This is a genomic window from Gallibacterium salpingitidis, from assembly GCF_001678495.1.
GTDB lineage: Bacteria > Pseudomonadota > Gammaproteobacteria > Enterobacterales > Pasteurellaceae > Gallibacterium > Gallibacterium salpingitidis.
The window spans coordinates 1-83,939 of the sequence record NZ_JTJL01000020.1; the positions used below are offsets into that span (position 1 = coordinate 1).

An 83,939-nucleotide genomic window follows, 5' to 3' on the forward strand; every position below is an offset into this window, starting at 1 on the left:
GTCGCCCCGCAGTTGACCCAGTTCGTTTGTTCAAGATAATGTTACTCGGCTATCTTTTTGGCATTAAAAGCGAACGCCAGTTGGTGAAAGAGATTGAAGTCAACGTGGCATACCGTTGGTTTTTGGGGATGAGCCTCACGGAAAAAGTGATAGATGCTAGTACCCTAAGCCAAAACCGTCTTCGCCGTTTTAATGGTACGGAGGTATTTGAGCGTATTTTTACCCACATCGTTTGGCAAGCGATGGAAAAAGGCTTGGTGGGAGGTAAATATCTGTTTACCGACAGCACCCACTTGAAAGCCAGTGCCAATAAAAACAAAAAGCATAATGAAAAGCGAGCAGTTCGAGTGAGTCAATATATCGCTATGCTCAACGAAGATGTGGCAAAAGCGAGGGAAGCAAAAGGAAAAAAGCCGCTAAAGGCGAGTGAGAAAGCCGTCGAAGTCAAAGACACCAACGTGAGCAATACCGACTCTGAAAGTGGGTATATGCACCGAGATAACAAGCCCAAAGGCTTCTTCTATCTCGACCACCGCACAGTCGATGGTCGATACGGGATTATTGTAGATACCTTTGCGACGGCAGGGAATGTCAATGACAGCCAACCCTATATTGCTCGTCTTGATGCGACCACAGAACGCTTTCGGTTCAAGCCCAAAGCGGTCGGGCTTGACGCAGGCTATTTTACTGCCCCTGTTGCCGAAAGCCTTGCTCGACGAGGCATTATCGGTGTATTTGGTTATCGTCGCCCCACCAAAGGTAAGAACCGCTTACGAAAAAGTGCGTTCCGCTATGATGCTAAAACCGACAGCTACACTTGTCCCGCAGGGCAATCGCTCCGCTACAGCACCACCACCCGAGAAGGTTATCACACTTATCAATCCAACCCGGCCTACTGCCAAACTTGCCCACTACGCTCCCAATGTACCCAAAACCAAAAAGCCGAACGCCTCATCACCAGGCATATCTACCAAGATGCCGTGGACAACGCCAACGCAGTGAGGGTATCGAGGCAAGGCAGAAAACTTTACCAACGCCGAGCAGAAACCGTAGAGCGCAGCTTTGCGGATGCAAAACAACATCATGGGCATCGCTATGCTCGTTATAGAGGGCTAGCCAACGTACAAATGCAATGCTTCCTTGCGGCAATGGCACAAAATATCAAGAAAATTGCTCTGGTGGTATGGGCTTTTTTGTCTTATTTATGGCACCAATTTTGCTTGTTTGAGGCATGGGTAAAAAAATCAGCGAAAATCACTGCTTGCAGCGTTATCTGAAAGGAAAAGCAAGAGAAAAGCGACAAAATAAAAAAACAAACCCACTTTTATCAAATGACTTTGGAAAGGTGGGTTTGTCAGCGGTCTGAAACGCCCAGCAATGCTGGGCGTTTCCTTTTCTTATGTAATGAAGATTAATTCTTCAATGATTGTACTGGCGCTGGAATACGTCCGCCGCGATTGACAAACACTTCGCAAGAACCTTCTTTAACCGGCATAATTGGCGCATAGCCTAATAAGCCACCGAACTCGACCATATTGCCAACATCTTTATTTGGTACTGGAATAATACGTACTGCGGTAGTTTTACTATTAATCATACCAATGGCTGCTTCGTCAGCAATAATACCTGAAATGGTACTGGCAGAGGTGTAACCTGGTACGGCAATCATATCTAAACCAACGGAACAAACGGCAGTCATTGCTTCTAATTTGTCTAAGGTAAGAACACCTTGTGCAGCAGCGGCAATCATTCCTTCATCTTCAGAAACAGGAATAAAAGCTCCGCTCAATCCACCTACTGAGCTACTTGCCATCATACCGCCTTTTTTCACTGCATCATTTAATAAGGCTAATGCAGCGGTCGTGCCATGTGTACCACAAACTGTTAACCCCATTTGCTCAAGAATACGAGCAACACTATCACCGATAGCAGGCGTTGGAGCGAGTGATAGGTCTAAGATACCGAATGGAATACCTAAACGTTTGCTGGCTTCTTGTCCGATTAATTCACCAACACGAGTAATTTTAAAGGCAGTTTTTTTCACGATTTCAGCAACTTCAGTTAAAGTTGTTGCTTGGCTACTTTCTAATGCCGCTTTTACAACGCCTGGACCAGAAACACCAACATTAATAACAGCATCACCTTCACCAGCACCATGAAAAGCACCCGCCATAAATGGATTGTCTTCTACTGCATTACAGAACACGACAATTTTGGCGCAACCAAAGCCTTCTGGTGTAATTTCTGCGGTTTGTTTGATGACTTCTCCCGCCAATTTAACGGCATCCATATTAATACCTGCTTTAGTTGAGCCAATATTAATAGAGCTACAAACAATATCTGTGGTTTTCATTGCTTCAGGAATGGAACGAATTAAAATCTCATCTGCTGGACTCATTCCTTTATGCACTAAAGCAGAAAAACCGCCAATAAAAGAAACGCCGATTGCTTTTGCTGCACGATCTAAGGTTTGTGCAACCGATACATAGGAAGTCGCTTTAGTTGCAGCAGCAATTTGCGCAATTGGGGTTACTGAAATCCGTTGATTGACGATCGGAATACCATATTTAGCGGAGAGTTCTTTAGCTGTTTGTACTAAATCACCGCCGATACGGACAATTTTGTCATAAATTTTTTGATTTAAGACATCAATGTTATCGCTGATACAGTCGTGTAAATCGATGCCAATAGTAATGGTTCTGACATCAAAATTTTGGTCAGAAACCATTCGTAATGTTTCTAAAATTTCATACGATTGAATGCTATTACTCATCAGTGATTCCTCTTAAATACGATACATAGCATTAAAAATTTCAGTATTTTGTAAGCGAAGATCCAAACCTAATTTTTGCCCTTCTTCAGTACAATATGCCGATAGAGTTTGATAATCCTTTTTACATTCTGTCGTATCAACAAGAAGAATCATTGTAAAATAACCATCCATTAATTGTTGGCTAATATTCACAATATTAATTTGTTGTTCAGCAAGTAGTTTCGCCACATCATAGACGATACCGATGCGGTCTTTCCCAATAACGGTTAACACAGATTGATTCATTTCACTTTTCCTTCTTGTTGCAATAAAAATTCAATTCATCTACGGAGTTGATATTAATAAAACTGTTTTTTTGATCGGCAAAATTGGCAGTTTGATATGCTTGTTGCTGTAAAAAGCCTAATACACGTCGATGACCTTGTTGTAAGTAGGTGCTTAATGCAGGAATAAGAGAACGATGCAATAAGCAGCAAGTTGGATGTTCGCGTTCACCATCAGTTGCATAAACTACTTGTGTATTAGTAAGACGAGCAGCTGCCAATTTCTCTACTAAATTTACTGGTAAATAAGGCGTATCACAAGGGACAAATAACACCCAATCGGATTTTGCGTGTTGTAATCCGGTCAACATCCCACTTAAAGGGCCAAGAAAACCCGTTAATTGATCAGTAATAACAGGTAATTGGCTTTTAGCATATTGTTCAATAGAGCGATTTGCATTAATGATGACTTCGCTAACTTGAGGAGCAATTGCTTGATACACCCATTGATAGAGTGGCTTTTGCATTAATAATTGTAACCCTTTATCAGCCCCATTCATCCGTTGTGCTTTGCCGCCGCACAAAATGACAGCAGTTATGTTTTCATTCATATCAATCTCTTTTTGCAAATAAAAGTAGAAGTGGTATTATCGCACACCTGTGACACACTGTGAGGGAAATCCAAATGAAATGCCATCGTTTAAATGAAGTTTTAGAGCTACTACAACCTTATTGGTCTAAAGATCCTGATCTTAACTTAATGCAAATTTTACAAAAAATTGCGAAAGAAGCAGGCTTTACTGGTGAGCTAAGTGATTTGAGCGATGAAATTATTATTTACCATCTCAAGATGGCAGATAAAGATAAAAATGAACCTATTCCGGGTTTGAAAAAAGATTATGAAGAAGATTTTAAAACTGCATTATTAAAAGCAAGAGGAATTATTAAATAAAAGGAGTTCTATGATGAAAAAAGTATTGCTTATATTGACAGGATTTTTAGCTGCTTTGACGACACAATTTGTATCAGCAGCAAATTTTAATGAAGGTAAAGACTATAGTGCATTGACTTTACCTCAAACAGAACAGAAAGAAGTACTTGAGTTTTTCTCCTTCTATTGCCCACATTGTTATGATTATGAAATGAAATTCCATATTCCAGAAAAGATCAAACAATCATTACCGGCAGATGTTACTTTTAAACAGTATCACGTTAACTTCTTAGGTGGACAATCAGAGAACCTTACTCGTGCCTGGGCGTTAGCAATGGCGATTGGTGCGGAAGATAAAGTGCGTGCACCTTTATTTGAAGCTGCACAAAAAAATAGCTTGCGTTCAATGGACGATATTCGTCAAATCTTTATTGATAGCGGTATTGATGGTAAAGAGTTTGACGGTGGTATCAATAGCTTTGCGGTCAATGCGTTAGTGGCTAAACAAGAGAAAGCGGTAGAAGCGTTTAAAGTACGCGGCGTACCGGATTTCTATATTAATGGTAAATACCATATTGAAACTGGCAATGACAGCGGATTCTCTGAAGTGAAAACATTAGATGAATTTGTACAACGTTATGTCGATTTAACCCAATTTTTATTGAAAAAATAATTGACATCTTAAACAAAGTCGCCTTAAATGCGACTTTTTTATTGAATACTCTAAATTAAGGATGCCCTATTATGTCTGAAAGTTTTAGCGTTACTCGCCGTTTTTTTGATGATAAAAATTATCCACGTGGTTTTGCTCGTCATGGAGATTACACCATTCGTGAATCTCAAGCATTAGAAAACCATGGTCTAGCTTTTCTTGAATTAGATAAAGGTACACGTCAACCAGTGACCGAAGAAGAGCAACAATTTGTTGCATTTTGTCGTGGTGAACGCCCAGCAGAGACCTTCTTCGAAAAAACTTGGGATAAATACCGTTCACGTATTTCTCGTACTAAACGCGTTTATACATTGTCTGGCGTGTTAGCAAATGACAATGTTGATGATTACAATGCTGATTAAAAACTTGTAATTTAATCAATACCAAAATTATTAAAACCTTCATAAGTTGTGATCCAATTTATGAGGGTTAATTTATGATGAAAAAAATGTGTGTGGTGAGCGTACCACACACATAAATCTTGAGTGTCTTTAGAACTGCTCAAGAGAAGAGAGTCGTTACATTAATTAAAGTGTCGGCATACTGAACGCAGCACCTTGTTCTCTCACTTTATGATTTGGCCAACGGCTGGTTACAGTCTTCATTCGAGTATAGAAACGTACACCATCTGGGCCGTATGCATTTAATGGTCCAAAGATAGAAGATTTCCAACCACCAAAGCAGTGGAACGCCATTGGTACTGGAATTGGAATATTAATACCGACCATACCCGCTTTAACATCGTGGCTGTATTGACGAGCAGCATCACCATCGCTGGTGAAAATTGCACTACCATTCCCATATTGGTGATCATTGATAAGTTTAATTGCTTCATCATAGTTTTTAGCACGAACAATTGCTAATACTGGGCCAAAGATTTCTTCTTGGTAAATCTTCATATCTGTAGTGACGTTATCGAATAATGTACCGCCAATGAAATAACCATTTTCATGACCAGCAACTTTATAACCACGACCATCAACGACGAGTTTTGCACCTTCCGCAACACCGGAATCAACATAACCAGAAACTTTCGCCAAATGTTCTTTAGAGATTAATGGTCCCATATCATTTTCTTTTTCACCTTCAGGTAAAATGCCCGGACCGATGCGTAATGCTTTTACTTTTGGTGTTAAGCTTGCTACTAAAGCATCTGCAACAGCATCATCAACAGTAACAGCAACAGAAAGTGCCATACAACGTTCACCAGCAGCACCGAAAGCTGCACCTAATAACGCATTTGCAGTAGTTTCAATATCGGCATCTGGCATAATTAATGCATGGTTTTTCGCTCCACCTAAAGCTTGTACACGTTTGCCATGTGCAGAACCTACTTCATAAATGTATTGGGCGATTGGTGTTGAGCCTACGAAGCTGACTGCTTGAATACGCGGATCACGTAATAACACATCAACTACCTCTTTATCACCTTGTACAACATTGAATACACCGTCTGGTAAGCCTGCTTCTTTAAGTAATTCTGCTAAACGGATAGAAAGTGAAGGATCTTTTTCAGATGGTTTTAACACAAAAGTATTGCCGCAAGCTAAAGCAACAGGAAACATCCACATTGGCACCATTGCTGGGAAGTTGAATGGAGTAATACCTGCGACAACACCTAGAGGTTGCATAATTGAAAAACTATCAATACCACGACCAACGTTAGCTGAGAATTCGCCTTTTAAAAGGTGTGGAATACCAGTAGCAAACTCAACAACTTCTAAGCCACGAGTTAGTTCGCCGATTGAGTCAGAGTAGATTTTGCCATGTTCATTGGTGATTAAACGGGCAAGATTGTCAAAATTCTTTTCTAATAACTCTTTGAATTTGAATAAAATTCTTGCACGACGCAATGGTGATTGTTGTGACCAGCTAGGGAAAGCGGCTTGCGCTGCGCTGATCGCTGCATCCATTTCATTGACTGTACTTAATTTAACTTGTTTGGTTTGTTCACCAGTCGCAGGGTTATATACAAAAGAACTTCTTTGGCTTTGACTTTCAACACATTGTCCATTAATAAAATTTGGAATAACTTGATTCATAATTAATCCTCACGTTAGTTTGTTTAACATTTGATTTTGTTTGGCAATGGCGATAACAATACTCTTGTGAAATAAAAATTTCAAATAAAAATCTTTTTAAAATATATTTTTTGTTTTATTTTGTGATCTATGTTGTATCTTAGAAAAAACAAAGTTCAATGATTGATTTTTATCGCCTATACTGAGCGTACTTTTGTAACAAGCAGAAAGAGGTTTTTATGAGCAAATTATTAGCAAAATCGAATAAAATTACTGATGGTTTTCGTCAACAAATAACGCCTGAAAGTGCAGGCTGGGAGTATGTTGGCTTTGAATTATTGCATTTGTCAGCGGGTAAACAACATAGTTTTGATACCGCAGATACAGAAGTCTGTTTTGTGATGATGAGTGGCTATGCAACATTTCAGGTAGATGGTGAAACTTTCCAACGCCTAGGTAATCGACAAACGCCATTTGAACGTATTCCACCCTATTCTTTATATGTTCCTCATCATAAAAATGTTCAAATTACTGCAAATAGTGAAACAGAAATTGCAATTTGTCGTGCGCCAAGTCAAGGAAATTTACCAGTGCGTTTAATTACTCCAGCCGATGTTGGTGTGGAAAAACGCGGATATGGTAATAATAAACGTTTAGTACATAACATTCTGCCTGAAACAGAACCTGCTGATGCATTGTTAGTGGTGGAAGTCTTTACTGATGAAGGCTGCACCAGTTCTTTCCCTAGTCATAAACATGATCAAAAGAATTGTGAAACAGAAACTTATTTGGAAGAAACCTATTATCACCGTTTTGAACCAAGCCAAGGCTTCTGCTTACAACGAGTTTATACCGATGATCGTAGCTTAGATGAGTGTATGGCAGTGTATGATGGTGATGTTGTGCAAGTACCAAAGGGTTATCACCCAGTGGCAACCATTGCAGGCTACAATAACTATTACTTAAATGTAATGGCAGGCCCTGTCAGAAAATGGCGTTTTACTTGGGAAAAAGATCATCAATGGATCAATACCGAAGAGTACGCAAAGAAATTTACTAAATAACCATTCTTTCAATTCGTCCTTAACTAACCTTAAAGCCAACTCTTGCAGTTGGCTTTTTTTTCACTAAAAAATTATTATTTTGATTAAATAAAATCTTTATGATTATTTTTAATCAATATGTGATATTGCTCACAGATCAGTTTTTATCAATGAAATATACTTTTTTCACAAAATTTAAGAAGCGAATTATTTTTTAATCTTCTATTTATGATTAAAAATAATCAAAAATGAATTTTGGGTTATTTGAAATAGTTTGTAGTGAACCAAGGAGTATTAAATGAAACCAATTTTGGGAATAACTATGGGAGATGCAGCAGGGATTGGTGCAGAGGTCATTGTCAAATCACTTGCAGATCGACAATTGTATAAACTTGCACATCCTGTTGTGATTGGTGACAAAAAGATGATGGAAAGAGCGATTAATTTGCTTAATTCATCATTGAAATTAAGAACCGTAACTGAATTAGACGGGTTTACTGCTGAATATGGTTATATCGATTTAGTGGATTTAGATAATTTACCAGCAGATCTTCCTTTTGCTCAAGTTGATCCTCGCGCAGGGTGTGCAGCTTATGAATATATTGAACGTGCAGTGCAATATGCTATGGCTGAAAAAATTCATGCAGTGGTTACCGCACCATTGAATAAAGAAGCGCTACATGCAGGGGGAAAAATGTTCCCAGGGCATACTGAAATTCTTGCAACATTAAGTGGTACTAAAGATTATTCAATGATGTTAGTTAGCCCAAAATTACGGGTTATTCATGTCACAACACATGTGCAATTACGCAAAGCTTGTGATCTTGTTAAAAAAGAACGTGTTCTTACAGTGATCAAACTCGCAGATGAAAATGCAAGAATGCTTGGTTTCAAACAACCAAGAGTCGCTGTTGCTGGTTTAAATCCTCACTCAGGTGAAAATGGTATGTTTGGGGATGAAGATAGTAAGGAAATTTTACCAGCAATTGAAGCAGCAAAAGCTTTAGGTATCAATGCGTCAGGCCCAATTCCACCAGACACAGTTTTCCATCGTGCCGCAAATTTAGATGAATTCGATATTGTAGTCGTGATGTATCACGATCAAGGGCATATTCCAATCAAATTATTAGGTTTTGATACAGGCGTTAATGTAACTGTGGGTTTACCGTTTATTCGTACGTCTGTTGATCATGGTACAGCATTTCCAATTGCAGGTAAGGGTGTCGCCGATAGTAAGAGTATGAGTGAAGCACTTTATCTTGCGGCACAAATGGCACAAAGCAAACTTCAAAATTAATCGTATGTTTTATAGGAGCATATTATGTCTAGTAACCAAGCTACAAAATCTATAATTCCACTATATGATGGTATGAATAAGATTCCAGGTGGAGCAATGGTCATTCCATTGGTATTGGGTTCTATTATAGGTACATTTTTTCCAGAATTTTTAGGACTAGGTTCGTTTACAACAGCATTGTTTAAATCATCTGCTGGCCCATTAATTGCCTTACTTATTTTTTCTACTGGTATGCAGATTACCTTGAGAAGTTCTGGACCAGTGCTTGCACATACAGGCGTTATCTTATTATTCAAAACAATTGTACCTGCAGCATTAGTTACTTTATTAGGATTATTTATTGGTAATGATGGTATCTGGGGTATTTCTTTATTAGCAATGCTTACTGTTGTTGCCAATTCTAATGGTGGTATTTGGTTAGCATTCACTGGTAAATATGGTGATTATAGAGATAGAGGTGCTTATATAGCATCAGCTGTAAATGATGGCCCATTTTTTGTTTTACTCTTTTTAGGAGCATCTGGATTAGCTGATATTCCTTTTTCATTAATGTTAGCAGCCGTTTTACCATTAGTTATTGGTATGATTATTGGTAATTTAGATCCTAAATGGACAGATTTAATGAAACCGACTGGTGCTATTGTTATTCCTTTCTTTGCTTTTGCTTTAGGAACAGGGATCAATTTGCACGCGATTGTTACTGGTGGGGCAACAGGAATTATTTTAGGTGTTCTTTCATCAGTTTTAACAGGTTTCTTAGTTTTCATTGGTTATAAAACTATTTTGAGAAGAGGTAATTTATCAGGAATTGGGTTTGCAGCAGGTACTACAGCAGGGAATGCTATTATTACTCCTGAAATTGTTGCTCAAGCTGATCCAACTTTTGCACCGTTCGTGCAAACTGCAACTGCACAAATTGCTGCCTCTGTGTTGGTGTCCGCAGTGATTGCTCCTTTACTTGCAGCATGGGTATTAAAACGTCAAGGTGGCTTAGTTGAAGAAAGTAAAGGAGAAAATTAAAAATGGCTAAAAGTAGTTTATTAGTTGTTGCTGATGATCTTACAGGGGCAAATGATACTGGCGTTATGTTTGCTGGTAAAGGATTCTCTACGATATTGAAAACTAATGCCCAATCACTAGTTAATACTAATTTTGATAAAGCTGATGTGTTTACTGTCTCTACGGATTGTAGGGCAGCTAGAGAGAATGCAATTAATGCAACGTATGATGCTATTCTTGCAGGTATAAAAAACGGTGTTCAACAATTATACCTAAAGATAGATTCTACAATGAGAGGTTCTGTGAGATACCAAATTGCAGGTGCATTAAAAGCGTGGAAAACAATTTATCCTAATGCCAAAGCAGTTATTTGTTCAGCGTATCCTGAAATGGGGAGAACAATTGAAGATGGAATTCTTTATGTAAATGGTATTCCAGTTGAGGACACTCCTTCAGGGAAAGATGCGATTTGTCCAGTATTATCTTCACGTATGCAAGAGTTATTACCTGAATCTGTAGCATTACAGATTACTACGGAAGATGAATTGGTTAATACAATTATGGCTTCTTCAGCAGAACAATTTGTAATTGACGCAAGGACAGAAGAAGATCTTGTTATTATTGGCAATGTTATTGCTAAAATTGGTAGTAGTATTATTCCTGTAGGTTCTGCAGGTCTAGCAAATAGATTGCATATTCAGTCGCATAAATCAGATATAGTATGTAGAGATTCTATATCATTAGGGCGTTCATTGGTTTTAGTTACTTCAATTCATGAAACGAGCCAACAACAAGTAGATGAATATATCTCTCACGCTGGAGGTAGTTCGATTGTATTTAATCCATCGCCATTGCAACTACTTAATCATGAAGTTTCATCTAATGCGTTAAAACATCAATTAAGTGCTTTAATTAGATCTAGTAAGGATAATGTTATTATTAGAGCGAATCCTACTAAAGTAGATGCTAGTGAAGGAAGTATTAATAGTGTGGCAAGAACCTTAGCAAAAGATTTAGCTGAATTAGCTTTATTTTGTTTGGAAAATGAGCATTTTGATTCTTTAATTTTATTTGGTGGTGATGGTGCGGCAACATTGCTAGAGAAGATGGATGTTTCTGAGATGAGATTACTATTTTCTATAGTACCAGGTGTTCCTCTATGTAGAATTGATGATCCTAAATATCAAGGGTTATGGGTAATGACTAAGTCCGGTGGATTTGGTAATAAGAATTTATTAAGAACTATTATGGAGAAATAATATTCTACGAAAAGTGAAGAATTTGAGAAAAACAAAAATTTAGTGAATAATTAGTCAAAATTATTAGATTTAAGCACACATCACTGTAAGGTGATGTGTGTTACTATCGGACTACAAATTATGTCGCCAGATCGTTTAGAACAAATCCTTCTTTTTTTAAAAAATAATAATATTGCTACGGTGGAGCAATTAGTTAAAGTCACCAATGCTTCTCCAGCGACTATTCGTCGTGATTTAATTAAATTAAATGAACAAGGTTCAGTAATTCGCACTCATGGTGGAGTCAGTCTAAATACCTTTATTGCCTCACAACCTACAACTAACGAAAAACAACTGAAATTTGTCGTCGAAAAAGCCAGAATTGCCGATTATGTTGCTTCTTTTGTGAAAGCTGGAGATTCCATAGTGTTGGATGCGGGAACAACAACGCTATGTATCGCAAAAAAAATTGCGCATTTACCGTTAAGAGTAATTACTACAGATTTGCATATTGCATTGTTTTTATCTGAATATAAACAGATCGATTTGATGTTAACAGGCGGCTATATTGATAATTCCAGCCAATCTTGTATCGGTAATCATAGTATTCATTTGTTGCAAAATGTTTATCCTGACGTGGCTTTTGTAAGCTGTAATTCTTGGAGTTTGGAAAAAGGTGTGACTGCACCGACAGAAGATAAGGCTAATTTAAAAAGTAATCTGCTGAAAAATGCGAAACGGCGTGTATTAGTTGCTGATAGCAGTAAATATGGCAAATATTCACTGTTTAGTGTCGCTAAATTAGCCGAATTTACCGAGATTGTGACTGATAGTAATTTAGCTGAATCGGTAGTACAAGAATTGAAGAGTGAACAATTTAAATTGTCATTAGTGTAAGTTAAAAAAACGTGTAACCTAATGATTTACACGCTTTTTTTGTCATATTTAATTATTATTTTTCAATCGCATCTTGGATAGTAATATCAATTTCTAATGATACGATCTTATGTAAGATGGAATGAAGATCATCAATTCTTTCATTAATAGCATCACCATTTTCATCAAAATAATCATTTTGTTTCAAACAGTTAATAAATGCAGCAAAAACTGCTTTATCAAAGAACTCTGGCGCATTAATACCATGTAAAACAGATAAACGTTGAGCAATGGATTGACTCTCTTTTTCCAGTTCTGCACGACCTTGCGCTGGGTTTGCTTTCAATAAACTTAAGGTGATGTAATAACGTTGTAGAGTTTCTCTAACGCCAGCAGCCAATAATTGTAACGCACGACCACGTTTCTTATTGATACTTAGAATATTTTCATGACGTTTTAAGATTTGTTGGCGACATAACTCATCAACGATTGTTAATAGATATTGATGTAATTTTTCTTCAGGAATACTGAGGAATAACTCATTTGCCAAGAATGGATAGAATTTTTTAACCGCATCAATCACTAAATTGAGCTCTATTGCTTCGTGGTGTAGCACGAGGCTAGCGATAAATGATGGTAGCACAAATAAGTGTTGAATATTGTTACGGTAATAAGTCATTAACACTGCGGAGCCACGTTCTAAGCGGACAATTTCACCAAAATTATCTTTTTCAATGATAATACCAACACGATCTAATCCTAATACGTGTTGTAATAATGCCGCACCATCGTCGTTTGGTAAAATCACATCATCGTCGTAACAAGTGTTACGTAATAATTGTAAGTAAGTATCTAATTGCTCGATTAGTAACTCTTTAGATAATGCACGTTGGCGTGAGGAGAGTAAAATTGATACTGTTAAATTCATTGCATTAACCGCAGCCGCGCGATTAATGTTAACCATTACTTGGTTAGAAACACGATCAACCGCGTCATTAAACCATTCAGGACGATTGGTATTATCTTCATTGTTACGCCATTGCGGATAGTGTTGATTTAAGTAAGTGTTTAAAGTGATAGGTTCGGCGAAATTAACATAACCTTTCCCTAAGTTGCGTAATTTTTTGATTACTCGTAATACCAATCCAGCGTTTTCTTTTTCTTTGGCAGCACCACGAAGTTCTTTCGCATACGTATCCACTTCTAGCACGTGTTCATAACCAATATAAACTGGCACGATACTGATTGGACGGGTTTGTTGTCCACTTTGTAATGCTTGCAAAGTCATCGACATCATTCCTGTTTTAGGTGCGAGTAAACGCCCAGTACGAGAACGACCACCTTCAATGAAAAATTCAACAGAATAACCACGATGGAACAATTCTGCGAGATACTCTCTGAAAATAGTAGAGTAGAGTCGATTACCTTTGAAAGTTCTACGGATAAAGAATGCCCCCCAACTACGGAACATACTACCAACTGGCCAGAAGTTTAAGTTAATTCCAGCGGCGATATGAGGCGGTACTAAACCTTGATGGTAGAGCACATAGGAAAGAAGCAAATAGTCAATATGGCTACGGTGACAAGGCACATAGACAATTTCGTGACCATCTAAAGCTAATTTACGGACGCGATCAGCATGCTCAACGCTAATGCCTTGATAGAGTTTGTTCCATAACCAGCGTAAAAAACGATCCGCTACTCGCAAACTGCTGTAATTGAAGTTTGCAGCAATTTCTTCGAGGATCTTTCTCGCTTCTTGTTCTGCTTTTTCTTTTGAAATTTTCTTATTATTCGCTTCATCTTCAATTGCTGCGACAATATTTTCATTGGTAAGCAATTTGGCGAACATTGCTGAACGGTTGAGCAAACGAGGTCCGGTTGCAGAAATACGTTGTTTTGAAAAGTGAATACGTGCAACACGAGAAAGTTTTTGTGCTAATTTTGGATCTTGTCCATAAGTATCGATCATATAACGCAGCGATACTGATTGAGAAAAACGCACAAAATTGTCACGTCCCAACCACAGAATCGTGGCGAATTTTTCGATCCCATTTAATAAACGTAATTTTGGTAAGCCTGATTTATCTTCATAACCTGGTGATCTACCCCAAAGTACAGAAACTGGAATTAGTTGCACATTTAACTCGGGATTATCACGATGTAATTCTAAATATTGTGAGAAGATCTGTTCAGTTTCTTTTTTTGCTGTTTTCGATTTGAAAAAGCGACGACCTTCATCTAAGAATACATAGCGAGGCAATTTACTACCATTAATTTCATTCAGTTGCAGTGGATCAGGTAGCCCTAAATTTAAACAATTTTTTTGGAAAATTAATAAATCAGTTTGTGAAGTATATGGCAAAACATAAATTAATGGTTCTGCAATATTAAGCTTTAATTCTTGAATTGGATCATTAGGAATTGAATTACTTTTAACTAATAAAGAGAGCGGAAATCGCAATAAATTTCGATAAAAATTGAGCAAAGTTGCCATTTTTTATTCCTTTAATATCAGTTTTATATGAAATCGGGCGTAAGTTTAGCATAAATTCCTTGATGAAAGTGAGTTATCAGATCAAGGTAGAAAAGAAAACGTAACCAAAATATTCGGAAATAAGCATTGCAATACAGTATTTGCTGTATATAATGACAGGTAATACTGTATAAAAGAACAGAGATAAATTATGGCAAAACTAACCAAAACTTTAACGGCACGACAACAAGAAGTGTTCGATTTTGTAAAACAACATTTAGAACAAACGGGAATGCCGCCAACTCGTGCGGAAATTGCGAAAGAATTAGGGTTTCGTTCTGCGAATGCAGCAGAAGAGCATTTAAAAGCATTAGCGAAAAAAGGGGTAATTGAAATTGTTTCTGGTACTTCACGAGGTATTCGCCTTATTGGTGAGAATATGGAAGTCGCTAATGATGATGAAATAGGCTTACCTTTAATTGGTAAAGTTGCTGCTGGTGAGCCAATATTAGCAGCGGCACATATTGAAGCCACTTATCAAGTGGACGTGAATATGTTTAAACCGAAAGCGGACTTTTTGTTAAAAGTGCAAGGAATGTCGATGAAAGATATTGGTATTCTTGATGGTGATTTGTTGGCAGTGCACAGTACAAAAGATGTGCGTAATGGACAAGTTGTAGTGGCTCGTATTAATGACAATGTTACGGTAAAGCGTTTTGAGCGAAAAGGCGATATTCTTTATTTACATCCAGAAAATAGCGAACTTTCACCAATTATTGTTGATTTAAGCCAGGAAGATGTTGAAATTGAAGGTATTGCTGTTGGCATTATCCGCAATAATGCTTGGATGTAGCAACCAATATAAATAATTTTTTAGTACCCTCTAGGCAGTAGATTTACTGCCTTTTTATTTGATATTTCAATGATCACAAATAGAATTTAAAAATAGTTAAATGACCATTTTTATGGGAGTTATTTTGAGTGTAAATTGAGCGTATATTTTTTATCCTATTAAGATCAGAAATAGCGTGATTTATTGAAATGTTAATAACTCGTTTGTCAAAACTTTAATTATTACCTATTTGTTAAGAAAATGTTTTTCTATATATTTTATGATAGTTAATTCATAAAATTTCTTTTATTTCTATCTTTGTATAAATCTTGTGCTATAAGCAAATTCAGCTTCTACCCTGAATTTGTTGGTAAGAGAGATAACTTTTTTGAGGTAGATCACGAAAAAGACTTTTTTTATTAAAAATCTGTGAAAAAATAATTACCCAAGCGACAATTAATGGCAAAATAATCATACTTTTTACTCGTAAATTAATTAACTTGGAGGAATATCGTGCAGACCGTTAATGTCGATATTGCAATTGTTGGTGCTGGTGGTGGTGGTTTACGTGCAGCAATCGCAGCCGCTGAAGCAAATCCTAGCCTAAAAATTGCTTTAATTTCAAAAGTTTATCCTATGCGTAGTCACACTGTTGCCGCAGAAGGTGGTGCAGCAGCCGTTATTAAAGAAGAAGACTCATACGATAAACACTTCCACGATACTGTTGCTGGTGGTGACTGGCTTTGTGAACAAGACGTTGTGGAATATTTCGTTGAACACTCTCCAATCGAAATGACTCAATTAGAACGTTGGGGTTGTCCATGGAGCCGTCGTCCAGATGGGGATGTGAACGTACGTCGTTTCGGTGGTATGAAGATCGAAAGAACTTGGTTCGCGGCGGATAAAACAGGTTTCCACTTACTTCATACATTGTTCCAAACTTCAATCCAATTCCCTCAAATTCAACGTTTCGACGAACATTTTGTGTTAGATATCCTTGTGGATGACGGTCATGCACGTGGTGTTGTGGCAATGAATATGATGGAAGGCACAATGGTTCAAATCAATGCCAATGCCGTAGTTATTGCTACTGGTGGTGGTTGTCGTGCATTCCGCTTCAATACTAATGGTGGTATCGTAACTGGTGATGGACTTTCAATGGCATATCGTCATGGTGTTCCACTTCGTGATATGGAATTCGTACAGTATCACCCAACAGGCTTACCGAATACTGGTATTTTGATGACTGAAGGTTGTCGTGGTGAAGGCGGTATCTTAGTGAATAAAGATGGTTACCGTTACTTACAAGACTATGGTCTAGGACCAGAAACTCCGATTGGTAAACCACAAAACAAATATATGGAACTTGGTCCACGTGATAAAGTTTCACAAGCATTCTGGCAAGAATTACAAAAAGGTAACACCTTAAAAACGGCGAAAGGTGTGGATGTAGTTCATCTTGATTTAAGACATCTTGGTGAAAAATATTTACATGAACGTTTACCATTTATTTGTGAATTGGCGCAAGCGTATGAAGGTGTTGACCCAGCAAAATCACCAATTCCAGTACGTCCAGTTGTTCACTATACAATGGGTGGTATCGAAGTTAACCAACAATCAGAAACTCGCATTAAAGGTTTATTCGCTGTTGGTGAATGTGCATCTTCTGGTTTACATGGTGCTAACCGTTTAGGTTCTAACTCATTAGCTGAATTATTAGTATTAGGTCGTGTAGCTGGTGAATATGCGGCACAACGTGCAGTAGAAGCACAACCAGCAAACCAAACTGTGATTGATGCGCAAGCTAAAGATGTAATTAAACGTCTTGATGCGTTATTAGCACAAGAAGGTACTGAATCTTGGTCAAGTATCCGTGATGAAATGGGTAACTCAATGGAAGAAGGCTGTGGTATTTATCGTACTCAAGACAGCATGCAAAAAACCGTTGATAAGATTCAAGAGTTAAAAGAACGTTATAAACGTATTCGTATTTCTGACCGTTCAAGCGTATTTAATACAGATGTACTTTACACCATTGAATTAGGTTACATCTTAGATGTAGCACAATCTATTGCTTGCTCAGCAATCGATCGTAAAGAATCTCGTGGTGCACACCAACGTTTAGACTATACAGAACGTGATGATGTGAATTACTTGAAACATACTTTAGCATTCTATAAAGCAGATGGTTTACCAACTATCGAATATAGCGATGTGAAGATCACTAAATCACAACCAGCTAAACGTGTGTACGGTGCGGAAGCAGAAGCCGCAGAAGCAGCAAAAGCAGCAAAAGAAGGGGCAAAATAATGGCGAATGCATTACAAACAATGACGGTGGAAATTCTACGTTATAACCCTGAAGTAGATAGCGAACCGCATTTAAAATCTTATCAAGTACCATATGATAGCCAAACTTCATTACTTGATGCGTTAGGTTATATCAAAGATAAACTTGAGCCAGAACTTTCTTATCGTTGGTCTTGTCGTATGGCGATTTGTGGTTCATGTGGCATGATGGTTAACGGTAAACCAAAATTAGCTTGTAAAACATTCTTACGTGACTTCAGTGGTCATATGCGTATTGAACCATTAGCTAATTTCCCAATTGAGCGTGACCTTGTGGTTGATCTCAGTCACTTCATTGAAAGCCTTGAATCAATCAAACCATATATTATTGGTAACCAAGCGCCTGAATTGAAAAATGAACCACAACCATCATCAGAGTTGGCGAAATCAAGAACCAAACAAACTCCAGCACAATTAGAGAAATATCGTACTTTCTCAATGTGTATCAACTGTGGTTTATGCTATGCCGCTTGTCCACAATTTGGTTTAAATCCTGAATTCGTAGGTCCTGCAGCAATTACTCTTGCTCATCGTTATAACTTAGATAACCGTGACCATGGTAAAGCAGAACGTATGAAAATTCTTAACGGTAAAAACGGGGTATGGAGTTGTACTTTCGTTGGTTATTGTTCAGAAGTTTGTCCAAAACATGTTGGTCCGGCTTCAGCAGTTAACCAAGGTAAGATTGAAAGTGCGAAAGATTACGTTTTTGCAATGTTAAAAATGCAAAAGTAAGGAGAAAGTAAAATGACAACAGTAGCAACCAGTAAACGCAAAAAATATGTGCGTGAAGTGAAACCAACTTGGTGGAAAAAGTTAGATTTTTACAAATTCTACGTATTGCGTGAAAGTACATCAGTGCCAACCGTTTGGTTCTGTTTGGAATTATTCTACGGCTTACTTTGCTTAGGTGATGGTACTTTTAATACCCAATTTGTTGGATTTTTACAAAATCCAGTGGTGATTATTTTAAATATTATCACTCTCGGTGCAGTGTTATTAAACACATTCACATTCTTTAATATGGCGCCACAAATGATGAATATCATTGTGAAAAACGAACGTATTAATGTGAATCTAGTGACCAAAGTATTTTGGGCTATCACTGTGGTAGTAAGTATTATTGCCTTAATTTTAGTATAGGAAAAATAAGATGAACAAAGAAACTCCAAAACGTTCAAACGAACCAGTCGTCTGGTTATTATTCGGTGCTGGTGGTGCTATTAGTGCAGTATTTTTCCCTGTATTAGTACTGATTTTAGGTTTCCTTTTACCGTTTGGAATCGTATCACCAGATAACATTATTGCATTTGCCCATACTTGGATCGGTAAATTAGCAATTCTTGCATTGTTAATTTTCCCAACTTGGTGTGGTATCCATCGTATTCACTTAGGCTTACATGATTTTAAAGTTCATGTTCCAGCTGGTGGTGTAATTTTCTATGGATTAGCAGTGCTTTATTCAGTATTAACAATTTGTGCAGTGATTGCGCTTTAATTTAAATTATTACTTCGTAGCCAAAATCTCTCATCTTTCCTAGATGGGAGATTTTTTTATTTCTTTAAATAAATAACTTTGATATTTATTTTTTATAATAAAATTAATGTTATTAACAATTATGCTACTTCTTTTTCATTTCTATAATATTTGCCTGAATCAATGATTAATATCGATAAAATAAAGCAAAAATTTCCAATGTTTTTTCCAATTTTGTGATCTGTGTTATATCTCTTTGCTAAAAATTTCTTTAAAATTGCGCCCGCTTTATACTCTATTTGAAAATTTATCTATTTAATTAAAATAAATAAGGAGCCCCTATGAGTATTGCTATTATTATAGCTACGCATGGCGTCGCAGCAGAACAATTACTTCGTACAACAGAGATGTTGATTGGCGAACAGGAAAATGTTGCGTTTATTGATTTTGTACCTGGTGAGAATGCAGAAACCATCATTGGTAAATATCAAGAAAAATTAGCAAATGAATTAGCTAATTGTGATCAGGTTTTGTTTTTAGTGGATACATGGGGTGGAAGCCCATTTAATGCTGCAAATCGTGTGGCAGACGGTAAAGACAATATGGAAGTCGTGACTGGCGTTAATGTGCCAATGTTGGTAGAAACATTTATGGCGCGTGATGATGATCCGTCATTAGAAGAACTTGCTGAAATTGCGTTAGAAACAGGACGTGGTGGTGTACGAGCACTAAAACTTGAACAAAAGCCACAAGCACAAGAAGAAACTGTTGCACAACCTGCTCCAGCCGCTCAAGCACCGGCAGCAGAAAAAGTTGCACAACCAACAACAGCAACTGCTGGTAAACATATGGCGATTGGTTTAGCGCGTATTGATGACCGTTTAATTCATGGTCAAGTTGCGACACGTTGGACTAAAGAGAGCAAAGTAAATCGTATCATTGTAGTAAATAATGAAGTGGATAAAGATGATGTGCGTAAGACAATGTTGAAACAAGCAGCTCCTCCAGGAGTGACGGCTCACGTTGTTAATGTAGAAAAAATGGTACGTGTTTACAATAATCCAGAATATAACGATGATCGCGTGATGTTGTTATTCACCAACCCAACCGATGCCTTATTCTTAGTGGAAGCTGGTTTAGATATTAAATCTGTCAATATCGGTGGTATGGCATATCACGATGGTAAAAAACAAATCACTAGCGCAGTTTCAGTAGATCAAAAAGATATTGAAGCATTCAAGAAATTAGCAGAGCTAAAAGTGGAACTTGATGTACGTAAAGTATCGAATGATCGTAAAGAAGATATGATTGATTTGCTGAAAAAGAGCAACCTTATTTAACAATTAACTAAAGGAAAATGCTATGGAACTTTCTAGTATTCAAATTATTTTGATCTTCATCATCGCTTGTATTTCAGGGATGGGATCAATTTTGGATGAGTTTCAAACTCACCGCCCACTGATCGCTTGTACATTAATTGGTTTAGTGTTAGGTGATATGAAAACCGGTATTATCGTTGGTGGTTCATTAGAATTATTAGCGCTAGGTTGGATGAATATCGGTGCTGCGTTAGCGCCAGATGCGGCATTAGCTTCTGTGGTTTCAACAATCTTGGTTATTGTCGGTGGACAAGAAATTTCAACCGGTATTGCGATTGCAATTCCGCTTGCAGCAGCAGGTCAAGTTTTAACTTACGTAGTGCGTGCAATTACCGTTGGTTTCCAACACCTTGCTGATAAATCAGTACAAGATGGTAATTTAAACCGTTTAGACTGGGTGCACTGCAGTGCTTTAATTTTGCAAGCAATGCGTATTGCTATTCCAGCGTTAATTGTGGCGTTAACTGCAGGAACTGATACTGTTCAATCACTTTTAAATGCAATTCCTCCAGTAGTAACTACTGGCTTAAAAATCGCTGGTGGTATCATCGCAGTGGTCGGTTATGCAATGGTAATTAATATGATGCGTGCTGGTCACTTAATGCCATTCTTCTATGCAGGTTTCGTGGTAGCTGCATTTACTAACTTCAACTTAGTTGCGTTAGGTGTACTCGGTACAATTATGGCAATTCTTTATATTCAACTTCACCCTAAATACAACCAAAGTAAGCAAGTGGTGCAAGTAGTTGCAAGTGGCAATAATGATCTTGATAACAGATTAGATTAATGGGGGAAGTAGCAATGACAACCGAAATGAAAAAAGTAACTCAAAGCGATTTAAATAAAGTCGTACTTCGTTCTAACCTTTTCCAAGGTTCATGGAACTTTGAACGTATGCAAGCATTAGGCTTTGCTTTTGCAATGGCACCAGTGATCAAACGTTTATATCCAGATGCTAATTCTCAAGAACGTAAAGATGCGATTAAACGCCATTTAGAATTTTTTAATACACAACCATTTGTGGCTGCGCCAGTATTAGGGGTAACCATTGCCATGGAAGAAGAACGTGCCAATGGTAAACCAATTGATGATGCAGCGATCAATGGGATTAAAGTTGGTTTAATGGGGCCGTTAGCTGGGGTTGGTGATCCGATTTATTGGGGAACAGCTCGTCCAGTATTTGCCGCATTAGGGGCAGGTTTGGCGCTAAGCGGTAGTATTTTAGGGCCGTTACTCTTTTTCTTCTTATTTAACCTTGTGCGTTTAGCAACTCGTTACTATGGCGTAACTTATGGTTATAAGAAAGGTCTTGATGTAGTAAAAGATATGAGTGGTGGTTTGTTACAGAAACTTACTGAAGGTGCGTCAATTCTCGGTCTATTTATTATGGGGGCATTGGTGCAAAAATGGACCAGTATTAATGTCCCAGTAGTCGTTTCTGTGATTGAAAAACAAGATGGTACTGTTGAAACTACTACAGTTCAGCAAATTCTTGACAGCTTAATGCCAGGATTATTACCATTGCTCTTTACCTTTGCTTGTATGTGGTTGCTTCGCAATCGTGTTAATGCACTTTGGATTATTATCGGAATTTTTGTAATCGGTATTATCGGTGCGGCAACAGGTATTTTAGGATAATGTATATGGTGGGTTGATACCCACCATTTCATTTTTTATCTGTGTTTAGTGGGCTTAGCCCACTTTCTGTTTTAATAATATCGCTATTTTAAAATTGAGATGATCATTAATATTACTCTATTTGTCTTAATTGTTTTTTATCTACTATTTGCTATTTACGATCAGTTTCTTATTGATAAACGTTATGGCAAAACGGTTATTCGCGTGCCTCTATTGCGCAAATTACAGTTAGAAGGCATTGTGATGTTGGTCTTGATATGGTTAGCTGTTTATCAAGCCCTACCACAAGGATTAGAAAAAAGAACCATCTATCTATTAGTGATGTTATCAATTTTATTACTTTATCACTTTTTTATTCGTTATCCCGTCTTTCTATTAAAAGAATCGGGATTTTACCTCAATAATTTTTATATTCCGTATCAGCGTTTAGATACGATCAATATTAGTGAAAACGGCTTTTTACAATTAGTATTAAAAAATGGCAAAGCGATGCCCGTTTACATTCGAGATGTTGATGATGTCGCAAAAGTATTAGATTTTTTCGTTAAAACAGGCCGAATTACGCAATCTATTGGAGGAAAATAAGTTATGTTTTATCGCCTTAATGGTCAGGCACAACATTATATTTGGGGTGGAAAAGAGTATATTCCACAGCTTTTTCAATTATCAGCAGATAATCAAATTTATGCGGAATGGTGGTTAGGAACCCATCCAAGTGCGCCATCAATGATCGAAACAGCAACAAATACAGAAGAAGATCTTGCCCAATATATTACGCAGCATCCTGAAGTGTTAGGGGAAAAATCACAACAATTATTTGGTCATAAATTACCTTATTTATTAAAAATTCTTGATGTAGTAAAACCGTTATCTATTCAATTACATCCAACTAAAAAAGAAGCTGAACAAGGTTTTGCTCGTGAAAATGCAGCGGGAATTGATTTAAAAGATGCGAAACGTAGTTATAAAGATGATAACCATAAGCCGGAAATGATGATTGCATTATCTGATTTCTGGTTGTTGCATGGCTTTAAAACAAAAGCATCTATTCTATCAACGCTTTATACTCGTCCATCATTAGTGGTGTTGGCTGAACAATTAGAACAACAATCATTAAAAGATTTCTATGCTTTGGTAATGCAAGCGACACAAGCAGAATTAGCACAATGGTTGTTGCCAATTATTCAACACAATCAAATGGCTTATCGTAATAATCAATTAACGTTGGATAATCCAGATTATTGGGTGATTTATGCATTAGAAGCAATGGAAATACCACTTGATAAGTTGGATGCTGGTTTGCTTTGTTTTTATCTATTTAATATTGTGCATTTAAAACAAGGTGAAGGCATTTTCCAAGATGCAGGTATTCCACACGCTTATTTACGAGGACAGAATATTGAATTAATGGCGTGTTCTGACAATGTGATTCGTGGTGGTTTAACCCCAAAATATGTTGATATTCCAGAATTGTTAAAAATTATTGATTGCACAGAAATTACGCCAAAAGTTATTGCGCCGGCTGAACAGAAAAATGGTTATACAACCTATCAAACGCCGAGCCAAGATTTTGCGTTAGCTAATCTTAATTATCAGCAAGGTTATCAATGTGAACTTGTGGCAAAGAGTGCGGAAATTTTATTAGTAATGCAGGGTAGTTTGAGCATTACTGCTGACGGTAAAACTTTGTTACTCAAACAAGGGCAATCACTCTTTATTGAAGCAAATACTCACTATCAAATTAACGGTGAGCAAGCGGGATATGCGATTATTGCGAAATTGCCGTAAACATTTTTTTAAGGCAGCTATCATTAGCTGCTTTTTTATATCATTTAATTGATAATAATTCTTATTGACATAAAGTGCCTTACATTGTATGTTAAAAACGATTACTGATAATCATCTTTATTTAATAATTTGTGAGGTACTATGAAAAAATCTCTCTTAACTGCGAGTTTATTCGCCACGTTAGCAACATCTGCTTTTGCTGCCAATGAAGTTAATGTTTATTCCTACCGCCAACCTTATCTTATCGAACCAATCTTAAAAGAATTTGAAGCGCAAAGTGGCGTAAAAGTAAACCTTATTTTTGCGGATAAAGGGTTAGTTGAGCGTGTAAAACGCGAAAAAGAACTTACTCCAGCAGACGTATTATTGACTGTGGATATTAGTCGAGTAATGGAGTTAGTGAATGCAGGTTTAGCGGAACACGTTCATTCAGCAGTATTAGAACAAAATATTCCTGCACAATATCGTGATAAAAATGATGAATGGTTTGCCTTAACGACTCGTGCAAGAGCGATTTATACCTCGAAAGATCGTGTAGGTAAATTACCAGAAAACTTTACTTACTATGATCTAGCAAAACCAGAATTAAAAGGCAAAGTTTGCGTTCGTTCAGGTAAACATTCTTACAATGTTTCATTGGTTGCTTCAATGATTGCACACGATGGCGAAGCTAAAGCGAAAGAGTTTTTGGTTGGCTTAAAAAATAACTTAGCGAAGAAACCGCAAGGTGGCGATCGTGATCAAGTGAAAGCAATTAAAGAGGGCGTTTGTGATTACTCTTTAGGTAATAGCTACTATTTTGGCAAAATGTTGGAAGATGAAAAACAACGTGAATGGGCAGAAGCCGTTTATATCAACTTCCCGAATCAAACTACCACAGGAACACACGTGAATATCAGCGGAGTTGCGGTAGCAAAATACTCTAAAAATAAAGAGAATGCTTTAAAATTAGTTGAGTTTTTAAGTAGTGATAAAGCACAGCATCTTTATGCTGAATTAAACCACGAATATCCAGTGAAACCGGGTGTAGAGGTTTCTAAATTGGTAGCCTCTTGGGGAACATTCAAAGCGGATACCTTACCGTTAAACGAGATTGCGAAAAATTACGATAAAGCGTTAAAACTGATCGACGAAGTGAAGTTTGACCTTGAGTAATCTCATTATTTTCTCTTGAATTTTAGAATAGGTAGCTGTAATCGCAGTTGCCTATTCTGTTTTTTGTTTATTTCTATTTTGTAGTTAATTCGTGTTGAGAGTACAAAAACTGATTATTAATGTGGTAACGCTGATCTTAATTGGTTTCTTTTTGATGCCAATCGTGGCGATTTTTTATCAAGCATTACAAGGTTCATTACAGAGTTTAACGCATCTCTGGCATACCGTATTAGCGGATTATGTTATCAATTCGCTGTTATTAGTGAGTGGAACGGTAGTGATTAGCATATGTTTTGCCTTACCCGCCGCCTATTTAGTATCACGTTATCAATTCAAAACCCAAGCCATTTTGCAATGGCTGCTTTGTTTGCCGTTAGCGATTCCGGCTTATCTTTCCGCCTATTTATATACCGATTTTTTAGATTATCCGGGCGTGGTACAACAATGGCTACGAATGATCTTTGGCTGGCAATCAATTAATGATTATTGGTTTCCTTCAATTCGCAGCTTAGGCGGCGCTTGCTTTATTTTAGCGTTATCACTTTACCCATATATTTTCTTACTTAGCCGCATGGCATTAATGGAACAGTCAGAAAATTTAATACAGAGCGCAAAACTATTAGGAGCATCGCCACGCCAAATTTTTTGGCGAGTAACATTGCCATTATTACGTCCATCCATTGCAGTCGGTTGTGCATTAGTCGCAATGGAAGCGCTAGGCGATTTTGGTACCGTATTCTATTTCGCTATTCCAACGCTAACTACCGCCGTTTATGATACTTGGCTCGGTTTTGGCGATTTACAAGCGGCAGCACAAATTGCCATTGCAATGTTAGCCCTGATCAGCTTCTTTATTGGTATTGAACGCTATGCCAGACGCAAACAAAAACTGTATCAACGTGGTTGTGAAAGTCAACACCAGTACCAAACAGTGACAAAATGGTGGGAAAAAGGATTAGTGATTTACAGTTGGCTACTAGTCACATTAGCCTTTCTTATCCCACTGTTACAGTTAGGTTATTGGGCTTATCACTATTTTGCCGAAGCGTGGACGAAAGCCTTTTTTGATTATGCGAAAAACAGTCTAACGGTAGCGACAATAGCCTCATTAGTCAGTGTAATATTAGCGCTAATTCTGCATTTTATTGCCCGCCTTTTCCAATACCCACTAGCGAAACGAGGTTTACGTTTAGGATCGCTTGGCTATGCAGTTCCAGGTACGGTATTAGCGATTGGTTTATTAATTCCACTAACTTTTGCTGATCATCAATTACATCAGCTTACAACTTGGTTAGATATTTCCTCATTTGGCTTAATATTTTCAGGTTCAATTTTTGCATTAATTGTGGCGTATGTGATTCGCTTTTCGGCAATGTCATTAGGCAGTATCGAAACTACACTCAATAAAATTCCGCCCTCATTTGAAATGGCAGGAAGAACATTAGGACATTCTAATTTCTCTATTTGGTGGAAAATCCATTTGCCATTATTACGAAAAGGTATTTTAACCGCATTGTTATTGGTATTTATTGAGAGTATGAAAGAGTTGAATGCTTCTTTATTATTGCGCCCATTTAACTTTGATACCTTAGCCACTCACGTTTTTACTTACACTTCAGATGAACAACTGGAACGTGCTGCATTGCCGGCGATTGTACTGATAGTGGTGGGATTGATCCCAGTCATCATACTAACACGTTCATTATTGGCGAATAAAAAATAACTATGAGTAGATTAGCGATTACACAATTAACTTGCGGATATGATGGACAAACAATTCTACAAGATCTGCATTTAGCATTAGAACAAGATGAAATTGTCTGTTTGTTAGGGGCGAGTGGTTGCGGTAAAACCACATTATTAAGAGCGATTGCGGGGTTATTACCTATCAGTGATGGGCAGATTTGCCTTGCGGGTAAAGATCTAAGTCAAACACCACTAGAACAGCGCCAGATTGGTTTAATTTTTCAAGATTATGCTTTATTCCCACATTTAACGGTGGCGGAAAATATCTTGTTTGGCTTACAACGGAAAAGTCGCCAGCAACAGCAGACAGTATTAAATAAAATGACTGAATTGGTGCATTTACAAGGGTTAGAGCAGCGTTATCCCCATCAATTATCAGGTGGGCAACAACAGCGTGTTGCTATTGCTCGAGCGTTGGCGTGTGAACCGAAGTTGCTGCTATTAGATGAACCTTTTTCCAATATTGACAGCCAAGTACGCTATCAACTGATTGAAGAAATTCGAGCGATTTTGAAACAACAGCAAGTACCGGCGATTTTTGTTACGCATAGCAAAGAAGAGGCGTTTGTGTTTGCGGATAAACTCGCTTTGATGGATAAAGGCAAAATTGTGCAATTTGGCGATGCGTTGTCTTTGTATCAGCAACCAAATTCTCGTTTTGTTGCCGAATTTTTAGGAAATGTGAATTATCTACCTTGTCAAATTCAACAGCAACAGCTTAAAACGGTGTTTGGTTATCTGCCATTGACCAAAACTTATTATGCCGATCAACGTCCAGTACAAGAAGGGGATTGTGCTTGTTTGCTGTTTAGACCAGAAGAGATTGAGATCCAAAGTAAGGTTAGCCAACCATTACCGCCGTTATCAGCGTTAGCGATCATTCAACAACGTATCTTTCTAGGCAGTCATTATCGTTATTATGTGAAATTAGCTAATAGTGATAAAACGACATCAACATTGCTAGTCCAAAGTGCCGCAATGTTGCCGATTGGCAGTGAAGTGATGCTTACATTCCAATTGCAGCAACTTGTATTGTTTCCATACCAAGATATTGACGCTAAATAGGAAAGGGAAAATCGTATTAACTACGGAAAACAAAGTAAACGCAGCCGCATAAACATAAGCCAGCCCAAAGATAATCGAGTTTAAATGGTTGTTTAAAGAACCAAATTAAAAACGGCACAAAAACAATTAGGGTAATAACCTCTTGGGTAATTTTAAGCTGCCCGAAGGAAAAACCTTGTGCTGCTAAGAAGCGAGTTGCAGGAATCATAAAACTGTATTCCAACAAAGCAATAAACCATCCAAATAAGATTGCTTGCCATATAGGTGCATTGTGTAAGAATTTTAAATGACTATACCAAGCAAGCGTCATAAAACAGTTTGAAATAACTAATAAAAGTAATGGAAAGAGGTATGCGAACATAAGAATTGCCTATCAGTTAACTATTCTAATCAAAGAAAACAGGCATAGCTTTCGCTATGCCTGCTGCCAACACTATTTTATTTTAAATCCTAAATTATAGGAAGATACTTGCAATAGATACGATAGTGAAACCTACAACCCCTAAGATAGTTTCTAATACTGTCCAAGTTTTAAATGTGGTTTTGGTATCCATTTCAAGGAAACGGCTGATTAACCAGAAGCCAGAATCGTTTACGTGTGATAATACGGTTGCACCTGATGCAATTGAAATCACGATAAAGCAAAGGTCGAATTGGCTTAATCCTGGAGTTGCTGCAATGGTTGGTGCCATTAATGCTGCAGTAGTGGTTAATGCAACAGTTGCAGAACCTTGAGCAACACGTAAGCAAGTTGAGATAACAAATGCTGCAACGATTACTGGTAAACCTGTGTTAGAAAGAGTTGCAGCTAATACATCGCCAATACCGCTTGCACGTAACACACCACCAAACATACCACCAGCACCAGTTACTAATACGATAGAACAGATTGGACCTAAAGCACTGTCGCAAAGTTTTTCGATTTGTTCTTTAGTACGTTGTCCTTTTAATAATAGGATAGCAACTAAAAGAGTAATTAATAAAGCAACTGGAGTTTTACCTAACATTCTGAGTATTTCTACCCAAGTTTGTGAGCCATCAATCGCTTTAATGGTGCTAAGTGTATTTAATCCAGTATCTAAGAAGATTAAACAAAGTGGTAATAGTAGGATAAACAACACTTTACCAAAGCTTGGAACTTCTAAATTAGCAGTTTCAGAAACAACATTTTTGCTTAAGAAAGTAGTTGGAAGTGGAATATGGATACGTTTACCGATGAATTGACCATAAAGATAACCACCAATATACCAAGTAGGAATAGCAGCAATTAAACCGACAATAACTAATAATCCCATATTTACACCAAGTAATTCACCTGATGCGACTGGACCTGGATGTGGCGGTAGGAAAGCGTGCATAACCGCAAACGCACCGGCAGCAGGGAACGCATATTTTAAGGTTGAATCACCAAAACGTTTCGCAACACTAAAGATTATCGGTAACATTACCACTAAACCAGCATCAAAAAAGATTGGAAAACCGAATAATAATGAAGCGACGCCTAGTGCAAATGGAGCTCGTTTTTCACCAAATTTATCGATTAAAGTATCAGCAAGTACTTTCGCACCGCCAGTAATTTCAAGTAAACGACCAATCATTGCACCTAAACCAACCAATAATGCAACGGAAGCTAAGGTATTACCAAAACCGGTTAGCATAGTTGGTACGATCTTTGAAAATGGTGTGCCTGTCGCTAATGCTGTTAATAAGCTGACTAAGGTAAGCGCGACAAAAGCATGAATTTTAAAGCGCATAATTAAGATTAATAATGCGATTACTGCACAGATTGCAATGAGCAGTAATGAAGTTGCATCGTGAGCCATAGAGAGTCCTCCGAATGAAGTTTTAATTTAAAAATAGGTACTCAAGTAAGAGTAGAAATTTTTGGTTGGTTAAATGTTACCGATAACTACAAAAAATAAAAGAGGGAATAGACTAAATTTTTTAAAAGTGAGATCTGGATCATATTATTTACTATATTTAGTATATTTTTTATTCATTTAGTGTGTTTTTTATGCGTTTTTAAGATTTATTGATTCAGATCACAGAAATTTAATGAAAATTAATTTGTTGATTGATTGTTACCGATAACATTGATACTATGAAGCCAATTTCAAGAACTACAACCATATTATGAGGTGTGTTATGTCAATAGGTAAAAGTTTTATTCTTATGGGAGTATCAAGCACAGGTAAAACTAGTGTTGGTACAGAAATCGTTAAACAATTAGGAATGAAATTGATTGATGGCGATGATCTTCATCCACGCGCTAACATCATCAAAATGCGTGAGGGACAACCATTAAATGATGAAGATCGTGCACCATGGTTAGAACGTATTCGTGATGCGGCGTTTAGCTTAGAACAAAAATCGGAAAAAGGGATCATTATCTGTTCAGCGTTGAAGAAAAAATATCGTGATCAAATTCGTGAGGGTAATAAAGATGTGAAATTCATCTATTTGCAAGGGGATTTTGATTTGGTGTTATCAAGAATGCAAAAACGCAAAGGGCATTATATGAAAGTAGATATGTTAAAAAGCCAATTTGCGACCTTAGAAGAACCACAAGCAGATGAAACTGATGTGATTCATATTGATATTGATGCACCTTTTGAAACTGTCGTTGCTCGTTGTGTTGCTGCGATTAAACCGTTTTTAGATTAATTAAGTAGGCGTTTATGAATCCGATAATTACTCAAATTACACAACGTATTGCACAACGCAGCAAAGCGACACGCCAGCGTTATTTGCAACGGATTGAACAACAATTACAGCGAGGTAAAAGCCGAGCGCATTTAAGTTGTGGTAATTTGGCACATACAGTAGCAACTTGCTGTCCTGCACAGAAAAAAACAATTCTAGATTTTACGACTATCAATGTAGGAATTGTTTCGGCTTATAATGATATGTTAAGTGCTCATGCACCATATCTTGATTATCCAGCTCAAATTAAACAAGTGTTGGCAGATTTAGGACACTCTGCACAGGTGGCGGCGGGTGTTCCTGCGATGTGTGATGGGATTACGCAAGGGCAAGAGGGAATGGATCTTTCACTCTTTTCTCGTGATTTAATTGCACAAGCAACCGTAATTGGCCTCAGTCACAATACGTTTGATGCGACTTTGTTATTAGGAATTTGCGATAAGATTGCGCCAGGACAATTGATGGGGGCATTATCGTTTGGGCATTTACCAACTGCGTTTGTGCCATCAGGCCCTATGACTACTGGGATTTCTAATAAAGAGAAAGTGGCAATTCGTCAGCAATATGCAGCTGGGAAATTGGGTAAAGATGCATTACAAGAAATGGAAAATGCGGCTTATCACAGTAATGGTACTTGTACTTTCTATGGCACAGCCAACACCAATCAGTTAGTGTTTGAAGCTATGGGATTAATGTTGCCTGGATCGGCGTTTGTTCCGGTAAATAGCCCATTGCGACCATTATTAACAGAATTAATCAGTAAGCAAATGGTAAAAATTAGCAGTAATAGCAGTGATTTCCGTCCACTAGCTAAAGTAGTTGATGAAAAGAGTTTGGTAAATGGCTTGGTGGCGTTATTAGCATCAGGTGGTAGCACTAACCATACGATGCATATGGTAGCAGTAGCACGAGCAGCAGGATTTATTATTAATTGGGATGATTTTGCTGAATTGTCTAATGTTGTTCCATTATTGGCAAAAGTTTATCCGAATGGTCCGGCAGATGTGAACGAATTTCATCAAGCTGGTGGTGTACCACTATTATTAAAACGTTTGTCAGAACGTGATTTATTACATATGGATGCAACACCTGTTTATGGTTCAATGGCGGATTATTTAACTGTGCCAACTTTGGTGGATGGTAAGTTGGTTTATCAACCAGTGGGAGAAAGCGCCGATGAAAATGTCATTGCTAAAGCAGGTTGCGAGTTTAGTGCACATGGTGGTCTAAAAGTTGTTGATGGTAATTTAGGACGTGGTGTGGTGAAGATTAGTGCCGTCGCACCAGAACATCGTAAAATCGTCGCACCAGCATTAGTTTTTGAAGCACAAGAAGAGGTTGTTGCTGCTTATAAACAAGGTCAGTTACAACAAAATGCAGTGATTGTGGTGCGCAATAGTGGGCCTGCAGCACGTGGGATGCCAGAGTTACACCAATTAATGCCGATTCTTGGTAATTTAATGGAGCAAGGTTTCCAAGTCGCATTAGTAACAGATGGCAGACTTTCAGGTGCATCAGGTAAAGTGCCGTCAATTATTCATGTATCGCCAGAATCTTATCAAGGTGGTCCATTAGCTTATCTGCAATCTGGTGATATGGTGGAAATTGATGCGGAAGCTGGAGTATTGCGTTGTTTAACAGATTTACAAGGACGCCAAGCGGTTACTGTTGATTTATCTGCAGAATATCAATTATCAGGTAGAGAGTTGTTTACATTGTTTAGAAAGAATGTTTCTTCTGCAGAACAAGGTGCAACGATCTTTTTCGCTGATTAGTTTGTATTTTATGTAATGTTTAGGTAGCACTAGCTTTTTATTTCTTTAATTGGTGTTGTATTGTTGATAAAAAACCTCTTCAATTTTGAAGAGGTTTTTTGCGCCTAAAACTATTGTTCACTTGCTGGCGAACCAACAATGCTGCGAGTTTCAAGATTTACTTCAATTAATTGGATAGATAGAGTATCAGCAAGTTGATAATGACGCTTACCTTGAATATAGAGAGCAATATCATCACTGTTGATTTCAATTTCCTCTTTTTTGTCGTGTAATAACGACATTGGTACAAAAACACTAGCGCCATTTTCGATTAATTGTACTCGTAAACCACCACGCGTAATATCAACAATTTGTGCTTGATAAACAGTTTTTTCAGCAACTTTATCCGCAAGATAGATACAATACAACCAATCAGCAATATCACGTTCGACTAGACGATTTTGTTTTCTCGCTTCTTGTAAACGCACTAATACGCTCTCTTCGACTTGTGGTAAAGGTTGCTGGCTTAAAATTGCTTTAATTACGCGATGATTGACCATATCGCAATATTTACGAATTGGTGAAGTCCAAGTCGCATAAGCGTTTAACCCTAAACCAAAGTGTGGTGCAGCTTCTGCTTTAAACTCGGCAAAAGTCAGATAACGACGTAAACGAGTTTCCAAATACTCTTGCGGTTGTTGGTCAAGATCGTGCTGCATTTGGCAATAACCAGCTAAAGTTGTTAGCGTTTCTACACTATAACGTTGAGCCAGTTCAGCTTGATTTTGTTCATTGGCTAAATGATTTAATAAGAATTGGCTTGCTGCTGGTAAGAATTTCTTATCAAAACCGCTGTGAGTGTTGAAAATACCGGCTGCTTGATATGCCGTTAGGAATTGCGCTGCACAAGTGTTAGCAATAATCATACACTCTTCAACAATACGATTGGCAATACGACGATAATCAGCACGAATTTCAGTTATTGCACCATCGTCTGCAAGAATAAAGTTATAGTCAGGGCGATCTTTAAATAAAATCGCATGTTGCTGACGCCAAGTAATTCTAGCAAGACTGAATTGATGTAATGCTTCGATTTGATCTTTTACCGTATCATTGCTCGGTTGCCACGCATTTGGTAATTGTTCTAAATAATCGGAAACCGCATCATAAGCCAATTTTGCTTTAGAACAGATCCATGCCAACGTAAAAGTCGGTTCAGCAATGACTGCACCTTGTAGATCAGTTTCGATAAAGCAAACTAATGCAGGGCGTTTCTCGCCTTCAACTAACGAACAAAGATCATCAGAGAGTTCTCGTGGCAGCATTGGAATATTAAAACCTGGCAAATAGTTGGTAAAACAACGTTGTTTAGCATCCGTTTCAATTTGTGAATCCAATGGAATATAGGCGGTTGGATCGGCTACTGCCACTGCTAGTTTCCATCCAGTTTGCGTTCCATCTTGCACTATTGGTGTGATAAATAACGCATCGTCCATATCCTCAGTAGTTTCTGAGTCAATCGTTACGAAATCTAATGCGGTAAGATCTTGTCGAATTTCAGTTTCTTCAAACGGATAGGTAGTTAAACCAGCAACGGCAGTGCGAGGTTGTTGATGACGAGCTAAAGTTACCCACCAAGCGGTTTTTGGATCATCTTGATGACAGATAAATTGTGTTACTTGCGCAAAGAAAAAACGATCATCGCGTAATGGATGTGTTTTCAGCTCAGCGACTACCCAATCACCATTCGCTAAGGTTTCAGTGACTTTTTTGTGAACATTAGCTGAAATACTTTGCTTGATGTTTGGATGATCGACTAGTAGTTGTAATTTATTATCTTTATTGAAACGTACTCTAGCGATAAAGCGTGTCAGCATTGGTTCAATTAAGCTATCAGGTTCGGCTTGCTCTTTATCACCAACTGTTTCAATAACAGCCTTAATTTTGTCGCCATGCATGACTTTTTTCATTGCTTGTGGCGGAAGAAAGTAACTTTTCTTTTCACCTTCTAAAAAGCCATACGCTTTATCGGTTGCTTTTACAACGCCTTCAATATGAGGTTTACTATCGCGAATTTGTTGTTTGAGTTGACTGAGGAGAGGATTATCTTGGAACATACCTTATCCAATTAAAAAACAAAAAAATTCGCTCCGTAGGGACGGAGCGAAACTAAAGCTAATATTATGCGAGGTCTAATTCGCTCATTGCAACAGTGCTGAAACCTGCATCAACGTGTACTACTTCACCAGTGATACCTGCGGCAAGATCTGAACATAAAAATGCTGCAGTATTACCAACATCTTCGATGGTAACAGTACGACGAAGTGGTGCAGTATTTTCAAAATGACCTAACATTTTCTTAAAGTTTTTAATGCCTGAAGCGGCTAATGTACGAATTGGGCCAGCGGAAATTGCATTCACACGAATGCCTTCTTTACCCATTGCTGATGCCATATAGCGAGTGTTAGCTTCAAGTGAGGCTTTTGCTAAACCCATTACGTTATAGTTAGGAATAGCACGTTCTGCACCTAAATAAGAAAGTGTAACTAATGCTGAACCAGGGTTAAGATTTGGACGTGCTGCTTTTGCCATTGCCACGAAACTGTATGCACTGATGTCGTGTGCAATGCGGAAACCTTCACGATTTACGGCATTAACATAATCACCATCTAATTGATCGCCTGGTGCGAAAGCAATAGCATGAACAAAACCGTCAAATTTATCCCAATGTTTGTGTAATTCAGCAAAACAATTTTCGATACTTTCATCAGTACCAACATCACATGGAATAACAATTGAAGAACCAAGTTCTTTGGCAAACTCTTCAACACGACCTTTTAATTTGTCATTTTGATAAGTGAAGGCAAGTTCTGCGCCTTCGCGATGCATTGCTTGTGCAATACCGTAAGCGATTGAGCGATTGCTAGCAACGCCAGCGATTAAAATACGTTTATTAGTTAAAAATCCCATAATTTATCCTATTTGAGTTACGGTTAAACGCGCAAATTATAGCAGAAATCGAAAGTGGAACAAATCAGACCGAATATAAACTGGTAGCTAGTCGTGAACAATTGCATCAATAATATCTTGCACTTCATTAGTAATATAATCAGGCGCTTTTTCAATACGTTTGATATTACGTTGGCGGTAATCGACGATTCTGGCTTGGTAAGCAACGACAATACCATTAGTTGTACAACCTGTTCCTGATAGAGGTACAGCAAAACCGTTGCTGCGTGCGGTAAAAGATGCACCTTGTGTAATAGGACAAATTAATGCAAAACCAAGTTTATGAAAATCTTTAGAGCTAATAACTAAAGCAGGACGACTACCTTTAATTTCACCACCTAAAGAAGGATCAAAATCGATTAAGACAATATCTCCACGATCAAAGTTTATTTTCATCACAATTCATCTCCAACTGAAGGCATCGTATCCCAATCACTCAGCACAGGTAGTTCACCTTGTGTTAACGCAATTCTTTCAGCTAGCGTTAGTCTTGTTTGGTTATTTTTTGCTTTGTTTGAGATAATTTCCAATGTAATGGTATTACCATCAATTTGTTTTAACTCTAAAAAATCTCCCATATCTAGGTTTACTTGACTGATAAAATCTTTTGGCAAACGAATAGCTTTACTGTTTCCCCATTGTTTAATTTCTAATCTCATTGCACACCTCTTGTATCATTTAATGATACTTTTGATTATGCGGTGAAAATAGTGAGATGGCAATAGGAAATTGAGGTGCTGCAATAATAAAACCCTCTTCAGACGGTGAAGAGGGTTAAGATGAGAGAATATATAATAGGATGAAAAATTTCTTATAACGAATTAAGATCTAACACATCTGTCATATCAAAAAGCCCTTTATTATGATGAGCTAACCATTTAGCAGCACGTACTGCACCATTAGCAAAAGTCATACGGCTAGAGGCTTTATGAGCAATTTCTACACGCTCACCTTCATCAGCAAACCAAACGGTATGTTCACCGACAACATCGCCTGCACGAATAGTAGCAAAACCAATTTGATCTTGTTTGCGTTCACCTGTGATGCCTTCACGAGCATAAACAGCGTGTTGTTTAAGATCTTTCCCCATTGCTTTGGCAATATGTTCACCCATTGATAATGCTGTGCCAGATGGGGCATCAACTTTATGACGGTGATGGGCTTCAATAATTTCAATATCGCAATAATCACCCATTACTTTGGCAGCTTTTTCTAATAATTTGAATACTAAGTTCACACCAACGCTGTAATTGGAAGCGAATACAATCCCGATTTTTTCTGCTGCTTGTTGAATAGCTAATTTACCCTGTTCATCAAAGCCAGTAGTACCAATCACCATCTTTTTATGATGTTGCACGCAAAGTGCTAGATGATCGAGTGTTCCTTCAGGGCGAGTAAAATCAATGACAAGATCAAATTGATCAATGCTATTGGCAAGATTATCCGTTACTGTGACGCCATTATGTCCAATACCAGCCAGCTCGCCAGCATCGCTGCCAACTAAACTGGAACCAACACGTTCGCAAGCAGCAGTAAGTTTTACCCCTTCCGCTTTACTTACAGCTTGAATTAATTGGCGTCCCATACGTCCGCCTGCGCCAACAACAGCAATTCTTAAAGTCATATTCTTTCCTTATCAGTTTGATTTTATATAGATATGTACAGTAATTTCTTCACGATCATGATAGAGATGCTTCGCTTGGATTTGGTAATCCAGTCCAGCATCAACTAATTTCTCTTCGATCAAAAAGATACATTTTTGTACTTCAAGAAAACGTTTTTTCATCGGTAATTTCAAATTAAAAATCGTTTCTCGACACCAACCATTTACTAACCATTTTGCAATTAATTCTGCAATGCGAATTGGTTGTTCCACCATATCACAAACTAACCAATCAATTTTGCGTTTTTTCGGTGGTTGGAATTTAAAACCGTCTTCAGGGCAATGTTCTACCCGCCCAGTTTCTTGTAAAGATTCAGCTACTTTGCCATGATCGACAGCATACACAAAAAGACCTCGACGCACTAATTGATAAGTCCAACCGCCAGGGCAAGCGCCTAAATCAACGGCATATTGTTGCTCAGTCAGACGAGCAGCTTCTTCTTTGTCGGTTAAAAATGTTTTTATCGCCTCTTCTAATTTTAAAGTTGAACGGCTAGGTGCTGCCGCTGGAAAACGCAAGCGTTTAATTCCCATAAAATCTGGTGAGTGGTTATCGTTATAAGAATAACAAACATAGCAACGATCAGAATGAGTAAAAAAGAGGTGCAAAGTAAAGGATTTAGTTGTACTTTTTTTGCCTGTTAGATAACCCGCTTGTTTTAGCTGTTGACGTAGCGGTACCGTAAATTTACGGCAAAATGGTAATAACTCTTTCGCTTGATTGGTATCAGCTGTTTCAACCCATACTTCAGTCATTGCATTAAGATCAAGTTGGCTATGAGTCAACAGATCCATAATGGGGGAAATACGATCTGCGGTAGAGGCAAAGGTTAATGCAGGAAACGCAGCAAACCATTGCCGACAAAAGATCAAAGAGTTAAAACGGATATGTTCAATTAATAGTTGTATATCAGCGGCATTGCTACACTCAAAAATAACAAAAGCACTGTTTAGTTCGGTACGTGCAAAACCATAGACACCTAAATTGATCGCTTTATCATTGATTTCTGCTGCCATCTCTTTTTCAAAGCCAGCACGACAATATAAGATTAATTGATTTGTCATCATAACCCTCTTATTTCTCTGTTGAGGTATGAACACAGCGATAACGAATCCCAAGATAGCAGAGATTTCCCCAACCTAATAAAAAGAAGACACCGCCAATAGGGGTGAGATGCGCTAAGCTATGATTTCCAGTGATGGCTAGACAGTATAGGCTAAAACAAAATAATACAATACCGACGATCCAACAATAACCACTGATAGCCGCTTTTTTACGCCAATGGGCATCGATTTGTGTAAGCTGTAATAGAATAGTCATAAAACAGAGCGCTAAAGTATGAAAGACTTGATAACGCCAGCCAGTTTCTAACCAGTTAATTGCCTCGGCTGAAAGCTGTTTAGTGAGTACATGGGAAGCGAAGGCGCCAAAAGCGACACAGAAAAAACCGCTAATAGCAGTCAAAATCAAAAAACGTTTAAACATCATTATTGTTATTTCCTTAGATTAATGAAATTAACCAATCACGAAAGGCTTTGATCTTTTGATCATTTTCACGATCAGAATGATAAACCACATAAAAGGATTTTGGATCTTTGAGTTGTAAATTTAACACTTCTTGGAGATTTCCTTGTGTGATCTCTTTTTGTGCTAACAATTCATTAGCTAATACAATGCCTTGTCCATGAATAGCTGCTTGTAACGCCATAAAAGTGTGGCTGAATACAGGATTGTGTTGCAAATCAATACCATCCAGCTGTAAAGCATTTAATGCTCGTTGCCAATTATCACGATTATGGACGTGTAATAGCGTGTGCTGACGCAAATCGTCAGGCTGTAAAATAGGTTGTCGTTGTAATAAACTCGGTGCAGCTAAAATTAATAAGCGAGCTTCTTTTAAGCGTTCAACGGTAAGCCCTTTCCAATCACCTTTACCATAATAAACAGCAATATCAACTTCTCGAGTTAATAAGCCTTCATCGTGATCAACACCATTGATACGCACATCAATATCGGGATAAAGACGATTAAACTCACTTAATTGTGGTACTAACCATTGCATACCGAAAGTTTGCGGGATATTCATTGATAAAACACTTTGCCCTTTATTTTTAGTTAATTTTTCGGTGGCATCCATTAGTTTTTTTAATATATTGTGTACATCAAAAAAATAAATTTTTCCTGCTTCAGTGAGTTCAAGTGTACGATTTTTGCGCAAAAAAAGTTCTATTCCTAAAAAATCTTCTAAAATTTTTATTTGATGACTGACCGCTGCTTGAGTGACAAATAACTCTTCTGCAGCTTTTGTGAAACTTAAATGTCTGGCAGCTGAATCGAAAGCTTTCAGAGCATTTAAGGGAGGCAAACGTTTAACCATAATTTAATATCCAGTGTAAAAACTTGCTGTTAGCATTTATTTCTTTTGTTATTAGTTTTTTTTATGCGATAGATAAAAAAAAATTGTTTGTTTCTTCCTAAGTAGCTCCCTAGAATGGGCGCATACTTAATGATTGGTCATTCCTTACTAGTTAATGAGTTTCAGATTCTTAAGTATGATGTTGTGTTTGCATATTAGTCTAGACTTTCTAGACTGAGTAACTGAGAAGTTACTCATTTCACTTCCTGTATATTTTTATAAACTGAATTGTTTATCTGCCACCTAACTATTTAGGTGGCATTTTTTTTCGCTGAATTCTAGCATAGCTATTACCCTTTCTCTAACGTTATTTTCTACCTGCATTGGTTACTGATGTTTTTTACATCAAGGATTTTTCTTTACACTTAAGTCTGGTGTGTTTATTCGCCTTTTTTGAATTTTTATGTATTAAAAATGAATTTTTATGCAAATTCTTTATTAAAGAAAGTGGACACCACGTGGATTTTAGGGAATAATACGCACTCGGTAAACGTTCGTTTTATCACAGAATCAAACACATCTCATGAATAGGAATTAATATGTCAACAACAATTCTCGAATCTCTTCCCGTAGGTCAAAAAGTCGGTATTGCCTTTTCTGGCGGTTTAGATACTAGTGCAGCATTACTTTGGATGCGTCAAAAAGGCGCTGTACCTTATGCTTATACAGCTAATTTAGGACAGCCAGATGAAGATGATTACGAAGCTATTCCACGTAAAGCAAAAGAATATGGTGCAGAGAATGCACGTTTAATTGATTGTCGTAGTCAACTTGCTAATGAAGGGATTGCAGCTATTCAATGTGGCGCATTCCATATTAGTACTGGCGGCGTAACTTATTTTAATACTACCCCTCTTGGTCGTGCTGTAACTGGAACTATGCTTGTTACTGCTATGAAAGAAGATGACGTTAATATTTGGGGAGATGGTAGTACTTTCAAAGGTAATGATATTGAACGTTTCTACCGTTATGGGTTATTAACCAATCCAAGATTAAAAATTTATAAACCATGGTTAGACCAACAATTTATTAATGAGCTTGGTGGCCGCCATGAAATGTCAGAATTTTTGATTGCGAATGGCTTTAATTACAAGATGTCAGTAGAAAAAGCGTATTCAACTGACTCTAATATGCTTGGCGCGACTCACGAAGCTAAAGATCTTGAATTCTTAAATAGCGGTATTCGTATTGTTAATCCAATTATGGGTGTAGCATTCTGGAAAGAAGATGTTGCGATTAAAGCGGAAGAAGTGACCGTTCGTTTTGAAGAAGGTATTCCAGTAGCGTTAAACGGTAAGACTTTTGCTAATGCTGTTGATCTATTCTTAGAAGCAAATCGTATTGGCGGACGTCATGGTTTAGGCATGTCAGATCAAATTGAAAACCGTATTATTGAAGCGAAAAGTCGCGGTATTTATGAAGCACCGGGAATGGCGTTATTACATATTGCCTATGAACGTTTAGTAACTGGTATTCATAATGAAGATACGATTGAACAATATCGTATTAATGGCTTACGTTTAGGTCGTTTATTGTATCAAGGCCGTTGGTTTGATCCGCAAGCATTAATGTTAAGAGAAACTGCACAACGCTGGGTTGCTCGTGCAGTAACAGGTGAGGTAACGCTTGAATTACGTCGTGGTAACGATTATTCGATTTTAAATACCGAATCACCAAACTTAACTTATCAACCAGAACGTTTAAGTATGGAAAAAGTGGAAAATGCGCCATTTGATCCGAAAGATCGTATCGGTCAATTAACAATGCGTAATCTTGATATTACTGATACACGCGACAAACTTGGTATTTACACACAAACTGGTTTGTTGCTTAACAATTCAGCTTTCCCACAATTAGGGAAAAAAGAATAATAACTAAAGAAGCATAGCTTTTTTATTGGGAACAAACCGCTAAAGACAGAAAAGGTTTTTAGCGGTTTATTTTTTATGATTAATGACAGGAAAATGAACGGTTAGTACAACAATAATCCCCCTATTTATTAGAATTTTTGCTATACTTTCGTCCCAATCACTGACTAGATGGCAAACTTTATGGCTTGGACTCCAACTCGTACTTCGCAAGCAAAAACAACAGCAACACCAGCAGCAAAATCAAAAGAGATTGAACAGTTTACTCCTCCTCATTCTTTGGAAGCGGAGCAATCAGTATTAGGTGCTTTGTTATTAGATAATGGCTTGTGGGATCGTGTCGTAGAAGCGGTGATTGCACAAGATTTTTATACTTATGCACATCGTGTTATTTTCCAAGAAATTGAGAATTTATTAAGTCATGGCAAACCAGCCGATTTAATTACTTTAGAGCAAGCGTTAAGTAGTAAAGATCTCACTGATTCAGTAGGTGGTTTTTCTTATCTGGTTGAACTTTCACAAAAAACGCCAAACAGCGCCAATGCGTTAGCTTATGCAAATATTATTCGTGAAAAGGCGATTTTGCGTGAATTGATTGCAACGAGTAATAGCATTTCTGAAAATTGTTACTCACCAAATGGGCAAGATGTAAAAGATATTTTGGATAATGCCGAGAGTAAAATTTTACAAATTTCTGAACAACGAATGGCTGGAACAGATACAGGACCGCAAAACATTTCTAAAATTTTATTTGATACCATTACCAAAATTGAAACATTAGCGCAAAATCCAAGTTTAGGCGGGATTACAGGGGTTTCTACGGGATTTACCGATCTTGATAAAAAAACGGCGGGATTACAACCGGGCGACTTGATCATTGTGGCGGCGCGTCCTTCTATGGGAAAAACGACGTTTGCACTGAATCTGTGTGAAAATGCTGCTTTACCAAAAGATCAAGATAAAGCAGTGTTGATTTTTAGCCTTGAAATGCCAGCTGAACAATTAATGACCAGAATGCTTGCTTCACTTTCTCGAGTGGATCAAACCAAATTGCGTACCGGGCAAATTGATTTTGCTAATGACGAAGGGGCAAGATTATCAAGCTGTATTTCGATTTTAAAAGAGAAAAGTAATATCTATATTGATGATACGTCTGGTTTGACCCCAACAGAATTACGTTCAAGAGCAAGACGAATTCATCGAGAAAGTCCAAACGGCTTGGCCATGATAATGGTGGACTACTTGCAATTGATGCGTGTACCAGGTTATGCCGAAAATCGTACTTTGGAAATTGCTGAGATTTCTCGTTCATTAAAAGCGTTGGCAAAAGAGTTGAAAGTACCAGTGATTGCTTTATCACAATTAAATCGTAGCTTAGAACAACGTGCGGATAAGCGCCCAGTAAACTCGGATTTACGTGAGTCGGGAGCAATTGAGCAAGATGCTGATTTGATTATGTTTATCTATCGTGATGAAGTGTATAACCCAAATTCAGAATTTAAAGGAACCGCAGAAATTATTATTGGGAAACAGCGTAATGGCCCAATCGGGAGCGTACGTTTGGCGTTTATGGGCGGATATTCCCGCTTTGATAATTTGCAATATGGTTCAGATTACAATGACAATTATTAATTAACAAAGGCAGTATCATGAAAGCAGCAACGGCAAAGATCAGCTCTCTTGCCCTTAAACATAATATTCAAAAGATAAAATCATTAGCACCAAACAGTAAAATTATTGCCGTCGTAAAAGCGAATGCCTACGGACATGGTGTGGAATTTGTTTCACAAACGGTACAAGAAAATGTGGATTGTTTTGGTGTAGCGCGCTTAGGTGAAGCGCTTCGTTTACGCTCTAATGGAATTACTAAGCCTATCTTATTGTTAGAAGGCTTTTTTTCTGCCGCAGATTTACCTATTTTAGCAGTGAATAATTTGGAAACTGTGGTGCATTGTGCAGAACAATTAGACGCATTACTACAAGCGACGTTACCGAATCCGATCAATGTGTGGATCAAGATTGACACTGGAATGCATCGTTTAGGTATCCAATTAGAAGAAGTCGAAAGCTATTACCAGGCTTTAACACAATCAGCAAACGTTAATCGCATTCGTTTTATTAGCCATTTTAGTCGTGCTGATGAATTAGACTGCGGTTATACCGAAAAACAATTAGAGCGTTTTTTATCTGCTTGTGCGAATAAGGATGGGGAACGCAGTATTGCTGCTTCAAGCGGAATTTTATTCTGGCCAGAGTCACATCTAGAGTGGATTCGTCCAGGTATTATTATGTATGGTATTTCAGCGAATAGTACGCCAAGTAGTGCGTATGATTTAATTCCTGTAATGACGTTAACGTCATCTTTAATTGCGGTGCGTGAACACAAAAAAGGTGAACCTGTTGGATATGGTGGCCGCTGGATTAGTGATAAGGACACTAAAATTGGTGTAGTAGCGATTGGTTATGGTGATGGTTATCCGCGCGATGTACCAACTGGTACGCCTGTATATGTTAATGGGCGACGTGTGCCAATTGTCGGTAAAGTTTCTATGGATATGCTGACTGTTGATCTTGGTGCAGATGCACAAGATAAAGTTGGTGATGAAGTTATTTTATGGGGAAAAGAATTACCGATAGAAGAAATAGCAGAAATTATTGGCGTAATCAGTTATGAATTAGTGACTAAACTCACCCCGAGAGTTTTAGTGGAATATATTGATTAATTTTTAATTAAAAGGAAAAAGCGATGAAAAATATTAATCCAACTTCAACAAAAGCGTGGCAAGCATTGTTGCAACACCAACAAGAAGTGAAAGACCTTACCATTCAACAACTGTTTGCACAGGAATCTGATCGTTTCGATCACTATTCACTTAAATTTAATCAAGATATTTTGATTGATTTTTCAAAGAATCGTTTAAATCAACAAACTTTAGCATTGTTACGCCAATTAGCGGAAGAAACTGCGGTAAGCGAAGCAATTGAAAGTATGTTTACGGGTGAGAAGATTAACCGTACTGAAAATCGTGCGGTATTACATACAGCATTGCGTAATCGCAGTAATAACCCTGTTTATGTTGACGGTAAAGATGTAATGCCTGAAGTCAATGCAGTATTGGCAAAAATGAAAGGTTTTTGTGATCGTGTCATTTCTGGGGAATGGAAAGGTTATACCGGTAAGGCGATTACTGATGTGATTAATATTGGGATCGGTGGTTCTGACTTAGGTCCATATATGGTGACTGAAGCATTACGTCCATATAAAAATCATTTAACCATGCACTTTGTGTCTAATGTTGATGGTACGCATATTGCAGAAACTTTAAAGAAAGTGGATCCAGAAACAACATTAGTTTTAGTGGCATCAAAAACGTTTACTACGCAAGAAACTATGACCAATGCGCATTCTGCTCGTGAATGGTTCTTAGCGAAAGCAAAAGATGAAGCTCATATTGCAAAACACTTTGCGGCATTATCAACAAATGCTAAAGCAGTCGCAGAGTTTGGTATTGATACTGACAATATGTTTGAATTCTGGGATTGGGTTGGCGGACGTTATTCGCTTTGGTCTGCAATCGGTCTTTCTATTGCACTTTCCATTGGTTTTGAAAATTTTGAAGCACTATTAAGCGGTGCTCATGAAATGGATAAACATTTCCGTAATACACCAGAGGAACAAAATATTCCATTAACATTAGCATTAGTGGGATTATGGAATACTAATTTCTTAGGTGCACAAACTGAAGCAATTTTACCTTACGACCAATATATGCACCGTTTTGCAGCGTATTTCCAACAAGGTAATATGGAATCTAACGGTAAATATGTGGATCGTAATGGTAATGTTGTGAACTATCAAACAGGACCAATTATTTGGGGCGAGCCAGGTACAAACGGACAGCACGCGTTTTACCAATTAATTCACCAAGGTACTACTTTGATTCCTTGTGATTTTATTGCTCCAGCGAAAACCCATAATCCATTGGGTGATCACCATAGCAAATTATTATCAAACTTCTTTGCACAAACTGAAGCATTAGCTTTTGGTAAAACAAAAGAAGAAGTGGAAGCGGAATTTGTGAAAGCAGGTAAAAACCTTGCGGATGTGCAACATGTTGTGCCATTTAAGGTGTTTACTGGAAATAAACCAACCAACTCTATTTTATTAAGTGAAATTACACCGTTTACATTAGGTGCGTTAATTGCGATGTATGAACATAAAATTTTCGTACAAGGCGTGATTTTCAATATCTTCACTTTCGATCAATGGGGTGTGGAATTAGGTAAACAACTTGCAAACCGTATCCTACCTGAGTTAGTTGGTGATGAAAAAGTCTCATCTCACGACAGTTCAACCAATGGCTTGATTAATCAATTCAAAGCATGGCGTTAATTATCAGCTAAACAGTATTGCAATTAACAGTAAAAAAGTATGGTGAGCAATTGCCATACTTTTCTTTTTGTCTAACAAAAAGAATTAGACACATTTAAAAAAAAGTGCTTAACTAACTCAATTTTAAAAAATTGAGTTTGGTGTAACTATGAAAATTTCTAAGCCGAAACCATTTGCTGAATTAGTGCAATCTATTAAACCAGAACAGTGGCAGCTAATCGGAAAATATAAGGCAATCGATGAACAAGGACGTTATTTGCATTGGGATAAATTTAAATATGTTTATCCTAAAAATACTGAAGCGGCTTGGTTAGCGACAAAAATTAATCGTTCTTCTTTATTAACAGAGCTCAAAATCGCTGATATTTCTTTCTTTTATGCTGTACCAACTTCCCTCCAAGCATTACTACATTTTATTGATAAGATGAGTGGTGGGAATGTAGGCACAAATAATTTTGAAGGATTAAGTAGTACGGAACAGCAGCGTTTTTTATTAAAATCGTTAATCATGGAGGAAGCAATTACTTCTGCTCAATTAGAAGGTGCTGCGACAACAAGAAAAGTGGCAAAAGAGATGTTGGAGAGTGAACGGAAGCCTAAGACGCAAGATGAAATAATGATTTTCAATAATTATTATTTGATGAAGGAAGCGATAAAACTAAAAAATGAACCGCTTTCACTGGAAATGATTTTAAAATTACATCGTATAGCAACCAATGACGCAATTGAAAATAATGCTGTATCAGGTGCATTTAGACAAGATAATCAAATTTGTATTGTTGATTACGGTGGAGATATTATTCATCAACCACCTGAATATGAGAAATTACCTGAGTTAATGCAGTCTTTTTGTGATTTTGTGAATACTAATCACAATGATAAAGAGGCAAATTTTATTCATCCAGTGATCAAAGCGATTATTCTGCATTTTCTAATTGGCTATATTCATCCATTTGGTGATGGTAATGGCAGGACCGCAAGAGCGTTATTTTATTGGTTTATGCTAAAAAATGGTTATTGGTTGTTTGAGTATATTTCTATTAGCCGCCTGTTGAAAGAAGCGCCAGCTAAATATGCGAAGGCATATCTTTATACTGAAACGGATGATTTAGATATAACCTATTTTTTGTATTATCAAGCAGAAATTGTAAAACGCGCTATTCTAGACTTAGAAAAGTATATCAGTGATAAACAGAATGAGTTTAAAGCCTTTAGTGCAGCAATTGTCTCTTATACCAGGAAAGTAACCCTCAATAGTCGTCAGATTCAAATCTTACAAAAGGCGGCAAAAGATATTGGTGCAATTTTTACAGCCAAAGAAATCAGTAATCAATATGGTATTGCTGAAAACACAGCTAGAAAAGACCTTAATCATTTATATCAATTAAATTTGTTCGGTCAAATTCGAAACGGTAATGCGATCTCTTATATTGCCCCAAATGATCTATTGGAACGCCTAAAACAGTAACTAAGATGAAGTAGTAGTAGCTTTAAATGCCAAATACTCTTCTAATTGTTCAATGGCAGCTAAGCAACGTGCACGACGTTGTTGATATTGTTCAATTTGTTGTTGCAATTGTTGTTTGCTCTGCCAATCATTCGTTTGTTGTTGTAGTTTTTCCAAATTGGCTAAATAATCGTTAAATCGGGTGAGATATTCATAATATTTATGAATGCGTTGTTCTGGTGGTAACTGGAAAACGGCATTTTTATCATGCTGTGTAGAGGTATGCCTCGATGCTGTTGTTATTGGCGATACCGCTAATTCAGGCAAATGTTGCTGATTGACTGCATCAAACAATACTCGAAACTGAGCAGTAATTTTTTCTGCAAGATAATTAACGACTTGAGGGTTATCTAATTGCGTCAATTTTTGGATATTTTGTTTGATTTCATCAAGATAAAAACGCAATGGTTGAAAGGATTCCAGAAAAATAGTTTGATCAAAAGCGATGGTGAGAATCTGACTATCATCATAAGCGGAAAAATAATCAAGCTGTTGTAATAGTTGCTCTACCAATTGTGCTTGTGAAATCGTCATTGTTTTTCCTTGATGAATCAATAATAAAAATGGGCAAACTCAGCTGAATTTGCCCATTATAGTTATCTTAACGTGTTGATACTACATTTTCTCAACGGTTTTAATTCCTAAGAGATCTAAGCCCTGTTTTAAAATACGTGCAGTAAGAGCGGCAAGTTTTAAGCGGCTTTGTTTTACCTCATCTGCTTGATTTAGAATTGGACAATGTTCATAGAAAGAAGAGAATGCTCCAGCTAAGTCATAAAGATAAGCACAAAGAATATGTGGTGTACCGTCACGTGCTACGGTATTTACTGCTTCTTCAAATTTTAACAAGGTTAAGGCCAGTTGACGCTCTTTCTCATCATTAATCTGAATTGCACCTGATAGTGCATTAGGATCAATACCGCTATTTGCAAAGATCGAACGAATACGAGTATAAGCATATTGGATATAAGGAGCAGTATTGCCTTCAAAGGTCAGCATATTATCCCAATCGAATACATAATCAGTAGTACGATTTTTTGATAAATCAGCATATTTGACCGCACCGATGCCCACAACTTCAGCCACTTGTTGTTGTTCTTCCGCAGTAAGATGCGTTGATTTTTGACTAATCAACGCTTGAGCACGTTCAATCGCTTCATCTAATAAATCAGCTAATTTTACTGTACCGCCAGTACGAGTTTTGAATGGTTTATTGTCTTTACCGAGCATCATTCCGAAATTGAAATGATCCCATGATACGCTTTCAGGAACATAACCTGCTTTACGCACAATCAACCACACTTGTTGTAAATGTTGGCTTTGACGGCTGTCAGTAAAATACAGAATACGATTAGCGTGTAATGTTTCATAACGATATTTCGCACACGCGATATCAGTGGTTGCGTATAGGTAACCGCCATCTTTTTTCTGGATAATTACGCCAAGCGGATCGCCTTCTTTATTTTTAAATTCATCTAAGAAAACAACGATAGCACCATCGTCTTCGACGGCTAAACCTTTAGCTTTTAAATCTGCAACAATTTCAGGCAACATTGGATTATAAAGGCTTTCACCCATTACATCTTTATCCGTTAAGGTTACATTAAGACGATCATAATTGCGTTGATTTTGTTGCATCGTAATATCAACTAATTTACGCCACATAGTACGGCAATACTCGTCACCGCCTTGTAGTTTTACAACATAGCCACGTGCTTTTTCGGCAAAGGCTTCATCTTCATCATAATGTTTTTTCGCTTCACGATAGAACGCCTCTAAATCACTTAATTCCATATCAGAAGCTTGCTCATTTTGCATTTTTTCTAAATAAGCAATTAACATACCGAATTGCGTACCCCAATCACCAACGTGATTTGCGCGAATTACTTTGTGTCCAATAAATTCTAAGGTACGAACAACAGCATCACCGATAATCGTTGAACGTAGATGACCAACGTGCATTTCTTTTGCAACATTTGGTGCAGAGTAGTCAGCAACAATGGTTTGCGGTTGAATGCTAGAGAATAAGAATTTTTCATCAGCTAACATCAGATCGCTTTGTGCAGCCAACCAAGTTGGATTTAAGAAAATATTGATAAATCCTGGACCAGCAATTTCCACTTTTTCAATCATTTCACCAAGTTCGAGTTTCGCAACGACTTGTTGTGCGAGATCACGTGGTGGTAAACCTAACTTTTTCGCAGCAGCCATAATGCCGTTCGCTTGATAATCACCAAACTGCGCTTTTGTTGATGGGCGAACTAAGGCTTCGCTTTGCTGATCGGCGCCCGCTGCGATCATTGCGTGTTTTATTTTTTCGGATAGAATGGTTTGAATATTCACGAATGTATGCCTTTTGAATTGAACTAACAAATTTAAACCCGTAATGATACTAGGGTTTCCTCATTCAGAAAAGTAGTAAACAATGAAATAAAGTGGTTATGACAAATTTAAAACTTTTTCAGCAATATCCTGCCTTATTACAACAACTAGCAGAAATTGAAGATCTATTTAAACAAATTATTGCAACAGCTAAATTAGCACCTGCTGTTATTGATCATGTTGCATTACGTGTAAATGATTTGACATTAGCGCAACAATGGCGTTCCTGTTTAGCCGCAGATGCGACATTATTAAGTGATAATGAAATTAATGGCAGACCTATCTATTTATATGAGTTAAAGCAGCCATTGACAGTGTTGGGACAAACAGTTGCTGTAGTTGAATTACCGTTTCCAACAGAGAAACAATATCCGCAACAAGGGTGGGAACATATTGAAATGATAGTTCCTTTTGCAGCGGAGGAAACGGTAGATGAATGGTTTGTGCGTATTGAAACACAATTAAAAATTGCAAGTGATAGAATTATTTTGAAAAAAAGCTGTCATAAAGCGGTCGGAGAAGGTTTACCAAATCCAGCAGTTGCCATAAAATTGCTGGACAAACGTAATTTTGCAACAATTAAATTACATCCTTACGCAATTAAGCGGATAGTGATGTCAGAACAACAACTCTAAAAAATTAAGGAGATAAAAATGAAAAAAGCAGTATTAGTAGCAAGTTTATTAGCGAGTGTTACGCTAGTTGGCTGTTCGAACTCTGATTTATATAGTGGTAGTGTGTATTCAGGTGGTCAAGCAAAAGAAGCACGTGCAGTAACATATGGACGTATTGTTTCTGTTCGTCCAGTCACCATTCAAGGTGAAAGCACTTCCAATGGTGCTATTGGTACTCTTGGTGGTGGAGCGTTAGGAGGTGTGTTAGGTTCAACTATTGGTGGTGGTCGTGGACAAGCTGTAGCCACAGTTATTGGAGCTGTTGCAGGGGCAGTTGTTGGTAATAAGGTTGAGCAAAAAGTTGATCAAACCTCAGGTGTAGAATTAGTGATCCAAAAAGAAGATGGAGAGCGTATTGCCGTAGTACAAAAAGCAGATCCAAGTTTTGTGCCAGGAGCTAGAGTACAACTTGTGGGCAGCGGTGGTTCATTAAACGTTTCTGTACTTTAACTTTATATAAGCGAATTGCAGTAATTTAATCAGTGATTCGCTTTTTTCTTTTTTATCTTTTTCCTTTTTTATTAAGGTAATCAATATTATGACAATGAAAATTCAGCTTTCTTCTCAGCCAGCATCTGCGGTCTGGGGTGAGAAAGCATTAATTTCTTTCCAAAACGATCAAACTACAATCCATATTACTGAAAAGCGTACATTAAATGATATTCAAAAAGCAGCCAGAAAATTACGTAATCAAGGCATTGATGATGTTGAATTGATTGGTGAGGAATGGGGTTTAGAGCAGTCTTGGGCATTTTATCAAGGGTTTTATACTGCGAAACAAAATTTTGCGATTGAGTTTACTTCATTAGAAGAAGATGATGAAGCGGAGCTTTATGAGCGTATTCGTTGTGGTGATTTTATTCGTGAGATCATTAATTTACCGTCAGAAGTGATTACACCGACAGAATTAGCAAGTCGTGCTGCTACTTTTATCAGTGAGCAAGCAGAAAATTATGTCGGACAAGGCGCAGTAAGCTATCACATTATTAGTCGTGAAGAATTAAAAGAACGTGGTTACAACGGTATTTGGGAAGTGGGTAAAGGTTCGCATAACTCGCCGGCGATGCTGCAATTGGATTTTAATCCAACCGGTAATCCTGATGAACCAGTGTTTGCTTGCTTAGTCGGAAAAGGCATTACCTTTGATTCTGGTGGTTACAGTATTAAACCAAGCAATAGTATGGATTCTATGCGTTCAGATATGGGCGGAGCAGCATTATTAACAGGAGCTTTAGGTTTTGCGATTGCACGCGGTTTAACGAAACGAGTAAAACTTTATCTTTGCTGTGCAGAAAACCTTGTTAGTAGTAAAGCCTTTAAACTTGGCGATATTATTAAATATCGTAATGAGGTGAGTGTTGAAGTATTGAATACGGATGCTGAAGGGCGTTTAGTGTTAGCAGATGGTTTAATTGATGCTTCTGCTCAGAATGCGCGTATGATTATTGATTGTGCAACGTTAACTGGTGCGGCAAAAGTAGCAGTAGGAAATGACTACCATTCTGTATTATCGATGGATGATCAATTAGTAACAGCACTATTTGCAGCGGCGAAAGAAGAAAATGAGCCTTTCTGGCGTTTGCCATTTGAAGAATTTCATCGTGAACAAATTAGTTCCTCTTTTGCTGATATTGCCAATACTGCGAGCGTTAATACACCAGCAGGAGCTAGCACAGCAGCGGCGTTCTTATCTTATTTTGTAGAAAATTATCAACAAAATTGGTTGCATATTGACTGTTCAGCGACATTCCGTAAAGCCGGTTCTCCAATGTGGGCAGTTGGTGCAACAGGTATTGGTATGAAAACTTTAGCAAATTTATTACTTTCAGTAGCATAAAGAGGGCAAACAATGGCATTAGAACGTACTTTATCCATTATTAAACCAGATATCGTTGAGCGACAAATGATTGGCACGATTATTTCTCGTTTAGAACAAGCGAAATTTAATATTGTGGCGATGAAAATGGTGAAATTGACCGTAGAACAGGCAGCGGGTTTTTATGCGGAACATCAAGGTAAACCATTTTTTGAGAAACTAGTCAATTTTATGACATCAACACCAGTAGTGGTTTTAGTGTTAGAAAAGGAAAATGCCATTTTTGATTACCGCGCTTTAATGGGAAAAACGAATCCTGCAGAAGCGCAAATTGGTACACTGCGTCACGATTTTGCGTTAGATGGTAGTAGAAATAGTGTGCATGGTTCTGATTCTATCGAATCTGCACAACGAGAAATTGCCTACTTTTTTGCGGAAAGTGAAATATTTTAATTAAAAATCTTTTGGTCATTTCATTGATAACTGCCCTCTAATTACATAGGGCAGTTACTTGTCTATAACACCTAACACGTAATCAGTTATAACTTACTTATTCAAATCGCATATTCAGCATTTCTGTTTTTAATTCACACATTATAAGAAATCGTTATAATACGCACTGATTTAAATTGAGGTAAATTCCGATGAAAATAAATAGTAAATCTGATTTAGTATTTTCTTTTGTAATCTTGGTTCTTTATAGTGCGGTGTTATTAGCGAGTGAAGTTTTATATCGTTATGTTTTTGCGATTCCACCAATTAACCGCTACCTAGAAAGCTATTTAATTCTTTTTATTCTGCTTTCACTTTATTACTTTTCAAAATATAAAGTTACACGCTTCTTGATTGTGGGGTTCTATTTTTTGTGCGTGGTAGTGAATAATGTACATTTCCAGGTTTACCAGAGCTGGATTAATGGTATCAATTATTTCTTAATGTTTAAGGAGTTATCGGAAGTTACTCATACAGGAATCGCAATGTATGACAAATGGCTATTGAATGTCATTTGGGGTTTGTTTGATGTTGTTATTTTTATCTCAATTGCACGTTTTAGAAGAAAAAATTGGGCAGTAGCCGATACATTATTTCTTTTATCAATGGTGTATATTTTTGTCCGTTCTTACCATACAAGCCAAGAGTTAGGTATTTCACCTAGTCCAAACTATTCCAGAGTTAAAGCCAATTATTTTTCATTTGGTTATTTTATTGGACGAGTGTTGCCTTATCACACTTTATCATTGTCAGATATTCCAGAATATTCTTATCCAATGCCAGCAGTGAAAACAGCACCAGAGATTAAAAACATAATTTTTATTATGGGTGAGAGTGAAAGTGCATCACATGTTTCTTATTTTGGTTACCCAAGAGAAACAACACCATTTTTAAGTTTACTATCAAAACAACAACCGAATGCGGTAATTATGCGCACTTATTCGGCTGGTTTTATGACGGCAGTGTCATTACCTCTTTTCTTTAATGCGATTCCGCACCCAAATGGTATGTTGCAAATTATGAAAGGGGATACAAATTTATTCAATTTAGCAAAACAGCAAAATTACCATACCTATTTCTATTCTAGTCAGCCAGAAAACCAAATGATGATTATGAATTTAATTGGTAAGAAATGGATTGATACTTTACGTTTTCCAACGAATGAAGGCTATAAGGTATCTGAACTAATGCCAGATAAAAAATTACTACCGCATTTATATGATATTAATTTGGATCAAGGGAATCATTTTGTGGTGTTACATCAACGAGGTTCTCATGGCGTATATGGTGAATCATTAACAGAAGATGAAAAGATATTTAAAGGTAAAACTTCATTAGATGAATATGACAATACCATTTACAACACAGATAAGATCATTGAGCAGATTTATAACTATTTATCTAAACGAAAAGAGGCTGATTGGGTGTTAATTTATACTTCCGATCATGGTCAGAATGTAACGAATAAAGTACAAAATCAGGGAACACAAGTGGAGGCTAATTATGTTGTACCGCTCGTTATTTTCAGTCCAAATACGGCATTGCAACAAAAAATTGTGACTACATTGCAAAATTGTAAAGTGGCTTATCATCAACAATTAGCGACATTACTGATTAATATTATGGGCTATGATATGCCAGTTGCTAAATGTGATCAGGGTGTTGTCACTGGTAATTTTGTCACAGGTGATGCTGGATATTTAAAAATCTATCCTGATGGTCATTCAGAATATATTTATCCAACAAAAGGTCGAATTAAAAACTAGAAAAGACAACGCCAGAATTTTGATTCTGGCGTTTGCGTTAATTTAGATTAACTTTCGTGTTTAAATAATCCAGAAGAACCCTCTTCAGAATAATCTTTTGGTTGTTCTTTTTTCGGGGTTAAGTGAGGAGTAGGATTTTCTTGGGTAAGCGCAAAAATCTCTTTTTGGTTATCTGGTAATAAGGTAGTCGAGGTATTTGCAAAATGTTGATACAATTTTTGATAATCCTGCGCCAGATTTTTCATTAAATCAGAGGCTTCAGTAAAATGCTTTTCTAATTGTTCTTTTTGTTCTGCAATGGTTTCATTTGCTTGTCTTAGCTCTTGCTGAGTTTGCTTTTGCGCTCTCACACTTCCATTGGTAAAACGAGCAACAAGATAACCAATAAAAAATCCTGCAATCAAACCAATTAACAGAATTTGCCACATTTCTTCACTCCAATTTTGCATAAAAACTCCTTAACAGAATAGATGAATACTACGATTCAATCATAATGACTTATGTTGGAATTGTCTTGTAGTAATCTTAATTTCTTTGTACTAGCTCACAGAAAATTTTAAAATATTCAGGCATAAGATATTTTGAGAAAATACTATATAAACGCAAACGATTGCTTTATACTTATGCCCGCAAAATTTCTCATCTTTTTTCATCAACAAAGGAACAAAATAATGCAGGAACAACGTCCTATCCAACGTGCTTTGATTAGCGTTTCCGATAAAACTGGTATTGTTGAATTTGCACAAGGTTTAATTCAACGTGGTGTACAGATTCTTTCTACTGGTGGTACCGCAAAATTATTATTAGAAAAAGGTTTAGCAGTAACGGAAGTATCGGATTATACGCAATTCCCAGAAATGATGGATGGTCGCGTAAAAACATTACATCCAAAAGTACATGGCGGAATTTTAGGTCGTCGTGGTATTGATGATGCGGTAATGGCACAACATCAAATTTCACCAATTGATATGGTAGTGGTGAATCTTTATCCATTTGCGCAAACAGTAGCGAAACCAGATTGCACACTAGAAGATGCAGTGGAAAATATTGATATTGGTGGACCGACAATGGTCCGTTCAGCCGCAAAAAATCATAAGGATGTTGCAATTGTCGTTAATAATGCAGATTTTGATGCGATTCTTGCAGAAATGGATCAAAACCAAAACGCTTTAACATTTGCTACTCGTTTTGATTTAGCGATTAAAGCATTTGAACATACTGCACAATATGATGCGATGATTGCCAACTACTTTGGACGTTTAGTAAAACCATATCAAGGCGCCGAGGAAGAAGAATTAGCAAATCCATGTGGACAATTCCCTCGTACTTTGAATTTAAACTTTATTCGCAAACAAACAATGCGTTATGGTGAAAACTCACACCAAAATGCAGCGTTTTATGTAGAAAAAGAGCTAAAAGAGGCAAGCGTTTCTACTTCAGTGCAATTACAAGGTAAAGCACTTTCTTATAATAATATTGCAGATACAGATGCGGCATTGGAATGTGTTAAAGAATTTAATGAGCCAGCTTGTGTGATTGTGAAACACGCCAATCCATGCGGTGTGGCGTTAGGTAAAGATCTATTAGAAGCTTATAACCGCGCTTATCAAACCGATCCTACTTCAGCATTTGGCGGCATTATCGCGTTTAATCGTGAATTAGATGCAGAAACTGCGAAAGCCATTATTGATCGCCAATTTGTAGAAGTGATTATTGCGCCAGTTGTTTCAGCTGCTGCAAAAGAAGTATTAAAAGCGAAGAAAAACGTACGCGTTTTAGAGTGTGGTGAATGGCAGCAACGCCAACCACGCTTAGATTTTAAACGTGTTAATGGTGGCTTATTAGTACAAGAAGCGGATCTTGGTATGGTTGAATTAGATGACTTGAAAGTTGTTAGTAAACGTCAACCGACTAAAGAGGAATTACAAGATCTTCTCTTCTGCTGGAAAGTGGCTAAGTATGTGAAATCTAACGCAATTGTTTATGCAAAAAATAACCAAACCATTGGTATCGGTGCTGGACAGATGAGTCGTGTATATTCAGCAAAAATTGCTGGAATTAAAGCCGAAGATGAAGGTTTAGAAGTCAAAGGTACAGTAATGGCTTCTGATGCATTTTTCCCATTCCGCGATGGTATTGATGCTGCGGCGAAAGTAGGGGTAACTTGTGTTATTCATCCAGGTGGCTCAATTCGCGATCAAGAAGTAATTGATGCGGCTGATGAACACAATATGGTAATGGTATTAACCGGAATGCGTCATTTTAGACATTAATTGGGGAGTAAACATGAGAATTTTAATTATCGGTAATGGTGGACGCGAACACGCTTTAACGTGGAAAGTTGCACAGTCGCCATTAGCAGAAAAAGTTTACGTTGCTCCAGGTAATGTGGGAACGGCACAAGAAGCAAAAGTGGAAAATGTCGCAATTAGTGCAACAGATATTCCAGCCTTAGTACAATTTGCCAAAGATCAACAAATTGATCTTACGATTGTAGGACCAGAGGCACCGTTAGTTATTGGTGTCGTTGATGCGTTCCGTCAAGCTGGTTTGAAAATTTTTGGACCTAGCAAAAATGCAGCACAATTAGAAGGTTCCAAAGCCTTTACTAAAGATTTCTTGGCACGCCATAAAATTCCAACTGCGGAATATCAAACTTTTACGCAAGTAGAACCAGCATTAGCTTATTTACACGAAAAAGGCGCACCGATCGTGATTAAGGCTGATGGTTTAGCGGCGGGTAAAGGTGTTATTGTTGCAATGACATTAGCAGAAGCCGAAGAAGCGGTAAAAGATATGCTGTCAGGTAATGCGTTTGGCGAAGCTGGTAGTCGTGTTGTGATTGAAGAGTTTCTTGATGGTGAAGAAGCTAGCTTCATTGTGATGGTGGATGGCAAAAATGTAGAACCAATGGCGACTAGTCAAGATCATAAACGTGTAGGTGAAGGTGATACTGGATTAAATACAGGCGGCATGGGGGCTTATTCTCCAGCGCCAGTGGTGACGCCAGAAATCCATCAACGTATTATGCAAGAGGTGATTTATCCAACAGTCAATGGTATGGCAGCAGAAAATAATGTTTATACTGGTTTTCTGTATGCAGGCTTAATGATTATGCCAAATGGACAGCCAAAAGTGATTGAATTTAACTGTCGTTTCGGCGATCCAGAAACCCAACCTATAATGATGCGTTTGCAATCTGATTTAGTTGAACTTTGTTTAGCTGCTTGTGATGGTAAGTTAGATCAAGTGCAATCACAATGGTGTGAACAAGCTGCTTTGGGCATTGTCCTTGCTGCAGAAGGATATCCAGATACCCCACGTAAAGGTGATGTTATCAATGGTCTAACAGAAGCGGCAAAATTAGATGGCAAAGTTTTCTTTGCTGGTGTTGCTCAACAAGATGGTCAAGTTGTGACTAATGGCGGTCGTGTTCTTTGTGTTACTGCATTAGGAGATACTGTATTTGCGGCACAACAAAAAGCGTTGCATTTAGCAGAAACTGTTACATGGCAAGGACGTTTTTATCGTCGTGATATTGGTTATCGCGCGATTGCCAGAGAACAGCAATAACTGTATGAATGAAATTCATCATTAACATAAAATAAAACCAACACTTTGGCGGATAAAAAACTATATTCCCAAGTTAAAAAGATTTAAACTCGAGAACATTATTTACCAAAACAAAGAGGATCAATATTTATGCTAACACGTGATATGAATATCGCAGATTATGATAAAGAATTATGGGACGCTATTTGTAATGAAGATCGTCGCCAAGAAGAGCACATTGAATTAATTGCGTCTGAAAACTATGCGAGTCCTCGCGTGATGCAAGCACAAGGATCACAATTAACCAATAAATATGCGGAAGGTTATCCAGGTAAACGTTATTACGGTGGTTGTGAATATGTTGATATCATTGAGCAATTAGCGATTGATCGCGCTAAAACGTTATTTGGTGCGGATTATGCCAATGTGCAACCACACTCAGGTTCACAAGCGAATGCAGCGGTTTATATGGCGTTACTCGAACCAGGTGATACGATTTTAGGTATGAGCCTTGCACATGGTGGACACTTAACTCATGGTGCGGCAGTAAGTTTCTCAGGTAAGATTTATCATGCAGAACAATATGGTATCACTGATGAAGGTTTAATTGATTACGATGCACTTCGTCAGCAAGCATTAGCTGTAAAACCAAAAATGATCGTTGGTGGTTTCTCTGCTTATTCACAAGTAGTTGATTGGAAAAAAATGCGTGAAATTGCGGATGAAGTTGGTGCTTATCTATTTGTCGATATGGCACACGTTGCTGGTTTAATTGCGGCTGGCGTTTATCCAAATCCTTTAGAATATGCACACATTGTTACTACTACTACACATAAAACTTTAGCTGGTCCACGTGGTGGTTTGATTTTAGCGAAGGGTGGTTCTGAAGAACTATACAAGAAATTGAATAGTGCAGTATTCCCAGCTGGTCAAGGTGGTCCATTAATGCACGTAATTGCAGCGAAAGCAGTTTGTTTCAAAGAAGCAATGGAGCCAGAATTTAAAGCGTATCAACAACAAGTTGTGAAAAATGCGAAAGCGATGGTAGAAGTATTTAAACAACGTGGTTATGACATTGTTTCTAATGGTACGGAAAACCATTTATTCCTAGTGAATTTAGTCAGCAAAGGTTTGACTGGTAAGGCAGCTGATGCGGCATTAGGTCGTGCAAATATTACAGTAAACAAAAACGCAGTGCCAAATGATCCTAAGAGTCCTTTCGTAACTTCAGGTATTCGCGTTGGTACACCATCAATTACGCGTCGTGGCTTTAAAGAAGAAGAAGCGCGTGAACTTGCTGGTTGGATGTGTGATGTATTAGATGATATTGAAAATGAAGCAGTGATTGAAGCAACAAAACAAAAAGTGCTTGCGATCTGCCGTCGTTTACCAGTATATGCGTAATTATTGAGCTAAAGCCCTCTCTGAAAAGAGAGGGCTTTTTCTTTATTATATTGTTATAAAATTGTTTCTATTTTAATGTTCTTCTCTTATTCTTTCTAAGTTAATTTTGATATCTTTATTTTTGCTAAATTGTTAAAATTTCTTAAAATTTGGCGGAATGTCACATATTATTTTGTTGAATAGGTATGCAAAAAACATTAATATGTTTGCATTATCGTCAATATTCAATTCGAGCTGATCTCAATGACCATTAGTATCAAAAATGTGAACTTTTTTTATGGTTCCACACAAGCTTTGTTTGACATTAATTTGACCGCGCAGGAAGGCGATATTGTGGTGTTATTAGGGCCAAGTGGTGCGGGTAAGAGTACGTTTATTCGTACATTAAATTTATTAGAAGTGCCGAAAAGTGGTGAGTTGGTCATTGCCAATAACCATTTTGATCTTTCCACAAATAATGATCCGAAGAAAATTCGTCAATTACGCCAAGATGTCGGAATGGTATTTCAACAATATCATTTATGGCCGCATATGACAGTAATGCAAAATTTAATTGAAGCACCAATGAAAGTGCTTGGGTTAAATGAAGAAGCTGCAAAACAACAAGCGTTAAGTTTGTTGCAACGTTTACGTTTAGAAGCTCATGCCGATCGTTTTCCATTACATTTATCAGGTGGGCAGCAACAACGGGTAGCGATTGCACGCGCATTGATGATGAAACCACAAGTATTGTTGTTTGATGAACCGACCGCAGCATTGGATCCAGAAATTACTGCACAAGTGGTTTCTATTATTCAAGAATTACAACAAACTGGCATTACCCAGTTTATTGTGACGCATGAAGTGAATGTTGCACGTAAAACCGCAACTAAAGTGGTTTATATGGAACAAGGACGTATTATTGAAGTGGGGGATGCATCTTGCTTTGAAAACCCACAAACTGAACAATTTAAACAATATCTATCACACTAAAGTCCTTACAGGAGAAAACACAATGAAAAAAGTATTATTAGCAAGCTTATTGTTTGGCGCAGCTGTTGCTGCAAATGCACAAACCATTACTTTTGCAATGGAACCAACTTATCCTCCTTTTGAAAATACTAATGAGAAAGGGGAAATTATTGGCTTTGATGTGGATGTTGCCAATGCTATCTGTAAGGAGATCAAAGCAGAATGTAAATTCACTAGCCAATCTTTTGATAGCTTAATTGCAGGACTTAAATTTAAACGTTTTGATGCTGCTATTTCTGCAATGGATATTACAGAAGAACGTTCAAAACAAGTGAGTTTTTCTGACCCGTACTATGATAGTTCAGCGAGCTTCGTTGCTGCGAAAGAAGGTGTTACTTTAGAAAATGCGAAAAATGTTGGTGTACAAAATGGTACAACTTTCCAACAATATGTTGCCGCAAAAGCAAAACAATATAGTAGTAAACCTTATTCAACCTTACAAAATGCAATTCTAGATCTAAAAAATGGTCGTATTGATATTATCTTTGGCGATACTGCGGTATTAGCAGAGTGGATTAAGAGTGATAAAGCAGTTCACTTTGTTGGTGATAAAGTGACTGATAAACAATACTTTGGTAATGGTTTAGGTATTGCAGTAAATAAAAATAATACTGAATTATTACAACAACTTAATAAAGGTCTAGCAGCAATTAAAGCGAATGGCCAATATCAAGTGATCTATGATAAATGGATGTCTGGTAAATAATCAAAATGTTTGCTGATTTTATTAATTTAATGTTCTCCGCTACCCTAGTGACGCTAGGGTTAGCGGTTTCTTCGTTAATTTTAGGATTAATTCTATCCATCTTTTTTGTGGTCTTAGAAACCAACAAAATTCGTTGTATTCGTCAAACAACATCAATAATCGTAACGCTATTGCGTGGTTTGCCAGAAATTTTGGTTGTATTGTTAATTTTCTTTGGATCGACACAAGTTCTATTTTTACTCACAGATGAATATATTGAGTTTAGTGCGTTCTGGTGCGGTACAGTAGCGTTAGCGATTATTTTTGCCGCCTATGCATCGCAATCTTTGCGTGGTGCTATCCAGGCGATTCCATTAGGTCAATGGGAGTCTGGCGCTGCATTGGGTTTAAGTCGTCCGCAAACATTTGTTCGAATTGTAATGCCGCAAGTTTGGCGCCATGCGTTACCGGGATTAAGTAACCAATGGTTAGTGTTGTTGAAAGATACTGCGTTAGTATCATTGATTGGGGTTGATGATTTAATGCGCCAAGCTGAATTGGTTAACGCAAGTACACACCAACCATTTACTTGGTATGGTATTGCCGCATTATTGTATTTAGTTATTACATTAGTGAGTCAAGTCGGTATTCGTAAACTTGATCTTTATTTCACACGCTTTGAACGGGAGAGAGGATAATGACATACGATTATTTTCTGACGATCGCTCAAGGTATTCCAACGAGTTTATTGTTGACTGTTGTGTCATTGGCAATTGCTTTTATATTGGCATTAGTCTTGACATTTTTATTAGCGCTAAATAATAAAGTGATTAGTAAAGTAGTTAATCTCTACATTACTTTGTTCACAGGAACGCCATTATTAGTGCAACTCTTTTTGATTTATAGTGGCCCGGGACAATTCCAATGGATTGTTGATAGTCCATTCTGGCATCTATTATCTAATGCCTGGTTCTGCGCTATGTTAGCTTTAGCATTAAATAGTGCAGCTTATTCAACGCAACTATTTTATGGTGCGGTAAAAGCGATTTCTAAAGGGCAATGGGAAAGTTGTGTTTCTTTAGGATTATCACGAGCACAGACATTAAAAATTTTAATTCCATATGCGTTAAAACGTGCATTGCCGTCTTATACCAATGAAATTATTTTAGTGTTTAAAGGTACATCGTTGGCTTCAACTATTACAATTATGGATATTATGGGATATGCAAGACAGTTATACGGTACAGAATATAATGCGTTGTTAATTTATGGCTTAGCTGGCGTTATTTATTTGGTAATTACTGGGATTGCGACCTATTTATTACGCAAATTGGAAAAACGTGTATTAGTGTTTGAACGCCTAGAAGTTTCTCAATAATTGTCGATTCAAATAGCGGGGATAAATTTTTATCCCCGATTTTCAAACCAACTCTCTAAAATTAAACAAGCAGAAATAGAATCTATTTTTCCTTTATTTAATGCTTTAAAACCGCCTCTGGAAAAAATTTCTGCTCTTGCCTCAGTTGTTGTTAAACGTTCGTCTTGTAATTCGACTTTAACACCAAAACGTCCATTCAAACGATTTGCAAATTTCTTTGCTCGTTGAGTAATCTCTTGTTCAGTACCATCCATATTTAAAGGTAGTCCCACAACTACAAAATCAGGTTGCCATTCATCTAAACATTTTTTAATTGCATCCCAATTAGGGATACCGTCTTGTGCTTTAAATGCAGGTAATGCTTGTGCAGTTTGTGTGATACTTTGCCCAACGGCACAACCAATGCTTTGGGTACCGAAATCAAAAGCAATAATTGTTAAATTCTCCATTATGCATTTCCCATTTCGTGACTGAGCAAAGAGCTTTGTTGAATTCCTAAGAGATGGTTTGCCGCTTCCCAACGTTGATCAAACGGTAATTCAAATAAAATTTCACGCGTAGCTGGTACAGTAAGCCATGAATTTTGCTTGATTTCATTAGCTAATTGATTTGGTTCCCATAAAGCGCAACCAAGAGCAATCAAGTAATCTTTTGGTCCTTGTTCAGTACCAAGAGAATAAAGTACATCTGATGAGGTGGTGAGAATAAGATCATCAGTGACAGCAAAAGAATAACGATATTTTTGTGCTGTTGCGCTATGTAAAACAAACCCTTGCTCTATATTGACTGGGCCACCAGCAAACACTAATTTTTCAGGGTAATGTTGTTGTGTTGGCATAAAATGATTCATTTTTGCCATCATCTCCGCTAGGCTTAGATCAGTTGGTTGATTAATCACAATCCCCATTGCGCCTTGTTCATTATCTTCACAAATATAGACAACGGTGCGTTGGAAGAAAGGATCTTCCAGATCAGGCATAGCGACGAGAAATTGATTTTGTAATGTCATAATTTTCCTTCATCTAAACTACAAATCACCAAAACAGACTTGTAAAGCACTAATTGCAACCAGAGAAGCTGTTTCAGTGCGTAATACTCTTTTACCAAGTAGCACTTCCGTAAATCCTTGCTGAACCGTATGTTCGATTTCTTGTGCTGATAAACCGCCTTCAGAACCAATTAATAAACGTACACCAGCTTCTGGTGGCGGTGCTAATTGTTTAATTGATTGAGCTGCTCGTGGGTGTAAATTTAGTTTCAACATTCCATCATTTTCAGCACACCAATCTTGTAATTTCATTAATGGGCGGATTTCTGGAATAATATTGCGTCCACATTGTTCACAAGCAGCAATCGCAATTTTTTGCCATTGTAGGATTTTCTTATCCATACGTTCAGCATCTAGTTTTACACCACAGCGTTCAGACCACAATGGTGTAATTACTTTTACCCCTAATTCAACCGATTTTTGAATGGTAAACTCCATACGTTCACCGCGAGAAATCACTTGTCCTAAATGAATAATGAGAGGTGATTCACGATCATCAAAAATAGCAGGTGCTAAAGATACGCTGATTTGCTTTTTATTGATTTCTGTAATTACCGCTGGATAAATATGATTACTACCATCGAATAATTCAAGTTGTTCGCCAATTTGCATGCGTAAAACACGTCCAATATGATGTGCAGCTTCTTCAGTTAAGACACATTGTGTAATGTTAGTTAATCGTTCTGGATGATAAATGCGTGGTATTCTCATAAATTCTTGCCAATAGATGAATTGATTACAGTTTATTGTAAAAAATTATCGCTTTTTTTGATATATCTCTAAGGATTTTTAGGGATTTTTGTTATAGTAAGCCGCGTTATTTTTTTAATGATCAAGGAGAAAATTATGGCTCGTCGTCCTTTAGTTATGGGCAACTGGAAATTAAACGGTAGTAAAGCATTTACTAAAGAATTAATTAATGGTTTAAAAGCAGAATTAGCTGGTGTAGAAGGTTGTGATGTGGCAATTGCACCACCGGTAATGTATTTAGCAGAAGCGGAAGCAGCATTAGCAGGCAGCAAAATTGCCTTAGGTTCACAAAATGTTGACTTAAAACAATCAGGAGCATTTACTGGTGATATTTCTGCGACAATGTTAAAAGATTTCGGCGCAAAATATATCATTATTGGCCACTCAGAACGTCGTGCATATCATCATGAAAGTGATGAGTTTATTGCACAAAAATTTGCTGTATTAAAAGAACAAGGTTTAGTGCCTGTACTTTGTATTGGTGAAAGTGAAGCAGAAAATGAAGCTGGTAAAACTGAAGAAGTTTGTGCAAGACAAATTGATGCAGTATTAAATACTTTAGGTGCAGAAGCGTTCCTTGGTGCAGTAATTGCGTATGAACCAATTTGGGCAATTGGTACTGGTAAATCAGCAACTCCAGCTCAAGCACAAGCAGTTCACGCATTTATTCGTAGCCATATTGCGAAGAAAGATGCGAAAGTAGCGGAACAAGTGATTCTTCAATATGGTGGTTCAGTAAATGATGCCAATGCAGCAGAATTATTTGCAATGCCAGATATTGATGGTGCATTAGTTGGTGGTGCATCATTAAAAGCACCAGCATTTGCAACTATTGTGAAAGCAGCTGCAAAAGCGAAAAACTAAAAAATAACTCTCTTTTTATTGATGAAACCTGCTAAAACAATTAGCAGGTTTTTTATTACACATATCCATATCTACATAAAAACCTACCAAATAACTAAACTATATAACTTATAGTCAGAAGCTATTTGCTTTCCATAATGAATTCTTATATTAATGTTCGGTTCGATAGAAGTTAACAAGGTTTAGAGTATGAACATTCAACAAGCGATTAAACAATATCATCTTGAATTGCTGTTCCAACAAGGAACGTTTGGAATAGAAAAAGAGAGCCAAAGAGTAACAGCAGATGGAAAAATCGTGACGACACCACACCCGGCTATTTTTGGTAATCGCTCTTATCATCCATATATCCAAACTGACTTTGCTGAGAGTCAATTAGAATTGATCACTCCACCACAGAAAAGCTTAAAAGAGAGTTTACGTTGGTTGTCAGCCATTCATGAAGTTGTATTACGTTCATTACCGGAGAATGAATATATTTCGCCATTTAGTATGCCGTTAGCATTACCCGCAGAGAGCGAAATTCAAGTTGCTCAATTAGATAATCGTGAAGATGTCGCTTATCGTGAACACCTTGTGAGCAGCTATGGTAAATACAAACAGATGATTAGTGGTATCCATTATAACTTCCAATTATCTGATGAATTTGTTGATCGGCTATTTGCCCTACAAAAGGAATATCAAGATCCGATTGCGTTCCGTAATGATCTTTATCTTAAGTTAGGGAAGAATTTTCTACGTTATCAATGGATTTTAGTTTATCTGTTTGCTGCATCACCAAGTGTGGAATCTGTCTTTTTTAATCGTGGACAAATTAAACCGGAAGGTTTCGTGCGTAGTTTACGTTCCAGTCATTATGGCTATGTTAATCACGCTGAAATTAAAGTTTCTTATGAGAGTTTACAGCAATATGTGGAAACCTTAGAACATTGGGTTAAGAGCGGTAAACTGATTGCAGAAAAAGAGTTTTATTCCAATATCCGTTTTCGCGGTGCGAAAAAGCATGTGCGTGAATTATTAGCAAAAGGTATTCGCTATGTTGAATTCCGTCTTTTTGATCTTAACCCTTTTGCTCAATATGGTATTGAATTAGCGGATGCCGAATTTATTCATACCTTTATTTTATTGATGGCATGGTTAGAAACTACTGCAACTCAAGATGAAATTGAGTTGGGTAAACAAAGATTGGCAGAAGTAGCGTTAGAGCATCCGCTTACCGTAACTCGTTATCAACAAGAAGGTCTTGATATTCTTAATCAATTAGAGCAAATGCTATTGAGTTTAGGCGCATCAGCGGAAACTATTGCTACTGTTAAACAAAAGCAACAACAGATGTTGTCGCCAGAAACTACGATTTGCGGACGTTTGGTACAACAAATGCAACAGGCAACTGATTATCATCAATTAGGTGCAAAATTGGCACAGCAATATAAAGCAGCCGCTGTCGAACGTTATTATGCCTTAACTGCCTTTGATAATATGGAATTATCGACACAAGCCTTAATGTTTGATCTGATTCAACAAGGAATTAATGTTGAAATTTTAGATGAAAATGACCAATTCCTCTGCTTGCAATATGGTGATCATATTGAGTATGTGAAGAATGGAAATATGACGGCGAAAGATAGCTATATTTCACCACTAATTATGGAAAATAAAGTGGTAACGAAGAAGGTATTGGCAAAAGGTGGTTTTAACGTACCGCAAAGTTTAGAGTTTAGAAATGTTAGCGATGCGGTGGCGAGTTATCCTCTCTTTGAACATCGTGCAGTAGTCATTAAACCTAAATCAACTAACTTCGGTTTGGGAATTACTATTTTTAAACAAGGTGTTGAAAATATTGATGACTTCCGTCAAGCGATAGAAATTGCCTTCCGAGAAGATAAAGAAGTGATGGTGGAAGATTATCTAGTTGGTACAGAATACCGCTTCTTTGTGTTGGGTGATGAAACGTTAGCAGTGCTATTGCGTGAACCGGCTAATGTCATTGGCGATGGGAAACATAGTGTAGCGGAATTGGTCGCAGCAAAAAATCAACATCCATTGCGTGGTGATGGTAGTCGCACGCCATTGAAGAAAATCGCATTAGGAGAGATTGAAAAGTTACAACTAAAAGAACAAGGTTTAACGATAGATTCGATTCCAGAAGCAGGACGTAAAGTACAATTGCGTGCTAATTCAAATATCAGTACTGGTGGTGATTCGATTGATATGACCGATCTAATGCACCCAAGTTATAAAGAAATTGCAGTTAAAATTACTAAAGCAATGGGTGCAGCAGTTTGTGGCGTTGATTTGATCGTACCTGATTATACGAAACCGGCAGAAGCAAGATTAAGCTCGTGGGGCGTGATTGAAGCGAATTTTAATCCAATGATGATGATGCATATTTTCCCATATCAAGGTAAATCAAGACGAGTTACCAAGAATGTGATTAAGATGTTATTTCCAGAGTTAGCTTAATTATTTCTTATTAAGTCAGAAGCAACCCCTCTATTTCGGAGGGGTTATTTTTATCTTTTTGGCGACTTCTTAAACTGACCTTTAGGAAAGAATTTAAATAATGCAAACAAAGCAACTAATCCTAAAAATAATCTGCTATCAAAATTATAGGCTTTCAAAGAAAGAAAATAGTGTAATGTTGCTAATATTACGGCAAGGAGAGCAAATTGATGCAATTGAAACCAATGCTTCTTCAGCCTTCTTTTGATTATCGGAATAGATGAGGTTGCAACCAGCGAGAAAATTAATCCAGAAAGCAAACCAATTTGTAAGTATGTCCTAGTAAAAATTTCATTAAAAAATAGCTTGGTATCAAAACCTAACTCTAAACCGAGATAGCTTAAAATATGTAATGTTAGCCAAAAAATGCCCCACAATCCTAAACTGCGATGTAATGGTAGCAAGATGTTCTGATGCGTCAGTTGTACTATCATCCGAAAGCTAAATAACACCAGAAAAAATATAAGTGCGGTATAACCTAAAAAATGAATAATCTCTTTAATTGGATCCGCACCAAATACTGCAAAATTAAAATTCACTGCATAAATTAGCCAAAGGAGAGTTGCCACTCCTGAGAAATGAATTAAATAACGGATAACCCTAAATAACATATTAGTAATTTTTGCGTAGATCTAAATGAGCATATAAATGAGCAACCTGTTCTTCATAACCATTGAACATCAAAGTTGGCTGCCGCGTGATATTGAATAACCCACCAGCACCGATCACTCTTTCAGAGGCTTGTGACCAACGTGGATGATCTACTTGCGGATTAACATTGGCATAGAAACCATATTCATGTGGTGCCAGTTTCATCCAAGTCGTAATTGGTGGTTGTTCTGTGAGGGTAATTTTGACGATAGATTTGATGCTCTTAAAACCATATTTCCAAGGTACAACTAAACGAATCGGTGCACCATTTTGCGGTGCTAACGTTTTACCGTATAAACCAACTGACAGCAGTGCTAATGGATTCATAGCTTCTTCAATTGTTAAGCCTTCAATATAAGGATAATCAATGCCGCCACCAAAGAAAGGATTTTTCTGCCCTGGCATCTGTTCAGGATCATATAAGGTTTCAAATACTACATATTTAGCTCTGCTTGTTGGGGCAGCCATTTTTAGTAAGGAAGCAAGTTCAAAACCGATCCAAGGAATTACCATTGACCAAGCTTCAACACAACGGAAACGATAAATCCGTTCTTCTAAAGCAAATTTTGTTAGTAAATCGTTGTGATCTAGTACCAATGGTTTTTCTACTTCTCCAGTTACTTCAAGTCGCCAAGGATCAGTTTTAAAGTTTTTCGCATATTGCGCTGGCGAACCTTTTTCTACGCCAAACTCATAGAAATTATTGTAACCAATTACTTTATCTTCAGGTGTTAGCGTTAGTGAATTTTGTTGTTGAGGGGTAAATGTTAAGGTAGTTCGTTTATCAGGGAGGTCATCTGCATAGGAGATATTCGGTAGAAAAGGAAAGATAGTTGCGCTACCAAATAAAGCGATTAACTTACGGCGCTGTTTAAAGAGTTGCTCAGGAGTGATGTCATTTTCGCTTAATTTCATTTTTTGTCCCTCAATAATGAATAAAAGTAAATGGCATGCAATTCAGATAATAGTTTTTGCAATAAGTTCACTGCAATAAAAAAATCTTTCACAGTTGATGCTATGGAGGTGACAAAAGAGAATTTATTGATAAGCAGAAAACCGTTATACTAACGGCATTCTTAATTATCATTGAGGTGGAACTTGACCACAACAATTTCAGAAGTTTTTACACTTGAACCGGAAGATAATGCTCGCTTGCAATCGCTTTGTGGGCCATTTGATGAACATATTTCCCTCATCGAAAAACAATTTAATCTAATTATCTCTCGCCGTAATTTCACTTTTACGTTGGAATCAGCTGACGAAGAAAGTAAACCGCATCATGCTCAGTTATTAAAAAATGTTGCTAAATTAATTCAACGTTTGTATGTAGAAACCGCAATGGTTAAAGGTAAAGTGAATGAGTTGGATCTCGAACAAATTCATTTGGCAATTCAAGAAAGCAGAATGTTATTGCAACAAACTGATGAAGATAATGAGGCAAAGGTTTATAGCACTACCATTAAAACCAAACGTGGTGTCATTAAACCGCGCGGTAAAAACCAAATTCAGTATCTGCACAATATTTTGCGTCACGATATTAGCTTTGGTATTGGGCCGGCTGGAACCGGGAAAACCTTTTTAGCGGTGGCAGCGGCGGTAGAGGCGTTAGAAAGACAACAGGTTAGACGTTTATTATTAACTCGTCCAGCTGTAGAAGCTGGGGAAAAATTAGGCTTCCTACCCGGCGATTTAGCGCAAAAGATCGATCCGTATTTGCGTCCTTTGTATGATGCCCTGTTTGAAATGTTAGGGTTTGAAAAGGTGCAAAAATTGATGGAGCGGAATGTCATCGAAATTGCGCCACTAGCGTATATGCGTGGACGTACCTTGAATGATGCTTTTATTATTTTAGATGAAAGCCAAAATACCACGATTGAACAGATGAAAATGTTCTTAACCCGTATCGGTTTTAATTCCAAAGCGGTTATTACTGGCGATATTACTCAGATTGATTTACCTCGTGGACAAAAATCAGGCTTACGCCATGCGATTGATGTGCTTAGTAATGTAGAAGAACTAAGTTTTAACTATTTCAAAAGTGAAGATATTGTGCGTCATCCGGTAGTAGCAAAAGTGGTGCAAGCCTATGAAAAATGGGAAGCGGAAGATGAGCAGCGCCGTAAAGAAGCGGCAGAACAACGTCGTTTAGCAAAATTAGAGGAACAGCATCATGACGCATAAACCTGAAGTAATCGTTGATTTACAGCTTGCGGCAGAAGATCAAACGAATTTGCCGACATTAGCACAATTTACTTACTGGGCGACGCAAGCGGTACGTCCGACTAAAGAAAATATCGAAATTACCGTACGTATTGTTGATGAAGCGGAAAGTCATCAGCTAAATTTCCAATATCGTGGTAAAGATCGTCCAACTAATGTGTTGTCTTTTCCATTTGAAGTACCAGAAGGGATTGAATTACCGCTGTTGGGGGATTTAGTCATTTGTCGCCAAGTTGTTGAAAAAGAAGCTAAAGAACAAGAAATTACGTTGGAAGCGCATTATGCTCATTTAACCGTACATGGCTGTTTACACTTATTAGGCTATGATCATATTGAAGATGATGAGGCTGAGGAGATGGAAAGTCTAGAAACGGAAATTATGTTGGCGATGGGTTATGCAGATCCTTATTTAAGTGAAAAAATGTAGAATAATAACGGTTAAACCGCTATGCAATGTGGTAATGATTTTTCTCGAGAAGTAATCATTCTAACTGGTGCGTCAGTATGGCGGCGACAGCAAGTCCAAGCAATTATTGAATATTATGCTGACACCACTGCCGTTTATTGTGGTGATCAGCTTCCTACTGATTTAGCAGATTCCATCTTATTTTTTTCATTTAAACAGAGCCGTAATCTATTAGGGCAAGAATTTAGCCTCGCTTTTTTTGATGCTAGTCATCAAGAGCAATTGTCATTTCATTTAGATAGCTTAGCGATTATTGCCGCAACCTTAAAAGCTGGCGGAAAACTTTTTATTCTTTTACCGGAGTGGCAAGGATTAACTCAAACCGTAGATTGGGATACTTTACGTTGGAATAGTTTGGCACAGGCGACCAGCTCAGCCAATTTTCTTGATTGGTTTAAACAGCTGAGTGAACAGTATCAAATTCCTATTTACTCTCCGCAAAAGCAACCTGAATTGACACCAATAACATCATCGGCTTGGCAGACACCAACAACGGCATTACAAGATCAACAACGTATTTTGCAACAACTTTTACAACCACAAACAGCAATTTACCTCTTGCTTGCCGGTAGAGGGCGGGGAAAATCAGCAGTAGCAGGGCAATTTATTCAACAAGCAACTGACAAAATTTTAGTGACTGCGGCGAATCGGCAGGCTATTACGACATTGATGAAATTTGCCGGCAATAAATCTTTTGATTTTATTGCTCCGGATGAATTGGTAAATAAACTTTCACAACAACAACTACCGTTTTATCAGTGGTTAATTGTTGATGAAGCTGCAATGTTACCGTTATCAATGTTGCAGACATTTTGCCAGACTTTTCCACACTTATTATTAACTTCAACTAGCGAAGGCTATGAGGGATCGGGACAAGGATTTCGATTAAAATTAGAGCAGCAAATATCACGTCAATTATGCCATTTAACATTAGAAGTTCCATTACGTTGGCAACAAGAGGATTTATTAGAACGTTGGCTCAACCAGTTAGCATTATTACAACCAACAACTGTTTCATTAGCGTTCCAGCCACAATCGAATCTCACTTTTGTATCGCACGAGCAAATTGTTTCTACGCAACAATTACAGCAATATTATCAACTGCTTAGCTTGGCTCATTATCGTACTTCGCCAACCGATTTACGGCGCTTAATGGATGGTAAAAAACAACAATTTTTAGCGTGTCAGTTAAATCATACAGTGGTTGGTGTGATTTGGGGATTACAAGAAGGCGGGATTGTTGATCAGACGTTGTTAGATGGTATCCGTTTAGGTTATCGTCGTCCTAAAGGTAATTTGGTTGCACAGGCGCTCTGTTTTCAAACCAATAATGTGATGGCGGCGAAACTCCGTTCATTACGTATTTCTCGTATTGCCGTATTACCAAATTGGCAGCAAAAAGGTATTGGTACACAGCTGGTGCAACAGCTGATCCAACAGTGTCAGACAACAATTGATTATCTTTCTGTTAGTTTTGGATATAGTGAACAATTGTTTAGCTTTTGGCAGTGTTGTGGTTTTAGATTGCTGGCGTTAAGTAGTGGTACTGAAGCGAGTAGCGGTAATTATAGTGTGATGATGGCATATCCGTTATCTACGCAAGGCGAACAATTTTGCCAACAGGCAGAGCAACAATTTTTACGTCATTTAGCGTTAAGTGAACATCCATTATTACCTGCATTAAGCCGACAAAGTATTTCAGTAAATGAGGATTGGCAGCTTACAGCGGAAGATTGGTGTGCGATACGAGATTTTGTCGAACATCAACGTACTTTATTTGTGACTTACCCAGCATTGCAACGCTTATTTAAGCGATATCCAAATCAAGCATTAGCACAGCAGCTGCAAATGTTGAAACGTACATTTGTTGTACAACAAAAGCAAAAGTTACAGCAATTTAAACAACAAGTAGCTGCTTTTTTACAGGAGATTTAAAAAAAAATTAAGTGTTATATTATCAATAAAAGACAGTAGATAAATTTAATGTTTTTATTTTATCTGGATTATTTAACTTTTTATTTGCTAATTATTGGTTTTTAATTTTATTTTTAGTTGTATTTTTCCGCAAAATAAATAAATTTTTAGCATAAAATGCTGTTGACTTGTTTTGGGCTTTTCGGCAAAATCAAAAGCGTTTTTGATTTACAAGGTTTTAAATAGATGATTCGTTCAATTTCTTTATCTCTGCTTCTCCTCCTCACAAATAGATAATTTGTGCGGTAAGTCGTGGATAAAGAAAAAGATTAATCAAAGCAAACACACACATCAGCCCGCACATAAGCGGGTTTTTTTTTAACTAATTTTTGTTCCGGCGGGGTGACATATGAGCAATCGCGTAATTATTTTTGACACAACATTAAGAGATGGCGAGCAAGCATTAAAAGCAAGTTTAACAGTAAAAGAGAAATTGCAAATTGCTTTAGCGTTAGAGCGTTTGGGTGTTGATGTGATGGAAGTTGGCTTTCCAGTTTCATCTGAAGGGGATTTTAAATCGGTACAAACTATTGCCCAAGCTATTAAAAATAGCCGCGTTTGTGCCTTATCACGTGCGGTAGCGAAAGATATTGATGCTGCGTATGAAGCATTGAAAGTAGCGGAAGCGTATCGTATTCATACTTTTATTGCGACTTCGGCTTTACACGTGGAAGCGAAGTTAAGACGCTCATTTGATGATGTGGTGGAAATGGCGGTTGCCGCAGTAAAACGTGCAAGAGGCTATACGGATGATGTAGAGTTTTCTTGTGAAGATGCTGGACGTACTGGTGTTGATAATATTTGTCGTATTGTGGAAGCAGCAATTAATGCTGGTGCAACTACTATTAATATTCCTGATACTGTGGGTTATACCTTACCAACACAATTCGGTAGCATTATTGAAAATGTAATGAATCGTGTTCCTAATATTGATAAAGCGATTGTGTCAGTACATTGTCATAATGACTTAGGTATGGCTACAGCGAACTCATTAACTGCAGTGCAGTACGGGGCAAGACAAATTGAGTGTACTATTAATGGTATTGGTGAACGCGCTGGTAATACCGCTTTAGAAGAAGTCGTGATGGCAATTCATACTCGTAAAGATTTGATGAATGTGACAACAGATATTAATACCCAAGAAATTTATCGTGTTAGCCAAATGGTGAGCCAACTTTGTAATATGCCAATTCAACCAAATAAAGCGATTGTCGGTTCAAATGCGTTTGCTCACTCATCAGGTATTCACCAAGATGGCGTATTAAAAAATGCCAATACTTACGAAATTTTATCGCCAGAAAGTATTGGTTTGAAGAAAGAAAAATTAAATCTTACCGCTCGTTCTGGACGTGCAGCAGTGAAAAATCATATGACCGATATGGGTTACACTGAAAAAGATTATGACTTAGATAAATTGTATGAAGCATTTTTGAAATTGGCTGATAAGAAAGGTCAAGTTTTTGATTATGATTTGGAAGCGTTAGCCTTTATTGATATGCAGCAAGGCGAAGAGGCGAGCGTACAATTACAAGGAATTTCCGTACAATCAGCAAGCCATATGCCAGCGACTGCCTCAGTAAAATTGTCTGTTGATCAAGAGATTAAATTAGATGCAGCAACAGGGAATGGTCCAGTCGATGCAGTGTATAACTGTATTTTACGTATTACCAATATGTCGTTAAAAATGACACATTATCAACTTTCTGCTAAAGGTGAAGGTAAAGATGCGTTAGGTCAGGTGGATATTGTGGTAGATTATGAAGGACGTAAGTTCCATGGTGTTGGTTTAGCTACTGATATTATTGAATCTTCGGCATTAGCATTAATTCATGCAATTAATGCCATCAAATTAGCGAAAAAAGTCGCAGATGTGAAATCTAAAAAAATTATGGAGACTGTATAAATGCAAACTTACAACATTGCCGTATTGGCAGGAGATGGTATCGGGCCAGAAGTGATGGCAGAAGCGTTAAAAGTATTGGACGCAGTAGAAAAAAAATTCAATTTTAAATTAAATCGTCATCATTATGATGTTGGTGGTATTGGAATTGATAATCATGGTAAAGCGTTACCAGATGTAACGTTAAAAGGTTGCGAAGCGGCAGATGCTATTTTATTTGGTTCTGTTGGTGGGCCAAAATGGGAACATTTACCAGCGAATGAACAACCAGAACGTGGTGCGTTATTACCATTGCGTAAACATTTCGGCTTATTTAGTAATCTTCGTCCAGCGACTTTATATAAAGGATTAGAAAAATTCTGCCCATTACGTGCTGATATTGCTGCAAAAGGGTTTGATATTGTAGTGGTACGTGAGTTAACTGGCGGTATCTATTTTGGTCAGCCAAAAGGACGTGAAGGTGAAGGTGCAATGGAAAAAGCGTTTGATACTGAAGTTTATCATCGCTATGAAATTGAACGTATTGCACGAATTGCTTTTGAAGCGGCGCAAAAACGCCGTAAAAAAGTAACCTCTGTAGATAAGGCGAATGTATTAATTAGCTCAGTATTATGGCGTGATGTTGTGGTAGAAGTAGCAAAAGATTATCCAGATGTCACCTTAGAACACATCTATATTGATAATGCGACTATGCAGCTAATCAAACAACCAGAACATTATGATGTATTGCTTTGTTCTAATATTTTTGGCGATATTATCTCTGATGAATGTGCAATGATTACAGGTTCCATGGGAATGTTGCCATCAGCAAGCACCAATGAGAAAGGATTTGGCTTATATGAACCTGCTGGCGGTTCTGCACCGGATATTGCTGGTAAAGGAATTGCGAATCCAATTGCGCAAATTCTTTCTGCTGCAATGATGTTGCGTTATAGCTTCCAATTAGAAGAAGCCGCACAAGCAATTGAAAAAGCAGTAAAACAAGTGCTTGCAGAGGGTTATCGCACTGCGGATTTAGCAGATAAAACAACACCGGTTTCGACTTCTGAAATGGGTGATTTAATCGCTGCAAGGATTTAAGCAAGTAATAAATGAAATAAAGATAAAAAAAGAGTGATTATTATGGGCAAAACATTATACGAAAAATTATTTGATGCTCACGTAGTGTATGAAGCGGAAGGGGAAACACCGATTCTTTATATCAATCGCCACTTGATGCACGAAGTAACTTCACCGCAAGCTTTTGATGGCTTGCGTGTGGCTGGACGTAAAGTGCGTCAACCGAGCAAAACCTTTGCCACAATGGATCATAGCATCTCTACTCAGAGTCGTGATCCTGCTGCTTGTGGTGAACAAGCACGTATCCAAGTGCTTGAATTAGATAAGAATTGTCATGCGAACAACATTTCACTTTATGATCTTAATAATAAGAAACAAGGTATTGTGCATGTTGTTGGACCGGAACAAGGTTTAACCTTGCCGGGTATGACTATTGTTTGTGGTGATTCGCATACTGCAACACATGGTGCATTTGGTGCATTAGCTTTCGGTATTGGTACTTCTGAAGTCGAACACGTTTTAGCGACGCAAACTTTGAAACAAGCACGTGCGAAGAAAATGAAAATTGAAGTGCGTGGTAAAGTGGCTGAAGGTATCACCGCAAAAGATATTATCTTAGCTATTATCGGTAAAACAACGATGGCTGGTGGTACAGGTCATGTTGTAGAATTTTGTGGACAAGCGATCGAAGATCTTTCCATGGAAGGTCGTATGACAGTTTGTAATATGGCGATTGAAATGGGAGCGAAAGCGGGATTAGTTGCACCAGATCAAACCACTTTTGATTATTTGAAAGATCGTCCATTTGCACCAAAAGGTGAAGAATGGGATAAAGCAGTAGCATATTGGAAAACGTTAAAAAGTGATCCTGATGCAGAATTTGATACTGTTGTGGTTTTAGAAGCCAAAGACATTGCGCCACAAGTAACTTGGGGAACTAATCCGGGGCAAGTGATCGCTGTTGATCAAACTGTTCCGAGAGTGAATGAAATTGCTGACCCGATTGAAAAACAATCCGCAGAAAAAGCCTTAGCTTATATGGGATTACAAGGCGGTGAGCATTTAACTGATATTAAAGTGGATAAAGTGTTTATTGGTTCTTGTACTAATTCTCGTATTGAAGATTTACGTGCGGCGGCGGCAGTAGCGAAAGGACGTAAAGTAGCTGCTGGGGTACAAGCGTTGGTAGTGCCGGGATCGGGTTTAGTAAAAGAGCAAGCGGAAAAAGAGGGCTTAGATAAGATCTTTATCGAAGCTGGTTTTGAATGGCGTTTGCCGGGTTGTTCAATGTGTTTAGCAATGAATGATGATCGTCTTGGTGAGTGGGAACGTTGTGCCTCAACCAGTAATCGTAATTTTGAAAGTCGTCAAGGTCGAAATGGACGTACTCATTTGGTTAGTCCTGCGATGGCGGCAGCTGCGGCTGTATTTGGTAAATTTACTGATATCCGCACCGTTGAATTATTAGGAGCATAATATGGTAGGATTTAAACATCACCGTGGCTTGGTTATTCCATTAGATATGGCAAATGTCGATACCGATGCGATTATTCCAAAACAATTTTTACAAGCGGTAACTCGGGTAGGATTTGGTAAACATCTTTTTCATGAATGGCGTTATCTTGATCCTGCTGGAACACAAGTGAATCCAAAATTTGTATTAAATTTTCCGCAATATCAAGGCGCAACCATTTTATTGGCACGTGAAAATTTAGGTTGTGGTTCATCAAGAGAACATGCACCATGGGCGCTTGCTGACTATGGTATTAAAGTGATGATTGCGCCAAGTTTTGCCGATATTTTTTACAGCAATAGTTTAAATAATCACTTATTACCGGTGAAATTGACTGAACAAGAAGTGGATGAAATCTTCACTTGGGTAAAAGCGAATGATGGTAAACCGATTGATGTGGATTTAGAGCAACAAACAGTACAGGTAGGTGATAAGACCTATCACTTTACTTTAGATCCATTCCGCCGCCATTGTTTATTAAATGGCTTGGATAATATTGGTCTTACTTTGCAGCACGAAGATGCAATTGCGGAATATGAGAAGAATATTCCGAGCTTTTTACGCTAAGATTTGCATATAGATAAGGGAATCAGATTTGATTCCCTTATCTTTGTATTAACAAAATTTTCTAATTTCTCTTACCAAAAATAGCAGTACCAATTCTTACCATTGTTGAACCACACATAATTGCACTTTGCATATCGTCAGTCATTCCCATTGAAAGTGTATCAATAGGAAGATTTGGATAGCTTTGTTGTAATTGCTGAAAGAGCGTTGCCATTTGTTTAAATACTGCTTGTTGTTGTGCAATATCATCTGTTGGTGCAGGAATTGCCATTAAACCACGAAGCTGTAAATTAGGGAGTTGGACAACTTGTGCCGCCAAATCCATTAACTGTTCAGGTTGAATTCCTGATTTTGAACTTTCATCGCTAATATTAATTTGAATTAAAACTTGTAAAGGTGGTAAGTGTGCTGGGCGTTGTTGGCTTAAACGTTCAGCAATTTTGTAGCGATCGATAGTTTGTACCCAATCAAAATGTTCCGCTACGATTCGTGTTTTATTGGATTGTAATGGTCCAATAAGGTGCCAAGTAATATCGTTTAAGTGTTGTTGCTGCGCTTGTTGGATTTTTTCTACGCCTTCTTGTACATAATTCTCACCAAATAGGCGTTGTCCAGCCTGATAGGCAGCGACAATATCACAGAATGGTTTTGTTTTACTGACAGCTAATAAAGAAACTGTGTGAGTAGTCTGATATTGAGCAATTTGTTGATAAATACGGTTTAAATTTTGTGCAATATCCATCTTTTAATTCTCTTGAAAAACGAAAAAACGGCTTATTATAAAAAAAATTAACTAAGAGTAATAAATTTATTTGACAATATGAGTGAATTTAGGTACTTATTAGAACCACTGAATATTAACTAATTTCCAATTCTGTGTAGTAGTAACCATGACAGCAATGAACATTACGATGACCCGCATTATGATGACCATTATTATTAGTGGGGCGGGTTAGCACACAGAATCCAGTGTTTAAGAAACCCGCACCCTACAAAGTGCGGGTTTTTTATCGGTAATTTTTCAATTTTTAAAATAAAAAATAAGAGGACAACATCATGCGCGTATTAAAATTTGGTGGTACATCATTAGCAAATCCAGAACGTTTTTCGCAAGCTGGAGAGTTGATTTTACAAGCTCATTTGAAGGATCAAGCCGCAGCCGTTTTATCTGCACCAGCGAAAATTACTAATTATTTGGTGGCATTGGTGGATAAGACCAATAAAGGTGAGGATAAGCAGCAAGATTTACAGGAAGCGAAGCAAATTTTTGAAAATATTCTCGTTGGTTTGAAACAAAGAAATGCAAAATTTGATGATGAAAAATTAAGACAAACCGTTCAACAAGAACTCTCCCAAATCGAACATACCTTATCTCTCTTTTCTCCACAAACTCCTTGCCCAGACAATATTAATGCTTCAGTGATTTCACGTGGTGAAAAATTATCGATTGCGATTATGGCGGGATGGTTTGAAGCTCAAGGTTATCAAGTACATATCGTTGATCCAGTAAAACAGTTATTAGCACGTGGTGAATATTTAGAATCTTCAGTTGATATTGAAGAATCTACTAAACGTGTTAATGCTCCAGCGATTCCAAAACAAAGCGTGGTATTAATGGCAGGATTTACTGCAGGAAATGATAAAGGTGAATTGATGGTGTTAGGACGTAATGGTTCTGACTATTCTGCAGCGGTATTAGCGGCTTGTTTGCGTGCTGATTGTTGTGAAATCTGGACGGATGTTGATGGTGTTTATACTTGTGATCCGCGTTTAGTGCCAGATGCTCGTTTATTGGAAACAATGTCTTATCAAGAGGCAATGGAATTATCTTATTTTGGTGCAAAAGTCATTCACCCACGTACTATCGCGCCAATTGCTCAGTTTAATATTCCATGCTTAATTAAAAATACTGGAAATCCAAGTGCTCCAGGTACTTTGATCGATGGTAATGTCCGTTCAGAAACTTTGCAAGTAAAAGGTATCACTAACCTAAATGATGTGGTGATGTTTAATGTTTCAGGTCCAGGAATGCAAGGTATGGTCGGTATGGCAGCAAGAGTCTTTGATACCATGTCGAAAGCAGGGATTTCGGTTATTTTAATTACCCAATCTTCTTCAGAATATAGTATTAGTTTCTGTGTACCGAAAAAATCAGCAAGTAAAGCGAAGAGTGCGTTAAAACGTACTTTTGCTACTGAATTGGCTTCTGGCGCATTGGATGAAATCGAAATTATTGATGATCTTGCGATTATTTCTGTGGTGGGTGATGGTATGCGTAAGAGTCGTGGTATTGCAGCTAAATTCTTAACTGCATTAGCACAAGCCAATGTTAATATTGTCGCGATTGCACAAGGTTCATCAGAACGTTCTATTTCTACCGTAGTGCCGCAGAATAAAGCGATTGAAGGTGTAAAAGCGACTCACCGAGCTTTATTTAATAGCCAACAATCATTGCGTGTATTTTTGATTGGTGCTGGTGGTGTTGGTAGTGAATTATTGGATCAAATAGCGCATCAACAACAATTTTTAGCAGATAAAAATATTGCTATTCGTGTTTGTGGAATTGCTAACTCGAAAAAAGTTTTATTAAACGTTGATGGTTTGGATTTAAGTAATTGGCGCGAAGACTTAGCCAATGCGAAGGAAAGTTTTTCAATTCGTCGTGTGATTGATGCCGTACAAGATCAACATGTGTTAAATCCGATTTTAGTTGATTGTACTTCAAACCAAGAAATTGCAGATAGCTATTTACATTTCTTAAATGCAGGTTTCCATGTTGTTACCCCGAATAAAAAGGCGAATACTTCAAGTTTAGCCTACTATCACCAATTACGTGCGGCAGCGTTAAATAATCAACGCTTGTTCTTATATGATACCAATGTGGGTGCGGGATTACCGGTAATTGAAAACTTACAAAATTTGTTAGCTGCGGGTGATGAAGTAGAAGTGTTTGATGGTATTTTATCTGGCTCATTATCTTTTATTTTTGGTGAGTTAGAACAAGGTAAATCGTTATCAGAAGTAACACGTTTAGCGAAAGAGAAAGGTTTCACTGAACCAGATCCACGTGACGATTTATCAGGACAAGATGTAGCACGTAAGTTATTGATCTTAGCTAGAGAATCTGGGCTTGAATTGGAATTAAGCGATATTGAAGTTGAAGGTGTGTTACCGAAAGATTTTGCTAAAGGTAAATCTACAGCAGAATTTATGGCAATGTTACCAGAGTTAGATGCTGAATTCGCTAAACGTGTGAAAGCGGCGCAAGATGAAGGCAAAGTATTGCGTTATGTTGGGCAAATTAAACAAGGTAAATGTAAAGTTGCAATCAAGGCAGTTGACGCGGAAGATCCTTTATATAAAGTGAAAAATGGTGAGAACGCACTGGCATTTTATACTCGTTATTACTCACCAATTCCATTATTATTACGTGGTTATGGTGCAGGTAACAATGTTACAGCTGCGGGAATTTTTGCGGATATTTTGCGCACATTACGTCGCTAATAAAAGGGGAACGCTATGTTACGAATTTATGCGCCGGCTTCAAGTGCCAATATTAGTGTTGGTTTTGACACACTTGGAGCGGCAATTTCACCGATTGATGGCTCATTGCTAGGTGATGTGATCCAAATTGAAGATTGTGCAGAACAGTTTGAGTTTGAAAGTGTGGGGTATTTTGTGCGTAAGCTGCCGAAAGAACCACAAAAAAATATTGTCTATCAAGCTTATGTGCTGTTTAGTGAACGCCTTAAATTACGTAATCAACAGGTGAAACCGTTACGTTTAACCTTAGAAAAGAATATGCCGATTGGTTCGGGATTAGGATCTAGCGCTTGCTCCATTGTGGCAGTGCTCGTCGCCTTAAATCAATTTCATAATGATCCATTTTCTGATATGGAATTATTGGAAATGATGGGAGAATTAGAAGGACGTATTTCAGGCTCGATTCACTATGATAATGTGGCGCCTTGCTATATGGGTGGGGTGCAATTTATGGTGCAGTCATTAGGTTCAATTTGTCAGCGTTTACCATTCTTTGATAATTGGTATTGGGTTTTAGCCTATCCGGGAATTGAGGTTTCTACTGCAGAGGCGAGAGCAATTTTGCCAAAAAGCTATACTCGACAAGATGTGATTTCTCATGGTCGTTATCTTGGTGGTTTTGTCCATGCTTGTCATACTCATCAAGAGAATTTAGCTGCTATTATGATGAAAGATGTAATTGCAGAACCATATCGTCAGCAATTATTACCAAATTTTGCTGAAGTGAAACAGGCAGCACAGGATTTAGGTGCTTTAGCAACAGGAATTTCAGGTTCAGGACCGACAATGTTCTCGATAGCGCCAGATTTAACCACCGCAACGAAAGTTGCTGATTATTTAGAGAAGCATTATTTGCAAAATAATGAAGGTTTTGTGCATATCTGCCAAGTGGATAATCAAGGTGCAAGACAAATTGGTTAATAAGATAAAGGTAACAGAATGAATTTATACAATATCAAACATCCAGAAGAACAAGTAAATTTTGCTCAAGCCGTTCGCCAAGGATTGGGTAAAGATCAAGGTCTATTTTTTCCTGAAAAATTGCCTTATTTTGACAATGTTGATGAATTATTGGCGCTGCCATTAGTAGAGCGCAGCCAACGTATTTTATCTGCAATTATTGGTGATGAAATTCTAGCGGAAAAGTTGGCGCAATTAGTTGCCAATGCTTTTACTTTCCCAGCGCCAGTAGCCAAAGTAGATGAGAATGTTTATGCTTTAGAACTGTTCCATGGTCCAACATTGGCGTTTAAAGATTTTGGTGGGCGTTTTATGGCGCAAGCATTAGCAGCAGTGCGTAAAGATGGCAAAATTACAATTTTAACAGCGACTTCAGGTGATACAGGAGCTGCCGTTGCTCACGCATTTTATGGTTTGGAAAATATTGATGTAGTGATTCTTTATCCGAAAGGAAAGATCAGTGCATTGCAAGAAAAGTTATTCTGCACCTTGGGTGGTAATATTCGTACTATTGCGATTGAAGGCGATTTTGATGCTTGCCAAGCATTGGTAAAACAAGCTTTTGATGATCAAGAATTACGTGAAGCGATTGGTCTAAATTCGGCGAATTCTATTAATATTAGCCGTTTACTTGCGCAGATTTGTTATTACTTTGAAGCAGCAGCACAATTACCAGTAGAACAACGTCAAAATTTAGTGGTATCTGTACCAAGCGGTAATTTCGGTAACTTGACAGCAGGCTTGATCGCTAAGGCGATTGGTTTACCAATTAAACGCTTTATTGCTTCAACTAATGCTAATGATACCGTACCTCGTTATTTACGTTCTCAACAATGGGATCCACACGCAACAGTAGCAACATTATCAAATGCGATGGATGTAAGCCGTCCGAATAACTGGCCTCGTGTAGAAGAGTTATTCCGTCGCCAGCAATGGTCTTTAGCTGATTTACATTCTGACAGTGTGACTGATGCAGAAACAGAAGAAACGTTAAAAGAGATGTATGCGAAAGGCTATTTGTGTGAGCCTCATGGTGCAGTAGCTTATCGTGTATTAAAAGAAGATCTGCAACCAGGTGAAACAGGTCTATTCCTTTGCACTGCACATCCAGCGAAATTTAAAGAGAGCGTTGAACGTATTTTAGCGATTGATTTACCGCTACCAGAAGCGTTAGCGAAACACAATGCGTTACCGTTGTTATCTATTACGATGGCGGCGGATTTTGCTCAATTGCGTGCATTTTTATTGACTAAATAAGCAAGAATTAAACACAAAATAAAGGGCTAGTCATTTTCTAGCCCTTAACTTTTATATATTTAGGATGATTTTTTATTGTTTAGTTGCGCCAAATGCAGCACCTAGTTTTTCATTGTCTTTTTCGGCCTAATAGA

At 37.6% G+C, this 83,939-nt stretch carries 77 protein-coding genes; 53 read left to right on the plus strand and 24 right to left on the minus strand.

Going from position 1 to position 83,939, the window contains the following annotated elements:
- Positions 1–1,277 (plus strand): IS1182 family transposase (locus QS62_RS05435; RefSeq protein ID WP_066107085.1); only part of this gene is annotated, 1,277 nt, incomplete at its 5' end.
- 134 nt (positions 1,278–1,411) lie between these two features.
- Here the strand turns inward: QS62_RS05435 and QS62_RS05440 are convergent.
- Genes QS62_RS05440 through mobA form a run of 3 tightly spaced genes read right to left on the minus strand, consistent with a single transcriptional unit; the run spans position 1,412 to position 3,647 of the window.
- Positions 1,412–2,773, minus strand: a complete 1,362-nt coding sequence (locus QS62_RS05440) for a PFL family protein (RefSeq protein ID WP_066107087.1) — start codon at positions 2,771–2,773, stop codon at positions 1,412–1,414.
- A gap of 12 nt (positions 2,774–2,785) precedes the next feature.
- A complete protein-coding gene (locus QS62_RS05445) occupies positions 2,786–3,058 on the minus strand; it encodes an ACT domain-containing protein (protein ID WP_066107091.1) in 273 nt (90 codons plus the stop codon).
- A gap of 1 nt (position 3,059) precedes the next feature.
- Entirely contained in the window at positions 3,060–3,647 is a 588-nt protein-coding gene (gene mobA / locus QS62_RS05450; RefSeq protein WP_066107095.1) for a molybdenum cofactor guanylyltransferase MobA, read from the minus strand.
- Positions 3,648–3,721: 74 nt separating this feature from the next.
- On the opposite strand from mobA, the gene QS62_RS05455 reads away from it, so the two are divergent.
- The 3 genes from QS62_RS05455 (at position 3,722) to QS62_RS05465 (ending at position 5,041) form a co-directional block, all read left to right on the plus strand.
- On the plus strand, positions 3,722–3,988 hold the full coding sequence (locus tag QS62_RS05455; protein ID WP_066107098.1) for a YihD family protein: 267 nt from the start codon (positions 3,722–3,724) through the stop codon (positions 3,986–3,988).
- 13 nt (positions 3,989–4,001) lie between these two features.
- Positions 4,002–4,640, plus strand: coding sequence for a thiol:disulfide interchange protein DsbA (gene dsbA, locus QS62_RS05460; RefSeq protein WP_066107101.1), 639 nt, complete (start codon positions 4,002–4,004; stop codon positions 4,638–4,640).
- 71 nt (positions 4,641–4,711) lie between these two features.
- Positions 4,712–5,041, plus strand: coding sequence for a MaoP family protein (locus QS62_RS05465; RefSeq protein WP_065237974.1), 330 nt, complete (start codon positions 4,712–4,714; stop codon positions 5,039–5,041).
- A 165-nt stretch (positions 5,042–5,206) separates the two neighbouring features.
- Here QS62_RS05465 and QS62_RS05470 read toward each other — a convergent pair whose 3' ends face one another.
- The gene (locus QS62_RS05470; RefSeq protein WP_066107104.1) at positions 5,207–6,721 is read right to left on the minus strand and encodes a CoA-acylating methylmalonate-semialdehyde dehydrogenase; all 1,515 of its coding nucleotides are present in this window, start codon (positions 6,719–6,721) and stop codon (positions 5,207–5,209) included.
- A gap of 218 nt (positions 6,722–6,939) precedes the next feature.
- Between QS62_RS05470 and iolB the strand changes: the two genes are divergently transcribed.
- The 5 genes from iolB (at position 6,940) to QS62_RS05495 (ending at position 12,174) form a co-directional block, all read left to right on the plus strand.
- Complete coding sequence (gene iolB / locus QS62_RS05475) at positions 6,940–7,764, plus strand: 5-deoxy-glucuronate isomerase (protein WP_066107107.1); 825 nt, start codon at positions 6,940–6,942, stop codon at positions 7,762–7,764.
- A gap of 277 nt (positions 7,765–8,041) precedes the next feature.
- Positions 8,042–9,040 carry a 4-hydroxythreonine-4-phosphate dehydrogenase PdxA gene (pdxA, locus tag QS62_RS05480; RefSeq protein WP_066107110.1) on the plus strand — a complete coding sequence of 333 codons (999 nt, stop codon included), beginning with the start codon at positions 8,042–8,044 and terminating at the stop codon, positions 9,038–9,040.
- Between the two features lie 24 nt (positions 9,041–9,064).
- Entirely contained in the window at positions 9,065–10,060 is a 996-nt protein-coding gene (locus tag QS62_RS05485) for a 2-keto-3-deoxygluconate permease (RefSeq protein ID WP_066107113.1), read from the plus strand.
- A gap of 2 nt (positions 10,061–10,062) precedes the next feature.
- Positions 10,063–11,298: a four-carbon acid sugar kinase family protein gene (locus QS62_RS05490; RefSeq protein WP_066107117.1), complete on the plus strand. Its 1,236-nt coding sequence runs from the start codon at positions 10,063–10,065 to the stop codon at positions 11,296–11,298.
- A gap of 120 nt (positions 11,299–11,418) precedes the next feature.
- Positions 11,419–12,174, plus strand: a complete 756-nt coding sequence (locus tag QS62_RS05495; RefSeq protein WP_066107120.1) for a DeoR/GlpR family DNA-binding transcription regulator — start codon at positions 11,419–11,421, stop codon at positions 12,172–12,174.
- A 55-nt stretch (positions 12,175–12,229) separates the two neighbouring features.
- On the opposite strand, the gene plsB is transcribed toward QS62_RS05495, so the two are convergent.
- Positions 12,230–14,650: a glycerol-3-phosphate 1-O-acyltransferase PlsB gene (gene plsB / locus QS62_RS05500; protein WP_066107123.1), complete on the minus strand. Its 2,421-nt coding sequence runs from the start codon at positions 14,648–14,650 to the stop codon at positions 12,230–12,232.
- 190 nt (positions 14,651–14,840) lie between these two features.
- Here plsB and lexA point away from each other — a divergent pair, with 190 nt between their 5' ends.
- The 13 genes from lexA to QS62_RS05565 all read left to right on the plus strand — a co-directional run bounded on the left by lexA (position 14,841) and on the right by QS62_RS05565 (position 28,057).
- Positions 14,841–15,482, plus strand: a complete 642-nt coding sequence (lexA, locus tag QS62_RS05505; RefSeq protein ID WP_066107126.1) for a transcriptional repressor LexA — start codon at positions 14,841–14,843, stop codon at positions 15,480–15,482.
- A 492-nt stretch (positions 15,483–15,974) separates the two neighbouring features.
- Positions 15,975–17,771, plus strand: a complete 1,797-nt coding sequence (frdA, locus tag QS62_RS05510) for a fumarate reductase (quinol) flavoprotein subunit (protein ID WP_066107129.1) — start codon at positions 15,975–15,977, stop codon at positions 17,769–17,771.
- Positions 17,771–18,544, plus strand: coding sequence for a succinate dehydrogenase/fumarate reductase iron-sulfur subunit (locus tag QS62_RS05515; protein WP_065234725.1), 774 nt, complete (start codon positions 17,771–17,773; stop codon positions 18,542–18,544). Before frdA ends, QS62_RS05515 begins: the two co-directional genes overlap by 1 nt.
- Before the next feature lie 12 nt (positions 18,545–18,556).
- Entirely contained in the window at positions 18,557–18,952 is a 396-nt protein-coding gene (gene frdC, locus QS62_RS05520) for a fumarate reductase subunit FrdC (protein ID WP_066107132.1), read from the plus strand.
- 10 nt (positions 18,953–18,962) lie between these two features.
- Complete coding sequence (frdD, locus tag QS62_RS05525) at positions 18,963–19,307, plus strand: fumarate reductase subunit FrdD (protein ID WP_066107134.1); 345 nt, start codon at positions 18,963–18,965, stop codon at positions 19,305–19,307.
- A 320-nt stretch (positions 19,308–19,627) separates the two neighbouring features.
- Entirely contained in the window at positions 19,628–20,626 is a 999-nt protein-coding gene (manX, locus tag QS62_RS05530) for a PTS mannose transporter subunit IIAB (RefSeq protein WP_066107137.1), read from the plus strand.
- 22 nt (positions 20,627–20,648) lie between these two features.
- On the plus strand, positions 20,649–21,452 hold the full coding sequence (locus tag QS62_RS05535) for a PTS mannose/fructose/sorbose transporter subunit IIC (RefSeq protein ID WP_066107140.1): 804 nt from the start codon (positions 20,649–20,651) through the stop codon (positions 21,450–21,452).
- A 14-nt stretch (positions 21,453–21,466) separates the two neighbouring features.
- On the plus strand, positions 21,467–22,303 hold the full coding sequence (locus QS62_RS05540) for a PTS mannose transporter subunit IID (protein ID WP_066107279.1): 837 nt from the start codon (positions 21,467–21,469) through the stop codon (positions 22,301–22,303).
- A 99-nt stretch (positions 22,304–22,402) separates the two neighbouring features.
- Positions 22,403–22,888, plus strand: a complete 486-nt coding sequence (locus QS62_RS05545; protein ID WP_066107141.1) for a DUF986 family protein — start codon at positions 22,403–22,405, stop codon at positions 22,886–22,888.
- 3 nt (positions 22,889–22,891) lie between these two features.
- A complete protein-coding gene (gene manA, locus QS62_RS05550; protein WP_066107143.1) occupies positions 22,892–24,091 on the plus strand; it encodes a mannose-6-phosphate isomerase, class I in 1,200 nt (399 codons plus the stop codon).
- A 141-nt stretch (positions 24,092–24,232) separates the two neighbouring features.
- A complete protein-coding gene (locus tag QS62_RS05555; protein ID WP_066107146.1) occupies positions 24,233–25,246 on the plus strand; it encodes a Fe(3+) ABC transporter substrate-binding protein in 1,014 nt (337 codons plus the stop codon).
- Between the two features lie 91 nt (positions 25,247–25,337).
- Entirely contained in the window at positions 25,338–26,969 is a 1,632-nt protein-coding gene (locus tag QS62_RS05560; RefSeq protein ID WP_197496265.1) for an ABC transporter permease, read from the plus strand.
- Positions 26,970–26,971: 2 nt separating this feature from the next.
- Positions 26,972–28,057: an ABC transporter ATP-binding protein gene (locus QS62_RS05565; protein ID WP_066107149.1), complete on the plus strand. Its 1,086-nt coding sequence runs from the start codon at positions 26,972–26,974 to the stop codon at positions 28,055–28,057.
- 16 nt (positions 28,058–28,073) lie between these two features.
- On the opposite strand, the gene QS62_RS05570 is transcribed toward QS62_RS05565, so the two are convergent.
- Entirely contained in the window at positions 28,074–28,418 is a 345-nt protein-coding gene (locus QS62_RS05570; RefSeq protein WP_066107151.1) for a DMT family protein, read from the minus strand.
- 94 nt (positions 28,419–28,512) lie between these two features.
- A complete protein-coding gene (locus QS62_RS05575; protein ID WP_066107154.1) occupies positions 28,513–29,880 on the minus strand; it encodes a GntP family permease in 1,368 nt (455 codons plus the stop codon).
- Positions 29,881–30,202: 322 nt separating this feature from the next.
- On the opposite strand from QS62_RS05575, the gene QS62_RS05580 reads away from it, so the two are divergent.
- Together QS62_RS05580 and edd are read left to right on the plus strand one after the other, a co-directional pair.
- A complete protein-coding gene (locus QS62_RS05580; protein WP_066107157.1) occupies positions 30,203–30,721 on the plus strand; it encodes a gluconokinase in 519 nt (172 codons plus the stop codon).
- A gap of 14 nt (positions 30,722–30,735) precedes the next feature.
- Complete coding sequence (gene edd, locus QS62_RS05585) at positions 30,736–32,535, plus strand: phosphogluconate dehydratase (RefSeq protein WP_066107159.1); 1,800 nt, start codon at positions 30,736–30,738, stop codon at positions 32,533–32,535.
- 110 nt (positions 32,536–32,645) lie between these two features.
- On the opposite strand, the gene rnb is transcribed toward edd, so the two are convergent.
- The 8 genes from rnb to QS62_RS05625 form a co-directional block, all read right to left on the minus strand.
- Positions 32,646–34,631, minus strand: coding sequence for an exoribonuclease II (gene rnb, locus QS62_RS05590; protein WP_066107161.1), 1,986 nt, complete (start codon positions 34,629–34,631; stop codon positions 32,646–32,648).
- A 64-nt stretch (positions 34,632–34,695) separates the two neighbouring features.
- Positions 34,696–35,484 carry an enoyl-ACP reductase FabI gene (gene fabI, locus QS62_RS05595; RefSeq protein WP_066107164.1) on the minus strand — a complete coding sequence of 263 codons (789 nt, stop codon included), beginning with the start codon at positions 35,482–35,484 and terminating at the stop codon, positions 34,696–34,698.
- An 87-nt stretch (positions 35,485–35,571) separates the two neighbouring features.
- Entirely contained in the window at positions 35,572–35,919 is a 348-nt protein-coding gene (locus tag QS62_RS05600; RefSeq protein WP_066107168.1) for a type II toxin-antitoxin system PemK/MazF family toxin, read from the minus strand.
- A complete protein-coding gene (locus tag QS62_RS05605) occupies positions 35,919–36,182 on the minus strand; it encodes an AbrB/MazE/SpoVT family DNA-binding domain-containing protein (protein ID WP_066107170.1) in 264 nt (87 codons plus the stop codon). The genes QS62_RS05600 and QS62_RS05605 overlap by 1 nt, the downstream gene beginning before the upstream one ends.
- Before the next feature lie 152 nt (positions 36,183–36,334).
- Positions 36,335–37,147 carry a 4-hydroxy-tetrahydrodipicolinate reductase gene (gene dapB / locus QS62_RS05610; RefSeq protein ID WP_066107172.1) on the minus strand — a complete coding sequence of 271 codons (813 nt, stop codon included), beginning with the start codon at positions 37,145–37,147 and terminating at the stop codon, positions 36,335–36,337.
- Positions 37,148–37,159: 12 nt separating this feature from the next.
- On the minus strand, positions 37,160–38,254 hold the full coding sequence (gene rlmM / locus QS62_RS05615; RefSeq protein WP_231923682.1) for a 23S rRNA (cytidine(2498)-2'-O)-methyltransferase RlmM: 1,095 nt from the start codon (positions 38,252–38,254) through the stop codon (positions 37,160–37,162).
- Between the two features lie 7 nt (positions 38,255–38,261).
- Positions 38,262–38,675: a DUF423 domain-containing protein gene (locus QS62_RS05620; RefSeq protein ID WP_231923683.1), complete on the minus strand. Its 414-nt coding sequence runs from the start codon at positions 38,673–38,675 to the stop codon at positions 38,262–38,264.
- A gap of 13 nt (positions 38,676–38,688) precedes the next feature.
- Entirely contained in the window at positions 38,689–39,564 is an 876-nt protein-coding gene (locus tag QS62_RS05625) for a transcriptional regulator GcvA (protein ID WP_066107178.1), read from the minus strand.
- 578 nt (positions 39,565–40,142) lie between these two features.
- Here QS62_RS05625 and argG point away from each other — a divergent pair.
- The 5 genes from argG (at position 40,143) to QS62_RS05650 (ending at position 47,332) form a co-directional block, all read left to right on the plus strand.
- On the plus strand, positions 40,143–41,474 hold the full coding sequence (argG, locus tag QS62_RS05630) for an argininosuccinate synthase (RefSeq protein ID WP_066107180.1): 1,332 nt from the start codon (positions 40,143–40,145) through the stop codon (positions 41,472–41,474).
- A 180-nt stretch (positions 41,475–41,654) separates the two neighbouring features.
- Positions 41,655–43,103 (plus strand): replicative DNA helicase, encoded by a 1,449-nt coding sequence (gene dnaB, locus QS62_RS05635; RefSeq protein WP_066107183.1) that lies wholly within the window; start codon positions 41,655–41,657, stop codon positions 43,101–43,103.
- 17 nt (positions 43,104–43,120) lie between these two features.
- Positions 43,121–44,194 (plus strand): alanine racemase, encoded by a 1,074-nt coding sequence (gene alr / locus QS62_RS05640; protein ID WP_066107186.1) that lies wholly within the window; start codon positions 43,121–43,123, stop codon positions 44,192–44,194.
- 23 nt (positions 44,195–44,217) lie between these two features.
- Complete coding sequence (gene pgi / locus QS62_RS05645; protein ID WP_066107188.1) at positions 44,218–45,864, plus strand: glucose-6-phosphate isomerase; 1,647 nt, start codon at positions 44,218–44,220, stop codon at positions 45,862–45,864.
- A 148-nt stretch (positions 45,865–46,012) separates the two neighbouring features.
- A complete protein-coding gene (locus QS62_RS05650; RefSeq protein WP_066107190.1) occupies positions 46,013–47,332 on the plus strand; it encodes a Fic family protein in 1,320 nt (439 codons plus the stop codon).
- On the opposite strand, the gene priC is transcribed toward QS62_RS05650, so the two are convergent.
- Entirely contained in the window at positions 47,333–47,905 is a 573-nt protein-coding gene (gene priC / locus QS62_RS05655; RefSeq protein WP_066107192.1) for a primosomal replication protein PriC, read from the minus strand.
- Positions 47,906–47,986: 81 nt separating this feature from the next.
- Positions 47,987–49,714 carry an arginine--tRNA ligase gene (gene argS / locus QS62_RS05660; protein ID WP_066107195.1) on the minus strand — a complete coding sequence of 576 codons (1,728 nt, stop codon included), beginning with the start codon at positions 49,712–49,714 and terminating at the stop codon, positions 47,987–47,989.
- A gap of 98 nt (positions 49,715–49,812) precedes the next feature.
- Between argS and QS62_RS05665 the strand changes: the two genes are divergently transcribed.
- From QS62_RS05665 to QS62_RS05685, 5 genes are all read left to right on the plus strand, one after another.
- Positions 49,813–50,388, plus strand: coding sequence for a VOC family protein (locus tag QS62_RS05665; protein ID WP_082966139.1), 576 nt, complete (start codon positions 49,813–49,815; stop codon positions 50,386–50,388).
- 18 nt (positions 50,389–50,406) lie between these two features.
- Positions 50,407–50,877 carry an outer membrane lipoprotein gene (locus QS62_RS05670; RefSeq protein WP_066107201.1) on the plus strand — a complete coding sequence of 157 codons (471 nt, stop codon included), beginning with the start codon at positions 50,407–50,409 and terminating at the stop codon, positions 50,875–50,877.
- An 88-nt stretch (positions 50,878–50,965) separates the two neighbouring features.
- Positions 50,966–52,264 carry an aminopeptidase PepB gene (gene pepB / locus QS62_RS05675; protein ID WP_066107204.1) on the plus strand — a complete coding sequence of 433 codons (1,299 nt, stop codon included), beginning with the start codon at positions 50,966–50,968 and terminating at the stop codon, positions 52,262–52,264.
- Positions 52,265–52,276: 12 nt separating this feature from the next.
- Positions 52,277–52,696, plus strand: coding sequence for a nucleoside-diphosphate kinase (gene ndk, locus QS62_RS05680; RefSeq protein WP_066107207.1), 420 nt, complete (start codon positions 52,277–52,279; stop codon positions 52,694–52,696).
- Between the two features lie 191 nt (positions 52,697–52,887).
- Positions 52,888–54,501, plus strand: a complete 1,614-nt coding sequence (locus tag QS62_RS05685; RefSeq protein ID WP_066107209.1) for a phosphoethanolamine transferase — start codon at positions 52,888–52,890, stop codon at positions 54,499–54,501.
- Between the two features lie 47 nt (positions 54,502–54,548).
- On the opposite strand, the gene QS62_RS05690 is transcribed toward QS62_RS05685, so the two are convergent.
- A complete protein-coding gene (locus QS62_RS05690; protein ID WP_066107212.1) occupies positions 54,549–54,950 on the minus strand; it encodes a Z-ring associated ZapG family protein in 402 nt (133 codons plus the stop codon).
- A gap of 222 nt (positions 54,951–55,172) precedes the next feature.
- Between QS62_RS05690 and purH the strand changes: the two genes are divergently transcribed.
- The 7 genes from purH to artM all read left to right on the plus strand — a co-directional run bounded on the left by purH (position 55,173) and on the right by artM (position 62,531).
- The gene (gene purH, locus QS62_RS05695; RefSeq protein WP_066107214.1) at positions 55,173–56,774 is read left to right on the plus strand and encodes a bifunctional phosphoribosylaminoimidazolecarboxamide formyltransferase/IMP cyclohydrolase; all 1,602 of its coding nucleotides are present in this window, start codon (positions 55,173–55,175) and stop codon (positions 56,772–56,774) included.
- 13 nt (positions 56,775–56,787) lie between these two features.
- Entirely contained in the window at positions 56,788–58,074 is a 1,287-nt protein-coding gene (purD, locus tag QS62_RS05700; RefSeq protein WP_066107217.1) for a phosphoribosylamine--glycine ligase, read from the plus strand.
- Between the two features lie 129 nt (positions 58,075–58,203).
- Positions 58,204–59,457 (plus strand): serine hydroxymethyltransferase, encoded by a 1,254-nt coding sequence (gene glyA / locus QS62_RS05705; RefSeq protein ID WP_066107220.1) that lies wholly within the window; start codon positions 58,204–58,206, stop codon positions 59,455–59,457.
- 243 nt (positions 59,458–59,700) lie between these two features.
- Positions 59,701–60,429 (plus strand): arginine ABC transporter ATP-binding protein ArtP, encoded by a 729-nt coding sequence (artP, locus tag QS62_RS05710; protein WP_066107223.1) that lies wholly within the window; start codon positions 59,701–59,703, stop codon positions 60,427–60,429.
- A gap of 22 nt (positions 60,430–60,451) precedes the next feature.
- Entirely contained in the window at positions 60,452–61,174 is a 723-nt protein-coding gene (locus QS62_RS05715) for an arginine ABC transporter substrate-binding protein (RefSeq protein WP_066107226.1), read from the plus strand.
- A 5-nt stretch (positions 61,175–61,179) separates the two neighbouring features.
- Positions 61,180–61,851: an arginine ABC transporter permease ArtQ gene (artQ, locus tag QS62_RS05720; protein WP_066107228.1), complete on the plus strand. Its 672-nt coding sequence runs from the start codon at positions 61,180–61,182 to the stop codon at positions 61,849–61,851.
- On the plus strand, positions 61,851–62,531 hold the full coding sequence (gene artM, locus QS62_RS05725) for an arginine ABC transporter permease ArtM (RefSeq protein ID WP_066107231.1): 681 nt from the start codon (positions 61,851–61,853) through the stop codon (positions 62,529–62,531). The genes artQ and artM overlap by 1 nt, the downstream gene beginning before the upstream one ends.
- 29 nt (positions 62,532–62,560) lie before the next feature.
- Here artM and ruvX read toward each other — a convergent pair whose 3' ends face one another.
- The 3 genes from ruvX to rsmE are packed head-to-tail and all read right to left on the minus strand — an operon-like array spanning position 62,561 to position 64,290.
- Positions 62,561–62,980, minus strand: coding sequence for a Holliday junction resolvase RuvX (gene ruvX, locus QS62_RS05730; protein ID WP_066107234.1), 420 nt, complete (start codon positions 62,978–62,980; stop codon positions 62,561–62,563).
- Complete coding sequence (locus tag QS62_RS05735) at positions 62,980–63,540, minus strand: YqgE/AlgH family protein (RefSeq protein ID WP_066107236.1); 561 nt, start codon at positions 63,538–63,540, stop codon at positions 62,980–62,982. The genes ruvX and QS62_RS05735 overlap by 1 nt, the downstream gene beginning before the upstream one ends.
- A gap of 18 nt (positions 63,541–63,558) precedes the next feature.
- A complete protein-coding gene (rsmE, locus tag QS62_RS05740) occupies positions 63,559–64,290 on the minus strand; it encodes a 16S rRNA (uracil(1498)-N(3))-methyltransferase (protein ID WP_066107238.1) in 732 nt (243 codons plus the stop codon).
- A 135-nt stretch (positions 64,291–64,425) separates the two neighbouring features.
- Here rsmE and tpiA point away from each other — a divergent pair, with 135 nt between their 5' ends.
- Positions 64,426–65,193 (plus strand): triose-phosphate isomerase, encoded by a 768-nt coding sequence (tpiA, locus tag QS62_RS05745; protein WP_065235213.1) that lies wholly within the window; start codon positions 64,426–64,428, stop codon positions 65,191–65,193.
- 189 nt (positions 65,194–65,382) lie between these two features.
- Complete coding sequence (gshAB, locus tag QS62_RS05750) at positions 65,383–67,656, plus strand: bifunctional glutamate--cysteine ligase GshA/glutathione synthetase GshB (protein WP_066107241.1); 2,274 nt, start codon at positions 65,383–65,385, stop codon at positions 67,654–67,656.
- Between the two features lie 50 nt (positions 67,657–67,706).
- On the opposite strand, the gene QS62_RS05755 is transcribed toward gshAB, so the two are convergent.
- Positions 67,707–68,306, minus strand: a complete 600-nt coding sequence (locus QS62_RS05755) for a ferric reductase-like transmembrane domain-containing protein (protein ID WP_066107244.1) — start codon at positions 68,304–68,306, stop codon at positions 67,707–67,709.
- Position 68,307: 1 nt separating this feature from the next.
- On the minus strand, positions 68,308–69,261 hold the full coding sequence (msrP, locus tag QS62_RS05760) for a protein-methionine-sulfoxide reductase catalytic subunit MsrP (protein ID WP_066107249.1): 954 nt from the start codon (positions 69,259–69,261) through the stop codon (positions 68,308–68,310).
- 183 nt (positions 69,262–69,444) lie between these two features.
- On the opposite strand from msrP, the gene QS62_RS05765 reads away from it, so the two are divergent.
- The 7 genes from QS62_RS05765 (at position 69,445) to leuD (ending at position 78,045) form a co-directional block, all read left to right on the plus strand.
- Positions 69,445–70,527, plus strand: coding sequence for a PhoH family protein (locus QS62_RS05765; RefSeq protein WP_066107252.1), 1,083 nt, complete (start codon positions 69,445–69,447; stop codon positions 70,525–70,527).
- On the plus strand, positions 70,517–70,993 hold the full coding sequence (gene ybeY, locus QS62_RS05770; protein ID WP_066107255.1) for an rRNA maturation RNase YbeY: 477 nt from the start codon (positions 70,517–70,519) through the stop codon (positions 70,991–70,993). Before QS62_RS05765 ends, ybeY begins: the two co-directional genes overlap by 11 nt.
- A 21-nt stretch (positions 70,994–71,014) precedes the next feature.
- A complete protein-coding gene (locus tag QS62_RS05775; protein WP_066107258.1) occupies positions 71,015–72,967 on the plus strand; it encodes a GNAT family N-acetyltransferase in 1,953 nt (650 codons plus the stop codon).
- A 388-nt stretch (positions 72,968–73,355) separates the two neighbouring features.
- Entirely contained in the window at positions 73,356–74,909 is a 1,554-nt protein-coding gene (gene leuA, locus QS62_RS05780) for a 2-isopropylmalate synthase (RefSeq protein WP_066107260.1), read from the plus strand.
- Positions 74,910–75,986: a 3-isopropylmalate dehydrogenase gene (gene leuB / locus QS62_RS05785; RefSeq protein WP_066107262.1), complete on the plus strand. Its 1,077-nt coding sequence runs from the start codon at positions 74,910–74,912 to the stop codon at positions 75,984–75,986.
- Positions 75,987–76,028: 42 nt separating this feature from the next.
- The gene (gene leuC / locus QS62_RS05790; RefSeq protein ID WP_066107263.1) at positions 76,029–77,441 is read left to right on the plus strand and encodes a 3-isopropylmalate dehydratase large subunit; all 1,413 of its coding nucleotides are present in this window, start codon (positions 76,029–76,031) and stop codon (positions 77,439–77,441) included.
- 1 nt (position 77,442) lies between these two features.
- Positions 77,443–78,045 (plus strand): 3-isopropylmalate dehydratase small subunit, encoded by a 603-nt coding sequence (gene leuD / locus QS62_RS05795; RefSeq protein ID WP_066107264.1) that lies wholly within the window; start codon positions 77,443–77,445, stop codon positions 78,043–78,045.
- Between the two features lie 61 nt (positions 78,046–78,106).
- Here the strand turns inward: leuD and QS62_RS05800 are convergent, their stop codons facing one another.
- Positions 78,107–78,787 (minus strand): YggS family pyridoxal phosphate-dependent enzyme, encoded by a 681-nt coding sequence (locus QS62_RS05800; protein WP_066107268.1) that lies wholly within the window; start codon positions 78,785–78,787, stop codon positions 78,107–78,109.
- Between the two features lie 314 nt (positions 78,788–79,101).
- On the opposite strand from QS62_RS05800, the gene thrA reads away from it, so the two are divergent.
- Genes thrA through thrC form a run of 3 tightly spaced genes read left to right on the plus strand, consistent with a single transcriptional unit; the run spans position 79,102 to position 83,805 of the window.
- Complete coding sequence (gene thrA / locus QS62_RS05805) at positions 79,102–81,549, plus strand: bifunctional aspartate kinase/homoserine dehydrogenase I (RefSeq protein ID WP_066107271.1); 2,448 nt, start codon at positions 79,102–79,104, stop codon at positions 81,547–81,549.
- Positions 81,550–81,564: 15 nt separating this feature from the next.
- Positions 81,565–82,509: a homoserine kinase gene (thrB, locus tag QS62_RS05810; RefSeq protein WP_066107274.1), complete on the plus strand. Its 945-nt coding sequence runs from the start codon at positions 81,565–81,567 to the stop codon at positions 82,507–82,509.
- A gap of 18 nt (positions 82,510–82,527) precedes the next feature.
- A complete protein-coding gene (gene thrC, locus QS62_RS05815; protein WP_066107276.1) occupies positions 82,528–83,805 on the plus strand; it encodes a threonine synthase in 1,278 nt (425 codons plus the stop codon).
- Positions 83,806–83,939 lie beyond the last annotated feature (134 nt).

Bases quoted from the DNA above. Each gene is read 5' to 3' on its own strand.
- QS62_RS05440 (WP_066107087.1), bottom strand. From the start codon at position 2,773: ATGAGTAATAGCATTCAATCGTATGAAATTTTAGAAACATTACGAATG.
- QS62_RS05445 (WP_066107091.1), bottom strand. From the start codon at position 3,058: ATGAATCAATCTGTGTTAACCGTTATTGGGAAAGACCGCATCGGTATC.
- mobA (WP_066107095.1), bottom strand. From the start codon at position 3,647: ATGAATGAAAACATAACTGCTGTCATTTTGTGCGGCGGCAAAGCACAA.
- QS62_RS05455 (WP_066107098.1), top strand. From the start codon at position 3,722: ATGAAATGCCATCGTTTAAATGAAGTTTTAGAGCTACTACAACCTTAT.
- dsbA (WP_066107101.1), top strand. From the start codon at position 4,002: ATGAAAAAAGTATTGCTTATATTGACAGGATTTTTAGCTGCTTTGACG.
- QS62_RS05465 (WP_065237974.1), top strand. From the start codon at position 4,712: ATGTCTGAAAGTTTTAGCGTTACTCGCCGTTTTTTTGATGATAAAAAT.
- QS62_RS05470 (WP_066107104.1), bottom strand. From the start codon at position 6,721: ATGAATCAAGTTATTCCAAATTTTATTAATGGACAATGTGTTGAAAGT.
- iolB (WP_066107107.1), top strand. From the start codon at position 6,940: ATGAGCAAATTATTAGCAAAATCGAATAAAATTACTGATGGTTTTCGT.
- pdxA (WP_066107110.1), top strand. From the start codon at position 8,042: ATGAAACCAATTTTGGGAATAACTATGGGAGATGCAGCAGGGATTGGT.
- QS62_RS05485 (WP_066107113.1), top strand. From the start codon at position 9,065: ATGTCTAGTAACCAAGCTACAAAATCTATAATTCCACTATATGATGGT.
- QS62_RS05490 (WP_066107117.1), top strand. From the start codon at position 10,063: ATGGCTAAAAGTAGTTTATTAGTTGTTGCTGATGATCTTACAGGGGCA.
- QS62_RS05495 (WP_066107120.1), top strand. From the start codon at position 11,419: ATGTCGCCAGATCGTTTAGAACAAATCCTTCTTTTTTTAAAAAATAAT.
- plsB (WP_066107123.1), bottom strand. From the start codon at position 14,650: ATGGCAACTTTGCTCAATTTTTATCGAAATTTATTGCGATTTCCGCTC.
- lexA (WP_066107126.1), top strand. From the start codon at position 14,841: ATGGCAAAACTAACCAAAACTTTAACGGCACGACAACAAGAAGTGTTC.
- QS62_RS05515 (WP_065234725.1), top strand. From the start codon at position 17,771: ATGGCGAATGCATTACAAACAATGACGGTGGAAATTCTACGTTATAAC.
- frdC (WP_066107132.1), top strand. From the start codon at position 18,557: ATGACAACAGTAGCAACCAGTAAACGCAAAAAATATGTGCGTGAAGTG.
- frdD (WP_066107134.1), top strand. From the start codon at position 18,963: ATGAACAAAGAAACTCCAAAACGTTCAAACGAACCAGTCGTCTGGTTA.
- manX (WP_066107137.1), top strand. From the start codon at position 19,628: ATGAGTATTGCTATTATTATAGCTACGCATGGCGTCGCAGCAGAACAA.
- QS62_RS05535 (WP_066107140.1), top strand. From the start codon at position 20,649: ATGGAACTTTCTAGTATTCAAATTATTTTGATCTTCATCATCGCTTGT.
- QS62_RS05540 (WP_066107279.1), top strand. From the start codon at position 21,467: ATGACAACCGAAATGAAAAAAGTAACTCAAAGCGATTTAAATAAAGTC.
- QS62_RS05545 (WP_066107141.1), top strand. From the start codon at position 22,403: ATGATCATTAATATTACTCTATTTGTCTTAATTGTTTTTTATCTACTA.
- manA (WP_066107143.1), top strand. From the start codon at position 22,892: ATGTTTTATCGCCTTAATGGTCAGGCACAACATTATATTTGGGGTGGA.
- QS62_RS05555 (WP_066107146.1), top strand. From the start codon at position 24,233: ATGAAAAAATCTCTCTTAACTGCGAGTTTATTCGCCACGTTAGCAACA.
- QS62_RS05565 (WP_066107149.1), top strand. From the start codon at position 26,972: ATGAGTAGATTAGCGATTACACAATTAACTTGCGGATATGATGGACAA.
- QS62_RS05570 (WP_066107151.1), bottom strand. From the start codon at position 28,418: ATGTTCGCATACCTCTTTCCATTACTTTTATTAGTTATTTCAAACTGT.
- QS62_RS05575 (WP_066107154.1), bottom strand. From the start codon at position 29,880: ATGGCTCACGATGCAACTTCATTACTGCTCATTGCAATCTGTGCAGTA.
- QS62_RS05580 (WP_066107157.1), top strand. From the start codon at position 30,203: ATGTCAATAGGTAAAAGTTTTATTCTTATGGGAGTATCAAGCACAGGT.
- edd (WP_066107159.1), top strand. From the start codon at position 30,736: ATGAATCCGATAATTACTCAAATTACACAACGTATTGCACAACGCAGC.
- rnb (WP_066107161.1), bottom strand. From the start codon at position 34,631: ATGTTCCAAGATAATCCTCTCCTCAGTCAACTCAAACAACAAATTCGC.
- fabI (WP_066107164.1), bottom strand. From the start codon at position 35,484: ATGGGATTTTTAACTAATAAACGTATTTTAATCGCTGGCGTTGCTAGC.
- QS62_RS05600 (WP_066107168.1), bottom strand. From the start codon at position 35,919: ATGAAAATAAACTTTGATCGTGGAGATATTGTCTTAATCGATTTTGAT.
- QS62_RS05605 (WP_066107170.1), bottom strand. From the start codon at position 36,182: ATGAGATTAGAAATTAAACAATGGGGAAACAGTAAAGCTATTCGTTTG.
- dapB (WP_066107172.1), bottom strand. From the start codon at position 37,147: ATGACTTTAAGAATTGCTGTTGTTGGCGCAGGCGGACGTATGGGACGC.
- rlmM (WP_231923682.1), bottom strand. From the start codon at position 38,254: ATGATGACAAATCAATTAATCTTATATTGTCGTGCTGGCTTTGAAAAA.
- QS62_RS05620 (WP_231923683.1), bottom strand. From the start codon at position 38,675: ATGATGTTTAAACGTTTTTTGATTTTGACTGCTATTAGCGGTTTTTTC.
- QS62_RS05625 (WP_066107178.1), bottom strand. From the start codon at position 39,564: ATGGTTAAACGTTTGCCTCCCTTAAATGCTCTGAAAGCTTTCGATTCA.
- argG (WP_066107180.1), top strand. From the start codon at position 40,143: ATGTCAACAACAATTCTCGAATCTCTTCCCGTAGGTCAAAAAGTCGGT.
- dnaB (WP_066107183.1), top strand. From the start codon at position 41,655: ATGGCTTGGACTCCAACTCGTACTTCGCAAGCAAAAACAACAGCAACA.
- alr (WP_066107186.1), top strand. From the start codon at position 43,121: ATGAAAGCAGCAACGGCAAAGATCAGCTCTCTTGCCCTTAAACATAAT.
- pgi (WP_066107188.1), top strand. From the start codon at position 44,218: ATGAAAAATATTAATCCAACTTCAACAAAAGCGTGGCAAGCATTGTTG.
- QS62_RS05650 (WP_066107190.1), top strand. From the start codon at position 46,013: ATGAAAATTTCTAAGCCGAAACCATTTGCTGAATTAGTGCAATCTATT.
- priC (WP_066107192.1), bottom strand. From the start codon at position 47,905: ATGACGATTTCACAAGCACAATTGGTAGAGCAACTATTACAACAGCTT.
- QS62_RS05665 (WP_082966139.1), top strand. From the start codon at position 49,813: ATGACAAATTTAAAACTTTTTCAGCAATATCCTGCCTTATTACAACAA.
- QS62_RS05670 (WP_066107201.1), top strand. From the start codon at position 50,407: ATGAAAAAAGCAGTATTAGTAGCAAGTTTATTAGCGAGTGTTACGCTA.
- pepB (WP_066107204.1), top strand. From the start codon at position 50,966: ATGACAATGAAAATTCAGCTTTCTTCTCAGCCAGCATCTGCGGTCTGG.
- ndk (WP_066107207.1), top strand. From the start codon at position 52,277: ATGGCATTAGAACGTACTTTATCCATTATTAAACCAGATATCGTTGAG.
- QS62_RS05685 (WP_066107209.1), top strand. From the start codon at position 52,888: ATGAAAATAAATAGTAAATCTGATTTAGTATTTTCTTTTGTAATCTTG.
- QS62_RS05690 (WP_066107212.1), bottom strand. From the start codon at position 54,950: ATGCAAAATTGGAGTGAAGAAATGTGGCAAATTCTGTTAATTGGTTTG.
- purH (WP_066107214.1), top strand. From the start codon at position 55,173: ATGCAGGAACAACGTCCTATCCAACGTGCTTTGATTAGCGTTTCCGAT.
- purD (WP_066107217.1), top strand. From the start codon at position 56,788: ATGAGAATTTTAATTATCGGTAATGGTGGACGCGAACACGCTTTAACG.
- glyA (WP_066107220.1), top strand. From the start codon at position 58,204: ATGCTAACACGTGATATGAATATCGCAGATTATGATAAAGAATTATGG.
- artP (WP_066107223.1), top strand. From the start codon at position 59,701: ATGACCATTAGTATCAAAAATGTGAACTTTTTTTATGGTTCCACACAA.
- QS62_RS05715 (WP_066107226.1), top strand. From the start codon at position 60,452: ATGAAAAAAGTATTATTAGCAAGCTTATTGTTTGGCGCAGCTGTTGCT.
- artQ (WP_066107228.1), top strand. From the start codon at position 61,180: ATGTTTGCTGATTTTATTAATTTAATGTTCTCCGCTACCCTAGTGACG.
- artM (WP_066107231.1), top strand. From the start codon at position 61,851: ATGACATACGATTATTTTCTGACGATCGCTCAAGGTATTCCAACGAGT.
- ruvX (WP_066107234.1), bottom strand. From the start codon at position 62,980: ATGGAGAATTTAACAATTATTGCTTTTGATTTCGGTACCCAAAGCATT.
- QS62_RS05735 (WP_066107236.1), bottom strand. From the start codon at position 63,540: ATGACATTACAAAATCAATTTCTCGTCGCTATGCCTGATCTGGAAGAT.
- rsmE (WP_066107238.1), bottom strand. From the start codon at position 64,290: ATGAGAATACCACGCATTTATCATCCAGAACGATTAACTAACATTACA.
- tpiA (WP_065235213.1), top strand. From the start codon at position 64,426: ATGGCTCGTCGTCCTTTAGTTATGGGCAACTGGAAATTAAACGGTAGT.
- gshAB (WP_066107241.1), top strand. From the start codon at position 65,383: ATGAACATTCAACAAGCGATTAAACAATATCATCTTGAATTGCTGTTC.
- QS62_RS05755 (WP_066107244.1), bottom strand. From the start codon at position 68,306: ATGTTATTTAGGGTTATCCGTTATTTAATTCATTTCTCAGGAGTGGCA.
- msrP (WP_066107249.1), bottom strand. From the start codon at position 69,261: ATGAAATTAAGCGAAAATGACATCACTCCTGAGCAACTCTTTAAACAG.
- ybeY (WP_066107255.1), top strand. From the start codon at position 70,517: ATGACGCATAAACCTGAAGTAATCGTTGATTTACAGCTTGCGGCAGAA.
- QS62_RS05775 (WP_066107258.1), top strand. From the start codon at position 71,015: ATGCAATGTGGTAATGATTTTTCTCGAGAAGTAATCATTCTAACTGGT.
- leuA (WP_066107260.1), top strand. From the start codon at position 73,356: ATGAGCAATCGCGTAATTATTTTTGACACAACATTAAGAGATGGCGAG.
- leuB (WP_066107262.1), top strand. From the start codon at position 74,910: ATGCAAACTTACAACATTGCCGTATTGGCAGGAGATGGTATCGGGCCA.
- leuC (WP_066107263.1), top strand. From the start codon at position 76,029: ATGGGCAAAACATTATACGAAAAATTATTTGATGCTCACGTAGTGTAT.
- leuD (WP_066107264.1), top strand. From the start codon at position 77,443: ATGGTAGGATTTAAACATCACCGTGGCTTGGTTATTCCATTAGATATG.
- QS62_RS05800 (WP_066107268.1), bottom strand. From the start codon at position 78,787: ATGGATATTGCACAAAATTTAAACCGTATTTATCAACAAATTGCTCAA.
- thrA (WP_066107271.1), top strand. From the start codon at position 79,102: ATGCGCGTATTAAAATTTGGTGGTACATCATTAGCAAATCCAGAACGT.
- thrB (WP_066107274.1), top strand. From the start codon at position 81,565: ATGTTACGAATTTATGCGCCGGCTTCAAGTGCCAATATTAGTGTTGGT.
- thrC (WP_066107276.1), top strand. From the start codon at position 82,528: ATGAATTTATACAATATCAAACATCCAGAAGAACAAGTAAATTTTGCT.